At 70.7% G+C, this 112,451-nt stretch carries 107 protein-coding genes, 1 tRNA gene, 2 pseudogenes and 1 riboswitch (2 of these 111 cut by a window edge); of the genes and pseudogenes, 70 read left to right on the top strand and 40 right to left on the bottom strand.

What is annotated here, in order from left to right:
- From HJG52_RS14390 to HJG52_RS14360, 7 genes are all read left to right on the top strand, one after another.
- Positions 1-206, top strand: partial view of an NUDIX domain-containing protein gene (locus tag HJG52_RS14390; protein WP_171244319.1) — the 3' end only. It extends 229 nt beyond the left edge of the window; the window shows 206 of its 435 coding nt (coding positions 230-435); its start codon lies beyond the left edge, outside the window; it ends in the stop codon at positions 204-206.
- Positions 207-395: 189 nt separating this feature from the next.
- The gene (locus HJG52_RS14385; protein WP_171244318.1) at positions 396-1,658 is read left to right on the top strand and encodes an NHL repeat-containing protein; all 1,263 of its coding nucleotides are present in this window, start codon (positions 396-398) and stop codon (positions 1,656-1,658) included.
- Entirely contained in the window at positions 1,658-2,098 is a 441-nt protein-coding gene (locus HJG52_RS14380) for a hypothetical protein (RefSeq protein ID WP_171244317.1), read from the top strand. The genes HJG52_RS14385 and HJG52_RS14380 overlap by 1 nt, the downstream gene beginning before the upstream one ends.
- Before the next feature lie 9 nt (positions 2,099-2,107).
- Positions 2,108-2,809, top strand: coding sequence for a hypothetical protein (locus tag HJG52_RS14375; RefSeq protein ID WP_171244316.1), 702 nt, complete (start codon positions 2,108-2,110; stop codon positions 2,807-2,809).
- The gene (locus HJG52_RS14370; protein WP_171244315.1) at positions 2,806-3,174 is read left to right on the top strand and encodes a hypothetical protein; all 369 of its coding nucleotides are present in this window, start codon (positions 2,806-2,808) and stop codon (positions 3,172-3,174) included. The genes HJG52_RS14375 and HJG52_RS14370 overlap by 4 nt, the downstream gene beginning before the upstream one ends.
- Positions 3,150-3,635 carry a hypothetical protein gene (locus tag HJG52_RS14365; protein WP_171244314.1) on the top strand — a complete coding sequence of 162 codons (486 nt, stop codon included), beginning with the start codon at positions 3,150-3,152 and terminating at the stop codon, positions 3,633-3,635. Before HJG52_RS14370 ends, HJG52_RS14365 begins: the two co-directional genes overlap by 25 nt.
- A gap of 11 nt (positions 3,636-3,646) precedes the next feature.
- Positions 3,647-4,363 carry a hypothetical protein gene (locus HJG52_RS14360; protein ID WP_171244313.1) on the top strand — a complete coding sequence of 239 codons (717 nt, stop codon included), beginning with the start codon at positions 3,647-3,649 and terminating at the stop codon, positions 4,361-4,363.
- Between the two features lie 33 nt (positions 4,364-4,396).
- Here the strand turns inward: HJG52_RS14360 and HJG52_RS14355 are convergent, their stop codons facing one another.
- Together HJG52_RS14355 and HJG52_RS14350 are read right to left on the bottom strand one after the other, a co-directional pair.
- On the bottom strand, positions 4,397-5,449 hold the full coding sequence (locus HJG52_RS14355) for an NAD-dependent epimerase/dehydratase family protein (protein WP_171244312.1): 1,053 nt from the start codon (positions 5,447-5,449) through the stop codon (positions 4,397-4,399).
- The gene (locus HJG52_RS14350) at positions 5,446-7,380 is read right to left on the bottom strand and encodes a hypothetical protein (protein WP_171244311.1); all 1,935 of its coding nucleotides are present in this window, start codon (positions 7,378-7,380) and stop codon (positions 5,446-5,448) included. The genes HJG52_RS14355 and HJG52_RS14350 overlap by 4 nt, the downstream gene beginning before the upstream one ends.
- A gap of 58 nt (positions 7,381-7,438) precedes the next feature.
- Here HJG52_RS14350 and HJG52_RS14345 point away from each other — a divergent pair, with 58 nt between their 5' ends.
- On the top strand, positions 7,439-7,687 hold the full coding sequence (locus HJG52_RS14345) for a DUF2630 family protein (RefSeq protein ID WP_171244310.1): 249 nt from the start codon (positions 7,439-7,441) through the stop codon (positions 7,685-7,687).
- Positions 7,688-7,718: 31 nt separating this feature from the next.
- Here HJG52_RS14345 and HJG52_RS14340 read toward each other — a convergent pair whose 3' ends face one another.
- The 4 genes from HJG52_RS14340 to HJG52_RS14325 form a co-directional block, all read right to left on the bottom strand.
- The gene (locus tag HJG52_RS14340) at positions 7,719-8,381 is read right to left on the bottom strand and encodes an MBL fold metallo-hydrolase (RefSeq protein ID WP_171244309.1); all 663 of its coding nucleotides are present in this window, start codon (positions 8,379-8,381) and stop codon (positions 7,719-7,721) included.
- Positions 8,381-9,478 (bottom strand): S-(hydroxymethyl)mycothiol dehydrogenase, encoded by a 1,098-nt coding sequence (locus HJG52_RS14335; protein ID WP_171244308.1) that lies wholly within the window; start codon positions 9,476-9,478, stop codon positions 8,381-8,383. Before HJG52_RS14335 ends, HJG52_RS14340 begins: the two co-directional genes overlap by 1 nt.
- A 127-nt stretch (positions 9,479-9,605) precedes the next feature.
- A complete protein-coding gene (locus HJG52_RS14330; protein WP_171244307.1) occupies positions 9,606-9,950 on the bottom strand; it encodes a DUF2200 domain-containing protein in 345 nt (114 codons plus the stop codon).
- A 48-nt stretch (positions 9,951-9,998) separates the two neighbouring features.
- Positions 9,999-10,340 carry a hypothetical protein gene (locus HJG52_RS14325; RefSeq protein WP_171244306.1) on the bottom strand — a complete coding sequence of 114 codons (342 nt, stop codon included), beginning with the start codon at positions 10,338-10,340 and terminating at the stop codon, positions 9,999-10,001.
- A 371-nt stretch (positions 10,341-10,711) separates the two neighbouring features.
- Between HJG52_RS14325 and HJG52_RS14320 the strand changes: the two genes are divergently transcribed.
- Both HJG52_RS14320 and HJG52_RS14315 read left to right on the top strand, forming a co-directional pair.
- The gene (locus HJG52_RS14320) at positions 10,712-11,242 is read left to right on the top strand and encodes an ArsR family transcriptional regulator (protein ID WP_206070844.1); all 531 of its coding nucleotides are present in this window, start codon (positions 10,712-10,714) and stop codon (positions 11,240-11,242) included.
- Positions 11,242-11,697: a HEPN domain-containing protein gene (locus tag HJG52_RS14315; protein WP_171244304.1), complete on the top strand. Its 456-nt coding sequence runs from the start codon at positions 11,242-11,244 to the stop codon at positions 11,695-11,697. The genes HJG52_RS14320 and HJG52_RS14315 overlap by 1 nt, the downstream gene beginning before the upstream one ends.
- Positions 11,698-11,853: 156 nt before the next feature.
- On the opposite strand, the gene HJG52_RS14310 is transcribed toward HJG52_RS14315, so the two are convergent.
- Positions 11,854-11,927: transfer RNA gene (locus HJG52_RS14310), tRNA-Pro, on the bottom strand.
- Between the two features lie 141 nt (positions 11,928-12,068).
- Positions 12,069-13,106 (bottom strand): metallophosphoesterase, encoded by a 1,038-nt coding sequence (locus HJG52_RS14305; RefSeq protein ID WP_171244303.1) that lies wholly within the window; start codon positions 13,104-13,106, stop codon positions 12,069-12,071.
- A gap of 47 nt (positions 13,107-13,153) precedes the next feature.
- On the opposite strand from HJG52_RS14305, the gene HJG52_RS14300 reads away from it, so the two are divergent.
- Positions 13,154-13,618 (top strand): GatB/YqeY domain-containing protein, encoded by a 465-nt coding sequence (locus HJG52_RS14300; RefSeq protein WP_171244302.1) that lies wholly within the window; start codon positions 13,154-13,156, stop codon positions 13,616-13,618.
- A 43-nt stretch (positions 13,619-13,661) separates the two neighbouring features.
- Here the strand turns inward: HJG52_RS14300 and HJG52_RS14295 are convergent, their stop codons facing one another.
- The gene (locus tag HJG52_RS14295; protein ID WP_171244301.1) at positions 13,662-16,127 is read right to left on the bottom strand and encodes a transglycosylase domain-containing protein; all 2,466 of its coding nucleotides are present in this window, start codon (positions 16,125-16,127) and stop codon (positions 13,662-13,664) included.
- Between the two features lie 268 nt (positions 16,128-16,395).
- On the opposite strand from HJG52_RS14295, the gene HJG52_RS14290 reads away from it, so the two are divergent.
- On the top strand, positions 16,396-16,734 hold the full coding sequence (locus HJG52_RS14290; RefSeq protein WP_171244553.1) for a WhiB family transcriptional regulator: 339 nt from the start codon (positions 16,396-16,398) through the stop codon (positions 16,732-16,734).
- A gap of 82 nt (positions 16,735-16,816) precedes the next feature.
- On the opposite strand, the gene bagB is transcribed toward HJG52_RS14290, so the two are convergent.
- Genes bagB through HJG52_RS14275 form a run of 3 tightly spaced genes read right to left on the bottom strand, consistent with a single transcriptional unit; the run spans position 16,817 to position 19,866 of the window.
- Complete coding sequence (gene bagB, locus HJG52_RS14285) at positions 16,817-18,079, bottom strand: ArsA family ATPase (protein WP_171244300.1); 1,263 nt, start codon at positions 18,077-18,079, stop codon at positions 16,817-16,819.
- Complete coding sequence (gene bagA, locus HJG52_RS14280) at positions 18,079-19,092, bottom strand: ATPase BagA (protein ID WP_171244299.1); 1,014 nt, start codon at positions 19,090-19,092, stop codon at positions 18,079-18,081. Before bagA ends, bagB begins: the two co-directional genes overlap by 1 nt.
- A 9-nt stretch (positions 19,093-19,101) precedes the next feature.
- Complete coding sequence (locus HJG52_RS14275) at positions 19,102-19,866, bottom strand: alpha/beta hydrolase family protein (protein WP_171244298.1); 765 nt, start codon at positions 19,864-19,866, stop codon at positions 19,102-19,104.
- A 106-nt stretch (positions 19,867-19,972) separates the two neighbouring features.
- Here HJG52_RS14275 and sp36 point away from each other — a divergent pair, with 106 nt between their 5' ends.
- From sp36 to HJG52_RS14255, 4 genes are all read left to right on the top strand, one after another.
- A complete protein-coding gene (sp36, locus tag HJG52_RS14270; protein ID WP_171244297.1) occupies positions 19,973-20,134 on the top strand; it encodes a Sp36 family protein in 162 nt (53 codons plus the stop codon).
- Positions 20,134-20,610, top strand: coding sequence for a RidA family protein (locus HJG52_RS14265; RefSeq protein WP_171244296.1), 477 nt, complete (start codon positions 20,134-20,136; stop codon positions 20,608-20,610). The genes sp36 and HJG52_RS14265 overlap by 1 nt, the downstream gene beginning before the upstream one ends.
- Before the next feature lie 82 nt (positions 20,611-20,692).
- Positions 20,693-21,559, top strand: a complete 867-nt coding sequence (locus HJG52_RS14260) for an NUDIX hydrolase (RefSeq protein WP_171244295.1) — start codon at positions 20,693-20,695, stop codon at positions 21,557-21,559.
- The gene (locus HJG52_RS14255; protein ID WP_171244294.1) at positions 21,556-22,383 is read left to right on the top strand and encodes an MBL fold metallo-hydrolase; all 828 of its coding nucleotides are present in this window, start codon (positions 21,556-21,558) and stop codon (positions 22,381-22,383) included. Before HJG52_RS14260 ends, HJG52_RS14255 begins: the two co-directional genes overlap by 4 nt.
- A 90-nt stretch (positions 22,384-22,473) precedes the next feature.
- Here HJG52_RS14255 and HJG52_RS14250 read toward each other — a convergent pair whose 3' ends face one another.
- A complete protein-coding gene (locus tag HJG52_RS14250; protein ID WP_346767756.1) occupies positions 22,474-23,151 on the bottom strand; it encodes a Crp/Fnr family transcriptional regulator in 678 nt (225 codons plus the stop codon).
- Between the two features lie 104 nt (positions 23,152-23,255).
- Here HJG52_RS14250 and nth point away from each other — a divergent pair, with 104 nt between their 5' ends.
- The 3 genes from nth to HJG52_RS14235 are packed head-to-tail and all read left to right on the top strand — an operon-like array spanning position 23,256 to position 25,942.
- Complete coding sequence (gene nth, locus HJG52_RS14245) at positions 23,256-24,026, top strand: endonuclease III (RefSeq protein WP_171244292.1); 771 nt, start codon at positions 23,256-23,258, stop codon at positions 24,024-24,026.
- Positions 24,023-24,730 carry an NUDIX hydrolase gene (locus HJG52_RS14240; RefSeq protein ID WP_346767755.1) on the top strand — a complete coding sequence of 236 codons (708 nt, stop codon included), beginning with the start codon at positions 24,023-24,025 and terminating at the stop codon, positions 24,728-24,730. The genes nth and HJG52_RS14240 overlap by 4 nt, the downstream gene beginning before the upstream one ends.
- Entirely contained in the window at positions 24,731-25,942 is a 1,212-nt protein-coding gene (locus HJG52_RS14235; RefSeq protein WP_171244290.1) for a MarP family serine protease, read from the top strand.
- A gap of 79 nt (positions 25,943-26,021) precedes the next feature.
- Here HJG52_RS14235 and HJG52_RS14230 read toward each other — a convergent pair whose 3' ends face one another.
- Positions 26,022-26,936: an alpha/beta fold hydrolase gene (locus tag HJG52_RS14230; RefSeq protein ID WP_171244289.1), complete on the bottom strand. Its 915-nt coding sequence runs from the start codon at positions 26,934-26,936 to the stop codon at positions 26,022-26,024.
- 58 nt (positions 26,937-26,994) lie between these two features.
- Positions 26,995-27,393 (bottom strand): phage holin family protein, encoded by a 399-nt coding sequence (locus HJG52_RS14225; RefSeq protein WP_171244288.1) that lies wholly within the window; start codon positions 27,391-27,393, stop codon positions 26,995-26,997.
- 130 nt (positions 27,394-27,523) lie between these two features.
- On the opposite strand from HJG52_RS14225, the gene HJG52_RS14220 reads away from it, so the two are divergent.
- Positions 27,524-27,976 carry a CBS domain-containing protein gene (locus tag HJG52_RS14220; RefSeq protein WP_171244287.1) on the top strand — a complete coding sequence of 151 codons (453 nt, stop codon included), beginning with the start codon at positions 27,524-27,526 and terminating at the stop codon, positions 27,974-27,976.
- A gap of 33 nt (positions 27,977-28,009) precedes the next feature.
- The gene (locus tag HJG52_RS14215) at positions 28,010-29,296 is read left to right on the top strand and encodes an ArsB/NhaD family transporter (protein WP_171244286.1); all 1,287 of its coding nucleotides are present in this window, start codon (positions 28,010-28,012) and stop codon (positions 29,294-29,296) included.
- Here HJG52_RS14215 and nhaA read toward each other — a convergent pair.
- The 7 genes from nhaA to HJG52_RS14180 all read right to left on the bottom strand — a co-directional run bounded on the left by nhaA (position 29,278) and on the right by HJG52_RS14180 (position 37,254).
- A complete protein-coding gene (gene nhaA / locus HJG52_RS14210; RefSeq protein WP_171244285.1) occupies positions 29,278-30,657 on the bottom strand; it encodes a Na+/H+ antiporter NhaA in 1,380 nt (459 codons plus the stop codon). The two genes, HJG52_RS14215 and nhaA, sit on opposite strands and share 19 nt — an antisense overlap.
- Positions 30,658-30,750: 93 nt before the next feature.
- Positions 30,751-31,299, bottom strand: coding sequence for an NADPH-dependent FMN reductase (locus HJG52_RS14205; RefSeq protein ID WP_171244284.1), 549 nt, complete (start codon positions 31,297-31,299; stop codon positions 30,751-30,753).
- A 43-nt stretch (positions 31,300-31,342) separates the two neighbouring features.
- Positions 31,343-31,765, bottom strand: a complete 423-nt coding sequence (locus HJG52_RS14200) for an acyl-CoA thioesterase (protein WP_171244283.1) — start codon at positions 31,763-31,765, stop codon at positions 31,343-31,345.
- Positions 31,762-34,179, bottom strand: a complete 2,418-nt coding sequence (locus tag HJG52_RS14195; RefSeq protein WP_171244282.1) for a bifunctional salicylyl-CoA 5-hydroxylase/oxidoreductase — start codon at positions 34,177-34,179, stop codon at positions 31,762-31,764. The genes HJG52_RS14200 and HJG52_RS14195 overlap by 4 nt, the downstream gene beginning before the upstream one ends.
- Positions 34,176-35,834, bottom strand: coding sequence for an AMP-binding protein (locus tag HJG52_RS14190; RefSeq protein WP_171244281.1), 1,659 nt, complete (start codon positions 35,832-35,834; stop codon positions 34,176-34,178). The genes HJG52_RS14195 and HJG52_RS14190 overlap by 4 nt, the downstream gene beginning before the upstream one ends.
- Complete coding sequence (locus tag HJG52_RS14185; RefSeq protein ID WP_171244280.1) at positions 35,834-36,772, bottom strand: acyl-CoA thioesterase domain-containing protein; 939 nt, start codon at positions 36,770-36,772, stop codon at positions 35,834-35,836. The genes HJG52_RS14190 and HJG52_RS14185 overlap by 1 nt, the downstream gene beginning before the upstream one ends.
- On the bottom strand, positions 36,769-37,254 hold the full coding sequence (locus HJG52_RS14180; RefSeq protein ID WP_171244279.1) for a cupin domain-containing protein: 486 nt from the start codon (positions 37,252-37,254) through the stop codon (positions 36,769-36,771). Before HJG52_RS14180 ends, HJG52_RS14185 begins: the two co-directional genes overlap by 4 nt.
- 79 nt (positions 37,255-37,333) lie before the next feature.
- Between HJG52_RS14180 and HJG52_RS14175 the strand changes: the two genes are divergently transcribed.
- Complete coding sequence (locus tag HJG52_RS14175) at positions 37,334-37,771, top strand: RidA family protein (RefSeq protein ID WP_171244278.1); 438 nt, start codon at positions 37,334-37,336, stop codon at positions 37,769-37,771.
- Here HJG52_RS14175 and HJG52_RS14170 read toward each other — a convergent pair.
- On the bottom strand, positions 37,731-38,693 hold the full coding sequence (locus tag HJG52_RS14170; protein ID WP_346767754.1) for a PaaX family transcriptional regulator: 963 nt from the start codon (positions 38,691-38,693) through the stop codon (positions 37,731-37,733). The genes HJG52_RS14175 and HJG52_RS14170 overlap by 41 nt on opposite strands.
- Positions 38,694-38,752: 59 nt before the next feature.
- On the opposite strand from HJG52_RS14170, the gene HJG52_RS14165 reads away from it, so the two are divergent.
- From HJG52_RS14165 to HJG52_RS14075, 19 genes and pseudogenes are all read left to right on the top strand, one after another.
- On the top strand, positions 38,753-40,183 hold the full coding sequence (locus tag HJG52_RS14165; protein ID WP_171244277.1) for an NAD-dependent malic enzyme: 1,431 nt from the start codon (positions 38,753-38,755) through the stop codon (positions 40,181-40,183).
- On the top strand, positions 40,180-41,460 hold the full coding sequence (locus HJG52_RS14160) for a DUF6986 family protein (protein WP_171244276.1): 1,281 nt from the start codon (positions 40,180-40,182) through the stop codon (positions 41,458-41,460). The genes HJG52_RS14165 and HJG52_RS14160 overlap by 4 nt, the downstream gene beginning before the upstream one ends.
- A 10-nt stretch (positions 41,461-41,470) precedes the next feature.
- Entirely contained in the window at positions 41,471-41,986 is a 516-nt protein-coding gene (locus HJG52_RS20930; protein ID WP_171244275.1) for a helix-turn-helix domain-containing protein, read from the top strand.
- A gap of 179 nt (positions 41,987-42,165) precedes the next feature.
- Positions 42,166-42,231, top strand: a riboswitch (guanidine-III (ykkC-III) riboswitch).
- 11 nt (positions 42,232-42,242) lie between these two features.
- A complete protein-coding gene (locus tag HJG52_RS14150) occupies positions 42,243-42,557 on the top strand; it encodes a DMT family transporter (protein ID WP_171244274.1) in 315 nt (104 codons plus the stop codon).
- A 248-nt stretch (positions 42,558-42,805) separates the two neighbouring features.
- Positions 42,806-43,708 carry a factor-independent urate hydroxylase gene (gene pucL, locus HJG52_RS14145; RefSeq protein WP_171244273.1) on the top strand — a complete coding sequence of 301 codons (903 nt, stop codon included), beginning with the start codon at positions 42,806-42,808 and terminating at the stop codon, positions 43,706-43,708.
- Positions 43,709-43,724: 16 nt separating this feature from the next.
- Positions 43,725-45,683, top strand: a complete 1,959-nt coding sequence (gene uraD / locus HJG52_RS14140; RefSeq protein WP_171244272.1) for a 2-oxo-4-hydroxy-4-carboxy-5-ureidoimidazoline decarboxylase — start codon at positions 43,725-43,727, stop codon at positions 45,681-45,683.
- The gene (gene uraD / locus HJG52_RS14135; RefSeq protein WP_171244271.1) at positions 45,680-46,189 is read left to right on the top strand and encodes a 2-oxo-4-hydroxy-4-carboxy-5-ureidoimidazoline decarboxylase; all 510 of its coding nucleotides are present in this window, start codon (positions 45,680-45,682) and stop codon (positions 46,187-46,189) included. The genes uraD (HJG52_RS14140) and uraD (HJG52_RS14135) overlap by 4 nt, the downstream gene beginning before the upstream one ends.
- A complete protein-coding gene (gene uraH / locus HJG52_RS14130; RefSeq protein ID WP_171244270.1) occupies positions 46,186-46,512 on the top strand; it encodes a hydroxyisourate hydrolase in 327 nt (108 codons plus the stop codon). Before uraD (HJG52_RS14135) ends, uraH begins: the two co-directional genes overlap by 4 nt.
- A gap of 1 nt (position 46,513) precedes the next feature.
- Positions 46,514-47,920, top strand: a complete 1,407-nt coding sequence (locus tag HJG52_RS14125; protein WP_346767753.1) for an 8-oxoguanine deaminase — start codon at positions 46,514-46,516, stop codon at positions 47,918-47,920.
- Positions 47,921-48,037: 117 nt separating this feature from the next.
- Positions 48,038-48,832 carry a hydroxypyruvate isomerase family protein gene (locus HJG52_RS14120; RefSeq protein WP_206070900.1) on the top strand — a complete coding sequence of 265 codons (795 nt, stop codon included), beginning with the start codon at positions 48,038-48,040 and terminating at the stop codon, positions 48,830-48,832.
- 87 nt (positions 48,833-48,919) lie between these two features.
- Positions 48,920-49,828, top strand: a pseudogene (locus HJG52_RS14115) (2-hydroxy-3-oxopropionate reductase); the annotation flags it as partial.
- 104 nt (positions 49,829-49,932) lie between these two features.
- Complete coding sequence (gcl, locus tag HJG52_RS14110; RefSeq protein WP_171244267.1) at positions 49,933-51,711, top strand: glyoxylate carboligase; 1,779 nt, start codon at positions 49,933-49,935, stop codon at positions 51,709-51,711.
- 11 nt (positions 51,712-51,722) lie between these two features.
- Positions 51,723-52,898, top strand: coding sequence for a glycerate kinase (locus tag HJG52_RS14105; protein ID WP_171244266.1), 1,176 nt, complete (start codon positions 51,723-51,725; stop codon positions 52,896-52,898).
- A complete protein-coding gene (gene allB, locus HJG52_RS14100; RefSeq protein ID WP_346767752.1) occupies positions 52,888-54,225 on the top strand; it encodes an allantoinase AllB in 1,338 nt (445 codons plus the stop codon). The genes HJG52_RS14105 and allB overlap by 11 nt, the downstream gene beginning before the upstream one ends.
- The gene (locus tag HJG52_RS14095) at positions 54,222-55,061 is read left to right on the top strand and encodes a bifunctional allantoicase/(S)-ureidoglycine aminohydrolase (RefSeq protein ID WP_171244265.1); all 840 of its coding nucleotides are present in this window, start codon (positions 54,222-54,224) and stop codon (positions 55,059-55,061) included. Before allB ends, HJG52_RS14095 begins: the two co-directional genes overlap by 4 nt.
- Before the next feature lie 193 nt (positions 55,062-55,254).
- A complete protein-coding gene (locus HJG52_RS14090) occupies positions 55,255-56,721 on the top strand; it encodes a xanthine dehydrogenase small subunit (RefSeq protein ID WP_171244264.1) in 1,467 nt (488 codons plus the stop codon).
- Positions 56,718-59,165, top strand: a complete 2,448-nt coding sequence (xdhB, locus tag HJG52_RS14085) for a xanthine dehydrogenase molybdopterin binding subunit (protein WP_171244263.1) — start codon at positions 56,718-56,720, stop codon at positions 59,163-59,165. Before HJG52_RS14090 ends, xdhB begins: the two co-directional genes overlap by 4 nt.
- 2 nt (positions 59,166-59,167) lie before the next feature.
- Positions 59,168-59,986 (top strand): xanthine dehydrogenase accessory protein XdhC, encoded by an 819-nt coding sequence (gene xdhC / locus HJG52_RS14080; RefSeq protein ID WP_171244262.1) that lies wholly within the window; start codon positions 59,168-59,170, stop codon positions 59,984-59,986.
- Complete coding sequence (locus tag HJG52_RS14075) at positions 59,983-61,293, top strand: guanine deaminase (protein ID WP_171244261.1); 1,311 nt, start codon at positions 59,983-59,985, stop codon at positions 61,291-61,293. Before xdhC ends, HJG52_RS14075 begins: the two co-directional genes overlap by 4 nt.
- Positions 61,294-61,311: 18 nt before the next feature.
- Here HJG52_RS14075 and aceB read toward each other — a convergent pair whose 3' ends face one another.
- Positions 61,312-62,928 carry a malate synthase A gene (gene aceB, locus HJG52_RS14070; RefSeq protein WP_171244260.1) on the bottom strand — a complete coding sequence of 539 codons (1,617 nt, stop codon included), beginning with the start codon at positions 62,926-62,928 and terminating at the stop codon, positions 61,312-61,314.
- 121 nt (positions 62,929-63,049) lie between these two features.
- Between aceB and HJG52_RS14065 the strand changes: the two genes are divergently transcribed.
- The 3 genes from HJG52_RS14065 (at position 63,050) to HJG52_RS14055 (ending at position 65,389) form a co-directional block, all read left to right on the top strand.
- Positions 63,050-63,829, top strand: a complete 780-nt coding sequence (locus tag HJG52_RS14065; RefSeq protein WP_171244259.1) for an IclR family transcriptional regulator — start codon at positions 63,050-63,052, stop codon at positions 63,827-63,829.
- 83 nt (positions 63,830-63,912) lie between these two features.
- A complete protein-coding gene (locus HJG52_RS14060) occupies positions 63,913-64,731 on the top strand; it encodes a glycerophosphodiester phosphodiesterase family protein (protein WP_171244258.1) in 819 nt (272 codons plus the stop codon).
- Between the two features lie 115 nt (positions 64,732-64,846).
- A complete protein-coding gene (locus tag HJG52_RS14055) occupies positions 64,847-65,389 on the top strand; it encodes a hypothetical protein (RefSeq protein WP_171244257.1) in 543 nt (180 codons plus the stop codon).
- 127 nt (positions 65,390-65,516) lie between these two features.
- Here HJG52_RS14055 and HJG52_RS14050 read toward each other — a convergent pair whose 3' ends face one another.
- Together HJG52_RS14050 and acs are read right to left on the bottom strand one after the other, a co-directional pair.
- Positions 65,517-66,125: a GNAT family N-acetyltransferase gene (locus HJG52_RS14050; RefSeq protein ID WP_240978052.1), complete on the bottom strand. Its 609-nt coding sequence runs from the start codon at positions 66,123-66,125 to the stop codon at positions 65,517-65,519.
- A 10-nt stretch (positions 66,126-66,135) separates the two neighbouring features.
- Entirely contained in the window at positions 66,136-68,091 is a 1,956-nt protein-coding gene (gene acs / locus HJG52_RS14045; protein ID WP_171244256.1) for an acetate--CoA ligase, read from the bottom strand.
- Between the two features lie 182 nt (positions 68,092-68,273).
- Here acs and HJG52_RS14040 point away from each other — a divergent pair, with 182 nt between their 5' ends.
- Entirely contained in the window at positions 68,274-69,107 is an 834-nt protein-coding gene (locus HJG52_RS14040) for a hypothetical protein (RefSeq protein WP_171244255.1), read from the top strand.
- 15 nt (positions 69,108-69,122) lie between these two features.
- On the opposite strand, the gene HJG52_RS14035 is transcribed toward HJG52_RS14040, so the two are convergent.
- The 3 genes from HJG52_RS14035 to HJG52_RS14025 all read right to left on the bottom strand — a co-directional run bounded on the left by HJG52_RS14035 (position 69,123) and on the right by HJG52_RS14025 (position 71,856).
- Positions 69,123-69,689 (bottom strand): AMIN-like domain-containing (lipo)protein, encoded by a 567-nt coding sequence (locus HJG52_RS14035; protein WP_171244254.1) that lies wholly within the window; start codon positions 69,687-69,689, stop codon positions 69,123-69,125.
- Between the two features lie 185 nt (positions 69,690-69,874).
- Positions 69,875-71,518 carry a solute symporter family protein gene (locus tag HJG52_RS14030; protein WP_171244253.1) on the bottom strand — a complete coding sequence of 548 codons (1,644 nt, stop codon included), beginning with the start codon at positions 71,516-71,518 and terminating at the stop codon, positions 69,875-69,877.
- Positions 71,518-71,856 carry a DUF485 domain-containing protein gene (locus HJG52_RS14025; protein WP_171244252.1) on the bottom strand — a complete coding sequence of 113 codons (339 nt, stop codon included), beginning with the start codon at positions 71,854-71,856 and terminating at the stop codon, positions 71,518-71,520. Before HJG52_RS14025 ends, HJG52_RS14030 begins: the two co-directional genes overlap by 1 nt.
- 224 nt (positions 71,857-72,080) lie before the next feature.
- On the opposite strand from HJG52_RS14025, the gene HJG52_RS14020 reads away from it, so the two are divergent.
- A complete protein-coding gene (locus HJG52_RS14020; protein WP_171244251.1) occupies positions 72,081-72,287 on the top strand; it encodes a ribbon-helix-helix domain-containing protein in 207 nt (68 codons plus the stop codon).
- Positions 72,287-72,658, top strand: coding sequence for a type II toxin-antitoxin system death-on-curing family toxin (locus HJG52_RS14015; RefSeq protein ID WP_171244250.1), 372 nt, complete (start codon positions 72,287-72,289; stop codon positions 72,656-72,658). Before HJG52_RS14020 ends, HJG52_RS14015 begins: the two co-directional genes overlap by 1 nt.
- Here HJG52_RS14015 and HJG52_RS14010 read toward each other — a convergent pair.
- From HJG52_RS14010 to HJG52_RS13995, 5 genes and pseudogenes are all read right to left on the bottom strand, one after another.
- Entirely contained in the window at positions 72,610-74,190 is a 1,581-nt protein-coding gene (locus tag HJG52_RS14010; RefSeq protein WP_171244249.1) for a sodium:solute symporter family transporter, read from the bottom strand. The two genes, HJG52_RS14015 and HJG52_RS14010, sit on opposite strands and share 49 nt — an antisense overlap.
- The gene (locus HJG52_RS14005) at positions 74,187-74,579 is read right to left on the bottom strand and encodes a hypothetical protein (protein WP_171244248.1); all 393 of its coding nucleotides are present in this window, start codon (positions 74,577-74,579) and stop codon (positions 74,187-74,189) included. The genes HJG52_RS14010 and HJG52_RS14005 overlap by 4 nt, the downstream gene beginning before the upstream one ends.
- Before the next feature lie 21 nt (positions 74,580-74,600).
- Positions 74,601-74,765: a LytTR family transcriptional regulator DNA-binding domain-containing protein gene (locus tag HJG52_RS21715; RefSeq protein WP_346767750.1), complete on the bottom strand. Its 165-nt coding sequence runs from the start codon at positions 74,763-74,765 to the stop codon at positions 74,601-74,603.
- Positions 74,766-75,061: 296 nt separating this feature from the next.
- Positions 75,062-75,418 (bottom strand): annotated as a pseudogene (locus HJG52_RS21710) (LytR/AlgR family response regulator transcription factor); the annotation flags it as partial.
- Positions 75,419-75,429: 11 nt separating this feature from the next.
- Entirely contained in the window at positions 75,430-76,632 is a 1,203-nt protein-coding gene (locus HJG52_RS13995; protein ID WP_171244247.1) for a sensor histidine kinase, read from the bottom strand.
- A gap of 38 nt (positions 76,633-76,670) precedes the next feature.
- Between HJG52_RS13995 and HJG52_RS13990 the strand changes: the two genes are divergently transcribed.
- From HJG52_RS13990 to HJG52_RS13945, 10 genes are all read left to right on the top strand, one after another.
- On the top strand, positions 76,671-77,513 hold the full coding sequence (locus HJG52_RS13990) for a Fic family protein (protein WP_171244246.1): 843 nt from the start codon (positions 76,671-76,673) through the stop codon (positions 77,511-77,513).
- 574 nt (positions 77,514-78,087) lie between these two features.
- A complete protein-coding gene (locus HJG52_RS13985; RefSeq protein ID WP_171244245.1) occupies positions 78,088-78,846 on the top strand; it encodes a CpaE-like family protein in 759 nt (252 codons plus the stop codon).
- Positions 78,847-78,877: 31 nt separating this feature from the next.
- Positions 78,878-80,035: a TadA family conjugal transfer-associated ATPase gene (locus HJG52_RS13980; RefSeq protein WP_171244244.1), complete on the top strand. Its 1,158-nt coding sequence runs from the start codon at positions 78,878-78,880 to the stop codon at positions 80,033-80,035.
- The gene (locus HJG52_RS13975) at positions 80,029-80,694 is read left to right on the top strand and encodes a type II secretion system F family protein (RefSeq protein WP_171244243.1); all 666 of its coding nucleotides are present in this window, start codon (positions 80,029-80,031) and stop codon (positions 80,692-80,694) included. The genes HJG52_RS13980 and HJG52_RS13975 overlap by 7 nt, the downstream gene beginning before the upstream one ends.
- A 10-nt stretch (positions 80,695-80,704) precedes the next feature.
- Positions 80,705-81,361, top strand: coding sequence for a type II secretion system F family protein (locus HJG52_RS13970; protein ID WP_171244242.1), 657 nt, complete (start codon positions 80,705-80,707; stop codon positions 81,359-81,361).
- 81 nt (positions 81,362-81,442) lie between these two features.
- Positions 81,443-82,075 carry a DUF1345 domain-containing protein gene (locus HJG52_RS13965; protein ID WP_171244241.1) on the top strand — a complete coding sequence of 211 codons (633 nt, stop codon included), beginning with the start codon at positions 81,443-81,445 and terminating at the stop codon, positions 82,073-82,075.
- 41 nt (positions 82,076-82,116) lie between these two features.
- Complete coding sequence (locus HJG52_RS13960) at positions 82,117-83,127, top strand: cation diffusion facilitator family transporter (protein WP_171244240.1); 1,011 nt, start codon at positions 82,117-82,119, stop codon at positions 83,125-83,127.
- Positions 83,128-83,260: 133 nt separating this feature from the next.
- Entirely contained in the window at positions 83,261-83,455 is a 195-nt protein-coding gene (locus HJG52_RS13955) for a DUF4244 domain-containing protein (RefSeq protein WP_171244239.1), read from the top strand.
- 14 nt (positions 83,456-83,469) lie between these two features.
- Positions 83,470-83,820, top strand: coding sequence for a TadE family type IV pilus minor pilin (locus tag HJG52_RS13950; RefSeq protein ID WP_171244238.1), 351 nt, complete (start codon positions 83,470-83,472; stop codon positions 83,818-83,820).
- On the top strand, positions 83,817-84,224 hold the full coding sequence (locus HJG52_RS13945; RefSeq protein ID WP_171244237.1) for an Rv3654c family TadE-like protein: 408 nt from the start codon (positions 83,817-83,819) through the stop codon (positions 84,222-84,224). The genes HJG52_RS13950 and HJG52_RS13945 overlap by 4 nt, the downstream gene beginning before the upstream one ends.
- Here HJG52_RS13945 and HJG52_RS13940 read toward each other — a convergent pair.
- A complete protein-coding gene (locus tag HJG52_RS13940; RefSeq protein WP_171244236.1) occupies positions 84,211-85,209 on the bottom strand; it encodes a hypothetical protein in 999 nt (332 codons plus the stop codon). The two genes, HJG52_RS13945 and HJG52_RS13940, sit on opposite strands and share 14 nt — an antisense overlap.
- A 61-nt stretch (positions 85,210-85,270) precedes the next feature.
- Positions 85,271-87,685 carry a DEAD/DEAH box helicase gene (locus tag HJG52_RS13935; protein ID WP_171244235.1) on the bottom strand — a complete coding sequence of 805 codons (2,415 nt, stop codon included), beginning with the start codon at positions 87,683-87,685 and terminating at the stop codon, positions 85,271-85,273.
- Between the two features lie 107 nt (positions 87,686-87,792).
- Between HJG52_RS13935 and HJG52_RS13930 the strand changes: the two genes are divergently transcribed.
- The 9 genes from HJG52_RS13930 to HJG52_RS13890 all read left to right on the top strand — a co-directional run bounded on the left by HJG52_RS13930 (position 87,793) and on the right by HJG52_RS13890 (position 100,005).
- The gene (locus HJG52_RS13930; RefSeq protein ID WP_171244234.1) at positions 87,793-88,137 is read left to right on the top strand and encodes an anti-sigma factor antagonist; all 345 of its coding nucleotides are present in this window, start codon (positions 87,793-87,795) and stop codon (positions 88,135-88,137) included.
- A 173-nt stretch (positions 88,138-88,310) separates the two neighbouring features.
- Positions 88,311-90,776 carry a sodium-translocating pyrophosphatase gene (locus HJG52_RS13925; protein WP_171244233.1) on the top strand — a complete coding sequence of 822 codons (2,466 nt, stop codon included), beginning with the start codon at positions 88,311-88,313 and terminating at the stop codon, positions 90,774-90,776.
- A 111-nt stretch (positions 90,777-90,887) separates the two neighbouring features.
- On the top strand, positions 90,888-91,598 hold the full coding sequence (locus tag HJG52_RS13920; RefSeq protein WP_171244232.1) for an AIM24 family protein: 711 nt from the start codon (positions 90,888-90,890) through the stop codon (positions 91,596-91,598).
- Between the two features lie 10 nt (positions 91,599-91,608).
- Complete coding sequence (locus tag HJG52_RS13915) at positions 91,609-93,108, top strand: DUF7059 domain-containing protein (protein WP_171244231.1); 1,500 nt, start codon at positions 91,609-91,611, stop codon at positions 93,106-93,108.
- Positions 93,109-93,274: 166 nt separating this feature from the next.
- Positions 93,275-93,883: a TetR/AcrR family transcriptional regulator gene (locus HJG52_RS13910; protein WP_171244230.1), complete on the top strand. Its 609-nt coding sequence runs from the start codon at positions 93,275-93,277 to the stop codon at positions 93,881-93,883.
- Entirely contained in the window at positions 93,884-95,620 is a 1,737-nt protein-coding gene (locus HJG52_RS13905) for an ABC transporter transmembrane domain-containing protein (RefSeq protein ID WP_171244229.1), read from the top strand.
- Positions 95,617-97,668 carry an ABC transporter transmembrane domain-containing protein gene (locus HJG52_RS13900; RefSeq protein ID WP_171244228.1) on the top strand — a complete coding sequence of 684 codons (2,052 nt, stop codon included), beginning with the start codon at positions 95,617-95,619 and terminating at the stop codon, positions 97,666-97,668. Before HJG52_RS13905 ends, HJG52_RS13900 begins: the two co-directional genes overlap by 4 nt.
- A 161-nt stretch (positions 97,669-97,829) precedes the next feature.
- Positions 97,830-99,590, top strand: coding sequence for a sodium:solute symporter family protein (locus HJG52_RS13895; RefSeq protein ID WP_171244227.1), 1,761 nt, complete (start codon positions 97,830-97,832; stop codon positions 99,588-99,590).
- Between the two features lie 10 nt (positions 99,591-99,600).
- Positions 99,601-100,005 carry a hypothetical protein gene (locus tag HJG52_RS13890; RefSeq protein WP_240978051.1) on the top strand — a complete coding sequence of 135 codons (405 nt, stop codon included), beginning with the start codon at positions 99,601-99,603 and terminating at the stop codon, positions 100,003-100,005.
- A 53-nt stretch (positions 100,006-100,058) separates the two neighbouring features.
- Here the strand turns inward: HJG52_RS13890 and HJG52_RS13885 are convergent, their stop codons facing one another.
- The 4 genes from HJG52_RS13885 to HJG52_RS13870 all read right to left on the bottom strand — a co-directional run bounded on the left by HJG52_RS13885 (position 100,059) and on the right by HJG52_RS13870 (position 106,239).
- Positions 100,059-100,856: a dioxygenase family protein gene (locus HJG52_RS13885; protein WP_171244226.1), complete on the bottom strand. Its 798-nt coding sequence runs from the start codon at positions 100,854-100,856 to the stop codon at positions 100,059-100,061.
- A 152-nt stretch (positions 100,857-101,008) separates the two neighbouring features.
- On the bottom strand, positions 101,009-103,780 hold the full coding sequence (locus HJG52_RS13880; protein ID WP_171244225.1) for a bifunctional YncE family protein/alkaline phosphatase family protein: 2,772 nt from the start codon (positions 103,778-103,780) through the stop codon (positions 101,009-101,011).
- Between the two features lie 63 nt (positions 103,781-103,843).
- Positions 103,844-105,217: an ABC transporter permease gene (locus HJG52_RS13875; protein ID WP_171244224.1), complete on the bottom strand. Its 1,374-nt coding sequence runs from the start codon at positions 105,215-105,217 to the stop codon at positions 103,844-103,846.
- Positions 105,214-106,239 (bottom strand): ABC transporter ATP-binding protein, encoded by a 1,026-nt coding sequence (locus HJG52_RS13870; RefSeq protein WP_171244223.1) that lies wholly within the window; start codon positions 106,237-106,239, stop codon positions 105,214-105,216. The genes HJG52_RS13875 and HJG52_RS13870 overlap by 4 nt, the downstream gene beginning before the upstream one ends.
- A gap of 344 nt (positions 106,240-106,583) precedes the next feature.
- Between HJG52_RS13870 and topA the strand changes: the two genes are divergently transcribed.
- The 4 genes from topA to HJG52_RS13850 all read left to right on the top strand — a co-directional run.
- Positions 106,584-109,346 carry a type I DNA topoisomerase gene (gene topA, locus HJG52_RS13865; RefSeq protein WP_171244222.1) on the top strand — a complete coding sequence of 921 codons (2,763 nt, stop codon included), beginning with the start codon at positions 106,584-106,586 and terminating at the stop codon, positions 109,344-109,346.
- Positions 109,347-109,351: 5 nt separating this feature from the next.
- Positions 109,352-110,716 (top strand): serine hydrolase domain-containing protein, encoded by a 1,365-nt coding sequence (locus HJG52_RS13860; protein ID WP_171244221.1) that lies wholly within the window; start codon positions 109,352-109,354, stop codon positions 110,714-110,716.
- A gap of 87 nt (positions 110,717-110,803) precedes the next feature.
- The gene (locus HJG52_RS13855) at positions 110,804-112,282 is read left to right on the top strand and encodes an FG-GAP-like repeat-containing protein (protein WP_171244220.1); all 1,479 of its coding nucleotides are present in this window, start codon (positions 110,804-110,806) and stop codon (positions 112,280-112,282) included.
- A gap of 159 nt (positions 112,283-112,441) precedes the next feature.
- Positions 112,442-112,451, top strand: partial view of an ABC transporter ATP-binding protein gene (locus tag HJG52_RS13850; protein WP_346767748.1) — the start only. The gene runs 752 nt beyond the window's last position; 10 of the gene's 762 nt are visible here — the first part of the coding sequence; it begins with the start codon at positions 112,442-112,444; its stop codon lies beyond the right edge, outside the window.

Here is a 112,451-nt window from a genome sequence, read left to right as displayed (position 1 = left end):
TCGAGGTGATCGACCTCGACAGTGTCGTCCAGGACTCGGCCCACGTCGTGCACCTGGTCTTCGAGTGCGGTGCCGAGCCGATGAAGCGTCGTGAGGACTCGCCGGCGCTGTGGTGGACGATCGAGGAGATCGTCGCGCTCGCCCTCACCCCGCGCACCCGCAAGGCGCTCGCGTCGCGGTGGGCCATGATCTGGCCCGACACCTGAGATCCCTTAAGGCGCAAACGAATTCGGATAATTCCGGCATACCACTCAAAGCAATCGCAGATCGCGCGCGGTGGCGACCAATCGGCACCTTTTGGGCCTGTCCGCCACCCGGTGCGACGGGTAGCGTGAGTGGCCACGGTCCTGCCGGGACCGCGCGTGCACCAGCAGGAACTGGGCCTGGGGGCTGTCGTGCGCACCTACCCATACGCCTTCCACATCGCCCTCGACGGCAACGGACTCAACGGGCTCGAGGGGCGGGCGGGCGTGTGCCTGTTCCGGTACGACCCCGCCACCGGTGACCACGCCTACAAGGTCACCTACTACCCGGGCGCTTCCGGCGGGCACGCGCCGAACGTCGACCCCAGTCGCCGGATCGGCTTCCTCGGCAACACCGGCCAGCACCTGCTCTTCTACGACCTGGCCACCCTCGAGGAGGCCGACCGGGTGTCGACGCTGCGGTTCGAGGTGCCCGACACGACGGTCAAGGGGAGCACCCACCTGGTCTGGCTCGACGACACCCAGTTCGTCACCTCGATCGGTGAGCACCTCTGGAAGTTCGACCTCAACCGGCTGACCAAGGCCGAGCAGGTCGCGCCCCACGCGCTGAAGATCCCCCATGCCATGAAGCGCACCGCGTCGGGTCGCTACATCGTCTACGGCGGCATGGACCACCCGACGCGTGGGGAGGCCAAGGAGGTCGGCATCCTCGACACGGTCACCGGTGAGGTGCGCCGGGTGGCGCTGCCGACGACCTGCTGGCACGTCGTGTGCCACCCGGTCCTCGATGTCTTCTATGCGATCTCGTTCCGTGTGCACCCGGCCGACCGCACGGACTACGAGCACTGGGGCATGGCGTGGTTGCGCCAGTACGCGTTCGAGATCGACGCGGAGGACGGGCGCGTGGTGCGGCACTGGGTGGGTGACCGTGACGTACCGGCCCACGTCAACTCCGACGTGACGATCTCCGACTCGGAGCTGATCTTCTGCACCGGCGGCAGCCACACCGTGGTCCTCGTCGACCTGCTCACCCTCACGCAGCACCGGCTCATCGACGAGCACCCCGGCGCGCTGGAGAGCCTGGCCCTGACGCGGCAGTCGGCCAACACGCTGACCGAGTCCTTCATGCGTGGCAACGTCTTCGGCAACGCCCACCTGTATGCCGAGTCGTTGCGGGTGAGCCGTGGCGCGCTGGTCGACGGCATCTACGCGTGTCAGTTGTCCGCCGACCAGAGCCTGCTGTTCACGGCCAACCGCGGCCAGAACCACATCACCGTCTACGACTACCCGTCGCTGGAGGTCCGCGACCGCATCGTCATGCCGGAGCTGCAGGAGTTCGACTCCCGCCTCGGCTCGTTCGGCGACCCGCGGCTCGGCTTCCACCACTCCTACCTGGTCAGCCCACCGCAGGCCGACGCATCCATCACTTCCGACCAGAGCGCAGGAGCATCCTGATGGCCGACTACACGATCGACAGCACCGTCTTCGGCGGCAGCACCCTCAGCCACGACGTCACGGCCGACGTCACCTCCACGCTCACCGGTCTCGACGCCATGAAGCTCACGGTGGCCGGCGGCACGACCAACACCAACAACGGTGAGAACACGGTCCACTCGGACGCCACCATCACCCTCGAACCGGTGACAACGACCGCGTCCCTGACGAGCACCTCGAGCGTCGACACCACGGCCAGCGTCGACCTGAAACCGGTCGCGGTCGACACCTGCGTGCGCCTCGAGCTCGGGCCGCCACCGGCCACGGAGGTCTGCACGCCCTACGAGCAGACGTGGGGCCTGACCGTCCTCGGCCTCGAGCTGTTCGCGATCACGGTGCGCGGGTCCACGACCACGCACATCCGGCCCGAGCACCACGGCCCCGTCGTCATCGACCTGTGAGCTGAACCCATGCCGACCGCCCGCCGCACACCGGCCACCCGCCGCTCGAAGGCCGCCGCCTCGTCGAAGCGCAAGCCGGCCACGCCGGCGTCGCCACCTGACGAGCCGCTCATCCTCGTCGGTCCGCCCGGGCGGCTCCGCGGCACGGTGACGGTGGCGAACGCCGTCGACGAACGCGTCGCCGTCCGCGGTGCGGTGCTGCACCGCGAGGGCGAGCCGACCCTGTCGGGCACAGCGACCGCGCTCATCCCACCCGGGGCGACCGCGGCGGTGCCGGTCACCCTCGGACTGGCACGCACGACTGCACCGGGGGAGGAGGCCGCAGAGCTCGAGGTCGGCGGCATCCGCCGGCCGGCGCGGCTCATCGTCGAGCCCGAGCCGGCGGTCCGCGTGAGCCCGCGTCGGCTCCTCGCAGCCCCGGGCGCGCTGGCCTTCACCCTGGTCGTCGTCAACGACGGGAACGTCCCGATCCCCCTGGCCGTGACGACCCTCGCCCGCACGGATGACGGCGGCCCCGACCCGGGGCCGGACGTCACGCTGACCGTCCCCGACGCGCCGGTCGTCCCTCCGGGCGGTTCCGTGGCCGTCGATTCCGAGCTCACGGTGCCGGACCTCGACCCGACGCGCCGCCACCTCGCCCGAATGCCGGTCGGCACGGCCGACATCGAGGTCATCATCCTGCCCCGCACCCAACCCGAGGAGCGCACATGAGCACCATCGCACCGGAGTACCTCACCACCCTGCGCGACGGCTTCGCCGAGGCCGTTCAGCAGTGGCTGGACCAGTCGAACACCGCGTGGGACCAGTGGGCGCAGGCCTGGTCACCTCTTGCTGAGGCCGGGACGAGCGCTTTGGGTATGCCGCGTGCCCAGCCGGGCGCGAAACCGCACCACGGCGGTCACCACCACCGCCACCACGGTCACAAGCACGGTGACGGTGACGAAACTGGTTTTGGCTGTGGGAAGTCCGGCAGTGGGACGTCGAAGTGCGGCTGCGGCTGCGGCGGCCAGGGCGAGGTGCGTGGCTGCTGCCGGACGCCTGTGACTGCTGTGTGCCCGATGCCGACGTCGTGGTGATGGCGCGGGCCGGTGAGGTGCGGGTCGTGCCGTTCCGGCTGCACAACCCGTGGCGACGGGAACGGCAGGTCACCCTCGAGGTCGGCCCGTGGCAGGTCTGCGACGGGGACGGGCTCGACGTGCGGGCGCGGCTGGAGGAGACCGAGCTGACCCTGCGACCGTGTGAGGACCGCATCGTGCGGTTGCTGGTCAGCCCTCGTGCCACGACCAACACCAAGGGCCAGGATGGCCCACCACCCAAGCCGTCACGGGCAGCTGCCAAGCAGGCCAAGGACGCCGCGCAAGAGCAGTGGGCCGCAGCGCGCCTGCCGCATGACGGTGGGGATGTCGAGTCGTGCGCGAGCGCATATGCCGACGTGCGGTTCGAGGGCTGCGCGAAACCGCAACGGGTGGCGGTCGTGGTGCTGCCTGCCGAGTGTGAGCCCGTCGACGTCGGCTGCGACTGCGGTTGCTGCTGCTAGGAGGCCTTGCCATGGACGAGCGCAACGCCGGCACGGACGAGACCCTTGCCCGCATCACCGAGTTGGCCCGCCGGGCCCTCCAGAGCCAGACCGACCTCGCGAAGCAGTCGTTCGAGCTCGGGCGGGCGACCCTGTCGGGCGATGTCGACCGCACGACGACGAGCCGTGCCTACCTCGACGCCGCAGCCCGAGAGGGTGCGCGCTACTGGCAGGAAGTCGGCGCACTCGGGATCGACTACGCCACGGAGCTCATGGCGTTGGGGACACGCAGTGCCGCACGGGTCCTCAGCGAGACGCGCACCGCCGGCAGATCGCGCCCGGCCAGGGGATCCACCGCCCACGGATCCGGTCCGACCACGCACGGCACGTCCTCGGCCCCACCTGACGTCGAGGTCGAGGAGCCGTCGCGCCGTTCGGCGGTCGTGGTGCGGGGGGTGCTCGGCCAGACGGCCCAGGCCACGGTCACCGTCGTCAACCGGCACCCGCGCGCACGCCGCGTCGAGCTGACCCCGAGCGAGCTGCATGACGCCAACGGCCTGGTCGTCGACGCCACGCTGCGGGTGGACCCGCGGCGGGTCACGATCCCGCCCGGCGAGGAGTTCCAGGTCCGGCTCGAGGTGGACCTCGACCCCGCCCAGGCTGCCGTCGGCGACCGCTACGAGGGGACGCTCCAGGTCACCGGTGGCGACGAGGCGCTGCTCGACGTGACCGTGGAGGTCGTCGCCTGACCGGCTGGTCCCCATCAGGGAAAGCGGCGCGCGTCAGGGGTGGGGGACCAGCTCACGTGCCGTCCGCACGTCCCCGTGCAGGCGCAGGGTCTCGCGCACCCAGCGGGGCAGGTCGGGTGACACCGCCAGCCACGCCAACGAGGCGGCCACGGCCTCGCGAGCCGGCCGCGCGGCATACCCGAGCTCCTGCGCCTTGGCGCTGGAGTACCAGTAGTGGCGCCCGACGGTGCTCGCTTCTTCCTTGGTGGACAACGGATCTCGCTCCATGACGCCCGCCCACCACTCGGTCACGGCCGCGACAGCCCACGCGCTGCCGGCCGTCAGCTCGGCGAACGGCCCGGGCAACCCGGCCAGCTCGCCGACCAGGCCGTGCATGGCGCGCCAGGTCAGGTCGTCACCACCGAGCAGGTAGCGCTCGCCGGCCGCACCGGACTCGAGGAGGGCCATGTGGCCGGCCCCCACGTCGCGGGCGTCGACGACGTTGCACCCGCCGGGGAAGGTGCTGCGGGTCGGGTCGAGCAGGTAGCGCAGCACGATCGCGTTGCTCGGACCAAGCCTCGCGAATGGCCCGCCGAGCACGACGGTGGGCAGGGCGAGCACGACGGGTATGCCGTGCCGGCGGGAGGCGTCGAGGGCCGCCTCTTCCTGCGCCACCTTGCTCGCGTAGTAGGCCGGTGCGGGCTCGTCGGCGAGGTGGTCGTGCTCGGTGCGTCGTGTCGGAGGGACGCTCGACCCGCAGGTCACGCTCGACGACGTGACCACCGCGCGCGCGACGCCGGCCCGGGCCGCCGCGGCCAGCAGTGTGGCCGTGCCCTCGGTGTTGACCCGGTCGACCTCGGCCGCGTGCGCCGGCCCGTAGGCGTAGACCGCGGCGCAGTGCACGAGACCGTCGACCCCGGCGAGTGCCTCACGAAGGGCCTCGGCGTCGGTCAGTGCCGCCACCCTGCGCGGGGCCCTGCCGGCACCGGTCATGACGTCGGGACCACGCTCGCGCGTGATGGCGACCACGTCGTGCCCAGCGGCGAGCGCGGCGCGTGCGACCTGGTGGCCGACGAGCCCGGTGGCCCCGGTGACTGCGACCTTCATCGCGCGCCTCGCACATGGGTGAAGCCGTCGGCGTCGAGCAGGCTCTCGTCGTCCTGCGTGGCGCTGCTGCCGGAACGTTCGGCCAGCCACTCCTGCGCGGCCGCGAGCAGCAGGCTGACCGAGGCCGTGAGCAGCGGCTCGTCCGGCTCGGGCGGCGGTCTGCCGATGCGGAACTCGCGTCCTTCGAAGCAGGCCTCGAGGTTGTCGAAGGTGGAGGTGAAGAACCTCCGGTAGGCCTCCTCCAGCAAGGGGTCTCGCACCTCGGGCCACAGGTCGAGGTCGACGCCCGCCCACGCGGGTGGGAGGGAGAACTGCTGGCGCCCAGACACGGTGATGCACACCCCGTCCGGTGTGCGGGCAAAGGTGAGGCTGCCATCGTCGAAGGTGGCAGATCCGTTGGGGGAGTGGACTGTTCGCCAAGTGAGCCGGTGGAGGTCGGCGCGTCGTTCCACCTGCTCGATCTTGCACACGTCGATGGGGTGGGCACCCCACGGTGCGAGGTAGTTGGGCTGCGGCAGGTAGAGGTTGCGCTCGGCCTGCCACGTGACGTCTGGGTCGGGGGCGCCGTCGACCGGCACCCGCCGGCCGCCGAGGTAGTCGGCCATGAGGCTGATGCCGGCCCCCACGTCGACCCGTGCCACCCAGGCGTCGAAGTCAGCGCGCACGTGTCGCTCGATCGCGAACACGGTCGCGCCATCGACGAGTCGCCAGCGCATCCCGTCCTGGTTCGCCGAAAGGTCACCCAGCAGGTCCTCCAAGGGTGCGAGGAAGTCGGGCAGACCGGCATACAGATCGGGCGCGTATGCCGCGGGGTCGAACCCGAGCGGCACCTCACGCCGGTCCACGGCCTCCTTGTCGAGGTTCGTCGCCCACGACTGACGGGAGTGCGCGAGTCCGTGGACCAAGGCGAGGATGCCTTCGAGGGCAACCTCTCCTGCAACGTCGCCGGCCCCCTCGACCAGCGGCGTGAGGACCCCGCGCAGCGCAGCCAGCACTGGGTCGCCCCGATCCGTCGGATCCTCCCCGGTGGGCACAACCGCCGCGTGCAACACGCGCTCCAGCCGCGGCTCGGCGCACACCGCGCGAGCGGCCGCGCGCAGCCTGGGCGACGGGGAGGCCACACCCGTGCCAGCCAGGGGACGGAGGTCGCCGACCGTGCCGCCGTTGCTGGCGTCCAACCGTTCCACCGCACGCGCGACCAGTCGGGAGGCGGACCGGTCCTGGCCGAGCAGGGCCGCCGCGGCAGTGTCTGCAAGCACCGGATCCGTTGCGACCACGAGAGATTCGTCCCGGATCACCCGTCTCAGTCGCGCCCCGTCGGCTCCCACCGATGGCTCGAGCGCGTCCACGACCACCAGGTCCACGGGGATGTGCCCGAGCAGGTCGACGCACACGTCCGCGGCCTCGGCGCCAGCCACGTCCGGAACGGCGGTGAGGACCGTTGCCAGCGAGGCGGCATACCCGTCGACGAGGTCGGTGACGGCTCGTCCGACGACGACGCGACAGTCGGCCGTCGCCCAGGTGAGGCTGCACGGTCGCCCGTGGAGGACGCTCGTGGGCGCGAAAGGCGCGTCAGCGAGGTCCGCGTCGAGGTCGGCGACGGCATACCGGCGTCCGTGCGAGGTGACGCCGAGGAGTCCGGCACCTGCGACGAGGTCACCGAAGCGTTGGTGCCCACGGTCGCGGTCGGCGACCGTGAGCCGACCCGCGACGACGACCTCGTCGCAGCCACGCTCGTGGAGCAGCTCGACGACCGCGTGCACGACGGCGGAACTGGCCGGTGTCGGCGGGCTCAGACGGGTGAGGACCACCGCGGTGCCGTGCAGCGTCGGCGCCAGCCGATCAACGGCACCGGGCAGACCCGCGACGGAGGCGCCCCTGGCCACGACGCAGGCCAGCGACGCCCGGCTGCCGACACCTGCGGGTGCCACGCGTCCATGAAAGCAGTCTGGCCTCGCCGCGGGAAGAGCCCAGTGGGATAGTGGACGGGTGGCTGAAGACACCGACATCCAGCAGCGCATCCAGGGCCTGATCGACGAGGAGCACTCGTTGCGGGGTCAGCTCGGCGAGGGCAAGATCACGCCCGGCGAGGAGCACCAGCGGCTCCAGGCGATCGAGGTCGAGCTCGACCAGTGTTGGGACCTGCTGCGGCAGCGTCGGGCGCGGCGCGAGTTCGGCGAGAACCCCGACGACGCGCAGGTGCGGTCGGCCTCGACGGTCGAGAACTACCTGGACTGAGGGCTCCCTCGGCGGTTCGCCCCCGCGGGCCTCAGTGGCCGCGGTCGACCCACTCCTGGAGGTGCGGTGCCTCGGCGCCGATGACGGTCGAGTCGCCGTGCCCGGTGAGGACGACCGTCTCGTCGGGCAGCGTCAGGAGCTTGTCGCGGATCGAGTCGATGATGGTCGGGAAGTCGCTGTAGGAGCGGCCCGTCGCGCCGGGGCCGCCGCTGAAGAGCGTGTCTCCGGTGAACACGACGCCGAGCTGTGGCGCGTAGAGGCTGACGGCCCCGGGAGTGTGGCCGGGCGTGTGGATGACGTGCAGGTCGACGTCGCCGACGGTGAGCGTGTCGCCGTCGGCGAGCTCACGGTCGGGGGTGACCGGATAGAGCTGGTCCCACAGGACCCGGTCGTCCGGATGGAGGTATGCCGGGGCGCGCGTGGAGTCGCACACCTCGCCGAGCGCATTGATGTGGTCGTTGTGGGCGTGAGTCGCGATGACGCCAATCACCTTGCGCTCGTGAGGAATTGACTTCACGATGCGTCGCCCGTCGTGGGCCGGGTCGATGATGACGCACTCCAAGTCGTCGCCGACCACCCAGACGTTGTTGTCGACGTCCCACGAGCCGCCGTCGAGCTCGAACTGGCCGGAGGTGACGACGAGCTCGACGCGCACGCCGCCCTTGGACGGTTGCAGCTCAGGCAGGGCGGCCATCAGAGCACCACCACCGAGCGCAGCACGTCACCGTGTTCCATCTTGGTGAACGCATCCTCGATGTCGCCGAGGCCGATCCGCTCGGAGACGAAGCCGTCGAGGTCGAACCGACCCTGCCGGTAGAGGTCGACCAGCATGGGGAAGTCACGGCTGGGGAGGCAGTCGCCGTACCAGCTGGACTTGAGCGCACCGCCGCGTCCGAAGATCTCGATCATCGGCAGGGTGACCTGCTTGTCCGGGGTGGGAACGCCGACGAGGACGACGGTGCCAGCGAGGTCGCGGGCGTAGAACGCCTGCTCGTACGTCTCGGGCCGGCCGACGGCCTCGACGACGACATCCGCGCCGAAGCCGCCGGTGAGCTCCTTGATGCGCTCGACGACGTCCTCGTCCTTGCCGTTGACGGTGTGGGTGGCGCCGAACTTCGTTGCGGTGTCGAGCTTTCGGGGGTCGACGTCGACAGCGATGATCGTGGTGGCCCCGGCGGTCTTCGCACCGGCGATGGCCGCGTTGCCGACCCCGCCGCAGCCGATGACGGCGATGGAGTCACCTCGCCCGACGCCACCGGTGTTGACCGCCGCACCGAACCCGGCCATGACTCCGCAGCCCAGCAGCCCGACAGCGGCCGCGTCGGCCTCCGGGTCGACCTTGGTGCACTGGCCCGCCGCGACGAGGGTCTTCTCGGCGAACGCACCGATGCCCAGGGCGGGGGAGAGCTCGATGCCGGCGTCGTCGCCCTCGGCGATCGTCATCTTCTGCGTGGCGTTGTGGGTGTTGAAGCAGTACCACGGCTTGCCCTTGGCGCAGGCGCGGCAGAGCCCGCAGACGGCGCGCCAGTTGAGGATCACGAAGTCGCCGGGTGCGACCTCGATGACACCTTCGCCCACCGACTCGACGACGCCGGCGGCCTCGTGGCCCAGCAGGAACGGGTAGTCGTCGTTGATCCCGCCCTCGCGGTAGTGCAGGTCGGTGTGGCACACCCCGCACGACTGCACCTGCACGACCGCCTCGCCCGGCCCCGGGTCGGGAATGCTGATGTCCACCAGTTCCACGGGCGCGCCCTTGGCGCGCGACACGACTCCCTTGACTGTCTGCGGCATACCTCGACCCTATGCGGGGCACCCAGGTGAGGCTCGACCAACACCCGCGCTCACCTCGTCCGCCCGCGCTGTCATGGCAGCGCGGCTCGACAGGATCCGCGCGGGTGACAGTCCTCCGCGTCCGGAGCTAGCCCGCGCGCAGGACCTTGTCCATGGGCCGGCCCTTGGCGAGCTCGTCGACCAGCTTGTCGAGGTAGCGGATCTTGCGCATGAGGGGGTCCTCGACCTCCTGGACCTTCACCCCGCAGACGCTGCCGGTGATGAGGGTGGCGTTCGGGTTGAGCCGGGCCTGCGCGAAGAAGTCCTCGAAGGTTGTCTCGTCGTCCAAGTGCCCCTTGAGCTCGGCCTCGTCGAACCCGGTCAGCCACTCGATCACCTCGTCGAGCTCGGCCCTGGTGCGCCCCTTCTTCTCGACCTTGGTCACGTAGTGCGGGTAGACCGACGCGACGCTGGTGGTGAAGATTCGGCTCATGGCCGGCAGCCTAGTTCGCCGCCACGAGCGTGGGGTATGCCGTGTGGCTCAGTGTGCGCGCGGCATACCGTCGGGCCACGCACCAAGGTGACCAAGGTCCGACGGGACGTCGAAGGCGCAGCCCCGCAACCCGATCCGGAAACTGACGGCGTGGTCGTCGACCCCGAACCAGACCTGCGCGAAGGATCCGTCGTCCATCGGACAGTTGAAGTTCCCTTCCCGGCGGGGCAGGGCCTTGAGGTCGGCGACCAGGGCGCGGGCCGTGGCGGCGTCGATGGTGGTGTGCCACGTCCGGCATGCGGTGGCGTTGAGACCGGGGTACCAGAGAACGTTCGCTCCTGCTGGCCGATCGGGAAGGTCGCCCCGGTCCGTGGTGGTGGCGTCGGGCACGGTGACAAGGCAAGTGTGGCCGCCGCCGGCAGAGCTGGCCCCGCTGGCGGTCGGCCAGACGGTGGGCGTAGCCGTCAGCGCAGCTTCACGCGTGCACGCGGCGGACGCCATCACCACCAGGATGGAGATGGCCACCGCTGCGCGCGTCCGGATCCTCACCTCGGGTGGACGGCACCGCGGTGCGGGCGGTTCCTCGGACGACCTGCCACAACTGCAGACCGCGAAACCCAACCACCATGCCAGTGGGGCTGGACGAGGTGACTTGAGCACTGTTGACGTTACCGATAGGTGGGAAATATATTCGAGTAATGCGTAGCGATGGGCCAGCGCTGCTACCGGTGTTCCGGTCTCAGCATCAAGCGGAACTGCTGATGTGGCTCTACCTGCATCCCGACAGTGAGTATGGCGTCAGTGACCTCGCCGACCGGCTGGGTGTCCCGCTGTCGACCCTGCACCGCGAGGTGGTCCGCCTCGACGACGCCGGCCTCATCACCAGCCGGACCATTGGCCGTAACCGGATGGTCCGCGCCAGCGCGGACCATCCGGCTGCGAAGCCGCTGACCGAGTTGCTGGAAGTCACCTTCGGTCCGCGCGCGGTGATCGCCGAGGAGTTCGCAATCCCAGGTGCGAGGCAGGTCGTGATCTTCGGCTCGTGGGCAGCCCGCTTCGCAGGGGAGGCTGGACCACCGCCGCATGACGTTGATGTGCTGGTGGTTGGGAAGGTCGATCGCGCCGATGTCTACGAGGCAGCCGACCGTGCATCGTCGCGACTCGGGATCCAGGTCAATCCGGTTGTGCGATCGGCGAAGCAGTGGGCCGACCCCGAAGACGCGCTCGTGAAGCAGATCAAGGCATCCGCGCACGCCGCGGTGCTGGGCACGCCTGAGACGCTGGGTGCTTGATGGCCAGGTGGACTATCGGCCAGGCCGACATCGAAGCCCTCTTGGCCGGCGGGGAGCTCCAGCGACTGACGGGGCAGGCTGCCGACGGGAAGCGGCTGCTGGCGAAGGCATCCAGGACGTTGGCGACGGCGAGGTCTGCCATCGAATCCGACCCGGACTCCGCTTTCGTACTCGCCTATGACGCGGCCCGTCAGGCGCTGACCGCCCTGCTCGCGCACCAAGGCCTACGTCCGACGACCAAGGGCGGGCACTATGCCGTCGAGCAGGCTGTGCGGGCGCAGTTCGGGCAGGGATTCCGCCAGTTTGGCGCGTTGCGGCGGCGACGCAACGAGCTTGAGTACCCGCAGCACTCGGACGACGACGCCGACGTCAACGAAGCACACGACGCCGTCGAACAGGCCGCCGTGATTCTTACTGCCGCACAAGGGCTGCTGGACCAACTGGGCCTGTTCTGAATCGGCGCATCGCGCAGTGTGGGTGACGCAGTGGGGGGTAACAGGAGCCGCCGTCGCGTCTGGTCTCCTTCGTCGCCCACGCGCTCCGGCTCCCAGCATCATGTCCCCGACACAAATGAGGCCGGCTCCGCTGACGCGGACCGGCCTCACATTGTGTCGGGGTGACAGGATTTGAACCTGCGACCTCTTCGTCCCGAACGAAGCGCGCTACCAAGCTGCGCCACACCCCGTGGCAATCGCCGCCCCGCCAGTGCGGAGCAGCGACAGTGAAGGATAGCCCACCACCGCGCGCCGATCCCAATCGGTATGCCGGTCGGCGGACTTCACTCGCGAACGTTGAGGTTCGCTCGGTCCAGCAACCCGTGCGAACCTCACTTTCGCGCTTGACGCGGAAAAGCTGGGGCGCGGGGGGTGAGGGTGAGCAGGGTGGCCTCGGGGCGGCAGGCGAAGCGGACCGGCGCGTAGGGCGACGTGCCCAGCCCGGCCGACACCTCCAGCCAGGCGGCATCCTCCGGCGCCTCCTCGGGTGCCCGCGCGCCCCCGACCATGCCGGTGCCGCCACCCCATGAGGCGAGCCGCTGACGCCAGCCGGGCACCCCGGCATACGGGGCGCCGGCCCCTTGCCACCAGCGCGACAGGCCCTTGACGCGGTCGGTGGGGAGGTCGCAGTTGGTGACCAGCGCGCCGTAGAACGGCACGGCCAGCTGCCCGCCGTGGGTGTGCCCCGCGATGATCAGCGACGCGCCGTCGGCGACCATCGCATTGAGGATCCGCTGGTACGGCGCGTGCGTCACCCCGATCGTCACGGCGACGTCCGGGGCGGCGGGAGCCGACACCGCGGCATACCGGTCGAGTCCGATGTGGCCGTCGCCGGTGCCGACCAGCTCCACGCGGTCGCCCTCCACGGTGAGCACCGTCCGCGCGTTGTCGAGGTCGACCCACCCGCCCGCCGCCATCCCGGCCCGCAGCTCGTCGACGGGCAGCCGCACCCGGCCCTTCGGCGCCTCGGCGTGGCGCCGCGTGAGGTAGCGGGCCGGGTTCTTCGGCACCGGCGCGAAGTAGTCGTTGGACCCGGTGACAAAGGCCCCGGGGAAGCCCAGAAGCGGCTCCAGCGCCTCCAGTGCCGCCGGCACCGCGTCGAGCGCGGCCAGGTTGTCGCCGGTGTTGACGACGAAGTCCGGACGCAGCGCGGCGAGCCCCCGCGTCCACTGGATCCGCCGCTGCTGGCCGGGCACGAGGTGCAGGTCGCTCACGTGCAGCACCCGCAACGGCGTGGACCCCGGAGCCAGCACGGGCACGGCATACTCGCGCAGCGCGAACCAGTTCCGCTCGACCAGCGCGGCGTACCCCACGGCGCCCGCGCCCAGCGCGACGGCGCCCCCGACGATCCTGCCCGCGGTCCGCAACATCAGGCCATCCTGCCAAACCGGTTGCCCCGCCCTGACACACTGGGGGCATGAGCGAGCAGAGCCTCAAGGACACCGTCCAGCACGACCTCACCACCGCGATCCGCGAGCGCGACCAGGTGCGGGCCGGCACGCTGCGCCTCGCGCTCACCTCCATCACCAACGAGGAGGTCTCGGGCACCGAGGCGCGCGAGCTCAGCGACGACGAGGTTCTCAAGGTGCTCGCCAAGGAGGCCAAGAAGCGCAAGGAGGCCGCCACGGCATACCGCGACGCGAACCGGCCCGAGCTGGCCGAGCGCGAGGAGGCGGAGTATGCCGTGCTCGAGGGTTACCTGCCGGCGCAGCTCTCCGACGCCGAGCTCGAGGAGATCGTCGCCAAGGCGGTGCAGGACACGGGCGCGACCGGTATGCCGCAGATGGGCCAGGTCATGAAGGCCGCCCAGGCGGTCGTCGCCGGACGCGCCGACGGCGGTCGGGTCGCCGCGGTCGTGAAAGCGGCCCTGACCTCCCGCTGAGGGAGAGCCAGGGCCGCGCTGCCCGCTGCTCGAGGGGCGCTGGCTAGCCCTTCTTCTTGGGCTTGGTCGGGGTGGGCTTGGGCGTGGCCTTGGTCGTCGGCGTCCCCTTCGGCTTGGGGGTCGACTTGGGAGTCACGCGTGGCTGCGGCGGCGGGACATAGCCCGTCGAGGTGTAGAGCCCGATGGTGCTGCCGCGGTTGGCGGTGCCGCTGGGGTCGGTGAAGACGACCAGGCCATACGACCAGCTGCTGGTGGTCTGGCCGACGACCTGGGCGTTGAAGCCGGCGTCCTTGAGCTTGGCCGTGGCCTCGCCGACCGACATGCCGCCGACGTAGGGAACTGCGACCTTGTCGCCGTTCATGATCTTGCTCGACGGCTCGCCGAAGTCACGCTCCGGAAGGCCCGAGCTGGCCTCGGTCATGATGTCCTTCCAGATCGGCGCCGCGATGTCACCACCGAACACGCCCTTGTACCACTGACCGGCCAAGGTGATGCGGTTCATGGGCGTCTGGGACTCCGGGGTGCCCACCCAGACGGCCGCGGCCCGCTGCGGGGTGTAACCGACGAACCACGACTCCACATGCTCGTCGGTGGTGCCCGTCTTGCCGGCGGCGGGGCGTGAGCCGAGGTTCGAGGTGCGCGCCGTGCCGTCCTTGAGGACGCCCTTGAGCAGCTCGGTGGTGCCGCGCGCCACGTCCTTGTCGATGACCTGCTGGCACTGGGTGGCGCCGATCTTCACCGGCTTCTTGTCGGCGTTGGTGATCGACAGGATCGGGTTCGGGGGGCAGTACTTGCCGTCGTTCGCCAGGATCGCGTACGAGCTGGCCAGGTCGATCGGCGTGACGATGCCGGTACCGAGAACCGCACTCGGAAGGCAGGGCATGGGCTTGCCGTTGCCGTCGACGACGTGCATCTTCGTCATCGTGTCCAACACCGTCTTGGTGCCGAGCTTGAACGTCAACGAGGCGAACGCGGTGTTGATCGAGTCCGCCGTGGCCTTCCGGAACGGCAGGGGCTTGCCGCCGACGGGGTAGTCGTTCTTGACCTTCCAGTCGCTGTCGGCCTTGCACGAGCTTCCCTGCTCCGACAGGGGGTAGATCGCCGACTGCGTCGTGCTCGCGAACTTTGACGGCACCGTGCCGTTGACCGGAGTGCCGGTCTCGAGTGCCCGGACGATGGCGAACATCTTCGCGGTCGAGCCGTACTGGGACCCGGCGGTGCCGCCGTAGTTGGTGCCGACGTTCCAGTTCACCTGCGTGAACCCGTATGCCGTGCGCTCCTTGGCGGTGCGCGGGTACTTGGAGTTCTGCACCATCGCCAGGACCTTGCCGGTGCCGGGCTCGACCAGGGTGGCGGCGGCTCCGACCATCCGCGACTTGCCCTGCTTGCTCTTGTCGCCCTGCGCCCTGGGCAGCGCCTTGTTGTCGGTGGGCACGCGCTTGGTGAGGTCCTTCAGGGCCTGCCGCTGCACCTCGGGGTCCAGCGTGGTCTGGATGGTCAGGCCACCCTGGGTGATGTTCTTGAGCCGCTCCGGGCCGGACTTGCCCAGCGCGTCGAGTGCCTTGTTCGCCGGGTCGGTCAGGTAGTCCATGACGTAGTTGCAGAAGTACGGCTCGCTGGATGCGTCACAGTTGCTGAGCGGGTCCTTGCGCTTGAGCATCTTGGACACCGGGATGGCCTTGGCGGCCTTCCAGTCCTTGGCCTTGATGATGCCGAGCTGGTACATGCGGTCGAGCACGACGTTGCGGCGGGCCTGCGCCTTCTCCGGTCCGTTGTTGAACGGGTCGGTCTTGCTGGGGTTCTGCACGAGGCCGGCGAGCAGCGCGGCCTGCGAGAGGGAGAGCTTGCTGGCCGGCACGCTGAAGTAGTGCTGCGCGGCCGCCTCGACGCCGTAGGCCCGGTCGCCGTAGTAGGCCATGTTGAGGTAGCCCTGCAGGATCTGGTCCTTGGTCATCTCCTTCTCGAGGGTGACCGCGTACTTGATCTCCTGGATCTTGCGGGCCGCGCTGACCTCGACCGCGGCCTCGGCGGCCTGCTTGTCGTTGTTGCGCAGCGCGTTCTCCTGCAGCGTCAGCTTCACGAACTGCTGGGTGAGCGTGGACGCGCCCTGGACGTCGTTGCCCTTGAGGTTGGAGACCGCGGCACGGGTGATGCCGCGCGGGTCGACGCCGCCGTGCTCGTAGAAGCGGTCGTCCTCGATGGCGATCTGGGCCTTCTGCATGATCGGTGCGACCTGGTCGAGCCGCACGATGATGCGGTTCTCCTCCTGCGGGGTCGCGATCGTCTTGCCGTTGGCGTCGATGATCCGCGACTGCTGCGACAGCGGTGAGGTGGTGAACTCGCTCGGCAGGTCGTCGAACGCCTTCACGCCGGCGTTCGCCGTCGACCCGGTCGCCCCCACGGCGGGGATGAGCAGGCCGGCGGCCAGCAGGCCCATGACCATCGCCGTGGCGACGAAGGCTCCAAGCAGGCTGACGACGTTCCCGAGGTTGGTGGCACGTCCAGGCATGGAGTCAGGGTAACTGCCGAACCTTGAGAACCCCGCCTTCCCGCCACCGCTTCCCCCGGTTTGCCGCCGGAGGCCAAGGAGTGTCTGCGAGACGGACTGGCTCGCAATGACTAGTCCCTTTGGTCATTCCAGAACGACACGAATGGGCCATGTGCCGAAAGGCTGCCGATTCCTATCGTTTTCCTACGTCGATACGGACATAAGGCGCACGGAGATGCGCCCGAACCACGAGTACCGCGCCACCCCAGCAGTCCCGGAGGACCCCGCCATGACGATCGCACCGGAGCGCCCCACCACCGCCCAGAGCGTCCCCAGCGCACCCGTCACGCCCGCCTGGGTCGAGGACTGGGCCCCCCGCGGCGCCTGCTCCAAGTCGGACCCGGACGCGCTCTTCGTGCAGGGTGCCGCGCAGCAGACCGCCAAGATCGTGTGCCAGCGCTGCCCGGTCATCGCCGAGTGCCTGGCCGACGCGCTGGACAACCGCACCGAGTTCGGTGTCTGGGGCGGCATGACCGAGCGCGAGCGTCGGGCCCTGCTCAAGCGTCGTCCGAACGTCCCGTCCTGGGCTGCCCTGTTCGCCCAGGCCCGCGCCGCCCAGACCGCCTGAGGCGCCACCCCAAAGACCCCCGCGACAAAGTCCCCGAGCCGTTGAGCTCGGGGGCTTTGTTGCAGGTATGCCGCGTGGCTGGTCAGGCGGTGAGGGCTCGGCCGACCTCGCGCAGGCCGGCCAGGTCGTGGATGTCCGAGGAGCTCGCCGGCACCTCGACGACCGGGATGCCGGGGTGGCCGGCGGTGAACCGCTCGACCAGCCGTCGCTGCCGCCCGGCCGTCTCGGCGAGCACGGCGTGCAACCGCAGCAGTCCCTCCGTGGTCGCCGCCGAGCCGCCGGTCCTGGAGGCGCCGGCTTCCTCGAGGTCGCCCAGCTGCTCGGCCGCGGCCAGGGCCCGTGAGGCGCTGAGCGACGGTGCCCCCACGCGCTGCACACGGTTCACGACGACGCCCGCGAGCGGCATACCCTCCTCGTCCAGCCGCCCCGCGAAGAACGACGCCTCGCGCAACGCGTCGCGCTCGGGGGTCGCGACCACGACGAACGCCGTCTCGGGGCGCCCCAGCAACGCGTAGGTCTGGTCGGCGCGCTCGCGGAAGCCACCGAACATCGTGTCCAGCGCCGCCACGAACGTCTGCACGTCGCGCAGCAGCTCGCCGCCGAGGAGCTTGGACATGGTGCTGGTGACGACGTTGACGCCGACGCTGAAGACCTTGAGGCCCGCGCGGCCACCGGCCTTGGCGGGTGCGGCGAGCAGCCGGATGAACCGTCCGTCGAGGAAGGAGCCGAGCCGCTTGGGGGCGTCGAGGAAGTCCAGGGCCGAGCGCGACGGTGGCGTGTCGACGATGACGAGGTCCCAGCGGCCGTCGCGGTCGGCCTCGGCGCGCAGCTGGCCGAGTTTCTCCATGGCCATGTACTCCTGCGTGCCCGCGAACGAGCTGGAGACGGCCTGGTAGAAGGGGTTGGCGAGGATCTGCGCCGCCTTCTCGGGGGTCGCGTGCTGCTCGACCACCTCGTCGAAGGTGCGCTTCATGTCGAGCATCATCGCGTCGAGCGAGCCACCGGCTGCCGCGTCGAAACCCACGACCGGTCGCGGGGTGTTGTCCAGCTCGCTCAGCCCCAGCGACTGGGCCAGCCGGCGCGCCGGGTCGATGGTGAGGACGACGACCTTGCGGCCGCGCTCGGCGGCCCACAGGCCCAGGGCCGCGGCCGTGGTCGTCTTGCCCACGCCGCCGGAGCCACAGCAGACCACGATGCGGGTGCCGGGGTCCTCGAGCAGGCCGGCGACGTCGAGCGTGGCGCCCGCCTTGGGCGCGGTCGCCTTGGCGGTGGCTCCCTTCCCGCCGGCTGCCTTTCCGCCGGCTGTCTTCGCTCCGGTCGCCTTCGCGGCGGACGTCCCGGCCATCAGACCATCCCCTGCTCGTCGATCGCGGTGGCGAGGACGCCGATGCCGCCGCCTTCGGTGCCCTCGGGCAGCAGGGGCAGCCGCACCATCATCCGGCCCTGCTCCTCGAGCACGGCGTCCTGCCGCTGCTCGAGCGCAACCCGGTCGGCGTAGTCGGCGCCGTCGGCCACCAAACCCTCGACCAGCGCGTCGGTGACGCGCACCCCGGCCGTCTCGAGGTCGCCGCGAACGGTACCCCGCAGCCGGGCCGTCGACTTCGCCTGGACCGAGCGCAGCGCGCGGGCGTCCAGCAGCGGCGGACGCAGCTGGTTGACGACGATCGCCCCGAGGGGCAGCGACGCGGCGCGCAGCTCGGCGAGCGCGTCGACGGTCTCCTGCACCGGCATCTCCTCGAGCAGGCTCACGACGTGGACGGCGGTGGTGTGGCTTCGCAGCATCCGGGTGATCGAGTCGGCCTGGTTGCGGATGGGGCCCATCTTGGCGACGTCGGCGACCTCGGCGTTGACGTTGAGGAACCGCACGACCCGACCGGTCGGGGGCGCGTCGAGGACGACGGCGTCGTAGACCGGCTCACCGGAGGAGCCGCGCTTGCCGCCCTCGCGGCGCCCGGCGGCCTCGTAGATCTTGCCGATGAGCAGCACGTCCCGCACCCCCGGCGCGATGGTCGTCGCGAAGTCGATCGCCCCGAACTTCTCCAGCACCGACCCCGCGCGGCCGGCCTTGTAGAACTTCTGGAGGTACTCCAGCAGCGACTCCTTGGCGTCGACCGACAGGCCCCAGATCTCCCCGCCGGTGCGGTCGTGCAGGATGCGGGTCTCGGTGTGCCCCAACGGCGCCGAGTCGAACGTCTGCGCGATGCCCTGGCGCCCCTCCACCTCGGCCAGCAGCACCCGTTTGCCCTGTCTGGCCAGCGCCAGCGCGAGCGCCGCGGCGACCGTGGTCTTGCCCGTGCCGCCCTTCCCGGTCACCACGTGCAGCCGCACCTTCGACAGGTCGGGGGACGCCTCGGGCATGGGACAACCCTAGGAGGCGAGCAGGTCGGTCGCACCGAGGACCCGGTCGAAGGCCGGGTGCTCGGGGTCGATCAGTCCGTAGTGACCGCCGTCGGGCACGGCCTCGAGGCGCACGGACGGGCTGCGGTGCGCCGCGGCATACCTCTCGCTCAGCTCGAACGGCACGACGTCGTCGTCGCGGGCGTGGACGAGCACGACGGGTATGCCGGGTGCGAGCCGCGCCGGGTCGGCCACGGCGTAGTGGTCGGGGACGTCGGTGGGAGGTCCCCCGAGGAACGTGGGGATGGCGTCGCCACCCACCTCGGTCGCGGCCCCGCGGGCGAGGTCGAGGACTCCCGCGAGGCTGACCGCCCCGCGCAGGCCGTGCGCCCACGGCTGCGCGGCGGCCCAGGTGACGAGCTGGCCGCCCGCGGAGTGGCCGACGAGGACCGCCGGGGAGCGGCCCACCGCCGGGTCGCGGCGGATCGCGGCGATGGCGTCGCGCACGTCGTCGGCCGTCCCCGGCCAGCCGCCGCCCGGCATACCCGGTCGTCGGTATTCCACGACAGCGGTGGGGTAGCCCGCGTCCGCGAACGCCTGCGCCTGACGGCTCGCGTGCGCCCGGTCGTACTCGGGACGCCAGAACCCGCCGTGCACCACGACGACGGTCAGGTTGCGGGTGGGGCGCTCGGGGAGGCGGACGTCGAAGACCTGCGCCGGGTCGTCGCCGTAGGGCGTGGTGCGGGTGGGCGCGGCGGCGCGCTCGTCGAGCACCTCGATGGGGTCACGGGCCATGGGTGTGATCCTGCCCTGCTCCTCGCGTTGGGGGGTCGCAAGGTGGCTCCGGCCGCACCTTCTGGCCCCCAATCCGGGTGGTGGAGGGGGCAGTAGGCTGCCGGGCATGAGCAACGCCAAGTGGGAGTACGCCACCGTGCCCCTCATCGTGCACGCCACCAAGCAGATCCTCGACCAGTGGGGCGAGGACGGCTGGGAGCTGGTGCAAGTCCTGACCGGGCCCGACGGTAACGGGCTGGTCGCCTACCTGAAGCGGGAGAAGGCCTGATGAACCAGATCGAGCTCCGGTTGTCCGCAATCGGCCTCACCGTCCCGGACGCCCCGGCGCCGGCCGGTGCCTACGTGCCCGCCATCCAGGACGGCCGCCGCGTCTACACCTCCGGCCAGCTGCCCATGGCGGCCGGCAGCCTCCTGCAGACCGGCAAGGTCGGCGAGGGCGACGGGTTGGTGTCGCCCGAGCAGGCGAACAAGCTCGCCGAGGTCTGTGCGCTCAACGCCCTCGGGGCGATCAAGGCGCTCGTCGGTGACCTCGAGCGGGTCGCGCAGGTCATCAAGGTCGTGGGCTTCGTGGCTTCGGACCCGTCGTTCACCGGGCAGCCGGGCGTCATCAACGGTGCGAGCGACCTGTTCAAGGTGGCCTTCGGTGACGCGGGCACGCACGCGCGCTCGGCCGTCGGTGTCGCTGCGCTGCCGCTCGACGCGCCGGTCGAGGTCGAGGTCCTCGTCGCGCTCAAGGACGAGTGAGCCGGGCGACGTTGCCGGCTCCATTCGAGGTAAAACCGCCGGGGATCACCGGCGGTTTTACCTCGAACCGGAGGGGCCCGGGATGGTGACCACGCGTGACTTCGCGGTCGCCGAGATCCTGCGCGAGCGGGCGCGGGCCTGGCTCGACGCGGGCGGCGCCGCGGGCGCGCGGGAGATCGTGACCCCCAGGTATGCCGCGACCGTCATGGTCGTGCGCGACGGCGCCCCTTCGTCTTCCGGCCGGCCGGGCGGGGTCGAGGTGTTCATGCTGCGCCGGGTGGCCACGATGAAGTTCGCGCCACGGATGATGGTGTTCCCCGGCGGTGGTGTCGACCCGCGCGACGCGGACGAGTCGCTGCCGTGGGCGGGCCCGACCCCGGCGGAGTGGGCGGGGCTCATGCAGGTCGACGAGGCGCACGCCCGCGAGCTGGTGGCCGCGGCCGTGCGCGAGGTCTTCGAGGAGTGCGGGGTGCTGCTCGCGGGCCCGTCGGCCGACGAGGTCGTGGCCGACGTGAGTGGCGAGCACTGGCAGGAGCAGCGGCGCCGGCTGCTCGACCGCGAGGCGTCGCTGTCGGAGGTCCTGCGCGAGCACGACCTCGTGCTGCGTTCGGACCTGCTGGGCTACCGCGCCCACTGGATCACCCCGGAGTTCGAGGCGCGGCGCTACGACACGCGCTTCTTCTCCGCACTGGTGCCGGCCGGGCAGCGCCCCGACGACCAGACCAGCGAGGCCGACGTCGCCGACTGGGTGGTGCCGTCCGAACTGCTCGAGTCGTGGCGGGCCGGTGAGGCGCTGATGCTGCCGCCGACCGTGGTGAGCGTCGAGGAGGTCGCGGCGGCTGCCGGTGCCGGGGAGTTCGTCGCCGAACGTCCCGTCATCGCACCCGTGCAGCCCGAGATCGTCGACACCCCGGACGGTGCCGTGATGCGCGTGGAGCTGCCCCGATGACTCCCGCGGTGGCTCCGACGCCGTCGGCGGCGCCGGGCGAGTGGCGCGGCGGACAGGTGACCGAGCGGGCGCTGTGCGTCCTCGCGCCCAACCCGAGCCCGATGACGCTCGACGGCACCAACACGTGGGTGCTGCTCGAGCCTGGCTCGAGCGAGGCTGTGGTCATCGACCCCGGTCCGCTCGACGAGGGCCACCTGCGCGGCGTCGTGGATTCCGTTGCGGCACAAGGGGCTCGGGTCGGCCTGACGATCCTCACCCACGGCCACCTCGACCACGCCGAGGGCGCCGAACGGTTCGCCGAGTTCACCGGAGCACCCACGCGGGCCGTCGGTCGCGGCCACGACGACCTCACCGACGGCGACCAGATCACCACGGGCGGCCTCGACCTGCGGGTCGTCGCCACCCCGGGCCACACCAGCGACTCGATGTCCTTCGCGCTCGCCGCCGACCACGCCCTGCTCACCGGCGACACCGTCCTCGGCAGGGGCACGACGGTGGTGGCGCACCCCGATGGTGAGCTCGCGGCATACCTCGCGTCGTTGGAACGCATCGCGGCACTCACCGGTGGCGGCGACGTCACCTCGATCCTCCCCGGACACGGCCCGACCATCCCCGACGCGAAGGCGATGGTCGACTTCTACCGCGTGCACCGCGCCGAGCGGCTCGAGCAGGTGCGGCAGGCGCTCGCCGACGGGGCCGCGCAGGCGCCCGACGTGGTCCAGGCGGTGGTCGAGACGGTGTATGCCGCCGTGCCCCGCGAGGTCTGGCCGGCCGCCGCGCAGAGCGTGCGGGCGCAGCTCGACTACCTGGGCCAGCCTTGGTGAGGCCGCGACTTCACACGCGAACCTGGAGGTTCACACGGCCTACTAAGGCGAGCGAACCTCACTTTCCCGCTTGACGCGTAAAAGCTGGGGTCAGCGGGCGCGGCGCTTGAGGCGGTCGACGTCCAGGATCAGCACGGCGCGGGCCTCGAGCCGCAGCCAGCCACGCGTGGCGAAGTCGGCGAGCGCCTTGTTGACCGTCTCGCGCGAGGCGCCGACGAGCTGGGCGAGCTCCTCCTGGGTGAGGTCGTGGGCGACGAGCACGCCCTCCTCGACCGGGCGGCCGAACCGCGCGGACAGGTCGAGCAGCGCCTTGGCGACGCGGCCGGGCACGTCGGTGAAGACGAGGTCGGCGAGGTTCTCGTTGGTGCGGCGCAGGCGCTGGGCGAGCGCGGCGAGCAGCACCTTGGCGACCTGGGGGCGGCCCTCGAGCAGCCCGTTGAGGTCCTCGTTGCCGAGGCCGAGCAGCTGGGTCTCGGCGACCGCGGTGGCGGTCATGGTGCGCGGGCCCGGGTCGAACAGCGACAGCTCGCCGAACATCTCGCCGGGACCGAGGATCGCGATGAGGTTCTCGCGGCCGTCGGGCGCGCGGCGCCCGAGCTTGATCTTGCCCTCGCGGATGACGTAGAGCCGGTCGCCCTGGTCGCCCTCGTGGAACAGCACGTCGCCGCGCTCGAGCCGCGTGTTGGTCATCGACTGCATGAGCGTCGCCGACGCCTCGTCGTCGAGGGCTGCGAACAGCGGAGCCTTCTTCACCACGTCCTGGTCCACGCCCGTAGTGTGCCACGACCGCTGTCGGCTTCGCCCCGTAGTCTGTGCTGGTGTCCGGACCCGCATCCCCGCAGGCCAGCCCGTCCGCCCAGCCGCGCCGTCGCATGACGCCCGCCGAGCGTCGCGCGGCCAAGTTCGCGGCGGAGACGCCGGTCGCCCGCACCCGCCGTGCGCGCAGGATGTACAAGCTGCTGCACGAGCGCTACTGGTACGCCCACGCCGAGCTCGACTTCCAGAACCCGCTGCAGCTGCTCGTCGCGACCGTCCTATCCGCACAGACCACCGACGTCATGGTCAACAAGGTGACGCCGAAGCTCTTCGCCCGCTATCCCGACGCGGCCGCGCTCGCCGGCGCCGACCGCGAGGAGATGGAGCAGATCCTCAAGCCCATCGGCTTCTTCCGCGCCAAGACCAACTCGGTCATGAAGCTCGGCGCCGAGCTGGTGGAGCGGTTCGGTGGCGAGGTGCCGCCGCGGATGAAGGACCTCGTGACCCTGCCCGGTGTCGGCCGCAAGACCGCCAACGTCGTGCTCGGCAACGCCTTCGACATCCCGGGCATCACCGTGGACACCCACTTCGGGCGGCTCGTGCGGCGCATGGGCTGGACCACCGAGGAGGACCCGGTCAAGGTCGAGCAGGTCGTCGGCAAGCTGATCCCGCGCAAGGACTGGACCATGCTCAGCCACGTCCTGATCTTCCACGGCCGCCGCACCTGCCACGCCAAGAAGCCCGCCTGCGGGGCCTGCCCCGTCTGGGAGCTGTGCCCGTCCTACGGCATCGGCGAGACCGACCCGGTGAAGGCCGAGAAGCTGCTCAAGTTCGAGCTCGCCCCGGGGGCCGACTTCCCGTATGCCGCGGACGCCGGGGCCTCGTGAGCGCTCCGGCCGGCGAGTGGGCACGTCCGTCGTGGCTGGAGCGTGCGGCCGCGGCCGTCCGGGCGGCCGACGAGGGGTTCTTCGCCCAGTTCGCACCACCGTCCACCGGTGGGGTGCACTCGAGCGTCCTGCTGCTCTTCGGGCCGGCCGACGGCGGGGGTGAGGACGTCGTCCTCACCGAGCGGGCGCACACCCTGCGCAGCCAACCCGGCCAGGTGTCCTTCCCCGGTGGCAAGCGCGAGCCGACGGACGCCTCGGACACCGCGGCCGCCCTGCGCGAAACGCAGGAGGAGGTCGGCATCGACCCGGCGACGATCGACGTCGTCGCCGACCTGCCGCAGATCTACCTCGCCCCGCGGTCCTTCGTCGTGACCCCGGTCCTCGGCTGGTGGCGGCAGCCGGGCACCGTCGACGCGGTGGACCCGCGCGAGGTGCACCGGGCCGTGCGGGCGCCGCTGTCGCACCTGCTCGACCCGGCCTCCCGGTTCACGGTGACCCACCCGAGCGGCTACCGCGGGCCCGGGTTCGAGGTCGACGGGTTGTTCGTCTGGGGCTTCACGGCAGGGCTGCTGTCGGCGGTGCTCGATTTCGGCGGGCTGACGGTTCCGTGGGACCGTAGCGTCGAACGTCCGCTGCCTGACACCTACCGACCCGGTGGTCGACGTGACGCACTCACCCAGACCGCGACGGAAGGCCGGGCCTAGATGTTCCTCGGACTGACCGTCCTCGACGTCCTGCTGATCCTGCTCTTCATCAGCTACGCCATCACCGGGTACCGGCAGGGACTCGTCGTCAGCGTGCTGTCGCTGCTCGGGTTCCTTGCGGGTGGGGCGCTCGCGATGTGGCTGGTGCCGCTGGCGCTCAACGAGTGGGCGGCGCTCGACAACGCGCTGCTGCTGCGGTCTGTCGTGCTCATCGCCGGGGTGTTCATCCTCGCCTCGCTGGGGCAGGCGCTGTTCGTGATGCTGGGCGCCCGGCTGCGCGGCCACCTGCAGCGGCGCCCGGTGCGGGCGCTCGACGCGGTGACCGGTGCGCTCGTCGTGGTCGCCTCGGCCGCGGTGCTCGTGTGGTTCATCGCCGGCGCCCTGCGCGGGGGCGCACCCGCTCCCATCGCCAAGGCGATCGGTGAGTCGCGCGTGCTGCGCACCATCGACGGGGTCGTACCGCCCCAGACGTCGCGGCTGTTCGCGGGCTTCCGCGAGGTGCTCGACCGCGAGGGCTTCCCGCGGGTGTTCGACGGGCTCGAGGCCGAGCGCATCAGCCCGGTCGCCCCACCCGACCCGGACGTCGCGCTCACCCCCGGCGTGCGGGATGCGGCGTCCTCCATCATCAAGATCACCGGGGTCGCCGACGCCTGCAACCGTGGCCAGGAGGGCAGCGGCTGGGTCGTGGCGCCCGAGCGAGTGGTCACCAACGCCCACGTCGTCGCCGGGATGGAGCGGGCCACCTTGCGCATCCACGGCACCGGCCGGTCCTACACGGGGCAGGTCGTGATCTTCGACGACAAGCGCGACCTCGCCGTGCTGGCCGTGCCGGGTCTGCCCGCCCAGCCGCTGCGGCAGGGCCCCGACCTGGCTCGCGGCGACAGCGGCGTGGTGGCCGGCTTCCCGCTCGACGGGCCCTACCGGCTCGACGCCGCCCGCGTCCGCGAGGTCGTCGACGCCCGAGGGTCCGACATCTACGGCCGCCCGGGCACCAGCCGCGAGGTCTACTCCCTGTTCGCCCAGGTGCGTCCCGGCAACTCCGGCGGTCCGTTGCTGTCCACCGACGGTCGGGTCGTCGGCGTCGTCTTCGCCAAGTCGCTCGACGACGACCAGACCGGCTATGCCCTGACCATGGCCGAGGCCCGACCAGTCCTCGACGCGGCCACCAGCGCCTCCACCCCCGTGGACACCGGAGCCTGCGTCACCGGCTGACCCTGTGTCCGAGCGACGGGCCAGCCGCTGCTGTTCACCGGTGACGCCTTCACCCACACCGACGTCCGTCCGGCATACCTCAGGACGTGACGCGACCCAGCCAGTCGAGCAGCTGCCGGTTCACGGCGTCCGGCGCCTCCTCGGGCAGGAAGTGCCCGACGTCCGGCAGCAGGTGGCGCTCGAACGGCCCGTCGCAGAACTCGCCCGACCCACCGGCCGACGCCGCCACGACCGCCCCGTCGTCCCGGCCGTGCAGCTGGAGCACCGGCACCGTGATCGGGGTCTTCATCCTCGCGGCATACCGCCAACCGTCGGGGCGCACCTGGCTGCGCACCACCCAGCGGTAGTACTCGGCGGCGGAGTGCGCGACGAACGGCAGCGCCATCGCGTCGGAGTAGAACCGCGCCTCCAGCGGGCTCGGCCAGATGCCGTTCGGGCTGGCCCACTCGCGCAGCAGCCGCTGCACGTACCCGCCGTGCACCGTCATCTGCCGCTCGGGCACGAACGGGCGCTGCAAGCCGGCGAGGTAGGCGTTGGCGCGCAGCTGCTTCGGGTCGCGCAAGGACGCGCGGCGCAGCACGAGCGGGTGCGGCATCGACAGGGACGCGATGGCGCGGGTGACGGTCGGCTGGTAGGTCGGCATGCTCCACGCGATCCAGCCGCCCCAGCCGTGGCCGACGACCGTCGCGCGCGAGGCGCCGAGCGAGCGCAGCACCGACGCGACGTCGGTCGTGGAGGTGACGGTGTCGTAACCCCGTGGCGGCTTGTCGGACGCGCCGTAGCCGCGCAGGTCCATCGCGCACGCCCGGTAGCCCGCCTCGGCCAGCGCCTCCATCTGATGGCGCCACGCCCACCAGAACTGCGGAAACCCGTGCAGCAGTAGGACGGTCGGCCCTTCACCCAGCTCCGCGACGTGGAACCGTGCGCCGTTGGCGGCGACGAACCGGTGCTCCCAGGGTCCGTCGACGAGGGCCATCGAGGCGTCGAGCGTCATGACGGGGTATGCCGCGTGGCCGGGCGGGTGTGCGTGGTCGCGGGCGCGTGGTCGCCGGTCAGTGGCCGTTGCCCTTGAGGGCGTCGATGGTCTGTTCGGCGTTGCGGATCGTCTGCTCCGGCTTGCCGCGCATCTTCTTCAGCTGGGCCCGGCCGATGAGCGCGAGGATGCCCGCGATGACGAACAACAGCGCCGTCGTGATGAGGTAGCCGGCCCACTCGGGCAGCCAGATGTCGATCACGGCGACGACCGTGTGGAACAGGAAGATGAGCCCGAGGACGCCGACGAACGCTGCTCCGGCGAGCATGCCCGCGCCGGCGCCGGCCTTCTTGGCGTCGGCCGTCACCTCCGCCTTGGCGAGGGCGATCTCGCTGCGCACGATCGTGGACACGTCGTGGGTCGCGTCGGCGACGAGCTGTCCGATGGTTCGTTCGGGCGTGCCGTTCGGGGTGGTCATCCGGTTCACCTGCGCCTTCCTGCTCCGGTGGTGCGCGCTAGCAACCCTAGCGGCGGTATGCCGCGCGAGCGCGTTCGGTGCCCGCGTCCAGCCCGCGCCCCGCGGGCCCGGGGCTCCTATGCTGCCCGGTATGAGAGCCCGCGAGCTGGCCGAGGAGTTTCCGCACGTCCGGGCGTCGGACAGCGCGCTGGTCGCGGCCCGTGCCATGGCCGAGGCCGGTCGCCCCGGCATCGTGGTGCTCGACGATGACGGACGGCCCCGGACCGTGCTCCCCGGGTCGCAGGTGCTGCGGTTCGTCATCCCCCGCTACGTCCAGGAGGACCCGGCCCTGTGCCGGGTCTACGACGAGAAGACCGCCGACGAGCTGTTCGGCCGGCTGCGGGACCAACAGGTCAAGGACCTGCTGCCGGACCGCAAGGACCACGACGAGATCCCGGTGGTCGACCCGGACGCCACCTCGATCGAGGTCGCTGCGGTCATGGCCCGCATGCGCAGCCCCATCGCGGTCGTCGCCGACAAGGAACGGGTCATCGGTGTCATCACCGTGAGCCGTCTCCTGCGCCTCCTGCTGCCGGACGAGTGAACTGGCTGACGCCCCCGCCATGATGCCCACGCCATGATCACGTTCCTCGCGATCGCCGCCTTCGTCGCGGCATACGTGCTCATCGCCACCGAGCGGATCCACCGGGTGGCGGCCGCGCTCTGGGGCGCGGCCGCGATGGTGCTGCTCGGGGTCGTCGACGCCGAGTCGGCGTTCTTCAGTCCCGACACCGGGATCGAGTGGAACGTCATCTTCCTGCTGCTCGGGATGATGATGATCGTCTCGGTGCTGCGGCGGACCGGCGTTTTCGAGTACCTGGCGATCTGGGCGGCCAAGCGGGCCCGCGGGCGGCCGTTCGCGGTGATGGTGATGCTCGTCGTCATCACCGCCGTGGCCTCGGCCCTGCTCGACAACGTCACGACGGTGCTGCTCGTCGCTCCGGTGACCTTCCTCGTCTGTGACCGGCTGAACGCGCCACCGATCCCCTACCTCATCGCTGAGGCGATGGCGTCCAACATCGGCGGCACCGCGACCCTTGTCGGCGACCCGCCCAACATCATCATCGCCGCGCGATCGGGCTTGTCCTTCAACGACTTCCTGCTCCACCTCGCCCCGGTGGTCGTCGTCCTGCTGGTGGTGTTCATCGGGCTGTGCCGGGTGCTGTTCCGGTCGGCGTTCCGCTACGACCCCGAGCGGGCCGAGGCGGTGATGAGCCTCGACGAGAAGGAAGCCATCGAGGACCCGCGGCTACTCGTGATCTCACTCGCCGTCCTGGCGCTCGTGCTGCTCGCGTTCGTCCTGCACTCGGTGCTGCATCTCGACCCGTCGATCGTCGCCCTGCTGGGCGCCGGCGCGCTCGTCGCGATCACCCGGCTCGAGCCGAAGGACTACCTGTCGGAGGTCGAGTGGCCGACGCTGGTGTTCTTCGCCGGGTTGTTCGTCATGGTCGGCGGGCTCGTCAAGGTCGGGGTCGTCGACGACCTGGGCAGGGCGCTCGGCGACGCCGTCGGTGACCGCTACCTGCTCGCCAGCTCGGTCGTGGTCTGGGTGTCGGCGGGACTGTCCGCGGTCATCGACAACATCCCGTACGTCGCCACCATGGCGCCGATCATCAACGACCTCGCCGGCGGAGCAGGTCAGCAGGGGCAGGCGCTGTGGTGGGCGCTGGCCCTGGGCGCCGACCTGGGCGGCAACGCCACCGCGGTCGGTGCCAGCGCCAACGTCGTCGTGCTCGGGATCGCGGCCCGCAACGGGCACCCGATCTCGTTCTGGCAGTTCACGAAGTACGGCCTGGTCGTCGCGCCAGTCACGGTCGCGATTTCCTGGCTGTACCTCGTCCTGCGCTACTTCGTGCTGGCCTGACCGGCCGGACCGGAACCGGCCGAACCACGGCTGGCCTGGCCGGCCTCCACCGGCTCGAAGCAGTCGGGCACGCCGTCGCCGTCGAGGTCCTCGGTCTCGGTCTGCTCGATCCGCCGGTAGACGACGTTGCGGGCACGGAGCACGATCGCCGCCAGCGCCGCAGCCACCAAGGACCCGACCAGGACGGCCAGCTTGACGTGGTCGTCACGCTCGCTGCCCGCCCCGAAAGCCAGCTCGCCCACGAGCAGGGACACCGTGAAGCCGATGCCGGCCAGCAGGGAGATGCCGAGCACGTCCCACCACGACAGGTCGTCGTCGAGCTCGGCGCGGGTGAACCGGGCCACGAGGTAGGTGCCGCCGAAGACGCCCACGAGCTTGCCCAGCACGAGCCCCAGGACGATCGCGATCGCCGCCTCGTCGGCCAAGGTCTCGCCGAACCCGCCGCCCACGACCCGCACTCCCGCGGCGAAGAACGCGAACACCGGCACGGCGACCCCCGCCGACAGCGGCCGCAGTCGGTGCTCGAACCGGTGCGCGACGTCGGTGTCGGCGTCGAGGGTGCTGAGCCGCTCGGGCACGCTCTCGCGCGGCTTCACCGGCACCGACAGGCCGAGGAGCACACCCGCCACCGTCGCGTGGATGCCGGACTCGTGCACGAGCACCCACGTCGCGACGGCCAGCGGTACGAGCAGCCACCACCGCGCCACCCGCCGCTGCGCCAGCCACGCGAACGCCGCGAGCGGGATGAGCGCCAGCCCGAGCGCGCGCAGGTCGAGGCTGTCGGTGTAGAAGATCGCGATGATCGTGATGGCCACGAGGTCGTCGACGACGGCCAGCGTCAGCAGGAACGACCGCAGCGCCGACGGCAGGTGCGTGCCGATCACGGCCAGCACCGCCAGCGCGAATGCGATGTCGGTCGCCGTCGGGATCGCCCAGCCCCGCATCGCCTCGGAGTCGCCACCCATGAAGGCGACGGTCGCGGCATACAGGGCCGCCGGCACGGCCACCCCACTCAGCGCGGCGGCGACGGGCAGCGCCGCCTTGGCGGGGCTGCGCAGCTCGCCGACGATGAACTCGCGCTTGAGCTCCAGCCCCGCGACGAAGAAGAAGATCGCGAGCAGCCCGTCGGACGCCCACTGGCCGAGGGTGAGGTCGAGGTGGAGTGACGCCGGACCGATCGTGAGGTCGCGCAGGTCGGTGTATGCCGTGTGCCAGGGGGAGTTGATCCACACCAGCGCCGCGAGCGCGGCCACGAGCAGCAGGGCGCCACCGACGGTCTCGGTGCGCAGCGCAGCGGTGACGCGTTGGGTCTCGGCCCACGTGGAGCGGGCGAACAGACGGGGGCGGGGCGTGATGGTCACGTCGGGCCTTTCACGGTCGACTACGGAGCAGACGTCAAAGACGCCGCCGACCAGGCTTCCCGGCTCACCACAACAACAATGTCGAGGCCCAGTTTACCGGTCGAGCGGAGTCCTCGCGGACGCGTCCAGCTCGGCGAACATGGCGGCCAGCGCGGTCTCGTCCTCGGCGCCCGCCCGGACCTCACCGTCCTGGCCAAGGGTCTTCTCGAACACCAGCCCGGGGCCGTCGACGACGGTCATCTTCACGCGCTCGAGCGTCTGGCGCAGCGCCTCCTTGGCATAGCTCGCGCCGTACCAGCCGTACCCGACGCACCCGACCGGCAGCCCCTCCCACTCGGCATAGAGGTAGTCGATCGCGTTCTTGAGCGCTGCGTTGTAGCCGCGGTTGTACTCGGGCATGACCAGCACGAGCGCGTCGGTCGCCCGGATCGCCTCCGACCAGGCGCGGGTCTTCTCGTGCGTGTAGATGCCGGTCGACGGCTGCTCCGGCTCATCGAGCAGGGGGAACGCCCACTCGCGCAGGTCGTGGACGGTGAGGTCGAAGCCGTCCGGCACCTGGCTCGTCACCCAGTCGGCGACGTGGTGGCCGATGCGGTGGGGGCGGGTGCTGGCGATGACGACGGAGAGCCGCGGCTGGGTCATGGCCGCAGGCTATTGCCCCGGGTATGCCGTGTGGTCGCCCTGGTCAGTCGGCGTCGCCGAGCGCTGAGAGCCACTCGTCCGGCCAGGGGCTGCTCGCGGCACCGGCGCCGTGGTCGGCCTCGTCGAGGTGGACGACGACGTAGCGACCCTTCGCAGCGCGTCGTCGGTGGTGGCCGTCGAAAGCCTCGCCCCAGATCTCGAACTCGTAGGTGAGCGACGAGGTACCGACGGCCGCGACGGACAGAGTGGTCGTGACCTCCTGGCTGAAGAACAGCGGCGCCTCGTAGTCCGCCTCGAACCGCACCCGGGGCGTCACCGGGAAGTAGGCGCCGAGGTCGAGGCCGGCATGCTGGACGAGCTGGGCCTCGGCGGCCTCCACCAGCCGGTTGACGAGGGTGTTGTGGTGGATGCCTGCTGCGTCGGTATCGACCCACTGGACCGTCGACCGGCGCGTGGCGGACCTCATGCCGAGACGGACGACGCCAAGTCGACGCCGCGCGGATCGCCTTGCCCCTCAAAGGAGTTCGGGCGCCAGCGCAGGTGCACCTCGTCCTGATCTCCGTCGCGCAGGAGCGCGAGCCGGGGTGGGATCTTGTCGGTGCGAGCCGTCGGCGGACGGCGCCGTCCTGCGGCCCAGGGGTCGGGCCACTCGGCCGCCGGACCGGCATACTCCTGCTCGGCGGCCGCGTGCAGCGTCCACTGGGGGTCGTAGAGGTGGGTCCGGCCGAGCGCGCACAGGTCGGCGCGACCCGCGAGCAGGATCGAGTTGACGTCGTCGTAGGACGAGATCGCGCCCACCGCGATGACGGCCACGCCGGCGGGCTGGGCGACCTCGTGGCGGATGCGGTCGGCGAAGGGCGTCTGGTACGACCGGCCGAAGGCCGGCTGCTCGTCCTTGGTGACCTGGCCGGAGGACACGTCGATCGCCGCGGCGCCGTGCTCGACGAAGGCCCGAGCGATAACCACTGCGTCGTGCTCGGTGTTGCCGTCCGGCACCCAGTCGGTGGCGGAAATCCTTACGGTGACAGGGATCGCGGCGGGCACGACCTCACGGACAGCATCGAAGACCTCCAGGGGGAACCGCAGCCGGTTTTCGACGGAGCCGCCGTACTCGTCGGTGCGCTGGTTGGAGATGGGGGAGATGAAGGACGACAGCAGGTAGCCGTGGGCCGCGTGCACCTCGACCAGGTCGAAGCCTGCGTCCACGCCGCGCCGCGCCGCCTCGCGGAAGTCGGCGACGACCTTGTCCATGTCGGCGCGGGTCATCTCGCGCGGCAGGTGGCAGCCGTCGCCGTAGGCCAGCGCGGACGGCCCGATGACCTCCCAGTTGCCGTCCTCGAGCGGCTCGTCGATGCCCTCCCACATGAGCTTGGTCGACCCCTTGCGGCCGGAGTGGCCGAGCTGGAGCCCGATCTTCGCGGTGCTGCGGCTGTGGACGAACTCGGTCACCCGCGCCCACGCGTCGCGCTGCTCGTCGGTCCACAGGCCCGGACAGCCCGGCGTGATGCGTCCCTCCGGGGAGACGCAGGTCATCTCGGTCATGACCAGCCCGGCGCCGCCGAGCGCCTTCGACCCGAGGTGGACGAGGTGGAACTCGCCCGGCACACCGTCGACCGCGACGTACATGTCCATGGGAGACAACACGATCCGGTTCTTCAGCCGCAACGGGCCGATGTGGGTTGGCTGGAACATCGCCGGAGCCGACTCGTCGCCCTCACCCTCGGTGCGGGCGAAGGCCGCCTGGGTGCGCGCGGCGAAGGCGGCGTCACGGTCCTTGAGGTTCTCGAACGTGATGCGCCGCGACCGGGTGAGGAGGTTGAAGACGAACTGGTCGGGGTCCTGGTCGGCATACATGCCGATGTTCTCGAACCACTCCAGGCTTGCCTGGGCGGCGCGCTGGGTCGACTCGACGACCGGCTTGCGTTCCTCCTGGTATGCCGTGAGCGCGGCTTCCACGGTCTGGTGCTCGTGGAGGCAGGCGGCCAGCGCGAGGGCGTCCTCCATCGCGAGCTTGGTGCCCGAGCCGATCGAGAAGTGGGCGGTGTGCGCGGCGTCGCCGATGAGGACGACGTTGCCGTCGTGCCAGCTCTCGTTGCGCACGGTGGTGAAGCTCAGCCACTTGGAGTTGTTGGTGAGGATCTGGTGACCACCCAGCTCGCGGGCGAAGATCTCACCAACCCGCTCCACGGCATACTCGTCCGACACCCCCGGCGGGAAGACCTCGTCCTCGGTGCGGTCGAACCCGGCCCGGCGCCAGACGTCCTCGTGCATCTCGACGATGAAGGTGGATCCCTTGTCGGAGTAGGGGTAGCCGTGGATCTGCATCGTGCCGAACTCGGTGTTCTTGACGATGAACTGGAACGCCTCGAAGACCAGGTCGGTGCCGAACCAGATGTACTTGTTGTGGCGTCGGTCGAGGTCGGGGCGGAACGCGTCGGCGTAGCGCGTGCGCACGGCCGAGTTGAGCCCGTCGGCGGCGACGACCAGGTCGTGGGTGGCGCGCAGCTCGTCGGGATCGGGTGCCTCGGTGCGGTAGTGGATGGTGACGCCGAGCTCGGCGACCCGCGCCTGGAGGATGTGCAGCAGCTCCTTGCGGCTCATCGCTGCGAAACCCTGGCCGCCGATGGTGAACGAGCGTCCGTCGACGTCGACGTCGATGTCGGTCCAACGCGCGAACCGGCTCTCCATCGCGGAGTAGATCGCCGTGTCCGCGCTCTCGATGCCGCCCAGTGTCTCGTCCGAGAACACCACGCCGAAGCCGAACGTGTCGTCGGGGGCGTTGCGCTCCCAGACGGTCACCTCGTGGGTCGGGTCGAGCTGCTTCATCAGGGCCGCGAGGTAGAGCCCGCCCGGGCCACCGCCGACGATCGCGATCCTCATGACTGCTCCTCCTGCGTGGTCAGCTCGCGCAGCTTGAAGTGCTGGAGCTTGCCAGAAGTGTTGCGGGGCAACGCCTCCACGAACCGAATCCGCCTCGGGTACTTGTACGGCGCGATGGTCGACTTCACGTGGTCCTGGATCTCCTTGACCTTGGCGTCGTCGGCGACAACACCCTCGCGCAACACGACGAACGCGCTGACGATGCAGCCGCGTTCGGGGTCCGGCTCGCCGACGACACCGGCCTCAACGACGTCGGGGTGGCCGTCGATCGCGGCCTCCACCTCGGGTGCGCCGATGTTGTAGCCCGACGACACGATCATCGAGTCGGTGCGCGCGCGGTAGTGGAAGTAGCCGTCCTCGTCCTCGAGGAACGTGTCACCGGTGACGTTCCACCCGTCGACGACGTAGGCGCGCTGCCGGTCGTCGTCGAGGTAGCGGCAACCGACCGGGCCGATCACGGCAAGCCGCCCCTCGGTGCCCGCAGGCACCGGCTGGTCGTCGTCGCCGAGGATCGTCGCGCGGTAGCCGGGCACGGGCTTGCCGGTGGCGCCCGGACGGATGTCGTCACCCGCGGCCGAGATGAAGATGTGCAGCATCTCGGTCGCGCCGATGCCGTCGATGATGCGCAGCCCGAGCTCGTCGCGGACCGTCTCCCACAGCTCCTGAGGGATGTGCTCGCCGGCGCTGACCGCCGCGCGCAGGCCGCGCAGCTTGTCGAGGTTGCCCGACTTCACGATCTGCTTGTATGCCGTGGGGGCAGTCGCGAGCACCGTCACCCCTTGTGTCGCAACGAGATCGGCGAGCTCGACCGGCGTCGCCGCCTCGGTGAGCAGCGCGCTGGCCCCGGCCCGGAGCGTGAAGACGACCAACATCCCGAGCCCGAACGTGAAGGCGAACGGAGCCGTGCAGGACACCACGTCGTCGGGCTCGAGCCGCAGCACGTGCCTGCCGAAGGTGTTGTCGATCGACAGCACGTCGCGGTGAAAGTGAGTGGTGATCTTGGGGACGCCGGTGCTGCCCGACGTGGGGCCGAACAGGGCGACGTCGTCGGCCGCGGTGTCGACGGCGACGAACTCGCCGGACTTCCCCTCGGCCCGACGAGTGAGGTCGTCCTCGACCTCACCGCCGTAGGCGACCACGACGAGGTCGGGCGCCTCGGTGTCGCGCACGACCGCCACGTCCTCGATGAACCGGTGGTCGACGAGCGCGATCACGGGCTTGGTCCGGGCCACGATCGGCCCGAGCTCGCGCGCCCGCAACGCGGCCATCGTGGTGACGACGATGCCGCCCGCCTTGAGGACCGCGAGCCAGGACACGACGGTCCACGGGTTGTTGGGGGAGCGCAGCAGCACCCGGTTGCCGGGCTCCAGTCCCAGGTCCTCCACGAGTACCTGCGCGACCTGGTTGACCCTGCGCTGGAGCTCGCCGTAGGTCCACTCCGCACCATCCGGCGTCCTCAGCGCCGGCCGGTCGGCACCCCACCGGTCGACGGCCACGTCGAGCAGTTCGGCGGCCGCATTGAGCCGCTCGGGGTACTGGAGGTCCGGCGTCGTGAACTCCAGCGTGGGCCACTGCGCGGCCGGCGGGAGGTGGTCGCGCGCGAACGTGTCGGTGTAGCCGCTCGGGGTGAGGGTGACAGTGGACTCCGTTGTCATCACTGGCCTTTCGTGGCGGGGCGGATCATGCCTTCCTGCACGACGGTGGCCAGGTGGCGTCCGTCGGGGGTGAAGAACCGGCCCAGGCCGACCCCACGACCGGCATCGGCCGCGACGGCCTCCTGGGTGTAGAGCAGCCAGCCGTCGAGGTCACCCGGCGCGGGCGGCCGGTGGAACCACATGGCGTGGTCGAGGCTCGCGGTGACGAGGCCCGGATCGGCCCAGGCCAGGTCGAGCGTGCGCAGGACCGGCTCGAGGATCGTGTAGTCGCACACGTAGGCGAGCGCGGCCAGGTCGCGCTGGTCGTCCGCTAAGCCTTGAACAGGCCGCAGTGCGTCAAAGGCCTTGACCCACAACGCCTGCTGCGGTGTCGCCCCGCCGTCCACGCACACGTAGATCGGACCCGGCACGTGTCGCATGTCGAAGCTGCGCCCGCTCGACCAGTACTCCTTGGACTCCTCGGTCATCGTCGTTCCGTCGCCGGGCGCGATGTCCGCCAGGTAGGCCGCGGAGCTCGGCAACGACTCCGGTGACGGCACCTCGGTCGGCGCGGACGCGGCATACCCACTGCTCTTCTCCCCGGCGGCGAAGCCCGCGAGGCAGACGTAGGCGACCTTGCCGCTCTGGATCGCGCGCACCTGGCGGGTGGAGTAGCCGCGACCGTCGCGCAGCAGCTCGACCTCGTAGGTGACGGCGGCGCCGATGTCGACGGGGCGCATGAAGTAGCTGTGCATCGAGTGCAGCGTCTTGCCGTCGGTGACGGTGCGCATCGCGGCGGCGGCGGCCTGCGCGACCATGTCGCCCCCGTAGGCCTTGGGCCAGGGACACGGCTGGGTCGTGGCGGTGAACGCGACGTCGAACAGCTCGGGGTCGGCGGGCGTCAGGGTGACGGCCCGCGTGAAGACCTCCGAGGTCGGTGACGACGCGGACGGCCTCACGGGCGGCTGTTCCAGTCGCGCAGGTCGTCGTCACTGACCTGCGGGAGGTTGACGACGATGTTCTCGGGCGTGCGGGTCGTCATCCAGGTCAGCGGGTTGTTGCGGTCGAGGTTGCACTCGACGTGGGGCATGAACGGCGGCACGAACACCCAGTCGCCCTCGGACATGTCGAGGTAGTCCTCGAACCGCTCGCCGAAGTAGATGCGGGCGCGGCCGGACAACACGTAGCCGCCGGTCTCGGCCTCGCCGTGGTGGTGGGGGACCGAGCGGTAGCCGGCGTCGTTGCTCACCTTGCCGAACCACAGCTTGGTGGCGGGCGTGTGCTGGATGCTCACGCCGGAGATGCGGCTCGCGCCGTCGGACTGGCCGGTGTTGCCCTCCTCGGACCCGGCGCGGGTCACGAACGGGACCACCAGCCCGGACTCGTTGGCGTACATCGAGGGGTCGCCCTCGAGCTGGTACTTGCTGAAGTCCGGTTCCATCTCGCGCTCCCTTGCGTTCGGATATAGCGAGATTTTCACGATCGTCGCCAAACGTCAATAGGTGGGCTACCCTCGGTCCATGACGACGCACCCGCTGACCCCCGTGACCGTCAACCCGGCGACGCTGCCCGTGCCGAGCGGCTTCTCCCACGGCACCCTCTCGGGCAACACGCTCTACCTCGGCGGGCAGACCGCCCTCGACGCCGACATGAAGATCGTGCCCGGGGGAATCGTCGAGCAGTTCCGGCAGGCGTTCGGCAACGTGCTCGCCACCGTCGCCGAAGCCGGCGGTGTGCCGAGCGACCTCGTGAGCATCACGATCTTCCTCACCGACATCCCCGACTACCAGGCGCACGGGCGCGAGATCGGGAAGGTATGGCGTGAGCTGGCCGGGCCGGTCTACCCCGCGATGGCCGGCATCGGCACGACCGGCCTCTGGCAGCCCGAGGCGCTCATCGAGATCATGGGCGTCGCCGTCATCCCCGACGAGCGGCTGCGGGTGCCTGCCCCTCGGTGACGTAGTCGTGGGCCCGCGCCTCGAGCCGGTCGCGCAGCGCGAAGAACGTCTCGGCGGCGGCGGTGCCCGACCAGGGGCTGGGGAGCAGGTCGGCGGGCAGCCCGGGGTCAAGGAACGGCAGCCGGCGCCAGGCTGTCAGGGCCCGCACGTAGTCGCCGAAGGCCTCCGCGCGGGCGTCGGTGCTGTCTGCGGCGCCGGTGGCGACCCACCGCCGCAGGACCGGGGCGTACTCCGCCTCGAACGCGGCATACAGGTCCTGCAGGGTCGTGAGGTCCCACCACCGCGCGACCTTCGCAGCAGGCTCGCCGAAGGCGAGGTACTCCGCACGGAAGAGGTCGACGTAGGGTTCGAGGCCGTCCTGCACGAGCACCTCGCGGGTGTCGTCGGCAATGTGCGCCGGCGCGATCCAAACGCCGTTGGCGACGGTGCCAAAACCCAACCAGGACAGGCGACTTCGCAGCGCGTGGCGCTTGGCTCGCTCGGACTCGGGCACCGAGAAGACGACGACGACCCAGTCGCGGTCGTCGCTGCCGGGACGGGCGAAGATGCGGCGGTCGCCGACCTCGAGCACCTGCCGCGCGTAGGCCGACAGGGCGTAGCCCGCGGCGCCGCCGCGGCGCTCGGCCTCGACGATGCCGCGCTTCTTGAGCCGCGTCAGCGCCGAGCGGACGGCCTGCTCGTCGACGCCGGTCGCGGCCATCAGCCGGATGAGGGCGCTGACGCTGATCCACCCGCCGGCCTCGCGGACATAGAGGCCGAGGACGGTGATGATGAGGGCGCGTGGGGGCAGCGCCCCGCGGTCGGGGGCGCCGGTGAGCTCGCTCATCGTCACGGGTCGCACAGTAACCGCACGGTTCGTGCGGGGCCGGGCGGGCGACGTCGTCTCGTATGCCGTGCGGTGCTTGTGGGGGAAGCGGACCACGGCCTACCCTTCCACTTGTCAGAATCAAGAATCCGTATCGTGGAAGTGCGAGGTCTGTCATGGCGGCTCCGAGCCCCGGGTACTCCATCACCGTCCGGGTCCAGGCCCCGGCCGCGGTCGACACGACGGGTGTGGTGGCCGCCGCCGTCGCGGAGGCCGGCGGTGCACTGACCGCTCTCGACGTCGTCGAGTCCAGGGCCGGCAGCCTCGTCGTCGACGTCACCTGCAACGCCTCCGACGCCGAGCACGCCGACCGGATCACCGAGAAGATCGCCGCCGTCCCCGGCGTGACCGTGCGCAAGGTCAGCGACCGCACCTTCCTGCTGCACCTCGGCGGCAAGCTCGAGGTCGTGCCGACGGTGCCGCTCAAGCACCGCGACGACCTGTCCCGCGCCTACACGCCGGGCGTGGCTCGCGTCTGCATGGCCATCGCCGAAAACCCTGACGACGCAAGGCGGCTCACGATCAAGCGCAACACGGTGGCCGTCGTCACCGACGGATCCGCAGTGCTCGGGCTCGGCAACATCGGCCCCGAGGCCGCCCTGCCCGTGATGGAGGGCAAGGCCGCTCTGTTCAAGCAGTTCGCCGGGGTCGACGCCTGGCCGGTGTGTCTCGACACCCAGGACACCGAGGAGATCATCCGCACGGTCAAGGCGGTCGCCCCGGTCTACGGCGGCATCAACCTCGAGGACATCTCGGCGCCGCGGTGCTTCGAGATCGAGCAGCGGCTGCGCGACGAGCTGGACATCCCCGTCTTCCACGACGACCAGCACGGCACCGCGATCGTGGTGCTCGCCGCCCTGACGAATGCGCTGCGGGTCGTGGGCAAGAAGCCCGAGGACGTCAAGGTGGTCGTCTCCGGTGTCGGCGCGGCAGGCCACGCGATCGTGCGGCTGCTCGACGCGCAGGGGTACACCGACATCGTCGGCTGCGACCGCCACGGAGCCCTCGACCCCGACCCGGCGACCCAGCACAGCGACGAGTTCCGAGGCTGGATCGCGGGTCACACCAACCCCCGTCGCGTGAGCGGCACCCTCAAGCAGGTGCTTGCCGGCGCCGACGTCTTCATCGGGGTCTCGGCGCCCAACCTGCTCACGGGTGACGACATCGCCACGATGGAGCCCGGTGCCATCGTGTTCGCGCTCGCCAACCCCGACCCCGAGGTCGACCCGGTGGCGGCGAGCAGGACGGCGGCCGTGGTGGCGACCGGTCGGTCCGACTACGCGAACCAGATCAACAACGTGCTGGCGTTTCCGGGGTTCTTCCGCGGGCTCCTCGACGCGGGTGCCCGTGACATCACCAGCGAGATGATGATCGCCGCCGCCACGGCCATCGCCGACTGCGTCCACCCGGACCAGCTCAACGCGAGCTACATCGTGCCGAGCGTCTTCGACTCCGAGGTGGCACCCGCGGTGGCCGCGGCCGTTCGCCGGGCAGCCGAGGACTCCGGCCACGCCGACGCCACCATCGACGACGAGGAGACGCGGTGACGACCGTGGAGAACGACCTGCTGACCACCCTGACCGGCGAGCTCGACCAGCGCCTCGCTGCGGCGGATGCCGCTCTGGCGCGACAGTTCCCGGGCGAGCGACCCACCCGACAGCCGGTGCACACCGTCTATGTGCCCGCCGACAAGGTGACCCCTGACCTGGTGTCGCGGTGGGGGAGCGAGGCGCTGGCCGCCCTCGACGAGCACGGCGCCGACGGCGCGTTCGCCGAGGCCGTCGGCCTCGAGCCCGAGCTCGCGGACGAGGTCGAGCGGCGCGTGCGGGCCAAGCTCGCGGCCGAGCCGGTCGAGGACCTGCGGGTCGACTTCGAGGACGGCTACGGCGCGCGACCCGACGCCGACGAGGATGCCGCGGTCGAGGCCGCGGTGGCCGCGCTGCGTGAGGCCGCCGACCGCGGCAGCGGCGCGCCGTTCACCGGCATCCGCTTCAAGTCCTTCGAGGCACCCACGCGCGCCCGCGGCATACGAACGCTGGTGGCCTTCCTCTCCGCCATCGCCGACCGCGAAACCGCCACGCTGCCAACGGGATTCGTCGTCACGCTGCCCAAGGTCACGTCGGTGGAGCAGGTCGAGGCCATGGTCGTCGCCTGTGAGCGGATCGAGGAGTCCCTGGTTTTGAAGGCCGGGGCGGTGGAGTTCGAGATCCAGGTCGAGACGCCGCAGTCGATCCTCGGCCCCGACGGCACCGCGCTCGTGGCCCGGATGGTGCACGCGTCGGCCGGTCGCTGCACCGGGCTGCACTACGGCACCTACGACTACTCCGCCTCGCTCGGCATCGCCGCGGCCTACCAGTCGATGGAGCACCCCGGCGCCGACCACGCCAAGGCGGTCATGCAGGTGGCGGCCGCCGGAACGGGCGTGCGGCTCTCCGACGGCTCCACCAACATCCTGCCCGTCGGCTCGACCGAGCGGGTCCGCGCGGCCTGGGCGCTGCACGCCCGGCTCGTGCGGCGGTCGCTCGAACGCGGCTACTACCAGGGCTGGGACCTGCACCCCGCCCAGCTGCCGAGCCGGTACGCCGCGACCTACGCGTTCTTCCGCGAGGGCCTGCCGGCCGCGGCCGAGCGGCTGCGCAACTACGTCGGCCAGGTCGACGCCGGTGTCATGGACGAGCCGGCGACCGCGCGGGCGCTGTCGGACTTCATCGTCCGCGGCCTCGACTGCGGTGCCGTCGACGAGGCCGAGGTGCGCGAGCTGACCGGTCTCGACCGGGCCGCGATCGACGTCATCGCTCGCCGCGCTCCCCAGCCGAAGGGGTAGCGTCGCGCCCATGCGGGTGCGCGCCGAGTTCACGACCGAGCCGTTCCACGGCGAGGACGACGCGCTGCCCGCGCACGTCACCGCCGCCGCCGACGCGCTGCAGTATGCCGGCCTGTCGCCAGACCTGGGGCCGCTCGGCACCTCGGTGGCGGGGGATTGTGACGCGGTCGTCGACGCGGTGGGTGCCGCCCTCAAGGCGGCCCTGGCCAACGGCGCCACCCGAGTCACCCTCACGTTGGCCGACGTCAATGCGCCGGACCTGGCCGAGTCGGTCCAGACCCCCTCTGGCGCAACGGATCTCACCGACGGACTCAGCAGGCTGATCGCCGATGTCGAGGCTGAGCTGGGTGGCTCGCTCGACACGCTCTCCCGGCCGCAGAAGCAGCACGCCGTGCGACTCCTCGAGGAGCGGGGCGCCTTCGAGATGCGCCGTAGCGCCGAGACTGTGGCCGAGGCGATGGGCCTCACCCGGTTCACGGTCTACAACTACCTCAACCGCATCCGCGAGGCCGCCGCCGATGCCTGAGCCGGGAGCGGACGCACCACCTCGTCCGCCGGCACGCGCCCACCGCGGCCATGGCCTTCAACGACACCCCGACCGACTGCTACGAGGCCGCTGCGCGCTGGATCGACCTGTCGCAGTGACAGATTCGTCACCATGGGCTCGCTGGCTTTGCTCCCGGCGCTCGCGTTTGAGAGCCTGAGGCCAGGACCTCGATCGGTCCCCGGACGAGCGGTGTCGTACCCGGTCCCTCGACAAGACGACGCCAAGGAGAGTCGTCATGTCGTGGATCGTGCTCGTCGTCTCGGGTGTGCTCGAAGCCGTGTGGGCGACCGCCTTGGGCAAGTCCGAGGGCTTCAGCAAGCTGGGGCCGACCATCGTCTTCGGCGTCGCCATTCTGCTCAGCATGGGCGGGCTCGCCTACGCGATGCGCGACCTTCCCGTCGGGACGTCGTATGCCGTGTGGGTGGGCATCGGTGCCGCGCTCACCGTCGCGTTCGCGATGGCGACCGGAGAGGAACCGGCGTCACTGGCCAAGGTGCTGCTGATCCTCGGCATCGTCGGCTGCGTCATCGGCCTCAAGCTGCTCCACTAGTCGAGTTGAGTGCCTGAGACCCACCCATGGGCCGGTCTCAGGCACTCAAGTCGAACTTCAACAAACTGTTGACGGACGCCCGCCGCAGGCGTACCGTTCCATCATTCGTAAACAGGTTTCCACGATCCGGAAACGCGACTGAGGCGCTCATCCCGCGCCCGCGGCATACGGCGAAGGCACACCCACTCGCCGGCGGCCGCCCCGGATCGGCACCCCCTCGCTCACCACCGGCGCAAAGGAGCGCACCCATGAGCTATGTCCTCGGACCCAACCAGTACGGCAAGGCGGAGAACCGCGTGGTGCGGATCTACCGCGACACCGCCCGGCACGAGATCCGCGACCTCAATGTCTCGACCGCGCTGCGCGGCGAGTTCGGTGACGCGCACACGACAGGCGACCAGGCCGCCGTGCTGCCAACCGACACCCAGAAGAACACCGCCTTCGCGTTCGCCAAGGAGCACGGTGTCACCTCGCCCGAGGACTACGCGCTGGCTCTCGGCGCCCGCTTCCTCGACGCCTGCGAGGCCGCGTCCGGCAGCCGGATCGAGGTCGAGGAGTACGCGTGGGACCGCATCGAGGTCGACGGCCAGGGCCACGACCACGCGTTCGCCCGTCGGGGCGGCGAAGTGCGCACCACCGTCGTCACCCGTGACCGCGCGAGCGGCCAGGCGTGGGTCGTGTCCGGCCTGAAGGACCTCGTCGTCCTCAAGTCGACCGGCTCGGAGTTCAAGGGCTACCTCAAGGACGAGTACACGACGCTCCAGGAGACCGACGACCGGATTCTCGCGACCTCGCTCGTCGCGCGCTGGCGGTACGAGAGCACTGACGGTGTCGACTGGAACAAGTCCTACGACGACATCAAACGGGTCATGCTCGAGGCGTTCGCCACGACCTACAGCCGCGCGCTGCAGGAGACGCTCTACGCCATGGGGTCGGCCGTCCTCGACGCCCACCCCGAGGTCGCCGAGATCAAGTTCTCGGCGCCGAACAAGCACCACTTCCTCGTCGACCTCTCGCCGTTCGGCACCGAGAACAACGGCGAGGTCTTCATCGCGGCCGACCGGCCCTACGGCCTCATCGAGGCCACCGTGCAGCGCGACGGCGGCTCCGACGCCGGCGATGCCTGGCTGACCGTCCCGGGTTTCTGCTGAGGAAGGGGACGACATCATGAGCGCCACCACCGAGAACACCGCCCCTTCGCCCTCGCCCAAGCCCGCGTCGAAGCGTGCCTCCAAGCACCCCGTCGACGAGGTACTGCCCGCACCGAAGCTCGCGATCTACGGCTTCCAGCACGTGCTGGCGTTCTACGCCGGCGCGGTCATCGTGCCGATCCTGCTCGCCAGCGCGATCGGGCTCAACACCCAGCAGCTGATCCACCTCATCAACGCCGACCTGTTCACCTGCGGCATCGCCTCGATCATCCAGTCGGTCGGCTTCTGGAAGGTGGGGGTGCGGCTGCCGCTGCTCCAGGGCGTCACCTTCACCGCCGTGTCGCCGATGATCGCGATCGGCCTCGCGGCCGGCGGCGGCACCGACGGCCTGCTCGTCATCTATGGCGCGGTCATCGTCGCGGGTCTGTTCACCTTCTTCATCGCGCCCTACTTCAGCAAGCTGATCCGGTTCTTCCCGCCGGTCGTGACCGGCTCGGTGATCTCGATCATCGGCCTCGCGCTGCTGCCCGTGGCGGCCGCCGACGCGGCGGGCGGCGCCGGGCCCGACCTCGACCCGAGCAGCGGCAAGAACCTCGCCTACGCCCTCGGCACGCTCTTCCTCATCGTCGCGATCCAGCGGGTGTTCAAGGGATTCATGGCCACGGTGGCCGTGCTCGTCGGCCTGGTCGTCGGGACCCTGGTGGCGTGGGTGCTCGGTGACGCGCACTTCGACAGCGTGGGTGACTCGAGCTGGCTCGGCGTGACGACGCCGTTCTTCTTCGGCTGGCCGAAGTTCTCGATCGCGGCGATCATCTCGATGATCGTGGTCATGCTCATCACCGCCGTCGAGACGACCGGTGACGTGTTCGCCACCGGTGAGATCGTCGAGAAGCGGGTCGGTCGGGAGGACATCGCCCGCGCACTGCGCGCCGACGGCCTCGCCACCACCATCGGCGGCGTCCTCAACTCCTTCCCCTACACCTGCTTCGCCGAGAACGTCGGCCTCGTCCGCCTCACCCGGGTCAAGAGCCGCTACGTCGTGGCGGCCGCCGGCGCGATCATGATCGTCATCGGCCTCATCCCCAAGGCGGGCGCGATCGTCGCGGGCATCCCGCACCCGGTGCTCGGCGGTGCGGCGCTCGCGATGTTCGCCACCGTCGCGGTCGTGGGCTTCCAGACGCTGTCGCGGGTCGACTTCCACGACCACCGCAACGTCGTCATCGTCGCGACCTCGGTCGGCCTGGCGATGTACGTCACCGCGCAGCCCGACGTCGCCAAGGCCGTCCCCGACTGGGCGCAGATCATCCTCGGGTCCGGCATCACCCTCGGCTCGATCACCGCGATCGTGCTCAACTTCCTCTTCCACCACGTGGGCCGCAGCCGCGGTCCGGCCGTGGCGGGCGCCCCGGGCGCTGGCCTCGTGCGCCTGGCAGAGGTCAACGACATGTCGCGCGAGCAGTTCGTGGAGACCTTCGGCAGCCTGTTCCAGGGCTCGCAGTGGGTGGTCGAAAGGGCTTACGACTCAAGGCCTTTCACCGACACGATCGACCTCCGACGGGCGTTCCAGGAGGCGCTCTTCTCGGCCACCGAGGAGGAGCAGAAGCAGCTCATCGACACCTACCCGACCCTCGGCGCCGACAGCGTCGCCCAGGGCGAGGAGGGCGAGGACTCGCTCAAGGACCAGTCGGCGCTCGGCCTGACCCGGCTCGACAACGCCCAGCACGACGAGCTCGCCGAGCTCACCTCGCAGTACCGGGACCGGTTCGGCTTCCCCCTCGTGCTGTGCGTGCGCGACCGCGACTCCTTCGACGAGATGCTGCGCACCGGGTGGGACAGGCTCAACAACTCGCCTACCCAGGAGCACGCTGCCGCGCTGGTCGAGATCGCGAAGATCGCCGGCTACCGGTTTGATGACCTCGTGGCCGACGCCAACCCGATCCTGTCCGCGCGCTCGCGGTTCCTGGAGGGGTCGTGAGCCTCGAGTCCTTCAACGCCTTGCCTCCTGCCGAGGCCGAGCGGGCGCTCGCAGAGTGCCTGCCCGTGCCTCGGTGGGTGGCCGAGGTGAGCGACGGGCGCCCGTATGCCGCGTGGCCGGCTCTCGAGGCCGCGGCGGCTGCCGCGGCGGCACAGCTCACCGACGACGAGCTCGTCGCCGCGCTCGCGGGTCACCCGCGGATCGGCGAGCGGGCGGGCGCGGGGCACAACGCCGCCGCGAGTGCTCGGGAGCAGGCCGGCGTGGACCCGCGCGACGCGGAGGTGACGCGTGCACTGGCCGCCGGCAACGCGGCATACGAGGAAAGGTTCGACCGGGTGTTCATCATCCGGGCGGCCGGTCGGACGGCGCCGGAGATCCTGGCCGAGCTCCGGCGGCGGCTCGGCAACGACGACACGACCGAACGCGAGGAGACCGTGACGCAGCTGCGCGAGATCGCGCTGCTGCGGCTGCGCGACCTGGCGGGGGAGAAGGAGCCGGTTCGATGAGCACGCTCAGCACCCACGTCCTCGACACCTCCGTCGGTCGCCCGGCGCAGGGCATCGAGGTCACGCTGGAAACCGTTGCAGGAGAAGGCATTGGTTCCGGAGTCACCGATGCCGACGGTCGCGTCGGGTCGATCGGTCCGTCCCGGCTGAGCCCCGGCGACTACCGGCTGCGGTTCGCCTCGGGCGCTTACTTCGAGGCGTCGGGGGTGGACGGTTTCTACCCGGAGGTGGTCATCGTCTTCACGGTCAGCGACGGCGAGGAGCACTACCACGTGCCGGTGCTGCTCAACCCGTACGGCTACTCGACCTACCGCGGGAGCTGACGTGCCCGCCGAACGGCTCGTGCTCGACGGCTGCACCGTCGTCACGATGGACCCGGCGCGCACCGAGCACGCGGTCGGACACGTCGTCGTCGAGGGCGGACGCATCGCCTCGGTCGGCGAGGGTCGGTATGCCGCGTCAGCCGCGTCGGGCGACCGCGGGGAGGCTCGCATCGTCGACGCCACCGGTTGCGTCGCGACGCCCGGCCTGGTCAACACGCACCACCACCTCTACCAGTGGGCGACGCGCGGACTCGCAGTCGACGCAACGCTTTTCGGTTGGCTGACCGAGCTGTACCCGGTCTGGGGCGGCATCGACGAGGACGTCGTCGGCGCTGCGGCCGCGGCTGGTGCGGGGTGGCTGGCGCGCACCGGGTGCACCACGCTGATGGACCACCACTACGTCTTTCCCGCCGACGGCGGTGACGTGCTCGGTGCGGAGATCGACGCGGTCGGGGGAGTGGGGCTGCGGTTCCTCGCCACCCGTGGGTCGATGGACCTGGGACAGAGTTCCGGCGGCCTGCCGCCGGACCACGTCGTCGAGCACCTCGACGCCATCCTTGTAGCCACGGCCGAGGCCATCGACACCCACCACGACGCGTCGGACGACTCGATGCTGCGCATCGGTGTCGCCCCGTGCTCCCCCTTCTCGGTCACCCGCGACCTGCTCGAGCATGCGGCGATCCTGGCTCGGGACAAGGGAGTTCGGCTGCACACCCACCTGGCCGAGACGGTCGACGAGCTCGATGACTGCCGTGAGCGGCTCGGCATGACGCCGGTCGAGTTCATGGAGTCGGTGGGCTGGGTAGGGCCGGATGTGTGGTTTGCCCACGGCATCCACTTCGACGACGCCTCGCTCGCGGTGCTCGGTGCGACGGGCACCGGCGTCGCCCACTGCCCGTCGTCGAACGCCCGGCTGGGCGCCGGGATCTGCGGCACCCGTGACCTCGTGGACGCCGGCGTGCCGGTGGGTCTCGGGGTTGACGGCGCCGCCTCCAACGAGGCGACCTCACTCATCGAGGAGGCTCGGCACGCACTCCTCTTCGCGCGCGCGAAGGGCGGCCCGACGGCGATGGGTGTGCGGGATGCGTTGGCGCTTGCCACGATCGGCGGCGCTCGGGTGCTGGGCTGGGACGACCAGATCGGGTCGCTGGAGCCCGGCAAGCAGGCCGACATCGCCGTCTGGCGCATGGACACGCTGGCGCACGCCGGGCTCGCCGACCCGGTGGCCGGGCTGGTGCTCGGTGACCGGCCCCCGCTGGAGCTGCTGCTCGTCGCCGGTCGCCCGGTGGTCGAGGGCGACCGCCTCGTGACGCGCGACGAGGCCGAGCTGGCCCGCGCGGCGATGACCGCGTCGAGCGCGCTGCTCGAGCGGGCCGGCCGCGGCAGATATATCGCCGCCACCCACTGAGACGGACGGCGGATCGCATTGACCCCAACTCGGGGTCGCCTCTACTCTTCTTCATATTGGAAACAAGTTTCCACGATACGGAAACATCAAGGAGCGATACCCATGAGCGACCACGGACTGCGGTACGAGGCCAACTGCTCGATCCTGTTCACCGAGCTGCCCCTGCTCGAGCGCCCCGCCGCCGCGAAGGCGGCCGGCTTCGATGCCGTCGAGTTCTGGTGGCCCTGGCCGGACCAGCCGGTCCCGGGTGACCGCGACGTCGACGCCTTCGTCGGCGCTGTGCAGGACGCCGGGGTGCAGCTCGTCGGTCTCAACTTCTTCGCCGGCGACCTGGCCGGTCCGGACTGCGGGGTCCTCTCGATCCCCGCACGGGTGCAGGAGTTCCGCGACAACATCGACGTCACCGTCGGCATCGGCGAGCGGCTCGGCGTGAGTGGGTTCAACGCCCTGTTCGGCAACCGTGTCGACGACGCCAGCCCGCAGGAACAGGACGAGCTCGGCCGCGAGTCGATCGCGGCCGCGGCCAAGGCTGCCGACCGCATCGGTGCCACGGTGCTGGTCGAGTCGGTCAGCGGGCCCAAGCCCTACCCGTTGCGCACCGCCGCCGACTCGGTCGCCGTGGTCGACGACGTCCGCGCCACGGGGAACGCGAATGTCGGGTTCCTCCTCGACCTCTTCCACCTCGCGAACAACGGCGACGACATCGACGCCGCCATCGCGGCATACGTCGACCGCGTGGCGCACGTGCAGATCGCGGACGCGCCCGGCCGCGGCGAGCCCGGCAGCGGCTCGCTCGACCTCGACCGGCACCTCGCCGACCTCGCGGCCCGCGGGTATGCCGGGTGGGTCGGCCTGGAGTACAAGCCCACCACCGCGACCACCCCCGAGAGCCTCGGCTGGCTCCACGCCTGACGTCACCCCAGCCCCCGGCTTGTTTGCGGCTGCGGGAACGGTGGCTATGGCAGCCATTCACGCAGACGCAAGCAGTCACCAGACCCGCAGTACCGCAGCAAGGAGAACGACATGAGCACCATCGCCTTCATCGGCCTCGGCATCATGGGCAGCCCGATGGCCGTCCACCTGCAGAACGCCGGCCATGACGTCGTCGGCTACAACCTCTCGCCCGAGAAGACCCAGCCGCTCGTGGACGCGGGCGGGCGCGCGGCCGACTCGGTGGCCGACGCGGTCCGTGACGCGGAGATCGTCGCGGTCATGGTGCCGGACAGCCCGGACGTGCAGGAGGTGCTGCTCGGCGAGGAGGGTGTCTTCGCCTCCGCCAAGGAGGGCACGCTCGTCATCGACTTCTCCAGCATTCGTCCCGACGTCACCGTCGAGCTCGCGAAGGCGGCCAAGGACAAGGGATTCCGACTGCTCGACGCCCCCGTGTCCGGCGGCGAGGCTGGCGCCAAGAACGCCGCGCTGTCGATCATGGTCGGCGGCGACGCGGCTGACTTCGAGGCCGCCAAGCCTGTGTTCGACGCGGTCGGCAAGACCATCGTCCACGTCGGTGGCAGCGGAGCGGGGCAGACGGTCAAGGCCGCCAACCAGCTCATCGTCGCCGCCAACATCCAGGCGCTGGCCGAGGGAGTCGTCTTCCTCGAGGCCTATGGCGTCGACCTCGGCGCTGCTCTCGACGTGCTCGGCGGCGGGCTCGCCGGGTCGAAGGTGCTCGACCAGAAGCGCGACAACATGGCCAACAAGACGTTCCAGCCCGGGTTCCGGATCGACTTGCACCACAAGGACATGGGCATCGTCACCAGCGCCGCGCGCGAGGCCGGCGTCGTCGTCCCGCTGGGCGGCCTCGTCGCCCAGCTCATGGCCTCCGCCCGCGCGAACGGCGACGGCAGCCTCGACCACTCCGCGCTGTTGCGCGGCGTCCAGCGCCTGTCCGGCCAGAAGACCGACTGAGCCACGCGGCATACCCACAACGTCTGCGCCGGCGGTGGCCATAGCCACCACTCACGCAGACGCAAGCAACCCGCAGACCTGCATTCGTTTCAGGAGAAGGAACCATGGCACGCATGACCGCGGCCCAGGCGGCCGTCGAGATCCTCAAGAAGGAAGGGGTCACCAACGTCTTCGGGCTGCCCGGTGCGGCGATCAACCCGTTCTACAAGGCGATGAAGACGAACGGCGGCCTGCACCACACGCTGGCCCGCCACGTCGAGGGCGCCTCCCACATGGCCGAGGGCTACACCCGCGCCAAGGCGGGCAACATCGGCGTCTGCGTCGGCACGTCCGGCCCGGCCGGCACCGACATGATCACCGGCCTCTACTCGGCCAGCGCCGACTCGATCCCGATCCTGTGCATCACCGGCCAGGCGCCGGTGGCCAAGCTGCACAAGGAGGACTTCCAGGCGGTCGACATCGCCTCGATTGCGGGGCCCCTCACCAAGATGGCGGTCACCGTGCTGGAGCCGGCGCAGGTGCCGGGCACGTTCCAGCAGGCGTTCCACCTCATGCGGTCGGGTCGGCCCGGACCGGTGCTCATCGACCTGCCGATCGACGTGCAGATGGCCGAGATCGAGTTCGACATCGAGACCTACGAACCGCTTCCGGTCTACAAGCCGGCGGCCACCCGAGCCCAGGTCGACAAGGCGCTCGACCTGCTCGCCGCCAGTGAGAAGCCGCTCATCGTCGCCGGCGGCGGCATCATCAACGCCGACGCCGCCGAGCTGCTCGTCGAGCTGGCCGAGCTGACCGGTGTCCCGGTCGTCCCGACGCTCATGGGCTGGGGCACGATCCCCGACGACCACCCGCTCAACGCCGGCATGGTCGGGCTCCAGACGTCGCACCGCTACGGCAACGCCACCATGCTCGAGTCCGACTTCGTCCTCGGCATCGGCAACCGGTGGGCCAACCGCCACACCGGCGACCTTGAGACCTACACGACGGGGCGCAAGTTCGTCCACGTCGACATCGAGCCGACCCAGATCGGGCGGGTCTTCGCGCCCGACTACGGCATCGTCTCCGATGCCAAGGCCGCGCTCGAGCTGTTCGTCGAGGCCGCCCGCGAGCGGCGCGACGCGGGTCGGCTCGCCGACCGCGAGGCGTGGGCGCAGTCCTGCCGCGACCGCAAGGCGAGCCTGCTGCGCAAGACCAACTTCGACGTCGTGCCGGTCAAGCCGCAGCGGGTCTACCAGGAGATGAACGCCGCGTTCGGCCGCGACGCCCGCTATGTCTCGACCATCGGTCTCTCGCAGATCCAGGCGGCGCAGCTGCTGCACGTCTACAAGGACCGGCACTGGATCAACGCCGGACAAGCCGGCCCGCTCGGCTGGACCGTGCCCGCCGCGCTCGGTGTCGCCACCGCGTGCCCCGACGAGACCGTCGTCGCGCTCTCCGGCGACTACGACTTCCAGTTCATGATCGAGGAGCTCGCGGTCGGGGCGCAGTTCAACATCCCCTACGTCCACGTCCTGGTGAACAACGCCTACCTCGGCCTTATCCGGCAGAGCCAGCGCGCGTTCGACATGGACTTCCAGGTGCAGCTGTCGTTCGACAACATCAACGCGCCTGAGGTCAACGGATACGGCGTCGACCACGTCAAGGTCGTGGAAGGACTGGGCTGCAAGGCAATTCGCGTCTTCGACCCCTCCGAGATCCAGGCCGCCCTCGAGAAGGCCAAGGGCCTGGCGCAGGAGTACCGCGTGCCGGTCGTCGTCGAGGTCATCCTCGAGCGCGTCACCAACGTCTCGATGGGACTGTCGATCGACGGCGTCACCGAGTTCGAGGAGCTGGCCGAGGCCGGCGCCGACGTCCCGACCGCGCTCTTCACCAACCTGGACTGAGGTCTGCGCCCATGCCCCGTGTGCTGCTCGCCCCCGACAAGTTCAAGGGCACGCTGACCGCCGCCGAGGTGGCGGCGCACCTGGAGGTCGGGCTGCGGTCGGTGCTGACCAAGGTCGAGGTCGCCACCGTGCCCGTCGCCGATGGCGGCGACGGCACGCTGGCGGCGGCCGAGGCCGCCGGCTTCGACCTGGTGGCGGTCCGTGCGGCGGGACCCACGGGTATGCCGCTCACGGCCAGTTTCGCGCGCCGTGGCACCGAGGCGGTGGTCGAGCTGGCGGAGGTGAGCGGTCTGTCGAGGTTGCCCGACGGGCGGCCGGATCCGTTGGGCGCCACCAGCCGCGGCACGGGTGACCTCATTGCGGCGGCTCTCGACGCGGGCTGCCGGCGCATCGTCGTGGGAATCGGCGGCAGTGCGAGCACCGACGGCGGTGTCGGACTGCTGCGGGCACTGGGGGCCCGCGTGAGCGGGCGGCGCGGGAGGGCCCTGCGCGACGGCGGCGGCTCCCTCGTCGACATCGTCGGGCTCGACCTCGCCGAGCTCCACCCCCGCCTGGCCGATGCCGAGCTCGTCGTGGCCAGCGACGTCGACAACCCGCTGACCGGGCCGACTGGTGCAGCGGCGGTCTACGGCCCGCAGAAGGGCGCTGGCCCCGACGAGGTGGAGGCGCTCGACATCGGGCTCTCCGCCTGGGCCGACGTCGTGGCCGAAGCCACCGGGCGCGACCTGCGCGACACGCCTGGCGCGGGCGCCGCTGGCGGTGTCGGCTTTGCACTGCTCGCCGTGCTGGGCGCCACGATGCGCCCGGGCGCGGAGCTCGTCGGCGAGCTGTCCGGGCTCCCCGAGGCCGTCGCCGCGGCCGACCTCGTGGTCACCGGTGAGGGGTCGCTCGACGCGCAGACCTTGCACGGCAAGGCCCCAGCGGCCGTGGCTGCCCTGGCTGCCCGACACAGCATCCCGGTCGTGGCCGTGGCCGGTCGGGTCGCCCTCGACGAGGCGACGCTGCGCGAGGCCGGCTTCGACGCGGCATACGGACTCATCGACGAGGCGGGTAGCCGGGACGAGGCGTTCACCGCCCCGGGGCCTCTCCTCGAACGCATCGGCGCGCGCATCGCGCGCGAGTACCGTGAGGTCCTGGACGCACCGGCGACCGGTCGCGTCGAAGTGGAGGTGGCACGTGGACGCTGACGTCGTGCTGCGCGCGCGGCGCGCAGTCGTGGACGGTGAGGAGGTCGCGGCGACGGTCTTCGTCGCCGACGGTCGCATCGCCGCCATCGAGACCTACGACGCGCCCACTGGTGACACCCGGGTGGTCGAGCTGGCCGACGACGAGGTGCTGCTGCCCGGGCTCGTCGACACGCACGTCCACGTCAACGAGCCCGGTCGCACCGAGTGGGAGGGCTTCGCCAGCGCGACCCGTGCTGCGGCAGCTGGCGGCGTGACCACGATCATCGACATGCCGCTCAACTCGATCCCTGCCACGGTTTCCGTGGCGGCGCTTGAGGAGAAGCGCGCCATCGCCCGCGACCAGGCGTTCGTCGACGTGGGCTTCTGGGGTGGCGCGGTGCCCGGCAACGTCCTCGACCTGCAGCCGCTGCACGACGCGGGCGTCTTCGGGTTCAAGTGCTTCCTGATCCACTCCGGGGTCGACGAGTTCCCCCCGCTCACGGCTGACGAGCTGCGCGAAGCACTCACTGAGACAACGAAGTTCGACGCCCTGGTCATCGTCCACGCCGAGGATGCCGAGGCCATCGACTCCGCCCCGGAACCGGAGGGGCGTTCGTATGCCGCGTACCTGGGTTCGCGACCGCGCGCGGCCGAGGAGGTGGCGATCACTGCCGTCGTCGACGCAGTCCGCGAGACTGGGGGCCGGGCGCACATCCTGCACCTGTCCGACGCCGACGCCGCGCCGCTGGTCGCCAAGGCACAGGCCGAGGGACTCCGGGTCACGGCCGAGACGTGCCCGCACTACCTCACGATCACGGCCGAGGAGATCCCCGACGGGGCGACCCAGTTCAAGTGCTGCCCGCCGATCCGCGAGGCCGACAACCGCGACCACCTCTGGGATGCGTTGCGGGACGGGACGATCGGCACCATCGTCACCGACCACAGCCCCTGCACCGAGGACCTCAAGCGGCTGGACGTGGGCGAGTTCGGGCTCGCGTGGGGCGGCATCGCAGGTGTGCAGCTCGGCCTGCCGGCCGTGTGGACCGAGGCTCGTTCACGCGGGCTGACGCTCGCCGACGTCGTGCGCTGGATGGCGACCAACACCGCCGACCAGGTCGGGCTCTCCGACCGCGGGCGCATCGAGGTCGGTGCGCAGGCCGACCTCGCCGTGCTGGCTCCGGACGAGGAGTTCACCGTCGACGTCGCCCACCTGCGCCACAAGAACCCCGTGTCGGCCTATGCCGGCCGAACGCTGACCGGAGTCGTCCGCCAGACCTGGCTCCACGGCATACCCGTCGACCTCGAGGCGGCCCCGCGGGGGCAGCTCATCAGGAGAGGAAACCCATGAGCGACAACGAGACCCGCTACTACGCCCCCAAGGGTGGACTGCCTCCGCAGACGCAGCTGACCACCGACCGGGCGACCTTCACCGAGGCGTATGCCGTCCTGCCGCGCGGCACCATGACCGACATCGTCACGAGCGCCCTGCCGTTCTGGGAGGGCATGCGGATGTGGGTCATCGCCCGGCCACTGTCGGGCTTCGCGGAGACCTTCTCGCAGTACATCGTCCAGGTGACACCGGGTGGCGGATCCGACAAGCCGGAGATCGACCAGCTGGCCGAGGGCGTTCTGTTCGTCGTCGGCGGCAGCCTCGAGCTCGACCTCGACGGCGAGGTGCACCAGCTGACCGCCGGCAGCTACGCCTACCTGCCCTGCGGGCAGCGCTGGAAACTGCACAACCGCGGCGGCGAACCGGCGTCGTTCCACTGGATCCGCAAGTCCTACCAACGGGTCGACGGCATCGACCTGCCCGAGCCGCTGGTCACCCACGAGTCCGACGTCCCCGGGATCGAGATGCCCGGCACCAAGGGGGCGTGGACGACGCAGCGGTTCGTCGACCCCACCGACGTGCGGCACGACATGCACGTCAACATCGTCAACTTTGAGCCCGGCGGGGCGATCCCGTTCCCTGAGACCCACGTGATGGAGCACGGCCTCTACGTCCTGGAGGGCAAGGCGGTCTACCTGCTCAACAACGACTGGGTCGAGGTGCAGGAAGGTGACTTCATGTGGCTGCGCGCGTTCTGCCCGCAGGCCTGCTACGCCGGCGGACCGGGCCGGTTCCGCTACCTGCTCTACAAGGACGTCAACCGGCACGCCGTGCTGTCGCGGCAGCTCGTCTGACCCTGTATTCCACATCGCGAAACTTCTTATCCGAAACCCTTGCTTCAACAGTTTGTTGAGGGCTACCGTGGTCCGAACCTCGCGCCCCGTCGTTCGCATGGATAACCGGCGGTGTCGTGCAACGCGAACCATGCCCACTGCGGTCGCCGCTGGTGGATGATGGGAGCCCCAACGTCGGGGTGAGGAGGTCGCCATGGCTGCCGATGGCCACGAGCTGACGATCAACGGTGAGACCTGCTCGCTCGCCGGCACCGACCCGGCGACCAACGCCTTGGACTTCCTGCGCGACCGCGGGCTCACCGGCGCCAAGGAGGGGTGCGCCGAGGGGGAGTGCGGCGCCTGCTCGATCATGGTGGCCCGCCCGGACGAGGGCGGCGGCACGCGCTGGACCGCGATCAACGCCTGCCTCATCCCTGCGGCCGCGCTCGACGGCCAGGAGGTCGTCACCTCCGAGGGGCTCGGCACCCCCGACGACCTGCACCCGGTGCAGCGCGAGATGGCGGTGCGCGGCGGCTCCCAATGTGGTTACTGCACACCGGGATTCGTCTGTTCCATGGCCGCCGAGTACTACCGCGCAGACCGCTCCGAGCCAGCCGCCTCCAACGGCCACGGCGCCGACCACGAGCACGGGCCGAACGGCTTCGACCTGCACGCACTGTCCGGCAACCTGTGCCGCTGCACCGGCTACCGCCCGATCCGTGACGCCGCCTTCGCGTTGGGTTCACCGAGCGACGACGACGGGTATGCCGCGCGGCGCAGCTCCCCGGCGCCCGTCGCCGCCTCGACGCGGCTGGCCGGGACGTCCGGCACCTTCGCGCGCCCAGCCGACCTCGCCGAGGCCCTCGACCTGCTGGCCGCCCAGCCCGAGGCCGTGCTCGTTGCGGGCTCGACCGACTGGGGCGTTGACGTCAACATCAAGGGGTCGCGGGCGGCCTACGCGATCGGTATCGACCGCGTGCCCGAGCTGCGCACCTTCGACTTCGGCGACGACCGGGTCGAGATCGGCGCCGCCCTGACGCTGTCGGAGGTCGAGCGACTGCTGGCCGGCCGGGTGCCGCTGCTCGCGCAGCTGTTCCCGCAGTTCGCCTCGCGGCTGATCCGCAACGGCGCGACGATCGGGGGCAACCTCGGCACCGGCTCACCGATCGGCGACACGCCACCCGCGCTGCTGGCCCTCGAGGCGACCCTGGTGCTGGCCTCACGCGACGGCGAGCGCGAGGTGCCGTTGGCCGACTACTTCACCGGCTACCGCCAGACGGTGCGCCAGCCGGGCGAGCTGATCAGGGCGGTGCGGATCCCGTTGCCGCTCAGCGGGATCACCGCGTTCCACAAGATCGCCAAGCGGCGGTTCGACGACATCTCCAGCGTGGCCGTCGGGTTCGCCATCGACGTCCGTCACGGTGTGGTGGCCAAGGCCCGCATCGGTCTCGGGGGCGTCGCGGCCACCCCGATCCGAGCCCTGGCCACCGAGGCCGCCCTCGAGGGCCGACCATGGACCGCCGACGTGGTCCGCGAGGCGGCCGACGTGATGCGCAGCGAGGGGACGCCCCTGGACGACCACCGCTCCAGCGCGGCATACCGCAAGGCCATGCTCGGCACCGCACTCCTCAAGCTGCACGCCGACGACACCGAGACCCAGACCGAGGAGGTGCCCGCATGAGCGCACTGTCCGACCGTCCCACGAATCCCGTTGTGGGAGAGTCCCTCCCGCACGAAGCGGCCTCGCTCCACGTCACGGGCCAGGCGCTCTACACCGACGACCTCGTGGGCCGCCTCCCCGGTACGCTGCACGCCCACCCCGTGCAGGCGCCCCACGCGCACGCCCGCGTGACCCGGCTCGACGTGTCCGCGGCATACGACGTCCCGGGTGTCGTGCGGGTGCTCACCGCCGACGACGTGCCGGGCGTGAACGACGCCGGCATCAAGCACGACGAGCCGTTGTTCCCCAGCGAGGTCATGTACTACGGCCACTCTGTCTGCTGGGTGCTCGGCGAGACGCTCGAGGCAGCCCGGCTGGGGTCCCTGGCCGTCGAGGTCGACTACGAACCGCTGCCGGCACTGGTCACCGTCAAGGACGCTATCGCCGCAGACAGCTTCCAGGGCGGTCAGCCGCGGATGGAGCGCGGCGACATCGACGCCGGCTTCGAGGCCGCGACCCATGTGTTCTCAGGGGAGTTCGAGTTCGCCGGGCAGGAGCACTTCTACCTCGAGACCCACTGCTCGCTCGCCCAGGTCGACGAGAACGGCCAGGTCTTCGTGCAGTGCTCGACCCAGCACCCCACCGAGACCCAGGACATCGTCGCCCACGTCCTCGGCACGCCGAGCCACGCGGTCACCGTCCAGTGCCTGCGGATGGGCGGCGGCTTCGGCGGCAAGGAGATGCAACCCCACGGGTATGCCGCGATCGCCGCACTGGGGGCCACCCTCACCGGGCGTCCGGTGCGGCTCCGGTTGACGCGCAACCAGGACATCACCATGTCGGGCAAGCGGCACGGGTTCCATGCGCAGTGGCGGGTCGGGTTCGACGACACCGGCCACCTCGTGGCGCTTGACGCGACGCTCACGGCCGACGGCGGGTGGAGCCTCGACCTGTCCGAGCCGGTGTTGGCGCGGGCCCTGTGCCACATCGACAACGCCTACTGGATCCCCAACGTGCGGGTCAACGGGCGAATCGCCAAGTCCCACAAGACCTCCCAGACCGCGTTCCGCGGCTTCGGTGGGCCGCAGGGCATGCTCGTCATCGAGGACATCCTGGGTCGGTGCGCCCCGCTGCTCGGGCTCGACCCGATCGACCTGCGGCGTCGCAACTTCTACGTCCACGGCCAAGCCACCCCCTACGGCCAGCCGGTCCGGCACCCCGAGCGCGCGGTCACCTGCTGGGAGCAGGTGCTCACGACCGGGGACGTCGCGGCCCGCCAGGCCGAGATCGCGGCATACAACTCGATCCACGAGCACTCCAAGCGGGCGCTGGCGATGACCCCGGTGAAGTTCGGGATCTCGTTCAACCTCACGGCGTTCAACCAGGCCGGCGCGCTCGTGCACGTGTACAAGGACGGCTCGGTGCTGATCAACCACGGCGGCACCGAGATGGGGCAGGGACTGCACACCAAGATGCTCCAGGTCGCCGCGACCGCCCTCGGGGTGCCGCTGTCGATGGTGCGGCTCGCCCCGACGCGCACCGACAAGGTGCCGAACACCTCGGCCACTGCGGCGAGCTCTGGCGCCGACCTCAACGGCGGAGCCGTGAAGAACGCGTGCGAGCAGATCACCGAGCGGCTGCGCTCACTGGCGGGGGAGCGGTTCGAGGTGGCGCCCGCCGAGGTGACGTTCAGCGACGGGATGGTCAGCGGAGGCGGCGAGAGCATGCCGTGGGCCGAGTTCGTCAACCTCGCCTACTTCAACCGGATCCAGCTGTGGGCGGCGGGCTACTACCGCACCGAGGGGCTGCACTGGGACTCCAGCATCATGCAGGGCTCCCCGTTCAAGTACTTCGCCTACGGAGTCGCGGCGACCGAGGTCGAGGTCGACGGTTTCACCGGCGCCTACCGCACGCGGCGCGTCGACATCGTCCACGACGTCGGCGACTCGCTGTCGCCGCTGGTCGACATCGGCCAGGTCGAGGGCGGGTTCGTACAGGGCGCCGGGTGGCTGACCTTGGAGGACCTGCGCTGGGACGAGTCCGACGGACCGAACCGGGGACGGCTGGCCACCCAGGCGGCGAGCACCTACAAGCTGCCGAGCTTCTCGGAGATGCCCGAGGAGTTCAACGTGGCGCTGCTCGAGCAGGCGCACGAGGACGGCGCCGTCTACGGCTCCAAGGCCGTCGGCGAGCCGCCGCTCATGCTGGCCTTCTCGGTGCGTGAGGCGCTGCGGCAGGCGGCTGCCGCGTTCGGTCCGGCGGGCACGTCGATCGACCTCGCGTCACCGGCTACACCCGAGGCCGTGTGGTGGGCGATCCAAGAGGCGCGGGGCGGTGCCGAGCCGCCGCACATGACCGCGATGGTCGAGGGCGGCACCGGTGTCGTGCCCGACCAGCCAGGCAACGGCGCCCACCCGATCGAGCCGAGATCCGAACGCGCCCAACGGGTTTCGTCGGGAGCCTGACGATGCGCTGGATCACCGCTGTCGAGCGGCTGCGCGAGCGACGTGAGCCGGGCGTCCTCGTGACGCTGGTGTCCGTCCGCGGGCACTCGCCCCGTGAGGCCGGGGCCAAGATGGTCGTGTCGGCCGACGCGACCTGGGGCAGCGTCGGCGGCGGCAACCTCGAGGCGACCGCGGTCGATCGCGCGCGGAGGCTGCTCGAGAGCGGCTCGGCCGACCCCGTCGACCTCGAGCTCGCGCTCAACGACAAGGCGCCTGCCGAGCACGGGCAGCAGTGCTGCGGTGGTGAGGTGCGGCTGCTTCTCGAGCCCCTGCGCGTCGTGCCGGCCGTCGCCATCTTCGGCATGGGTCATGTCGGCCTCGAGCTCGCCCGTGTGCTCGCCCGCCACGACGTCGAGCTCCACCTCGTTGACTCTCGCGCCGACCAGCTCGGCCGCGACCGGCTCGGAGTGCTCGACGACGCGGTCGCCGGCATCCACGTCCACCACGCCCCCGTCCCCGAGCTCGTCCTCGGCCAGGTGCCCGCCGGCACCCACGTGCTCGTCATGACCCACGACCACGCGGAGGACGCAGCGCTCTGCGACGCCGCACTCCGGTGTGGCCACCTCGGGTCGATCGGGCTGATCGGGTCGAGTGCAAAGTGGCGCCGCTTTGAGAAACGCCTTGCGGCAGAAGGACATTCGCCCGAGGTGTTGAACCGGATCCAGACCCCCATCGGCCTCTCCGACATCGCGGGCAAGAAACCCGCGACCATCGCCGTGGCCGTCGCCGCCGACCTGCTGCGCGTGTTCCAGACCGAGTCCGCACCCGAGGTCTCGCGATGACGCTCTTTCGCGCGCGGGTCATGGACACGCCCGCCGACCCGTTCACGGGCGGTGAGCTCCGGTCCGACGACGACTGCGGCATCCTCGTCCAGGGCGGTCTGATCGCTGCCCGCGGCCCGTTCGAGACGGTGCGTGCCGCCAACCCCGACGAGCCGGTGCTCGACCTGCGTGACGGCATCGTCCTGCCCGGCCTCGTCGACACCCACGTGCACTTCCCGCAGGTGCGCGTCATCGGCGGGCTCGGCATGCCGCTGCTCGACTGGCTCGACCAGTGCGCCCTCCCCGAGGAGGTGCGGATGGGCGAGGTCGACTACGCCCGCGGGGTCGCGCGCGACTTCGTCACCGGCCTCGTCGACTCTGGCACCACCACCGCACTCGTCTTCGGCTCGCACTTCGCGTCGGCCGTCGACGTGATGTTCGAGGCCGCCGACCGGTGGGGCCTGCGCGTCACCACCGGCCTCGTCACCTCCGACCGCATCCTGCCCGAGCCGCTGCTCACCACGCCCGAGCGTGCCCTCAAGGAGCAGGCCGAGCTCGCCGCCCGCTGGCACGGCAAGGGCCGCCTTCGGTATGCCGTGACGCCGCGCTTCTCGTTGTCCGCCAGCGAGGCGATCCTCGAGTCCTGTGGCCAGACGTTCACGGAGGTCGACGGGGCGTTCTTCACCTCGCACGTCAACGAGAACCTCCGCGAGGTGCAGGAGGTGCGCGACCTCTTCGGTGGATCCTCCTATGTCGACACCTACGACAAGTTCGGCCTGCTGACCGAGCGGTCCGTCCTCGCCCATGACGTCCACCCCACTGACGCCGAGCTCGCGACCCTGGCCACGCGGCATACCTCGGTCGCCCACTGCCCCACGTCGAACTCCGCACTCGGGTCCGGACTCTTCCCCCTGCGCCGGCACCACGAGGCGGGCGTCCACGTTGCCATGGGATCGGATGTCGGTGCGGGGACAGGCTTTTCGATGCTCAAGGAGGGGCTGCAGGCCTACTTCATGCAGCGTCTTCTCGGCGACGAAGGCCTGCCGCTGACGTCGACCCACCTGCTGTGGCTGTGCACGTCGGCGGGCGCCCAGGCGCTCGGGCTCGGCGACGAGGTCGGTGACCTGTCGGTGGGCAAGGCGTTCGACGCGATCTGGCTGCTGCCCGAGGCCGGCGACCCGTTGGCTGTCGGCCTCGGCAACGCCAAGTCACCCGAGGATGCGCTTTCGAAGGTGTTCGCGCTCGGCACCAGCTCGGACATCGGTGGCGTGTGGGTCGGCGGTGACCAGATCGCCGCCGGCCGCTGGCGCATGCCGCCCAGCCACTGACCGACTACGCCGAGGCGATCAGGCGCGTTCGGCGCGCAGCACCTCTTCGTAGGCCGGCAGAGTCAGGAAGTCGGGGAAGTCGGGGTCGATCGCGCACTCCACGAACAGCTTTCGCGCCGTCTCCAACGACTCGCGCGCGGTCTGGTTGTCGCCCGCCTCGGCCAGCAACGCGGCATACGCCTCGTCCACGACCTGGTCGACGAGCTCGCGGGTGACGGTCTCACCCGACGACAGGGTGGCGCTCGAGTTGAGCCACTGCCAGATCTGGCTGCGTGAGATCTCGGCGGTCGCGGCGTCCTCCATCAGGTTGTGGATCGCCGCGGCGCCGTTGCCCGCGAGCCACGCCTGCAGGTAGCGGATGCCCACGTCGACGTTGCCGCGCAGTCCGTCGAGCGTGCGCTCGCCGGGCGTCGCGCCCGCGTCGAGCAGGTCCTCGGCTTCGACGTCGACATCCTCACGCAACACGTCGAGCTGGTTGGGGCGGTCCCCGAGCACCGAGGTGAAGACCTCCTTGCACAGCTCGACCATGCCCGGGTGCGCGACCCACGACCCGTCGAAACCGGCCTTGGCCTCACGCTCCTTGTCGGCGCGCACCTTGGCGAACGCCGCCTCGTTGGCCGCCTCGTCCTTGCTCGGGATGAACGCCGCCATGCCGCCGATCGCGAATGCTCCCCGGCGGTGGCAGGTGGACACGAGCAGGTCGGAGTAGGCCTTCATCATGGGCGCGTTCATCGTCACCGCGTTGCGGTCGGGCAGCGTGAACTGCGGCCCGGAGTCCCTGAAGTACTTGATGATCGAGAACAGGTAGTCCCAGCGCCCGGCGTTCAGCCCGGCCGCGTGGTCGCGCAGCTCGTAGAGGATCTCCTCCATCTCGAACGCCGCCGGGATCGTCTCGATCAGCACCGTCGCGCGCACCGTGCCCGGCGCGATGCCGAGCCGCTCCTCGGCATACGTGAAGACGTCGTTCCAGAGCCGCGCCTCGAGGTGGCTCTCCATCTTGGGCAGGTAGAAGTAGGGGCCGCTGCCGCGCTCAAGCAGCTCGGCGGCGTTGTGGAAGAAGTAGAGCCCGAAGTCGACGAGCGCGCCGACGAGCGGCGTGCCGTCGAGGGTGAGGTGGGCCTCGTCGAAGTGCCAGCCGCGGGGGCGGGGGACGATGACGGGTATGCCGTTCGGGTCCTTGAGGGCGTAGTGCTTGCCCTCGGGGGTGGTGAGCTCGATGGTGCGGCGGACGGCGTCGTAGAGGTTGACCTGACCGCCGATCACGTTGTCCCAGTGGGGAGTGTTGGCGTCCTCGAGGTCGGCGAGCCAGACCTTGGCGCCGGAGTTGAGGGCGTTGATCGCCATCTTGCGGGTGGTCGGTCCAGTGATCTCGACCCGCCGGTCCTGGAAGTCGGCGGGCGCCGGCGCGACCTGCCACTCACTGCCGCGCACCTTTGCCGTTTCGGCGAGGAAGTCGAGCCGGCCCGTGCGGGAGACCTCGGCGCGACGGGTGCGGCGCGCCTCGAGCAGCTCGTCGCGGGTCGACCCGAACCGCTGCTGGAGCTCGCCTAGGAACGCCAGCGCCTCCGGCGTGAGGATCTCCTCGCTGCGCTCCACGTCGTGCGGGGCGTCCACGGTCACGGTCGGGTCAGGCATGTCGTCCTCGGATCGGTGGTCGGATGTCGGCGGGGCGGTCGCGGAAGTGCGCTCCGCGTGGCTACGATAGTTCCATGATACGGAATTGTCTTCTCATTCGTAATCCCGGACGGGGAGATATATGAGCGCCGAGGCCAACGCAGCCGCCGGGCGCACCGGTGGCGTCCAGTCGCTCGAGCGGGCGTTCATGCTGCTCGAGACGATGGCCGACGCGGGCGGTGTCATCAGCCTGTCGCAGCTCGCGTCCGACGCCCAGCTGCCGCTGCCGACGATCCACCGGCTGATCCGGACGTTGGTCGACCTTGGCTACGTCCGGCAGGAGGCGTCGCGTCAGTACTCGTTGGGGCCCAGGCTGATTCGCCTCGGCGAGACCACCTCGCGGATGGTCGGGCGCTGGGCCCGCCCGCAGATGGAGGCGCTGGCCCGCGAGCTCGGTGAGTCGGTCAACCTCGCCATGCTCGACGGCGACCAGGTCGTCTATGTCGGCCAGGTCATGGCCTCGCAGAACTCGATGCGCATGTTCACCGAGGTCGGGCGTCGCGTCCTGCCGCACTCGACCGGCGTGGGCAAGGCCGTCCTCGCCGAGATGGACCCGGCCGAGGTGCGGGCGATCGTCGAGCGCACCGGTATGCCGGCCCGCACCGAGCACACCATCACCACGCCCGACGCGCTGGCCAAGGAGCTGGCGACCACCCGCAAGCGTGGCTACGCGCTCGACGAGGGCGAGCAGGAGGTAGGGGTCCGCTGCGTCGCGGTCGCGGTGCCGGACGTGCCGCAACAGCTCGCCCTGTCGGTGAGCGGTCCGCTGCCGCGCATGACCGACGACTTCATCGAGCGCGCGGTCGGACCGCTGCACAAGGCTGCGGCGGCGATTGCCGCGCAGCTGCGAGCTGGGGACTAACAATCGGGGCACCTCACGTGAACTGTCCGTGATGCCAGCGGCTTTCGTCGTCCGGCGAGTTGCCGGACGGGCACGCTGGTGCCATGGCCTACGGAGCGCAGACCGAGCCGCTGGCCCTCGCCCACCGCGGCGGGGCGGCGCTCGCGCCCGAGAACACCCTCGCGGCGTTCGGCCGGTCGGTGGCCCTGGGCTACCGCTACCTCGAGACCGACGTCCGCCTCACCGCTGACGGACAGTTGGTCTGCTTCCACGACGCCACGCTCGACCGGGTGACCGGCCTGCGAGGGCCCGTGCGGCGGCATACCCTCGCCTCGCTGCGTCGCACGCGGGTCGGCGGCGAGCCGGTTGCGACGTTGCGTGAGGCCCTCGAGGCGTTCCCCGGGGCCAACTTCACGGTCGACCTCAAGGACCGCGACGCCATAGCCCCGTTGGCTGACCTGTTGCAGGACCCTGGCTTTCGCGACCGGGTCTGTGTCGCGGGGGCTTGGGACGGCTGGCTCGCCGAGCTGCGGGGTCACGCGCCGGGCGTGCGCACGGCCCTGGGGTGGCGGTCCCTGACCGCGCTCATCACCTCTGCGCGGGCCGGTATGCCGTGTGCCCGCCGGTTCGCGACCGCCGAGTTCGCGCACGTGCCGTTGCGACTGGGGCGGTTCCCGGTGTTCGTCGAGCGGCTGGTGGCAGGCGCGCACCGCATCGGCGTGCGCGTCATCGTGTGGACCGTCGACGACCCGGTTGAGATCACCCGCCTGCTCGATGCCGGTGTCGACGGCATCATCACCGACCGGCCGGACGTGCTGCGCGAGGTACTCGTGTCCCGCGACCAATGGCTCCCGATGACCACCGGCACCCGGCCACTACCACCGGACCATGAGGTCGACGGACGACCACGGTCACTGACCTGAGACCCGGTTCGTGCTCAGCGGTGGCTGGACCACGCCGACCTTGGTCGTCCGCCCACGTCTGGCTCCCCGCGACGCACCTGCACAACCAGGGTTCACGCCGTGGAAGTCTTGGGGCGTGACCGACGATGGCAACCGATGGGGGCAGCACGCGGTCGCTCCACCCTCGCTCGACGACGCAGTGCTGGTCGTCCGGGCACAACGACATCTCTTGTGGCGCGCGGCGCTGCCGTCAGGCGTGATCGGCCTGGTGCTCTGGTGGGCCGGAGTGAACTCAGACAAGCCGTTGCCCGGGTTGGTGTCCGGTGGGGTGTTGCTCGTACTTTCGTTGCTCCGTGTCGCGTTCTGGGACAGGGGAATGGCTGCCCGCTCGATCGTGAGCACACCGACCCACCTGGTGCTGTGTCAGCACGGGCGCCCACGGCGATGGATACGTTGGTCGGCAATCCAGCGCCTTACAGTGACACGGTCGACGCTCCTGCCGGAATGGTCGCGGAACGGGGCGTGGTTCGAAGCCTTTCCCACGCCCGCACTGAACATAGAGCCGCCAATGGCCATCGTGGGAGGCCTTGGACCGATGCTGATATCGAGGCGAGCTTCGGCATCGTCGGCAGCCAGTGTTCGCGCCGTGGCCGTCGAGCACGGCATTCCCTTTGACTGAGGGCGAACAGGCCTGCGCGGCCTCGGTGGACGGACGACCACGATCGCTGACCTGAGGCCCTGTTCGTGCTCAGCGGTGGCTGGACCACGCCGACCGTGGTCGTCCGCCCGCGTCTGGTGCCGAGACCTCAGAGCCGGCGGCCGAGGAACAGGGCGTCGGCTGAGCTGTCGTCGAGCACCGTGAACCCCATCCGCTCGTAGAACCCGATGGCGTTCGTGTTCGCCCGGCCGACCCCCAGGTGCACGCCTGGCGACCCGGCTGCGGCCAGCCGTGCGAAGAGCCCCTCGAGCAGGCGCCGCCCCCAGCCGCCGCCCTGCCACTTCGGCAGCAGGTCGATGTGCAGGTGCGACGGGTGCTCGGCGACCACGTGGTCCGGCGCCACCGGGGGGTCGTGGATCAGGGCGATGACGCGCGCGTCGCGCGCGCCCTCAGGAGCCGACCCCGCGGCATACCGCCGCCGCAACGCCGGCCACCACTCACGCTCGCACCGCGCCTCGAAGACGCGCGTGTCCAACGCGCCCAGCACGTAGCCGCCGACGCCCGAGCCGTCGTCGAGCACCGCTGCCAGCGACGGCTCGAACTCGACGTACGGGCCGACCCAGACCTCGCCGGGAAGTCTCCCGTCGGCATACAACGATGTCGCGTCGCCGCCGCTGTCGCCGGTGCGCAGGCACACGTCGTAGAGCGCGTCCCGGTCACCGGCGACATACGGCCGCAACGGATTTGGGTCCAACAACAGAGCCGGCTCAGTCGTCCTTGCCCGAGCTCATGCCGTCCTTGATGAGGTTCATCACCGAGTCGTCGGCGAGGGTCGTGACGTCACCGACCTCGCGGTTCTCGGCGACGTCGCGCAGCAGGCGGCGCATGATCTTCCCGGAGCGGGTCTTGGGCAGCTCGGGCACGACCATGATCGAGCGCGGCTTGGCGATCGGGCCGATCTCCTTGGCCACGTGGTTGCGCAGCTCCTGCACCGTGTCGTCGCCGTGGTCCTCGGCGCCGCCACGCAGGATGACGAACGCCACCACGGCCTGACCGGTCGTCTCGTCCGACGCACCGACGACGGCGGCCTCCGCCACCGTCGGGTGCGACACCAGCGCCGACTCGATCTCCGCGGTGGAGAGCCGGTGGCCCGAGACGTTCATGACGTCGTCGACCCGGCCGAGCAACCAGATGTTGCCCTTCTCGTCGTACTTCGCGCCGTCGCCGGCGAAGTAGTACTTGTCGCCGAACCGGCTCCAGTACGTCTCCTTGTAGCGCTCCGGGTCACCCCAGATGCCGCGCAGCATCGACGGCCACGGCTTGGTCAGCACGAGGTAGCCGACGGCCTCCGGGTCGTGCAGCGGCTGCCCCTCGTCGTCGAGGATCTCGGCGCTGATGCCGGGGATCGGCTTCTGTGCCGAGCCGGGCTCGAGGTCGGTGACGCCCGGCAGCGGGCTGATCATGATCGCGCCCGTCTCGGTCTGCCACCAGGTGTCGACGATGGGTGCCTTGTCGCCGCCGATGTTCTTGCGGTACCACAGCCACGCCTCGGGGTTGATCGGCTCACCGACCGACCCGAGCACCCGCAGCGACGACAGGTTGTACTTCGCCGGGATGTCGTCGCCCCACTTCATGAACGTGCGGATCGCGGTGGGCGCGGTGTAGAGGATCGTCACGCCGTACTTCTCCACGATCTCCCACCAACGACCCTGGTGCGGCGTGTCCGGCGTGCCCTCGTAGATCACCTGGGTCGCGCCGTTGGCCAGCGGCCCGTAGACGATGTAGGAGTGCCCGGTCACCCAGCCGATGTCGGCGGTGCACCAGTAGACGTCGGTCTCAGGGTGCAGGTCGTGCACGACGGAGTTGGTGTAGGCGCACTGCGTCAGGTAGCCGCCCGTCGTGTGGAAGATGCCCTTGGGTTTACCGGTCGTGCCGGAGGTGTAGAGGATGAACAGCGGGTGCTCGCTGTCGTGCGGGTATGCCGTGTGCTCGTCGCTCGCGGTGTCGACGACGTCGTGCCACCAGACGTCGCGCCCCTCCTTCATCTCCACGTCACCCTTGGTGCGCTGGACGACGAGGACCTTCTCGACCGGGTTGTCGCCGCTGTCGAGCGCCGCATCGACGGCCGCCTTCAGCGGTGCCGCCTTGCCGCGCCGGAACTGCCCGTCCGCCGTCACCACGACACGCGCCTCGGCATCGGCGATCCGGGTGCGCAGCGCGTCCGCCGAGAACCCGCCGAAGACCACCGAGTGCGGCGCACCGATCCGCGCGCAGGCAAGCATCGTCGCGACGGCCTCCGGGATCATCGGCAGGTAGATCGCGACCCGGTCACCCTTGGCGACACCCAGTGACTCCAACGCGTTGGCGGCCTTGGCCACGTCCTTCTGCAAGTCGGCATACGTGATGGTGCGGGTGTCCCCGCCCTCGCCCTCGAAGTGGATGGCGACGCGGTCGCCGTTGCCGGCCTCGACGTGCCGGTCGACGCAGTTGTATGCCGCGTTGAGCTCGCCGCCGACGTACCACTTCGCGAACGGCGCGTCGCTCCAGTCGAGCGTCTGGTCGAAGTCCTTGGCCCAGGTGATCCGGTCGCGCGCCTGCTTGGCCCAGAACTCCTCGTGCTCGGTGGATGCCTCGTCGTAGAGCTCCGCCTTGCCGTTGGCCTGGGCAGCGAACTCGGGGCTCGGCGCGAATGACTGGGACACGGATGGACCTCCTGGCGGCATCGGCAAGGCGCGCTCGGCAGCGAGACGCGCTGGTGGTTAACAGCCAACCCCCTTCGGGGTCGGCCTTCAAGGTGAGCGGGCGGGTGCGTCGACCGGCGGACGGCCCGCAGAGACGGGCGGTTGCCGGGATCGGCCGACGCGGACCGGCGACAGGGGCGGCGCCGAAGGCTACTCTCGGGTAGGTGAGCCCCAGCACCACCAAGTCAGGCGCCTCGGCCGCGTCCAGCAGCGCCGCCGAGGCGGCACCCGAGTCGACCCCGACCGTGCTATCCCTGCTCCGTCGAGGGTGGCCCCCACTGGCGATCTTCCTCGCGGCCGTGCTGTGGTGGCCGGCCGGGTTCTGGGGGCGCGACGACTGGCTGCGCCTGCCCATCAGCGTGCCCACGGCGGACGTCCTGCTGCTCGGGTCGCTCGCCGCCGCGGCCGTCACCGGGCTGCTCGTGCGCTCGCCGTGGCCCCGGTTCGCGATCGTCGCCGGCTTCCCCGTGCTCGCCTGGCTCACGAGCTCGCCTGCGGTGACCGACAGCCGCGGCCGGGCGATCGTCATCACCGCCCTCGTGGTCGGCGCCATCATCGGCACATGGCTCGGTGAGCGGGGTGCGCGCGCCACCACGGCCACGGCCGGCACCCTCGCCGTCGTCGCCGGCCTCACACCCGCGACCTGGCCGCACGGTGCCCTCGCCGCCGTGGCCCTCGCGCTCCCGTTCACCGTGGCCAGCTGGCAGCGGGTGGCGCCCACGGTGATCGGCCTGCTGCGCGTCGTCGCCACCTACCTGGTGGCTGGTCTTCTCGCGGCCGCGGTCGACCAGGGCTGGAACGCGGTTCCGGCCCGGTCGGGTGGCCCGTCCTTTCGCGAACAGCTCCGTGCCTTCTTCACCCGGGCGTGGGACCACCTGCAGGCCCACGCCGGCGACGTCACCACAGACTTGCTGGGTGACGTCGCCTCCTGGCTGTGGCTGACGGTGGTCGTCGCCATCGTCATCGTTGTCGTGCGGGTGGCGCGCAGCCGCCGCTGACCACCACCCCGCTCATCACCACCGGTGGGCGACGTCGACCACGAGCCGGGTGCCCGTGGCGTCCTGGATCGTGAACGCGCGGAACGGAAGTCGTGCCCGCACGCCGACGCCGAACGTCGTCTGGCCCTCGAACGACCCGGCATTCGCGACCTGACGGAACGTCGTCCACCCGGTCACCGGCACCACCTCACGGGGGTTCGCCGGCCGGTATGCCGCCTGGCCGGTTGCCGTGGTCACCGGCGCCTTCACCACGAGCTGCAATCGGGCGCCACCGCGCAACGGGACGACCGTGCCGGCGCCTTCGGTGCGGACCGCGTCGACGTAGCGGACCGAGTAGCCGGGCGCCCGGCCACGCAGGTCGATGACCAGCCGGTCGTAGCACGCGTGGCGTCCGGCGCGGACACCCGTGACCGGGCCGGCGACCATGGGTGCGGCGCTCTTGGGGGTGGAGCCCCACCGGATGCCGCAGGACGACGCGGCGTCGGCAGAGGTGGTGGCGGCAGCGACGGGGAGCACCCCGGCCGCCAGTGCGACGACGAGCGAGCGGATGGCCGCTTTGGGACGAATTGCGTTGGTGTTCATGGTGTCCTCCTTCCCGGACACCACGTTGACGCGAGGCTGGGCACCTGGGTTGACACGACGGCATACCGACGAGTCGCCGAAGGCGGCAGACCTGGGGGCCTGAACGGCCCGGAGACGACACAGTGCCGCGTCCCCTCTGCGGGGACGCGGCACCGTGGTTCGGTGAGGCGTTCGTGCATCCCCTGCTAGTGCGCGACCGCCTTCTCCGCCCCGTGACCGGTCAGCGACCGGACCTCCATCTCGGCGAACTTCGCCGCGTTGTACTCCTTGCTCGTCACGGTCCCGATCCAGCCGAGCAGGAACCCGATCGGGATCGAGATGATCCCGGGGTTGTCGAGCGGGAACCAGTGGAAGTCGACGCCCTGCAGCATCGACAGCGACTTCCCGGTGGCCGGGTCGACGGGCTTGCCGGACACCACGGGGCTGAAGATGATCAGCACCAGGGCGGTGGCGAGGCCGCCGTAGATCGACCACAGGGCGCCGCGGGTGTTGAACCGCTTCCAGAACAACGAGTAGAGGATCGTCGGCAGGTTCGCGCTGGCCGCGATGGCGAACGCGAGGGCGACGAGGAACGCGATGTTCTGGCCGTTGGCGATGATGCCGCCGACGATGGCGACCAGCCCGATCACGACCGCGGTGATCCGCGCGACCCGCACCTCGTCGGCCTGGGACGCCTTACCCTCCTTGACCACCGAGTTGTAGATGTCGTGCGACAGGCTGGCGCTGGCCGTGATGGTCAGGCCCGCCACGACGGCGAGGATCGTCGCGAAGGCGACGGCGGAGATGATGCCGAGCAGCAGGGTGCCACCCAGCTCGAACGCCAACAGTGGCGCCGCCGAGTTGGCCTTTCCGGGTGCCGCGGCGATGGCCTTCGGCCCGACGAGCCAGGCCGCGCCGTAGCCGAGGACGAGGGTGAACAGGTAGAAGATGCCGATCAGCCAGATGGCCCACACGACGGACCTGCGGGCCTCCTTGGACGAGGGCACCGTGTAGAACCGCATCAGCACGTGCGGCAGGCCGGCGGTGCCGAGCACCAGGGCCAGCGACAGCGAGATGAAGTCCAGCTTCGTCGTGCCGGTCTTGCCGTACTGGAGACCGGGGTCGAGCACGGGCTTGCCACCCGAGGCCGTCACCGCATCGCCCAGCAGGGCACTGAGGTTCACGCCCGCCTTGCCGAGCACCCACAGGAACATCACCGCGGCGCCAATGATGAGCAGCACCGCCTTGATGATCTGCACCCAGGTGGTGCCCTTCATGCCGCCGATGAGCACGTAGGCGATCATCAGCACGCCGACGACGGCGATGACCAGCGACTGCCCGCTCTTGCTCTCGATGCCGAGCAGGAGAGCGACGAGGCCGCCGGCACCGGCCATCTGGGCCAGCAGGTAGAAGAAGCAGACCGCGAGCGTCGAGATCGCCGCCGCCATCCGCACCGGGCGCTGCTTGAGCCGGAACGACAGGACGTCGGCCATCGTGAACTTGCCCGAGTTGCGCAGCAGCTCCGCGACGAGCAGGAGCGCGACGAGCCAGGCCACGAGGAAGCCGATGGAGTAGAGGAAGCCGTCGTAGCCGTTGAGGGCGATGGCGCCGGCGATGCCGAGGAAGCTTGCCGCCGACAGGTAGTCACCGGCGATGGCGATGCCGTTCTGCCGGCCGGTGAAGGCGCGGCCGCCGGCGTAGAAGTCAGCAGCGCTGCGGTTGTTGCGGGAAGCGCGGATGACGATCGCCAGCGTGATCACGACGAAGATGCCGAAGATGGTGATGTTGAGCGCCGGGCTGCCGACGTCGGTGGCGGCCGGGACGAGCGTGGGGGCCAGGTTTGCTGCCATCAGTCGTCCACCCCCTGCGACTCGAGTTTGGCGTGCAACGCCTCCGCGCGCGGGTCGAACTCACGGTCGGCCCACCGGGCGTAGAGCATCGTGATGACGAACGTCGACACGAACTGGCCGAGGCCGAAGATCAGGCCGACGTTGATGTTGCCGAAGACCTTGGTCGACATGAAGTCGTGCGCGTAGGTCGACAGCAGCACGTAGAGGAAGTACCACGCCAGGAACAGCGCGGTCATGGGGAAGACGAACCTGCGGAACCGGCTTCGCAGCTCGGCGAACTCCGTCGAGCTCTGCAGCTCGACGTATGGGTCGCGGTCCGTGCGAGCGTCGTTGCTCACGTCGGGCACCTCCGGGGATGAGGGGACGGGCCAAGCAGGCGGCGGGTGGACCCGCTGCCGCCAGTCACTGTCGTGCGTGGTGGGCCGCAGGGGCAGGTATGCCGCGCGGGTGCGCGCCGTACGGCGGCGCCGCTCGGCGGGTGGTGACCGTCGGTGCGCCGAGCGGTCGCTGTGCCGCGCCGAACGGCCGAGCTCGTCCGGTATCACGGTGATACCATCGACGCATGGCACTCACTCTGCGCACCGACAGCGAGCTCGAGGCAGCCCTGGACGCCCTGGTCAAGGCGGAGGGCACCTCTCGGCAGGAGGTCATCCGTCGTGCCGTGATCGATCGGCACGAGCAGATGGTCCACGTCGAGATCGTGGGTGAGAGCAGCTCCCGCCTGCGCGAGAAGTGGGCCGATGTCCTCGACCGCCTCGGCACGGTCTGATGGCGCAGGTCCGCTACCTCACGCTCGAGGACCTGCTGACCCTCACCCGTGACCTCGGCGCCGGCCCGGTGCGTGACATCGGCCTGCTGGATGCGGCCGCAGCCCGCCCACGGTCCAGCGTCTTCGGCGAAGACGCCTACCCCGACCTGCACACCAAGGCGGCCGCCCTGCTGCACTCGATCGTGCGCAACCACGCGCTCGTCGACGGCAACAAGCGCCTTGGCTGGCTCACTTGGGTGGTCTTCCTCGACGTCAACGGCGTCGACGTCGACCTCTCCGACGACGACGCCTTCGACCTCGTGATGGCGGTGGCCGAGGGCCGTTACGACCTGCCGGAGATCGTCGAGCGGTTGCGCGGCGGCGCGGGCTGATCCGCACGGCCTTCGAGGGCGAGGTCCTCGGGGGAGTGCAGCCGCACCAGGGTGCGGCTGGTGTTGCGGGGGATCCGGCCGGGGGTCGCGAGCGACACGACGACGGCGGTGGCGAAGGCGATCGGCACCGTCCAGGCGGCCGGCTGACCCAAGAGCGCGCCCGGCCAGCCGTCGATCGGCCCGGCCAGCACCGTGGCCGCGACCGCGATCGCAGCCAGCAACCCGCCCACGACCAGCCCGGCCCCCGCACCAACCGTCGACAGCCCACGCCACCACGCACCGAGGACGAGCAGCGGGCAGAACGTCGAGGCCGCCACGGCGAACGCGAGGCTCACCATGGTCGCGAGGCCGACGGGCTCGACGACGAGCGACACGGCATACGGGACGAGCACTGCAGGCACGGAGGCGAGCCGAAAGCCCTGGACGGCCGTCGCGTCCTGCGCCGTCAGCCGCGCGAGCCAGCCACGCAGGACGTCCTGGTCGAGGACTCCGGCAACCGAGATGGTGAGGCCGGACGCAGTCGAGAGGAATGCCGCGAAGGCGCCACCGGCGAGCACGGCTGAGAGGATGTCGCCGAGCGTGCCCCCGGCCATGAGCCCCGGGAGGCTCAGCATCACCGTGTCCGGGGCGGTGCCGTGGGGCAGCTCGGGCAGGTAGGTGCGACCGAGGAAGCCGTAGACCGGCGGGAACAGGTAGAAGGTGCCGAGCAGGGCGATGACGGTGAGGGTCGTGCGCCGAGCCGCCCGCCCGTCGGGGTTGGTGTAGAAGCGGACGAGGACGTGCGGCAGGCCCATCGTGCCGAGGGCGAGGGCGAGCAGCAGGCTGTAGGTGGCGTAGACCGGATGTCCTTGTCCTCCAAGGCCATGCAACGGCTGCGCCCACCCGGGGTCGGTCGTCAGGACGGCCGGACCGGGCGCGCCGTCACCGGCCCAGAAGGCCAGCAGCACGAACGCCGGCACGGCGATCGCCGTCAGCTTGAGCCAGTACTGCACGGCCTGCACCAGGGTGATCGACCGCATCCCACCGGCGGCGACGTTGGCGACGACGACGGCCGCGACGACGAGCCCGCCGAGCCAGGACGGGGAGCCGGTGACCGCCCGCAGCGCCAACCCTGCGCCCTGGAGCTGCGGCAGCAGGTAGAGCCAGCCGATGCCCACCACGAGGAACGAGCACATGCGCCGGATCGCGCGTGACTCGAGCCGTGCCTCGGCGAAGTCGGCCAGGGTGTAGGCGCCGGAGCGGCGTAGTGGTGCGGCAACCAGGACCAGCAGCACGACGTAGCCCACGGTGTATCCCACCGGGAACCAGAGCATGTCGAGGCCGCCGGTGTAGATGAGTCCGGCGATGCCGAGAAAGCTTGCAGCAGAAAGGTATTCGCCGCCGATGGCGCTCGCGTTTCGGTACGGCGTGACGGTGCGCCCGGCCACGTAGAAGTCACTCGTCGTGCGGGACAGGCGCAGGCCGAAAGCGCCGACGGCGAGGGTGAGCACGCAGACGATGACGATCGCGACGAGACCGTATGCCGTGTTCACGGGCTGCGCTCCACGGCTCGGCTGAACTCCGCCTCGATCCGCTCGGACGCCCGGACGTAGAAGCGCGAGACGACCAGGGCCACCGGGTAGACGACGACCGCCAGCACCAGCCATGCCAGCGGCACCCCGGCGATGGTCAGCACTCGCGTGGCCGGTACGAGCAGGAACAGCAGTGGCAGCCCGCCCAGTCCGACGGCGCCGAACGCGAGCACCTGCAAACCCAGTCGCAGCTGGGCGCCCATCAGCCCGGACAGGTAGACCTCACCGAGGGTGCTCTGTTCGTCGAGATCGCGGGTGAGTGGCCGGACCGCGCGCCGTGTCGGTGCGTCGCGGCGGGTGGAGGTCACCCGGACCCGCGCGGGCGGCGACTCCTGCGGGCTGTCACTCATGGCCGCTCGATCACCCGTGGCTCACGACCGCGGGGCGGCGCGCAGCAGCCGGTCGCGCAGCTCGCGGGTGTGGCGCCGGCTCACCTGGAGCTCGACGTCGTCGAGGACGACGGTGCACCGCCCGTGCTCCATCCGGACCTCTTTGACGTGACCCAGCGAGACCAGCGTGCTGCGGTGGATCCGCACGAATCCCGCTGCGGCCCAACGCTCCTCGAGGGTCGACAGGGGGTGCGCACGAGGTGGGAACCCTTGTCCGTGTGCAGCCGGGCGTAGTCGCCCTGGGCCTGGGCGTAACGGATCTGGCTGCGGCTGATGAAGCGGGTGACGCCGCCGAGCTCGACCGGGATCGTCTCGTCCGCCGTCTCCTCCGATGCGGGCGACGATCGGGTCGAAGTGGCCGGTTCGCGGGCGGTGACCACGCGGCGTACCGCCTCGCCCAACCGGTCGGCGCGGACCGGCTTCATGACGTAGTCGGTGGCCTCCACCGCGAACGCGTCGACGGCGTGCTGGTCGTGGGCGGTGACGAACACGACCTGGGGGCGCTCGCTGAACCGGGCGATGACGCGCGCCAGCTCCATGCCGTCGAGCCCCGGCATCGAGATGTCGGAGAACACCACGTCGACCGGTCCGGCGTCCAACGCCCGCAACGCATCTGCACCGGACCCGGCGGTGCGCACCTCACCCACCCGTGGGTCCTGGCGCAGCAGCCAGCTCAGCTCCTCGAGGGCGGGTGGCTCGTCGTCGACGACGAGCGCACGCAGCGGACGGCCCGCGGCACCGTCGTTGGCGTTGTCCTGCGGGCCCACGGATCCGGGTACGTCCGGCGGGGCACCAACCATCAGGTCTGAGCCTACGTCGAGACGTGCACCCCTGGCGCGTACTTCGGCACCCGGAACGTGACCTTGGTGCCCGCCCCCACCTCCGTCTCGACCACGAGCCCGAAGTCGTCGCCGTAGACCTGCCGCAGCCGGGCGTCGACGTTGCCGAGCCCCACGCTGTCGGCGTCCGGGCGGCCGTCGAGGGCCGCCCGGACCACCGTCGGGTCCGAACCGACACCGTCATCCTCGATGGTGATGGTGGCGGTGGCGCCGTCGTCAGTGGCGACGATCCGCACCGTCCCGCCGTGCTCCTTGCCGGCCAGCCCGTGCCGAACGGCGTTCTCCACCAACGGTTGGATCGCGAGGTAGGGCACGGTCACCGGCAGCACCTCCGGCGCGATGAGCAGCGAGATCCGCAGCCGCTCACCGAACCGCGCCTGTTCCAGCACCAGGTAGCGCTCGACGTTGCGCAGCTCCTCGGCCAGGGTCGTGAACGCCCCACCACGACGCAGGGCGTACCGGGTGAAGTCGGCGAACTCGAGCAGCAGCTCCCGGGCCCGGTCCGGGTCGGTGCGCACGAACGACGCGATCGCCGCCAGCGCGTTGTAGATGAAGTGCGGGCTGATCTGCGCACGCAGGGCCCGCAGCTCGGCCTCCATCGCGCGGCTGCGTTGCTGCCCCAGCTCGGCCAGCTCGCCCTGGGTCGCCATCCAGCCGGCCACCTCCTCGGTGGCCCGGGCGAGCCCGGCGCTCGCCTGCGGTCCGTAGGCCGCGAGGGCCGCGACGACGCGTTCGTCGGTCACCACCGGTGCGACGACGGCCGTGCGCACCGGGCAGTCCGGGTCGGAGCACTGCACCTTGTCCGGGCCCAGGACGATCGTCCGGCCGGTGCGCAGCACCTCGGCCGCGTGGTCGTGCGCCTGCCGCACGTGCACGTCCGGCAGCCCGTCCGAGGCCACCAGCCCGGTGCTGTCGGTGACCGCCAGGGCCGGCGACCCGAGCAGCCCGCGCAGGTGCCGGGCCGCGCGGGCCGTGCTGTCGGGGGAGAGGCCGCCCTGGAGGTGCCGGGCCGCCAGGGATGCGGTGTGCAGGGTGCGGTACGTCGCCTCGTCGACGTCGGAGACGAACCCGCGGCGGGCGCTGCGGCCGTGGCGGACCAGCCGCAGCAGCACCCACAGCAGCACCATGCCGCCCGCCACGACGATCGCCGTGGGGAGGTGGAAGCTGCCCGACATGTGCGCACTCTAGATGCCGGGTTCCCTAGAGTTGCGGCGTGCCCGACGTCGACTCCTCGCTATTCGCGCTCGGTGAGCTGCCCGGCATACCGGAGAAGATCGATGCCGCGCGGGCGGCGCTGACCCAGCTGCGCTGGCACGAGGCGCTGCGCCGCCGCATCCCCGAGGCGGCCGCCGAGTCGCGGGTCCGCGGAGCCCAGGCGAGCGCGGCGCTGGAGGGGGCCAACATCCCGGTCGAGGTCGTCCGCGACGTGATGCGCGGCGCGGCCCAGTGGCCGACCGACCCCGACCCGGTCGAGCTGGTTGCGCGAGGAGCGGTGCAGGCGACTGCCGAGTCCGAGCACGTGCGCGGCCTCGTCGGCACCGCGCCGCTGCAGGCCCTCGCCCGGCTCCACGTCGCGGCCGCCGGCCACCTGCTGGAGACAGAGCAGGTCGGTCGCCCCCGCAGGGACGAGGAGGGCAGCGCCGAGTTCACCGACCTCGGCCCCGCCCCCGCTCCGGCAGAGGTGAGCGCCCGCCTCGACGCCCTCTCGCAGGTGCTCACGGCCGACCCCGCCGTGCCCGCCCTCGTCGTCGCAGCCATCGCCCACGCCGAGGTTGCGACGGTGCGACCGTTCTTGCGCGGCAACGGAATCGTGGCCCGCGCCCTGGCCCGTGCGGTCGTCCAGGCGCGTGGTCTGGACCCCACCGGAGTGGCGGTCCTCGAAGCCGGCCACGCCGCCCAGGGCGGGCCGGCGTACCTCGGTGCGCTCGCGGCATACTCGACCGGCTCCCCGCAGGGGCTCGGCCTCTGGCTGGAGCACTGCGCCGACTCCCTCGTCGCGGCCGCCCGCGCCGGTGAGCAGGTCTGCGACGCGGTCCGCGCGGGCCGGCTCACCTGAGCCACCCCCTCGTCGGCGCCAAAGTCAAGGGTTCACTTGGCCGCCCGGGGGGAGTACACATGAAGGCAAGTCGACGTACGCGAGTCCGACGACCACCGTGACCCCATCGGGCACCCACGCGCGGGCAGTCCACGTATGGACCGATCGTGGCGGGCTGGCCCCACTGCGACAACACGAATGCACGCCTGGTCACCCGAGGCGGGCCGCGGCAGATGGCACCCCGCGCCCCACGGTGCGGGGTGCCATCACCCTGAGCCGGCGGGGAAAAACCTGCCCCAATCAGGGCATGTCGCCTGCGACACACCGGAGGCGAGTTGCGATTGAAGAGTGAATAGTCCACGATGAAGAAGTCCGCTCCCCTTCGGGGTCGAGCGGATCGGCGCACCGGCTCCTCCCCCCCCGGAGCATGGCGCGTCGACGGCCCCGGTTGTCCCCCCGACCGGGGCCGTCCCCTTTCTCCCCGCCGTGGGGCCGTGACCAGCGGTTTTCCACAGGCGGCGCCGGTATGCCGTGTTGTCCACAGGGTGCGCCTGGGCCCTCGCGGGCTGTCCGGTCGGGTCGCGACAGTGGCGTCATGGTGCACACGGTGGTGGGAGTGGTCGGCGCGTCCGGCGGGTTGGGGGCGTCGACCCTGGCGGTCGCGCTCGCGGTGCGGGCGTCGCTGCGGTCGGGGCTGTGCGTGGCGGTCGATGCGGAACCGGACGGTGGGCTCGACGTCACCGCCGGCGTGGAGCACCTTCCGGGGCTGCGCTGGCCAGACCTCGCCGCGTCCCGGGGCGGCGTCGACGGCGCGGCGCTGCTGGCCGACCTTCCCGGGCAGGACTCGGTGCGGGTTCTGTCCGGTGGTGGAGTGGCCCGCGCGCCGGGGTCGGTGGAGAGCGGGCTGGAGCGTGGCGCGCTCGCTGAGGCGCCGGCGGCGACCCGGCGACAGGTGGTGGCTGCTCTCGCGGAGGTGTGTGCGCTCACCGTGCTCGACCTGGGGCGTCACCTCGACCTCGTCGACCTGTGCACCGACGTCGTCGTGGTCAGCGGCACCACGGCCCGTCAGCTGGCAGACGCGACCGCGCTGTGCCGCGGCGGCGTGCTCGACCTCGGCCGGTCCCTGGTGGTGCTGCGGACCACCGGACGCGAGGGCATTCCCGCCCGGGAGGTGGCCGACCACCTCGGCCTGCCGCTGGCGGGCGTGCTCGGCGACGACCCTCGGGTGCGCCGTGACGAGGTGCGGGCCGTGATGCCGGGGTCGCGGGCCCGTGGCGTCGTGGCCGGCGCCGCCGACCGCCTGCTCGACCTGGTCGCGGGACGGGGCCACGCGGCATACGGGGTCGGGGCGTGACGGAGTGACACGCCATGAGGGGTGAGGGGCGATGAGGCGGGAGGCGGTCATCGATGCGCAGATCAGGCAGGGACGGTTGCCGGACCGGCGTGGCGTCGCGGACGCCGCCCGGGCCGACGTGGCGGTGCTCGGCACCGGTGGTGTCGACGAGGCGCGCCACCGGCTGGCCGCGGAGGTGCTGGGTTTCGGCCCGTTGGAGTCGCTGGTCGCCGACGACTCCGTGACCGACGTGCTCGTCAACGGTGACGCCTCGGTGTGGGTCGACCGCGGCGACGGAGTGGTCGACGCGGGCCTGCGGCTCGAGGGCGTCGATGCGGCCCGCCGGCTGGCGGTGCGGCTCGCGGGCCTCGCGGGACGCCGGCTCGACGAGAGCCAGCCATGGGTCGACGGACTTCTGCCCGGCGGCGTGCGGTTGCACGCCATCCTGCCGCCGCTGGTCGATGACGGTGCCCACGTGAGCCTGCGCATCCCGCGGGTGCGGGCCGACGGGCTGGCGGCACTGCGCCGGGTCGGGATGGTCGACGCCCACACCGAGGAGGTGCTGCGCGCTCTCGTGCGGGCACGGCAGTCGTTCGTGGTCTCCGGTGGCACGGGGTGCGGCAAGACGACGTTGCTCGCGGCCATGTTGGCCGAGGTGTCGCGGGCCGAACGCCTCGTCCTCGTCGAGGACGTGCGCGAGCTCGTCGTGGTGCACCCGCACGTCGTGCGGTTGCAGGGGCGCGGGGCCAACGTCGAGGGGCAGGGTGCCGTCGGTCTGGTCGACCTGGTGCGCCAGGCCCTGCGGATGCGTCCCGACCGCCTCGTCGTCGGCGAGGTGCGCGGGGCGGAGGTGCGCGAGATGCTCGCCGCCCTCAACACCGGTCACGAGGGCGGCGCGGGCACGATCCACGCCAATGCTGCGACCGATGTCCCCGTGCGGTTCGAGGCGCTCGGCGCGCTGGCCGGTATGCCGCGTGAGGCCGTGCGCGCCCAGCTCGCCAGTGCGGTGCGGGTCGTGGTGCACGTCGAACGGGTGCCTGGCCGGCGCCGCGCGGCCTCGGTCTCGGTGCTGTCGACCCGCTCGGGTGGGGAACCTGCGGCGGAGCTGGCGCTCGACTGCCGCACCGGCCGGACCGGTCCGGGGTGGGACTCCCTGAGCAAGCTGCTGGGGCTCGAGCACGGGCAGTTGACGGGTGCGCCGGCATGCTGACGGTGCTGTTGCTGGGTGTCGCGCTCGCGGTGCTGCTGTGGCCGCGGGCGCCCGCGGGCTGGCCGGCGCATACGGACGGTCTCCAGAGCCGGGTCCCCGCGTGGTCCGGGCGCCGACGGAGTGCGCAGGATGCGGCCCTGGTCCATGTGCTGTCCCTGGTGAGCGCACCGGTGCGCGCCGGGGTGCCGCCGGGCCGGGCGCTGCAGGCCGCCAGGACCACGGTGCGCGACGGCGCCTGGGGTGCGCTGCTGGCCGAGCTCGTCGAGCAGGCCCTGGCTGGAGCGCCGCTGGCGCCGGTGTGGTCACGCTGGAGCGAGCGCCTCGGCAGCGCCGAGCTGTCCTTCGTGGGGCAGGCCTGGGGTCTCAGCGAACGCACCGGCGCGCCCCTCGCCGATGCCCTCGACAGCGCCGTCGCCGTGCTCGAGGCGCGGCGCCGGTCCCGCGAACGGCTGGCGGCGGCGGTGGCTGGTCCGCGGGCGTCCATGGCGGTGCTGTGCCTGCTGCCCCTGTCCGGACCACTGGTCGGGCTGGCCTGCGGCATCGGGGTACGCGAGCTGTACCTCGGCACGCCGGCAGCCGCCCTGAGCCTGGTCACCGGGCTGGTGCTGGCCGGGTTCGCGCTGTGGTGGAGCCGCCGGATCCTGCGCGGCGCGGCATGAGCGTGCAGCCGTGACCGGCGTGGCTGGGTGGGTGGTGTTGGTGTCGGTCGCCGCCGCGGTCCTGCTGTGGCCCCGCCGACTCCGGCGCATCCCAGCCGGGCGCATTCCGGCCGGGCGCATTCCAGCCGGGCGCGACCCGGCCGGTGCCCCCTGGGCGGGACCGAGCGGGCGCCCCGCCAACGCAGACGCACACCTGGGGCCGGTCGCGATGCGCGACGGCGGTCCGGCGCCGTCGGCCCAGGCCGTGGCGGATGCACTGGTGTTGCTCGTGCTGGCGCTTCGTTCGGGGGCGTCGGTGACCGAGTCGGTGAGCCGGGTGGCCGAGTCGTCGTCGGGTGCCGTGCGCCGTGACCTGTCGCAGGTCGTAGCGGCGCTGGCGTGGGGCGCGTCGGCAGTCGATGCGTGGGCCGGGCTCGGGGATGTCTGGCGGCCGGCGGCGCTGGCCTTCACCATGGCGGCCGAAACCGGGGCGTCACCGTCGTCGCTGCTGGAGGCGGCAGCGCGCCGGGTTCGCGAGCAGCACGAGGCCGACCGCAGCCGTCGAGCGGCAAGGGCGGGGGTGCTGCTCGTCCTGCCGTTGGGACTGGGTTTCCTCCCGGCCTTCGCCTGCACGGCCGTCATCCCGGTGGTGCTCGCGCTCGCCGGCGACGTGCTGGCGAAGGGCTGACCGTCGCCCGTGTGGCTTGCGCCGAGTCCGGCGTTCCGGTGCCCTAACGTGTGCCGCACACGGCAACGACGGGAGCTCGGCATGGTGGCGTGGTCCGCGCAGATCCGCCTTGCGGTCTCCATCGCGGTCGCCGTCCTCGTGGGCGCCGTCGTCGGACTCACGACCAGCGTCCCCCTGGGCCTGTTGTGCGGACTCGCGGTCCTGCCCGCCATGTTCGTGTTCGGCGGGGTCTGGGTGCTGTGGCCCATGGACGCCGAGGCCACCCGGTCGCGATCCAACCGGGAGGACTTTCGCCCCCAGTTCGAAGAGGTGCTCGTGATCGGCGTGGCCATCGGCAGCCTCGCCGGCATCATCCTGCTGCAGGTCATGGGCGGCAGCGTGGCCAGGGTCGCCGCCGCCGCGATCGGCCTGATCGGCGTATTCCTCAACTGGGCGATGCTCCAGCTGATGTATGCCGCCCGGTACGCCCACCTCTACTACATCGACCCGGTGGGTGGCATCGACTTCAACGACCCCCACGAGCGGCCGGCCTACCGCGACTTCTTCTACTTCAGCTACAACCTCGGCATGACCTACCAGGTGTCCGACACCAACGTGTCGAGCACGGCGATCCGCGCCGTGGTGCTGCGCCACTGCCTGCTCTCGTGGGTCTTCGGCACCGTCATCCTGGCGGCCACCATCAACCTCGTGGCGGGCGTCTTCACCCGGGCCTGAGCCGGCGGGCCGAGCCGCCTCGCCGCGACTAGTCTTCGCCTGTGGCCGCCGCTGACCAGACCGCACCTGCCGCCGGCGACGAGAGCAACGCCGGAGGCGAGAGCCTGCTCACCGTCATCGTCGCCTTCTCGGCCAACCTGCTCATCGCCGTCGCCAAGAGCATCGCCGCGTTCGTGACCGGCTCGGCATCGATGACCGCCGAGGCCGCGCACTCGTGGGCCGACACTGGCAACGAGGTGTTCCTGCTCATCGGTGCCCGCCGCAGCGCGCGGCCGCCGGACGACGAGCGCGCCCTCGGCTACGGACGGGCCGGCTACATCTGGTCGATGTTCGCCGCCTTCGGACTCTTCACCGTCGGGGCCGCCGTGTCGATCTGGCACGGCATCACCTCGCTGTCCGCGCAGGAGACCGAGACACCCAACTACGTCTGGGCGTATGCCGTGCTGGCCGTGTCGTTCGTGCTTGAGGGCATCTCGTTCCTCCAGGCGACCCGGCAGGCGCGGGCCGCAGCCGTCGAGCGCCGGCTGCGCCCCTTGCGCTACATCAAGCTGACGTCGAACCCGATGTTGCGTGCGGTCTTCGCCGAGGACCTCTCCGCCCTCATCGGCATCATCGTCGCGGCGCTCGGGATCGGCCTGCACCAGGCCACCGGCAACCCGATGTGGGACGCCATCGGCTCGATCGTCGTCGGCGTCATCCTCGCCGCGGTGGCCCTGTTCCTCATCGGCCGCAACATGGACTTCCTCACCGGCGAGGCGGTGACCCCGCTGGCCCGCAACCGCGTCCTGCAGGCGATCCTCGACCACCGCGACGTCGAGCGGGTGAGCTACCTGCGCATGGAGTGGGTGGGCGCCGACCAGATGTACGTGGTCGTCGCCGTCGACCTCGTCGGCGACGCCATCGAGTCCGACGTCGCGGCCCGGCTGGCAGCGATCTCCGACGACCTCGAGTCGTCACCCACGATCGTGCGGGCCGTCCTGACGCTCACGCGCCCCGGCGACGACACCGCACTCCAGCCGTCGGAGCTGCCCGCCTGGTACGAACCGGCCTGACCGTACCGCCGTTCGTCCACAGCCGCCCCGACCGGAGGGGTTGTCCACAGGCTGTGGTGGCGGGCTGGATGCCTTGGTGTTGAACGCGATTCGCTGGTCTCGCGCAGGAAGGTCCTGCACGGGAGGTGACGGCATGGTCAAGACGATGCGACGGTTTACGCGCGGCGTGAGGCACGGCTGCGAGCGGGGCATGACGACTGCGGAGTATGCCGTGGGCACGCTCGCGGCGTGCGCGTTCGCCGCGGTGCTGCTCGCCGTGGTCCGGTCCGGTGGGGTGAAGTCGGCGCTCGCGTCGATCATCACCACGGCGCTCGGCACCGCGGGGTGAGACGTGACCGTGGGATGGCGACCGCGGAGTTCGCGGTCGCCATCCCAGCCGTGGCCCTGGTGCTGGTGTTGTCCCTGTCGGCCGTCATGACGGTGCTCGACCAGGTCCGGTGCGTCGATGCCGCCCGTGCCGCTGCCCGGGCGGTCGCCCGCGGTGACGACACCAGTGCGGCCCGGATGGTCGGGGGTCGGCTCGCTCCACCGGGCGCAGGCATCGACATCCGACGAGGAATGGAGCTGGTCGAGGTCGAGGTGCGAGGTTCACCAGCCCCCGCCTTGCGGTGGCTGGGGGAGCGGGCGGTCCCCCGTGGTCGCGCGGTCGCGCAGGTCGAGCTCGACGCCTCGGGCCAGGCCGCGCAGCCATGAGCTACGGCTGTCGTCCTCGGAGTCTGCGGCGCAGGCGGAGCAACTCGCGCAGGGAGCGGGGGTCCGCCACCGTGCTGGTCACCGCGGCCGTCGCGGTGCTGCTCGTCCTCACCTGGGGTGGGCTCACCCTGACCGCGGTCGTGTCGGCGATGCACCGGTCACGGGCGGCCGCAGACCTGGCGGCCCTGGCGGGTGCGAGCTCATGGGCGCAAGGCGCGAGCCCGGCCTCGGCCTGCGCGCGGTCGGCGGACCTGGCGCGGCGCAACGGTGGTGTGCTGACGGACTGTAGCGCGAACGCACTCGGCACCGTCATCGTGACGACGACGGTGCCGGTGCGGGTGCCGCTCCTGGGGAGCGGTGGTGGTGCGGTGGCTCGGGCCCGGGCTGGGCCTAGCGACCCATGAGCTTGTCGGCGACGGTGCGGAAACCGGACTGCTCGCGGTCGCCGCGCTCGTCGGTGTTGCCATCACCGGGCTGGCCATCGCCGCGCTGGTCGGCGTGCGTGCCGTCGCCGGTCGCGTCGCCACGCTGGTCGTAGCCGTCGCCGCGCTGGTCGTAGCCCTGGTTGCTCGCGGTCGCGTCGCCCCGGTAGCCGTCCCCGGTCGCGTCGCCGCGCTGGTCGTAGCCCTGGTCGGTCGTCGCGTGGCCCTCGTGGGCGCCCGCGTACTGCCCAGAGTCTCGGCCGGTCTCCTGGCCCGAGTCGTACCCCGCACCCTGCCGCTGCCGGGTGGTGTCGCTGAACTCGTCCTGGGTGCGGTCGTAGGGCTCGGAGCTGCCCGCGTGGGAACCGGCCACGCCTGCTGCCGCGCCGGCCCCGCCAGCCACCGCGGCGTCGGCCTGACGCCCCGGCTGCGAGTCGTCCTGCACCTGCTGGGTGCGCAGCCGCTCGGCGTGCTCGCGCTGCTCACGCTCGACGACGCTGCGCTCGTCGGCGCGGATCCGCTTCTCGTCATCGGCGAGGCGCGTCTTCCACTCGTCTTCCTTGGCGCGCCACTCGTTCTCGCGCTCACGCTCGCGCTCCTGCCAGCGCGACTCGAACTCCTCGTCCCGCACGCGGTCGCGGTCGGCGATGGCCTGCTGGTGCGTCTCGTCGGCGCGGGCCCGCTCGTCGGCCCTGATGTTCTCCTCGAACTCGGCCTGGCGCTGTGCCTCCTTGGCCTCGCGGCGGGGCCGGGCGCGGCGCTTGGCGCTGCCGCGCAGCAGGGCCAGACCGAGCCAGAGCAGCAGCATCACCGCAGCACCGGCGATGAGGAAGCCGAGTGGGGTGAGACCGATGTCGACCATCGACGTCTCGAGGGGCGTGGACGTGGTGATGGACTGGGTGGCGAGGAACAGCAGCACGCCGGCTGCGATGGCCACGACCACCAGGATGAGTCCGAGCACGATCACGAGGAAGACCTCCCAAGTGAGGGGGCGCCGTGTGCGCCTTGCCCTCCGACCCTAGTCGCGCCTAGGCGACCTCGCCCGTTTCGCGGCTTTCGCCCCCGTGTTCCGCACCACGCGCGGCACCGTCTTCAGACCTCGGCAGCTGGGTCACGAGCCGGTGCAGCACGGCCGCTGCCGCGTGCTTGTCCAGCGGTTCGTTGCCGTTGCCGCACTTGGGCGACTGCACGCACGCAGGGCAGCCGTCGTCGCAGCGGCAGCGCCGCACGGTGTCGAGCGTGGCGGACAGCCACTCACCGATGCGTTCGTAGCCGCGCTCGGCGAAACCCGCCCCGCCCGGGTGCCCGTCGTAGACCATGACCGTCGGCAGCCCGGTGTCGGGGTGCAGTGCCGTCGACACCCCGCCGATGTCCCACCGGTCGGCCGTCGCGACGAGGGGCAGCATGCCGATCGCGGCATGCTCGGCAGCGTGGAGCGCGCCGGGCACGTCCGCCTCGGCCACCCCGATGTCCGTCAGCCACTGCTCGGGAACGGTCCACCAGACGGCCTTGGTGGCCAGGGTCCGTGGGGGCAGGTCCAGCGGGTGCGTGCCGAGCACCTCGCCACCGGGCAGGCGGCGCAGGAACGACGTCACCTGCGTGTGCACCTTCACCGACCCGAACGACAGCTCGACCTCCCCGAACCGCCGGGACCGCTGCGCCCCCACGATGTCGAACGCGCTCACCGACTGTGCGAACGTGCTCCAGCCCGGGTCGCCCCGCACCGCCGTGGCCGTGGCCGACTCGAGGTCGAGCTCGGTCACGACCCACGTCTCGCCCTGGTGCACGTGGACCGCGCCCGTGTGCACCTGCGTGTGGGCGCTCGCCTCGTCGATGGTGCCGAGCACCCGCCCCGTCGAGCGCTCCACGATGCCGATGACCTCGCCGATCCCCCGCAGCGACAGGTGGTCGCCGGGGCGGTCCGACCGCGCCCAGTACCAGCCTCCGTTGGGTCGACGTCGCAGGATCCCTTGGGCCACAAGGGCATCGAGCAACCCGCGGCTACCCGGCCCGAACAGCTCGAGGTCGTCCTCGCGCACCGGCAGCTCGGCCGCCGCCGCGGCGAGGTGGGGTCCGAGGACATACGGGTTGCCGGGGTCGAGCACGGCGGCCTCGACCGGCTGGCCGAAGACCACCTCCGGGTGTCCCACCACGTAGGTGTCGAGCGGGTCGTCGGCCGCCACGAAGACCGCGAGCGAGCGGGTGCCGGCCCGCCCGGCCCGCCCGGCCTGCTGCCACAGCGACGCCCGTGTGCCCGGCCACCCGGCCAGGAGCACGGCGTCGAGCCCGGTCACGTCGACCCCGAGCTCGAGCGCGTTGGTCGCCGCGAGCCCGACGATCTCGCCGGTGCGCAGCGAGTGTTCGAGTGCCCGTCTCTCCTCGGGCAGATAACCGCCCCGGTATGCCGCGACGCTCGCCTCGAGCGCGGGGCTCACCTCGCGCAGTGCGCGCCGCGCGCTCGTCGCCAGCGCCTCGACCCCTGCACGCGACCGGGCGAAGGCCACGCTCTGGACGCGTCGCTCGACCAGCTCGACCAGCAGGTCGGCCGCCTCCGACGTGGCGCTGCGCCGGCCGGAACCGTCGGGCAGCTCACCCGGCTCCCACAGGGCGAAGGTCATGGCCTCGCGTGGCGAACCGTCGCGCGTGACTGCCGTGACCGGCATACCCACGAGGCGCTCGGCGTGGGCGCCCGGGTCGCGCACGGTCGCCGAGGCGAGCACGAACGTCGGTGCTGCCCCGTATCGGGCGCAGACCCGCCGCAACCGCCGCAGCAACGCGGCCAGATGCGACCCGAAGACCCCGCGGTAGACGTGGCACTCGTCGATGACGACGTAGCGCAGCGCCCGCAGGAACGGCGCCCAGCGCTCGTGACCCGGCAGCAGCGAGTGGTGCACGAGGTCGGGGTTGGTGAGCACGACCTGCGCGTGGTCGCGGATCCACCGGCGCTCGTCGGTCGGGGTGTCCCCGTCGTAGGTGGCCGCGCGCACGCCCGGCAGCGCCCAGGACTCGATCCGGGCCAGCTGGTCGGCGGCCAGCGCCTTGGTGGGGGACAGGTAGAGCGCCGTGGCGCCACGGCCGGTCGGCGCCTCGAGGCCGTCGGACACCGCGGAGAGAACGGGGAGGAGGTAGCCCAGGCTCTTGCCCGAGGCCGTGCCCGTCGACACCACCGCATGGCGACCGGACCACGCGAGGTCGGCCACCTCGCGCTGGTGCGACCACAGCGAGGTGATCCCGGCCCCGGTGCACGCGGCATACACGCTCGGGTGGACCCACTGCGGCCACGGCGTGAGCGACGCTTCTCGTGCGGGCACCTCGTGCACGTGCCGCAGCCGGCCCGGCTGGGCGGCGGCGAGTGCGTCGAGCACCGCCACCGGGTCGAACGCGGCACCGGGACCGCCGTCCGGCGCCCCGGCGACGGGACCGGTGGGGTTGGGGATGGACATTGCCGCTACGGTAATGCCGAGCGCTGACGCCGTGGTCTGCAGCAATGTCCAGCAATGTCCCGGCATCCGCGCCCGCACATCGTGACGCAGCAAGGAAGGGCACCCTCGTGGATCTGTCGGTCTCGAGCACTGAGCGCGGCGCGTCGACCGTCGTGCACGTCGCCGGTGAGATCGACGTCTACACCGCGCCCCTGCTGCGTGAGGTGCTGGACAAGCAAATCGCCGCCGGGCGCACCGACCTCGTCGTCGACCTCGAGCAGGTGACGTTCATGGACAGCACCGGCCTCGGGGTCCTCGTCGGCCGGCTCAAGCTGGTCCGCGGCCAGAACGGCAGCCTGCGCATCGTCAGCGCCCAGGACCGCATCCTCAAGGTCTTCAAGATCACCGGACTGGACAAGGTGTTCCACATCTTCCCCACGGTCGAGGAGGCCACGGCGGGCACCACCGCCTGACGGCGGCCGGTCGCCAGCCACCGGGGATTCGGCGGCAATTCGCTGTGACGATGCTCACCCGCGACGCATATCGGTGTGACGTGCATTACCCTCGCCAGCATCGTCCCCTCGTGCGGCGCACGGTCGCGTGTGCCCGTGGGCGGTTTTCCTAGGTTCCCATCGAGGAGGATGGAATGTTGCGCGTTGCGCCAGCCGCCAGCGATATCCCGCTGGAAGGCTCCAATCTCACCCTGGTGATCGTGGTGGCCGTGATCGCGGTCATCGCGCTCGTCATGGGTGTGTTCTTCCGCCAGCAGGTGCTCAAGCACGACGCCGGCACCGAGAAGATGCAGGAGATCGGCGCCGCAGTGGAGGAAGGGGCGCAGGCCTACCTCGCCCGGCAGTTCAAGACGCTCGGCATCTTCGTGGTGCTGGTCTTCTTCCTCCTGCTGCTGCTTCCGGCCGACACCACCGGCATCCGGTGGGGCCGCTCCGGCTTCTTCGTGGTGGGCGCCCTGTTCTCGGCGGCGATCGGCTACCTCGGCATGAGCCTGGCGGTGAAGGCCAACGTGCGTGTCGCCTCCGCTGCCCGCGAGGGTGACCGCGACGGCGGTATGCGGATCGCGTTCCGCACCGGCGGCACCGTCGGCATGGCCACCGTGGGCCTGGGCCTGCTCGGTGCCGCGGTCGTAGTGCTCATCTACAAGGGTGACGCGCCCAAGGTGCTGGAGGGCTTCGGCTTCGGTGCCGCGCTGCTCGCGATGTTCATGCGGGTCGGCGGCGGCATCTTCACCAAGGCCGCCGACGTGGGCGCCGACCTCGTCGGCAAGGTCGAGGCGGGCATCCCCGAGGACGACCCGCGCAACGCGGCGACCATCGCTGACAACGTGGGCGACAACGTGGGTGACTGCGCCGGCATGGCCGCCGACCTCTTCGAGTCGTATGCCGTGATGCTCGTCGCCGCGCTCATCCTCGGCTCCGCGGCCCTCGGCACCTACGGCCTCGTCTTCCCGCTCATCGTTCCGGCGATCGGCGCGGTCACCGCGTTGCTCGGTGTGTTCATCACCCGGGTCAAGCCGGGCGAGAACGCCCTGTCCGCCATCAACCGGGGCTTCTACATCTCGGCCGCCATCGCGGCCGTGCTCTCGGGCGTCGCTGCGTGGCTCTACCTGCCCGACACCTTCGGCGGCCTCGGCGTCGAGGACCAGACCATCGCCGGTCTCGACGGCAACCCGCGCTGGATCGCCATCGCTGCCGTCGTCATCGGCATCGTCCTGGCCGCGATCATCCTGTGGCTCACCGGCTACTTCACCGGCACCGACAAGCGGCCCACGCGCGACGTGGCCCGCACGTCGCTGACCGGTCCGGCCACTGTGGTCCTGTCCGGCATCGGTGTCGGCTTCGAGTCGGCCGTCTACACCGCCGTCATCATCGGTGGCGCCGTCTACCTGGCGTTCCTGCTCGGTGGCGGGTCGGTCGTGCTGTCGCTGTTCCTCATCGCGCTGGCCGGCTGTGGCCTGCTGACGACGGTGGGCGTCATCGTGGCCATGGACACCTTCGGGCCGGTCTCCGACAACGCGCAGGGCATCGCCGAGATGTCGGGCGACGTCGACGAGGAGGGCGCGCAGATCCTCACCGACCTCGACGCGGTCGGCAACACCACCAAGGCCATCACCAAGGGCATCGCGATCGCGACGGCCGTGCTCGCCGCGACCGCCCTGTTCGGGTCCTACTCCGACGCCTGGAAGGCCAAGCTCAACCCGATCATCGACGGACTCCAGCAGCAGGCGCAGACCGGCGCCATCGGCCAGGCCGAGATCGAGCGGATCCAGAAGCAGCTCGCCACGAGCTTCGACCTGCAGATCGTCACGCCGAGTGTGCTCGTCGGCGTGCTGCTGGGTGCCTCGGTCGTGTTCCTCTTCTCCGGTCTGGCGATCAACGCCGTGACCCGGGCCGCGGGCGCGATCGTCTTCGAGGTGCGTCGCCAGTTCCGCGAGATCCCCGGGATCATGGAGGGCACCGCACGCCCCGAGTACGGCCGTGTCGTCGACATCTGCACCAAGGACTCGCTGCGTGAGCTCGCGACGCCGGGTCTGCTGGCGGCACTCACGCCGGTGGCCGTCGGCTTCGGTCTCGGCATCGGCCCGCTCGCCGGCTTCCTCGCCGGCGCGATCGGCTCCGGCGCGCTGATGGCCGTGTTCCTCGCCAACTCCGGTGGTGCGTGGGACAACGCGAAGAAGATCGTCGAGGACGGCACCCACGGCGGCAAGGGCACCGACGCCCACGCCGCGACCGTCATCGGTGACACCGTCGGTGACCCGTTCAAGGACACCGCCGGCCCCGCCATCAACCCGCTCATCAAGGTCATGAACCTCGTGTCGGTGCTCATCGCCCCGGCCATCGTGACCCTGTCGATCGGGCCCGACGAGAACAAGGCCATCCGCTACGGCATCGCCGCCGCCGCGCTGGTCATCGTGGTCGCGGCCGTGGCCGTCTCCAAGTCGCGCGACCTGGCCATCGGTGGCGACGACGACGGCGAGGGCGCCACGCCGCTCGGTGCCTCCGCACCCGACTCGGGTGCGGTCGACCGTGACGACACCGTCGTCGTCGAGGAGGTCGAGGTCATCGAGGTCGAGGAGGTACGGCCCACCCAGCGGTAGGCCGACCGCCCGCGCAACCACGCGGCATACCCACGAGGGCCCGTGCACCAGCCAAGGTGCGCGGGCCCTCGCGCGTGGGATGTCGCCCTGCCTTGGGCCTACGCTGGCGGCATGCAGAGTCCGTTGTTCGAGCAGTCCAACCTCGAGGTCGAGGTGACGCAGCGGTTCGCGCTGCAGAACCCGCAGATGCTGCGCGTCCACCTCGGCGGCGACGTGCTGGCCGTCAAGGGCGCGATGGTGGCGTTCCAGGGGCAGATCCGGTTCGACCACGAGAAGGCCGGGTCGGTCGGCAAGCTGTTCAAGAAGGTCGTCACCGGCGAGGACGTCGCGCTGATGCGCGTCTCGGGCGAGGGCGACGTGTTCTTCGCGACCGATGCCGGGTTCGTCTACCTCGTCGACCTGGCCGGTGACGCGCTGTCGATCAACGCGCGCAACCTGCTGGCGTTCGACTCCAGCATCGAGTGGGACATCCGGCGGGTGCAGGGCGCGGGCATGATGAGCGGCGGCCTGTTCAACACCATGCTCCAGGGCACCGGCACCGTCGCGATCCACACCGTCGGGCAGCCGGTCGTCCTCGACTGCAGCCACCAGCCGACCTATGTCGACGTGCAGGCGTGCGTCGGCTGGTCGGCGAACCTCGTGCCACAGGTCGTCTCCAGCATGAACATGAAGTCGATGCTGCGTGGGGGCACCGGCGAGGCGTTCCAGTACGCCTTCCACGGCCCCGGCTTCGTCATCGTCCAGCCGAGCGAGTGGACGCCGGCGCAGACACAGGGTGGGGGCGGCGGCGGTTTCAACCTCGGCGGGCTCCTCGACGGGTGACCGGGCCCCGATGAGCCTGTCGGTTCCCAGCGCCGAACCCGCGCTCGTGGCGCGCCTGCGCGCCGACCTGGAGCGCGCGGCATACACCGTCGACTCCGTCGAGGAGCTGCTCGGCCCGCTCGCCTCCGCGGCCCTGGGACGCGAGCAGGTCCTTCCGGCGCAACGTGTCACGGCATCCGCGGGCACGCCGCTCGCGACGCTCGTGCGCCTCTTCACCCTCGGTGACCCGGTCGACGCGAGCGAGGCGGCCACCGCGCTGCCGGAGCTGGGGGTCGAGGGTGCCGGGCGGCTCGGTCTCGTGCGTCAGGAGGGGCCGGGGGTGGTCGCGACGTGCGACCTGCGGCCGTATGCCGACGAGGACCACCAGTGGTGGGTCGCCTCCGACCTGTCCGAGCTCGCGACCCGCGCGCCCCTCTCGCCCGACCACGTCCTCGGCATCGGCGGCGCCTCCACGACCCTCGCGTCGTGGACGCCGCGGCCCCGCGTCGAGCGCGCCCTCGACGTGGGCACCGGGTGTGGCGTGCAGGCCCTCCACCTCGCCAGCCACGCGTCGTCCGTCACGGCGACCGACATCTCCGAGCGGGCGCTCGCGTATGCCGCGTTCAACGCCGAGCTGAACGGGTCGGACTGGGAGCTGTTGCAGGGTTCGATGCTGGAACCCGTTGCGGGACAACAGTTCCAGCTCATCGTGAGCAACCCCCCGTTCGTCATCACTCCGCGCTCGCCCGAGGTCCCGCTCTTCGAGTACCGCGACGGCGGGCAGGCGGGCGACGCCCTCGTCGCCGACCTGGTGCGGTCGATCGGTGAGCACCTCGAACCCGGCGGCATTGCCCAGTTCCTCGGCAACTGGGAGGTCGTGGGCGACGCCGACTGGCGCGACCGCGTGAGCGAGTGGGTGGCCGGCTCAGGGCTCGATGCGTGGGTCGTGCAGCGCGAGGTGCAGGACCCGGCACAGTATGCCGAGACGTGGGCTCGCGATGGTGGGCACCACAGTGCCACAAGGGAGTTCGCGACGATGTATGCCGCGTGGCTCGACGACTTCGCCTCCCGCGGGGTGAGCGCCATCGGCTTCGGCGTCATCACGTTGCAGAAGCCGGTGGGGGAGCGCGAGCCGTTCCTCGACCTGTCCGAGGCCTCCGGGCCGGTGCAGACGCCCATGGGCCCGGCGGTGCTGGCCGGCCTGCGCGCGCGGACGTGGCTGGCCGAGCACACCGACGACGAGCTGCTCTCGGTCGCGTGGAGCCTCGCCGACGACGTGACCGAGGAGCGCCACGGGCGTCCGGGTGAGGCGGACCCGCAGGTGATCCTGCTGCGCCAGGGTGGTGGCTTGCGTCGGGTGGTGCGGGTCGGCACGGCTGGGGCGGCGCTGGCGAGCGTCTGCGACGGGTCGCTCCCGGCGGCGGCCGCAGTGACCGCGATCGGGTCGATCCTCGAGGTCGACGAGGAGTCGCTGCGCGCCGAGCTGGTGCCCCTGTTGCGTGCCCTCGTGGCCGACGGCTTCCTCGTCTGAGAGTCCACCCGCGCGCGCTCGGCCGCCGGCGGCATACCCCGCTGTGGGCGCGCTCCCGGGCAGGCGGCGAGTGAGTGACGGGCAGGACGGATGTCATCTCGGGGCGCATTTGCGCACGTCGAAAACCCGTTTGTGAGTGAGTGCTCACTCACTTAATCTTGAGGGCATGTCACGCGCACGCCCCATGTCACCCGCCGACCGGCGGGCCTCGATCGTCGCGGCCACCCTGCCGCTGTTGCGCGAGAAGGGAATGGCGGTCAGCACCAAGGAGATCGCCAAGGCGGCCGGTATCGCCGAGGGGACGATCTTCCGCGTCTTCGACAACAAGGAGGAGATCGTCCATGCGTGCCTGCGGGAGGTGCTCGACAACAAGGCGCTCGTGGTCGAGATCGGCGAGGTCGACCGCGGTCTCGCGCTGCGTGACCGGCTCGCCGTGGCGGTCGGCATCATGCAGGACCACCTCAAGGAGCTGTTCAACCTCATGGTGGTGCTCCAGTCCAGCGGGCGGCCGTTCCAGCGGCACGACCACGCCGAAGCCGAGCGGCGTCGCAAGGAGGCCTCGGCCGAGCTCGACGCCGCGTTCGTCGACCTGATCGGGTCCGACGCCTCGCAGCTGCGCATCCCGGCCAAGGACTTCCTCGCCTACCTGCGCATGCTCACGCTCTCCAGCGTCCACCCGATGCTCGAGGGCACCAACGCCAGCGCGGAGGAGCTCGTCGCCATCCTCCTCGAGGGTGCCCTGAAGAACCCGTCCAACCCGAGGGGGAAGAAGTAAGTGCTCATCCGGATCCTGCGCGAGTACCTGCGGCCCTACCGCGGGCTCATCGCCCTGCTCGTGCTGCTTCAGCTCGCCGGCACGATCGCCTCGCTCTACCTGCCCAGCCTCAACGGTCGCATCATCGACCAGGGGGTCGCTCGCGGCGACACCGGGTACATCCTGCGCACCGGTGGCTGGATGCTGGCCATCTCGTTCGTGCAGATCGTCGCCACCATCGCGGCGACCTACCTCGGTGCCAAGGCGGCGGCCGGCCTCGGTCGTGACCTGCGGGCCGGCATCTTTGCCCGCGTCGGTGACTTCTCCGCCCAGGAGGTGTCCCGGTTCGGTGCGCCGACGCTGATCTCGCGCAACACCAACGACGTCACGCAGGTGCAGACGGTGACGTTCATGGGGGCGGCCATGATGGTGTCCGCTCCGATCATGATGGTCGGCGGCATCATCATGGCGCTGCGCGAGGACGTGGGGCTGTCGTGGCTGGTCGCCGTGGCCGTGCCGCTCCTGGCCCTGTCGGTGGCGTTGGTGATCCGCAAGATGATCCCGCAGTTCCGGCTCATGCAGGAATCGGTTGACTGGGTGAACCGCGTTCTGCGCGAACAGATCACGGGCATCCGGGTGGTGCGGGCCTTCGTGCGCGAGGAGCGCGAGGAGGCACGGTTCGCCGAGGCCAACACGCAGTACACCGGTACCGCCCTGGCCGTCGGCCGGCTCATGGCCATGGTGTTTCCCATCGTCATGCTGATCTTCAACGCCTCGACCGTCGCGGTGCTGTGGTTCGGGTCGCACCGGGTCGAGAGCGGCCAGATGCAGATCGGCGAGCTGACGGCGTTCATGAGCTACCTGATGCAGATCCTCATGTCGGTCATGATGGCGACCTTCATGTCGATGATGATCCCGCGGGCCACTGTGTCCGCCGGACGCATCGTCGAGGTGCTCGACACCGACTCCACCGTGGTCGAGCCGTCCACTCCGGTCTCGCTGCCGAGCACCGAGGACGCGGTCACGCTCGACCATGTCGAGTTCACCTACCCGGGTGCCGATGTGCCTGTGTTGCAAGATGTCTCACTCGTCGCGCAGCCGGGTCGCACGACGGCGATCATCGGCAGCACGGGTGCGGGCAAGTCGACGCTGCTGTCGCTGATCCCGCGCCTCTACGACGTGACGGGTGGTGCGGTGCGCATCGGCGGCGTCGACGTGCGAGACGCTGCGCTCGAGGACGTCTGGGACCGGATCGGCCTCGTGCCGCAGAAGCCCTACCTCTTCACCGGCACGGTGGCCTCGAACCTGCGTTACGGCGACGCGGAAGCCACCGACGAGGGCCTGTGGGAGGCGCTGCGCATCGCACAGGCCGAGGACTTCGTGCGGGCCATGCCCGACGGGCTGGACTCGCCGATCGCCCAGGGTGGCACCAACGTGTCCGGCGGGCAGCGGCAGCGGCTCGCGATCGCACGGGCGTTGGTGGCCAAGCCGGAGATCTACCTGTTCGACGACAGCTTCTCGGCGCTCGACCTGTCGACCGACGCGCGGCTGCGCGCAGCGCTGCGGCCAGTGACCCGCAACGCGACGGTGATCGTTGTGGCGCAACGAGTTTCGACGATCGTCGACGCCGACCAGATCATCGTGCTGGACGACGGGAAGGTCGTCGGCACAGGAACCCATGACGAGCTGCTGGAGACGTGTCCGACGTACGTCGAGATCGTCGAGTCGCAGCGCAGTGCAGAGGAGGCGGCAGCATGAGCGCCGAAGGTGTGAAGACCGAGGAGGAGAAGGCCGCCGAGGCGCGCCGCGGGCCCGGCTCCCGGGCGGGGCAGCGGCACGGCCCGATGGCCGGGGTGGGCGTGCCGGCCGAGAAGTCGCAGAACTTCGTGCCGTCCGCGAAGCGACTGCTCGGCCTGCTGCGCCCCGAGCGCACCCAGCTGTATGCCGTGCTGGCGCTCGCCGTGGCGAGCGTGGCCCTCAACGCCGTCGGGCCGAAGATCCTCGGCCGGGCGACCGACCTGATCTTCGCCGGCGTGATCGGCAAGAGCGTCGGTGGGCAGGTGCCTGCAGGCACCACGGCCGAGCAGCTGGCTCAGGGCCTGCGGGCGCGCGGGCAGGACCAGCTCGCCGACATGGTGGCGAAGATGGACCACCTGGTGCCCGGCCAGGGCATCGACTTCGGCGCGGTGAGCCAGGTGCTGTTGTGGGTGCTCGCCATCTACGTCGTGGCGAGCCTGCTGTCGTGGGCGATGGGATGGATCCTCACCGGCGCCGTCAACCGCACCATCTTCACCCTGCGTCGCGACGTCGAGGACAAGCTCAACCGCCTGCCGTTGCCGTACTTCGACAACCAGCCGCGCGGCGAGCTGCTCTCCCGTGTCACCAACGACATCGACAACGTCGCCCAGAGCATGCAGCAGACCCTGAGCCAGATGCTCAACTCGCTGCTCACGGTGGTGGCGATGGTGGCGATGATGATCTACATCTCGCCGCTGCTGGCGCTCATCGCGCTGGTCACGATCCCGGTGACGATGTTCGTCACCGCCGCCATCGGCAAGCGGTCGCAGAAGCACTTCATCCAGCAGTGGAAGAGCACCGGTGAGCTCAACTCGATCGTCGAGGAGACGTTCACGGGTCATCAGCTGGTCAAGGTGTTCGGTCGTCAGCAGGAGTCGCGGGCCGCATTCAAGGCGAAGAACGACGACCTCTTCTCGGCCGGCTTCGGCGCCCAGTTCATCAGCGGCATCATCATGCCGACGATGATGTTCATCGGAAACCTCAACTACGTCATCGTGGCCGTCGTCGGTGGTCTCCGGGTGGCGAACGGCTCGATGAGCCTCGGTGACGTGCAGGCGTTCATCCAGTACTCGCGTCAGTTCACCCAGCCGCTCACCCAGGTGGCGTCGATGGCCAACCTGTTGCAGTCCGGTGTTGCCTCCGCGGAGCGGGTGTTCGAGGTGCTCGACGCGCCCGAGCAGGAGCCTGAGGCCGCCAGCCCGGTGCGCCTGGAGGATCCGCACGGCCGCGTCGAGTTCGAGGACGTGTCGTTCTCCTACAGCCCGGACAAGCCACTGATCGAGCACCTCGACCTCACCGTCGAGCCGGGCCAGACCGTCGCCATCGTCGGGCCCACCGGGGCGGGCAAGACCACCCTGGTCAACCTCATCATGCGGTTCTACGAGCTGAACGGCGGCCGCATCACCCTCGACGGGGTCGACATCACCGACCTGAGCCGACACGACCTGCGCAGCGAGATCGGAATGGTCCTGCAGGACACGTGGCTGTTCGGCGGGACGATCCGCGAGAACATCGCCTACGGCAACCCGGACGCGACGGACGAGCAGGTCCTCGAGGCGGCGCAGGCCACCTATGTCGACCGGTTCGTGCACTCCCTGCCCGACGGTTACGACACCAAGCTGGACGCCGAGGGTGGCAACATCAGCGCGGGCGAGAAGCAGCTCATCACCATCGCCCGGGCGTTCCTGTCCGACCCCGCGCTGCTCATCCTCGACGAGGCCACCTCGTCGGTCGACACGCGCACCGAGCTGCTGGTGCAGCAGGCGATGTCGGCGCTGCGGCAGGACCGCACGAGCTTCGTCATCGCGCACCGGCTGTCAACGATCCGCGACGCCGACGTCATCCTCGTGATGCGTGACGGCTCGATCGTCGAGCAGGGGTCGCACGAGGAGCTGCTGGCCCGGGGCGGTGCCTACGCCGAGCTCTACCAGGCGCAGTTCCGCGGTGCGGCGGTCGATGTCGACACCGGTGAGGCGCCGGTGCCCGAGATGGCGACCGCCGGGAGCTGACCCCCAACCTCGGGTATGCCGCGTGGCCGAGCTGGCCACGCGGCATACCGATCGTGTGCCGGCACCGACCGCCGAGACGTCCGGGTGCTGAAACGCGGCATACGTCCTAGGTTGGCTTGGGGTGCACGAAGTGCGCGCCCGCCCCGACCGAGGAGCCGCCGATGTCCCTAGCAGCCGCACCCGTGCTCGTCCCCGCGGCGGACACGCTGATCGACGCCAACTGGCTCGACTACGTGCTCGTGGCCGTGTACTTCGCCTTTGTCCTCGGCATCGGCTTCCTCGCCCGGCGGCAGGTGTCCGACTCGATCGACTTCTTCCTGTCCGGTCGCTCGCTACCCGCCTGGGTGACCGGCCTGGCCTTCATCTCGGCCAACCTCGGCGCGGTCGAGATCATGGGCATGTCCGCGAGCGGTGCCCAGTTCGGCATCCCCACGGTGCACTACTTCTGGGTCGGCGCGATCCCGGCGATGCTGTTCCTCGGCGTCGTGATGATGCCGTTCTACTACGGCTCCAAGGTGCGCTCGGTCCCCGAGTTCATGTTCCGCCGGTTCGGTCAGGGCGCCCACCTCGTCAACGCCATCTCGTTCGCCATCGCCCAGCTGCTCATCGCGGGCGTCAACCTCTTCTTGCTCGGCTCGATCGTCCGCGCACTGCTGGGTTGGCCGCTCTGGGTCGCGCTCATCGTCGCCGCGGCGATCGTGCTGTCCTACATCACCCTCGGTGGCCTGTCGGCGGCGATCTACAACGAGGTGCTGCAGTTCTTCGTGATCGTCGCCTCGCTGCTGCCGTTGACGCTCATCGGGCTGCACAAGGCCGGTGGGTGGAGTGGCGTCGAGCAGAAGCTCACCGCCTTCGCCGAGCAGCACTCCGACAAGGTGCCCTCGGCACAGGACCAGCTCAACTCGTGGCCGGGGCAGGCGCTCACCGGGTTCAGCTCACCGGTGCTGTCGGTGATCGGCATCGTGTTCGGGCTCGGGTTCGTGCTGTCGTTCGGCTACTGGACTACCAACTTCGTCGAGGTGCAGCGCGCCATGGCGTCCAAGTCGATCTCGGCGGCCCGCAAGACGCCGATCATCGGTGCCTTCCCGAAGATGTTCGTACCGTTCATCGTGATCCTGCCGGGCATGATCGCGGCCGTCCTCGTCACCGAGATCCAGCGGATCAAGGCGGGCGAGAAGGTGCCCGGTGGTGCGTCCGGTGAAGGTGTGGCCTACAACGACGCCCTGCTCTACCTGATGCGCGACATCCTCCCGAACGGGTTGCTGGGCTTGGCGATCGCGGGCCTGCTCGCGGCGTTCATGGCCGGGATGGCCGCCAACATCTCCGCGTTCAACACCGTCTTCAGCTACGACCTGTGGCAGCGGTACATCCGCAAGAACCACACCGACGACTACTACCTGCGGATCGGCCGCCTGGCCACCGTGGCCGCGACCCTCATCGCGATCTTCACCGCCGGGTTCGCCAGCAGCTTCTCGAACATCATGAACTACCTGCAGACGCTGTTCGGGTTCTTCAACGCACCGCTGTTCGCGACGTTCATCCTCGGCATGTTCTGGAAGCGGATGACCCCGACCGCCGGTTGGGTCGGTCTCGTCGCGGGCACGCTGTCGGCGGTCGCCGTCGCGTTCCTGTCCGAGGACGCGTTCGGCTCGGCCAGCCTTGGCGTGATCCCGTTGTCGGGCCAGGGCGCGAGCTTCGTCGCCGCCTCGACCGCGTTCGTCGTCGACATCGTCCTGAGCATCGTGGTGTCACTCGCGACGGTGCCGAAACCGGCGAGCGAGCTCAAGGGTCTCGTCTACTCCGAGACACCCAAGGAGGACCTCGTCGACCCGGAGGAGGCCAGCCAGCCGTGGTACCAGCGCACCCTGCCACTCGCCGGGATCGCCCTTGTCCTCGTCATCATCCTCAACGTGAGCTTCTGAGGAGCCAGTCATGACCGACCACCCGCACCCCAACCAGCCCGACGACCGCGTGCCCGACGACCGCGTCCCCGGCGACAACCGGCCCGGAGATGACCTGCCCGATGCAGACACGCGTGCCAACGGCACCGGAGGTGCCCGGCACACCGCCGGCGCCTTCGACATCCGCAACATCATCGGGCTGCTGCTCGGGATCTATGGCGTCGTGCTCGTCCTCGCCGGTCTCTTCCTCGACCCGGAGAAGGCCAAGACCGGTGGCATCAATGCCAACCTCTGGGCCGGGCTGGCCCTCGTGGTGGGGTCGGTGCTCTTCCTCGCCTGGGCCAGGCTGCGGCCCATCGTGGTGCCCGAGCACGTCGACCTCGTCGAGGACGACCCCACTCGACCGGGCCCCAGCCGTCGCCCGGGCGCCCACTGACCCAAGGGTGCCGTATCGCGCACCTTTGTGCCCCCAAACGCGGGGGCGCCCGGTCAGGCGAACTGCCAGGAGCGCTTGCTCAGGCCGTACCAGAAGCCGTCGATCACCGACTCGTTGTCGAGCGACCCGGACTCGTGTGCCGCGCCGAGGCTGACGTAGAGCGGCGCCCAGTGCTCGGTGCGCGGGTGCGCCTCGTGCGCGGCCGGCGCCTTGTGCTCGAAGTCGAGGACCGCGTCGACGTCACCGCGCGCCAGGGCCTCCGCCGCCCAGTGGTCGAACTCGCTCGACGCGGCCGGTGGCTCGCCGTCCGCGCCGCCCGAGGGGTTGAACCACCGCAGGTTGTGGGTCGTGAAGCCTGACCCGACGATGAGCGTGCCTTCATCGCGCAGCGGCGCGAGTCGTCGGCCGAGGTCGAAAAGCGTCCGCGGGTCCAGGGTCGGCATCGACATCTGCAGCACCGGCACGTCCGCGTCGGGGTACATCTCGACCAGCGGCACGTAGGCACCGTGGTCGAGGCCGCGCGTCTCGTCGCGATGCACGGGCGTCTCACCGGTGGCGACCAGCCGCTCGACCGTGGCGGCGAGCTCGGGCGCCCCCGGGGCGGCATACGTCACGTCGTAGTAGCGCTGCGGAAAGCCCCAGAAGTCGTAGACGAGCGGGACGTCCCCCGAGGTGGCCGACAGCGACAGCGGCGCCTCCTCCCAGTGCGCCGACACCATGAGGATGTTGCGGGGCTTGCCGAACCGGCTCGACCAGTCGGCGAGCTGGGCGGTCCACACCGGGTCGTCGGCGAGCGGCGGGGCGCCATGGCTCAGGTAGAGCACCGGCTGCCGGGTATCGCTCGCGTCCATGCCGAGAGCATACGCGGCGGAGAGTTGAACATTCAATAAAATGTCGCCGAGGTATGCCGCGGGGAGACACGCGACGGCGGCCCACCGACTGCTCGGTGGGCCGCCGCCACTGGCGAATCTCGTTGGCGCTCAGGCCAACTGGGTCAGGGCGGTCAGTCGGTGTCCTTGCCCGGCAGGGCCGCGCCCGGCACCTGGTCCGGGGTGTAGATCTTCGAGTCGCCGGGGTAGGGAACGGTCCAGTTGTGGGTCTGGTACCACGTGTACCGGTTCATCTGCTCCGGGTGGGCGAAGTCGGCCCGGGGAGTCTTGCCGCTGAAGTGCTGCTTTTGCGCCCACTGTTCCCACTCGGCCGCCGCGGACACCTGAGCCGGCGCCACGGTGGGGGCTGCGGGAGCATTCGCCACCTGGTCGGGGCCACACGCCGGCTGCGTCTTCAGGTTCTCCGTCAAGGGAATTCGGTTCGGCTTGGCGGTGTACGGCGTCAGGTCGGGCTTGGTCTGGAACGCCTTGAACATGGGCGTCGCAGCAGCCACCTTCTGGTTGAGCGGCTCGGCACCGAGGATCTGCTCGATGGTCCGGATCATGCTGATCTGCGAGTAGTACGTCGAGACCGTCTTGCCGTGGACGGCATACGGGCTGATCACCTGGATCGGCGCCCGGTGGCCGTCCACGTGGTCGGGCCCGTTCTGGCTGTCGTCCTCGACCACGAAGATCGCCGACTCCTTCCAGTACTTGCTCTTGCTGATCGTCTCCACGACCTTGCCGACCGCGAGGTCACCGTCGGCCACCTGGGCCCGCGGGTCGGGTGCTCCACCGGTGTGGTCGCTGGACAGCCACATCATGTTGAGGTTGGCCGGGCCCTTCTCCTGGAACTCCTTCTTCCAGATCTCGTACCGGTAGATGTCCGGGATGTTCGTGTCGAACATCGGGGCGTCGTGGTTGCTGATCGCGTTGAGCGACGGGATCGGCGAGACCTGGTTGACGCGCAGCGACGGGTCGGTGAGCTGGGCGGGGTCGCCGCCAGCCCACACGTCCTTCACCGCGCAGTAGTACTTCTGCCAGGTCGCGCCGGCCGGCTTGTTCTCGAAGTAGGAGAACTCGCCGAAGTTGCGCGCCGTGTTGCCGGCGGCCTGAACCGCGGTCCACAGGAAGCCCGAGCGCTGGTGTCCCAGCACGTCGTTCTCCGTGTCGTACGAACGGACGTACTCGCCCGCACTGGACTCGGTGTACTCCGGGTTGTCGCCCTGCATCAGCCAGTTGTGACCCTCGGCGGAGTTGGTGCCGACGTCGTAGGTGTTGTCGTAGAGGCCGAACTGCCGCGCCAGCGCGTGGGTGTTGGGCGTGACCTGCTCACCGAACTGCGCCAGCGACGGATCGCCGTTGCCCTCCGGCATGTCACCGTGGATCTGGTCGTAGGTGCGGTTCTCCTTGACCAGCAACCAGACGTACTTGATCGTCGACGGGTCGCCGATGCGCTTCGGCACCGCCACCGCCGGCACGTTCCGGTCGCCGTCGGAACGCTTGACGTCGGAGTCCGCGCCGCCCCAGCCGTTCTGCTTGAAGACCTGTGGCGTGTAGGTCTCCCGGATCTCCAGGTCATTCGGCAGCGAGAACCGCGTCAGTGACGCCGTCGTCGAGTGCGTGCCATGTCCCTTGGCCGGCGTCGTGCCATAGCCCATGTTGTAGGTGATCTCCGGCCCGCGGGCGTCGATGCCGCGACGGTTGGCGACCACCAGCCTGCCGTCGACGTCGAACACGTCCTCGGGGTAGAAATCCGTTGGTACGAGCCCGATGTAGCTCACCGGCTCGATCGGGCTGGCGCCCAGCTTGTAGACCGCGACCGCGTTCGCGCGGCCGAGCGTCACGAGGAGCCGGCCGTCCTTGACGGTCATGCCGGTGGGCTCGTAGCCGACCTTCGAGCTCGCCCAGGGGCGCGTCTCGATGGTCTGCACGACCTTGTCCGTCCTGGTGTCGACGACGGAGATGGTGTCGTCGTTGGTGTTCGCGACGTAGAGGACGGTGCCGTCGACGTACATCGCGGTGGGGTGCAGCCCCACCTCGACGGTGGCGGGCGCGGCGTCCGACGCGGTGTCGATGACGCTGAGTATGCCGTTCGTCGAGTTGCCGAGCACCGGGTCCGCCGGGACCTGGGTCCCGTAGGACTCCATCGTCGTCTCGCCCGCCCTGGCGCGGCGGCCGCCCTCGTCGGAGACGTACAGCTTGGTGCCGACCAGCTCGAGCTGGCGCGGTGCGATGCCCACCTCCCAGGTGCGCTGGACCGTGCCCGTCATCGGGTCGATGGCGACGACCGTGTTCTGGCCGTTCACGGCGGCATACATCGTCTTGCCGTCGCGGGAGAAGACCATGCCCGCGGTGAGCGCCTGGCGGTTCGGCGAGGGCAGGGTCGCGATGGTGACCTTGGTGCCGGCCGACAGCGTCCCGTCGGCGTTGACCGGGAAGCGCGTGAAGCCGGTCGCGTTGGGCATGAAGAGGAACTTGCCGTCGGGGGAGTATGCCGGTCCCTCCTGGCCGACCGTGTTGTCCGTCGGGCGCAGGTTGGCGCCGGCCGCGGTCCCGGCGCGGAAGATCAGCTTGTAGGTCTGCAGGTCGAAGATCTGCAGCGAGATGGAGCGGTCGTTGGCCGTGGTGGCGAGGTAGCGGCCGTCGGGGCTCACGGTGGAACCCATGAACTTGCCGTACTCGGTGACGAGGCGCTCACCGAGGGGCTTGATCATCTGGTTCGAGGAGATCTGCAGGCCGTCGGCGTACTCGGTCCCGACGAGGTTCTCCCCGAAGACGCCGGTGTTCGCGTAGGCGACGCCGCCGGTGACGACCAGGGCGAGCGACCCGGCCACGACGGCGGTGGTGCGGCGTGGGACCCGGCGGCGTACCGGTGTGCCCACGCGGTTGCGGGTGACGTGCATGGTTACCCCTTCTTGAGTTGTCTGTGCAGTTGTGTGTTCAGGCGATGCGACTTCGTGCGGGTACTACTGGGTGAGCAGGTCGACGAGACCGTCGAACTGCCACAGGGGATTGGGTGCGTCCCCGGTCTTGGTGCGGACCAGGAAGTAGCCGTTGACCTCCTTGGGTCCGTCGCCGTCGGCCGTGTAGCGGCCGTCCGGCAGGACATCGAGCTGGTAGATGGCGTTGGCGGAACCGTCGGCTCCGGGCACGGTCCACGTGACGACGCAGCGCCAGTCGTTGCCGGGGCCGACGTCCTCGACCCGGCTGCCGCCCTTGTCGCACTCGGCCGTGGTCCTCAGCTGCGACTCGGTGACCGCCGGGCGGTTCAGCTCCCTCGTCTGCAGGACGTAGAGGTGGGAGAAGGACGTCGCGAGGGAACGCTCGACCTTCGCGCGGTCGACACCCGTGCCGGTCACGCCGGTGACCGCGGCCACGACGGCCGTCGTGACAGCCAGCAGGGCGACGAGCGGCAGCAGCCCGGTGAGGGCGAACCGCCGGCTCGACCCGTCACCACCGAGGTCGGTGAAGTCGCGCCGGACGAACATGCGCTGGGCGAGGTAGGTCGCGAGCGCGATCCAGGCCGCGCTCACGACGAGCCCGATGCCGAACATCCCCAGCTGGGGCGGGTCGGTGAAGAACCCGCGGTAGGTCGTGAACGGGCTCGTCGGGGTGGCCGCACGCAGCGCGACGGGGACCGGCAGCATGTGCACGAGCTCGAGCACCAGGGCGAACGCCACCGGCATGAGCAGGCCCAGCGGTGAGCGGCCGAAGGCGACCGAGCCGAGCAGTCCGATCGCGGAGAAGGCCAGGGTCGGAGGGACCACACTGACCCACGAGAGTGCGACGAGCCGGGCCAGCTCGCCGGAGCCGATGAGGTGGCCGTCGAGCCCGGGCATCGGGTGGCTGCCGACCACGAGCAGCCCGCCCGCGACCGACGAGAGCACCAGCGGCACGAACAGCGCCAGGGTCACGGTCAGGGCCGCCAGCGCCTTGCCGGCGAAGATGAGCCGCGGCGAGCGCACCGTCACGAGCAGGTGCCGCCAAGTGCCGAGCCGGTCCTCCACGGCGAAGATGTCCCCGGAGATGACGCAGGTGACCAATGGCAGGGCCAGCGTGCCGGTGAACACCAGCACCACGAGCGACCCGGCCCAGCCGGTCTGGTTCATCCACCGCCCGAAGACGAAGTCGGCGGGCAGCGACGTCTGGCTGCTCACGACGGCGGTGTAGAGCGCGGGCGCGACCAGGCAGGCCAGAAAGACCGCGCGCAGCCGCCACTGGGCGAGCAGCTTGACCAACTCGAACCGGTAGACCTGCGCGAGGGTGACGTGGGCCACCCGCGCGGGCGGGAGACTGCCGCCCCCGCTGCTGGTGGTGCGGTTGTCGAGGGTGGTCGTCATCGGGCAGCCCCTTCGAGGGTCCTGGTGCTCGGGGAACCGGTGGCGTCGGCGGCGCCGGCGGGGTCGTCCTCGGGGAAGTAGTCGCTGGTGTCCGCACCGGTGAGGGCGAGGAAGGCCGCCTCGAGCGGCGGGATGGTCGGCGCCAGCTCGCGGATCGCGATGCCCTGGTTGACGAGGCCGACGATGAGGGTGTCGAGCGCCGACTCGTGACCCCGGACGACGAGTGAGCGGAGGTCGGCCAGTCCCAACGTCTCCCGGGCGTTGACCACCCGCAGGCCGGCCGTCGCCTCCGCGACCCGGCGGGCGCCCTCCTGGTCGGAGGTGAGGAGGCGGTAGTCGAGGAGGCCTCCCTCGACCGCCAGCTTGCTCGGCGGTCCGGAGAACACCATGCGTCCGGTCGCCAGCAGCGTGACGTCGGTGCACAGTGCGGCGAGGTCGTCCATCCGGTGGCTGGACAGCACGACCGTGGTGCCCGCCTCGGCGAGGTCGGTCAGCACGCGGTGGACCTGGCGCTTGCCGGCCGGGTCGAGCCCGTTGGCGGGTTCGTCGAGCACGAGCAGCCGCGGGTCGCTCAACAGCGCCGCGGCCAGGCCGAGCCGCTGGCGCATGCCGAGCGAGAAGCCACGCACGGGATCGTCGGCGACCTCCTGCAGGCCGACCCGCGCCAGGGCGTCGTCGACGTCGCCGTGTCGGTCGCGCTGCCCGCGCAGCTGGACCACCGAGCGCAGGTTCTGGCGTGCGGTGAGCGAGGGATAGAGCCCGGGGCCGTCGACGAAGCCCGCGACCCCGTCGGCCGTGGCCAGGCCGGAGTCGAGCGACGTGCCCAGCACCTCGAGGCTGCCCGAGTCCGCCGAGACGAGGCCGAGCAGCAGCCCGAGCAGCGTCGTCTTGCCGGCCCCGTTCGGTCCGACCAGGCCGTGGATCTGGCCGGCCTCGACATCGAGGTCGAGGGCATCGAGGGCGACCACGTCCCCGAACGTCTTGGTCACCGCGCGCGCACGGACTGCCGTGCTTCGTCCCATGTCCGTCTCCCGCCTCCTGACCAGGTGAAAACCGCGTCAGGAACCTACGAGCGGGCCGGCCACGAGGTGTCGCCCAACCGGCAAACGGGGAGGAAACGGACTCGGAACATTGGCGCGGTCACCGGCCGGGGGTGAATGCCGGGAGAACAACGCCCCCGGCGTTGGTCACGAAGTCGTCAGAGCGCGGCATACCGTGGCGGACGGTCAGGGCGACAAGACGGGTATGCCGCGTGGCCGGCTCCCGATGGCGGCGCACTTGACGCCTTGGGTTACCGTCTGTGGCGTTGCCATGTCCGAGTAGCGACGAATCCGCTGCACATGGGAGCAGGACGGCAGGTAGAGCTGTGAGCACGGGGCGCAAGCTGGTCATCGTCGAGTCGCCGGCGAAGGCAAAGACCATCGGGGGATACCTCGGCAGCGACTACGAGGTGGAGGCCTCGGTCGGCCACATCCGCGACATCCCGACACCGTCGGAGATGCCGGCGGACATCAAGAAGGGCCCGTTCGGGCGGTTCGGCGTCGACGTCGACCACGACTTCGAGGCCTACTACATCGTCGACGCCGATAAGAAGAAGAAGGTCAGCGAGCTCAAGCGCGCACTGAAGTCCGCCGACGAGCTCTACCTCGCCACCGATGAGGACCGCGAGGGCGAGGCGATCGCCTGGCACCTCAAGGAGGTCCTGCAGCCCAAGGTGCCCGTCAAGCGGATGGTGTTCCACGAGATCACCCGCGAGGCGATCCAGCGCGCGGTCAACCAGACCCGCGACATCGACATGGAGCTCGTCGACGCCCAGGAGACGCGGCGCATCCTCGACCGGCTCTACGGCTACGAGGTCAGCCCGGTCCTGTGGCGCAAGGTCAAGGCGGGCCTGTCCGCCGGCCGCGTGCAGTCGGTGGCCACCCGCATGGTCGTGGAGCGCGAGCGCGAGCGGATGGCGTTCGTCCGCGCCTCGCACTGGGACGTCGAGGGTGACTTCACCCCGGACAGCGAGACGAACCTGTTCACGGCCCGCCTCACCGCCGTCGATGGACGCCGGGTGGCCAGCGGCCGCGACTTCGGCGACGACGGACGGCTGAAGTCCACCGAGGTCGCCCACCTGGACCAGGCCGCTGCCGAGTCCATCGCCGAGCAGGTCCGCGAGGCCGCGATGGCTGTCAGCGGCATGCAGGAGAAGCCGTACACGCGTCGCCCGAGTGCGCCGTTCACGACGAGCACCCTGCAGCAGGAGGCGTCGCGCAAGCTGCGGCTGTCGAGCAAGAACGCCATGCGGGTCGCCCAGCGGCTCTACGAGAACGGCTACATCACCTACATGCGTACCGACAGCACGACGCTGTCGGAGGCCGCGCTGACCGCAGCCCGCCAGCAGGCGCGCGACCTCTACGGCGCCGAGTACGTGCCGGACGCGCCGCGCCGCTACGAGAAGAAGGTCAAGAACGCCCAGGAGGCGCACGAGGCGATCCGTCCCTCGGGTGACCGGTTCCGCACCCCGGCGCAGGTCGCCGGTGAGCTGCGCGGCGACGAGTACGCCCTGTACGAACTGATCTGGAAGCGCACCGTCGCGTCGCAGATGGCCGACGCCCGCGGGTCCACCGCGACGGTCAAGCTGGCCGGCCAGCTGCGCGACACCCGCGGCGTCGAGTTCAGCGCCTCGGGCACGGTCATCACGTTCCGCGGCTTCCTTGCGGCATACGAGGAGGGTCGCGACGAGACGCGCAACGCCTCCGACAACGACCAGGAGCGCCGGCTCCCGCGCCTCAGCGAGGGCGTCGACCTCACGGTCGTGCGCGCCGACCCCGATGGCCACGAGACCAGCCCGCCGCCGCGCTACACGGAGGCGACCCTCGTGAAGGCCATGGAGGAGAAGGGGATTGGCCGCCCGTCGACCTATGCCAGCACCGTCGGGACGATCCAGGACCGCGGCTACGTCAACACCCGCGGCTCGGCGCTGATCCCGACCTGGCTGGCGTTCGCCGTCACCCGGCTGCTCGAGGAGCACTTCACCGAGCTCGTCGACTACGACTTCACCGCCTCCATGGAGGAGGACCTCGACCGCATCGCCGGTGGTGAGGAGCACCGGGGGCAGTGGCTCAAGCGGTTCTACTTCGGCGACGGCCTCCCGGCCGGCGGGCAGGGCCTCAAGGAGCTCGTCGACGACCTCGGCGAGATCGACGCCCGTGAGATCTCGACCATCCCGATCGGCGACGGCGTCGTCGTCCGGGTCGGTCGCTACGGCCCCTACGTCGAGGAGACGGTGCCGCAGGGCGTGGACCCGGCGACGGGCGAGATCACCGGCGAGGTGAAGGACGGTGCGGGCGACACCCCGCGCCGCGCCACCATCAACGACGACATCGCGCCCGACGAGATGACGCCGGAGAAGGCGCGTGAGCTGCTGGCCCAGTCGGCCGACGACGGGCGCGTCCTCGGCCAGGACCCGTCGACCGGCCGCGACGTGGTCGCCAAGGCCGGCCGATACGGTCCCTACGTCACCGAGGTGCTCGACGAGGAGACCGCTGCGCTCAAGGGCAAGAACAAGGTCAAGCCGCGCACGGCCAGCCTCTTCAAGGACATGGACCTCGCGAGCATCGACCTCGAGACCGCGCTCCAGCTGCTCAGCCTGCCGCGTGTCGTCGGCACGGTGACCGAGGAGGACGGCACCACCGTCGACATCACCGCGCAGAACGGCCGCTACGGTCCCTACCTCAAGAAGGGCACCGACAGCCGCTCGCTGCAGACCGAGCAGCAGCTCTTCGACATCACCCTCGAGGAGGCGCAGGCGATCTACGCCCAGCCCAAGCAGCGTGGTCGCGCCGCGGCGGCACCGCTCAAGGAACTCGGCCCCGACCCCGTGAGCGGAAAGCCCATGCTGGTCAAGGACGGTCGCTTCGGCCCGTACGTCACCGACGGTGAGGTCAACGCGACCCTGCGCAAGGCCGACGACCCCGAGTCGATCACGCCGGAGCGGGGCGCCGAGCTGCTCGCGGAGAAGCGTGCCAAGGGCCCGACGACCCGCAAGCGGGCAGCCAAGAAGACGGCGAAGAAGACGGCCAAGAAGGCCGCGAAGTCGGCGGCGAAGAAGGCCACCAAGAGCGCAACCAAGAAGGCCTGAGCCGTATGCCGCTGCGCCCGGACGTCGTGGACCGGCTCGGTCTGCGACTGGCGAAGGAGCAAGCGGGACAACGACTTCCGTCCGTTGCCGCCGGGTTGGTGCGCGACGGTGAGCTGGTGTGGTCCGATGCGGTCGGCACCACGACCGGTCGGGCTGACGGGGAGGCGGTGGACGCAGGCACGCAGTACCGGATCGGCTCGATCACCAAGACGTTCGTGGCGGTCGAGGTGATGCGGCTACGGGACGAGGGTGCCTTCGCCCTGAATGACCCGGTGTCTTCGGTGCTGCCTGACACTTCGGGTGCCTCATTCGCGAACTGCACTGCGGCACAGCTGCTTTCACACACCTCAGGTCTGCCAGCCGAGACATCGGGGCCGTGGTGGGAACGCGTCGAGGGCGGCGACTGGGAGAGCCTGCTCGCGAGCCGGCCGGAGCTGCGGTTCCGTCCCGGAGCGCGGTTCCACTACTCCAACGTCGGGTATGCCGTACTGGGCGAGGTCGTAGCCCGGCTGCGCGGCGTGCCGTGGCACGAGGCGGTGCGGACGAGTCTCCTTGTGCCGCTGGGCATGTCGCGCACGACGCCGCGCCCGGTGCCACCGGCTGCGGCAGGGTGGGGCGTGCACCCGCTCGCCGACCTGCTCCACGTCGAGCCGGAGCACGACGCGGTGTCGATGGCTCCGGCAGGACAACTGTGGTCCACGGTGGAGGACCTCACCCGCTGGGCGGCGTTCCTCGGGGGCCGCACCGAGGGGCTGCTCGACGCCGCGACCCTGGAGGAGATGCTCCTGCCCATCGCGGTCAACGACAGTCCCGGCCAGGCGTGGACGTCCGCGCACGGCCTCGGCTGGCAGGTGTGGAACCTCGACGGGCGCCGGTATGCCGGCCACGGCGGCTCGATGCCCGGCTTCCTCGCCGGGCTGCGGGTGGACCGGGAGACCGGTGACGGCGTCGTGGTCTTCGCGAACGCGACCTCCGGCATGTCGCCCAACCTGTCGTCCGAGCTGCTCACCATCCTGCGCGAGCACGAGCCGGTGCGGCCCAAACCCTGGGTCCCGGATGCCGAGCAGGCGACCACACTGGAACTGGTGGGGGACTGGTACTGGGGCACCACGGCATACCGGCTGCGACTGGCGCCCGAAGGGCACCTCGTCCTCGGCGAGCCGGGCACGGCGCGCGGGTCCCGGTTCCGGCCGGAGGGCGACGGCTGGGTCGGGCTCGACGGCTACCACGAGGGTGAGCCGCTGCAGGTCGTTCGCCGACCCGATAGCAGCGTCAGCCACCTCGACCTCGGGTCGTTCAGGTTCACCCGTACGCCGTACGACCCGGAGGCTGACGTGCCGGGTGGGGTCGACCCGCAGCGCTGGCACTGAGCCGTTCGGGCGGTTCTTCCCCGATCGCGCGCGCGACCGGGCCTCCAGGGCCTAGGGTGCGCTCAACATCCGCACACTGGGGGAACCATGTCACGTCTGCGCGCGCTGGCAGCGACACTTGCCGCTGCCCTGCTCACCGGCCTCGTCGCCGCCGCTCCGGCGACGGCCGCGACCCCGCCGGTGCTGAAGTCCATCTCCGTGGACCGGCAGACCCTGCGCGCCGCAGAGCTGATCAAGACGTCGTATGCCGTGGAGGACGACGCCGCTGGCCTCGAGTCAGTCGCGATCAGCTACTCCCGCACCGACAACTCCTGGGGCCCTGACCTGGGCGCGTCGACGCTTCCGCTGGCGGGGTCGTTCTCCGCGCGGCTGAGCGACGGCGGGTGGCCCGGGCAGCTGACCGCGGAGAAGGTCAGTGTGATGGACGGGCAGGGCGTCGAGGCGCAGTACTGGCGCGACGGCACGATCCGCATCTACGGCACGCAGGTGAGCGGACGGCATACCCTCGACCTCGCCGCGCTGGACCTGACCGTCACCCCGAATGCGCCCACGGTCGTCGCCCGGTCACGTCCGCAGTCCGCGGTCGTCTCCTGGTCCGTAGGGACCAACGAGGCGCCGGGAATCACCGGGTACAAGGTCACGGTGAACCCGGGCGGGCGCGTCATCGACATACCCGGCATCGGGTCTGCGGACCGCTCGGTCGTCGTCACCGGGCTCAAGAACGCCACGCCATACACCTTCACCGTGGTCGCCCAGAGCCGCGTGGGTCCGGGGCCGGGCAGGAGCGCATCCGCGACCCCCCTCATCTCCGGCAACGTGTTCGCCGCCGGTGACGTCAACGGTGACCGGAAGATGGACCTGTTCGCACAGCTGCCGAACCGCGAGGAGCGGCTGTACCGCGGCAAGGGTGCGATGACGTTCGCGCCGTACACCAGGGTCTCGGAGTACGGTGCCGGTTACCGGGTGTACCCCGGGTACAAGTACTTCGGAAAGACCTCCTTCCTCGCCCAGCGCTCCTGGGACAACGGCCTCGAAGGCGTCGTGGTCGAGCGCACCGGCCGGTCGACCTTCGGCGTCGGGGTGCGTCCCCAGGGCGCGTGGCCGACCCGCTTCATCGACGGCAGCGCGGACTTCACCGGTGACGGACGCGCCGACGTCGTCGCCGTGACCTCGACCGGCAGCCTCTACCTCTACCGGTCCACCTCCACCGAGGCGTCGTACTCCAAGGGCGTGTTCGTCGGGCGTGGGTGGCAGACCATGCAGTCGGTCTTCGCCAGCGGGGACGTGACCGGCGACCGCCGCAGTGACCTGTTCGCGGTGGACGCCGCAGGGGTGCTGTGGATCTACCCGGGCACCGGCAAGGGCACCTTCTCCACCCGCCGCAAGGTGTCGGCCGGGTGGGGCGGCCTGGGCGGCCTCTTCTACGCGCGGGACCTGTCGGGCGATGGCCGCGGCGACCTCGGCGCCATCACGATGGACGGCAAGCTGCGCATCTACAAGGGTCGCGGCAACGGCACCTTCGCCCCGGCGGTCACCGTGAGCAGTGGCTGGGCGCCGTACCTCTAGGGCCCCGGATGGCTGCCCAGAGCATGTAGTCCTCAGACATCTAACTTGCGCAGGGTGTGGGTGCTCGTTCCATGTGCGCCCACCACCCGGCGGGCCTAGGGTTGCGCAGAACCGCGACGGGACCCCCTGCTCGTCGCCCTGCCGCACGAGGAGGTGCCGGTGCCGGACG

The organism is Knoellia koreensis (assembly GCF_013041615.1).
Lineage (GTDB): Bacteria > Actinomycetota > Actinomycetes > Actinomycetales > Dermatophilaceae > Pedococcus > Pedococcus koreensis.
Note: the sequence above shows the minus strand (reverse complement) of the source record. Positions and strands in the feature narration are given on the sequence as shown.

Coding starts and splice junctions, on each gene's coding strand:
- HJG52_RS14380 (WP_171244317.1), top strand. CDS start 1,658: ATGGCCGACTACACGATCGACAGCACCGTCTTCGGCGGCAGCACCCTC.
- HJG52_RS14375 (WP_171244316.1), top strand. CDS start 2,108: ATGCCGACCGCCCGCCGCACACCGGCCACCCGCCGCTCGAAGGCCGCC.
- HJG52_RS14370 (WP_171244315.1), top strand. CDS start 2,806: ATGAGCACCATCGCACCGGAGTACCTCACCACCCTGCGCGACGGCTTC.
- HJG52_RS14360 (WP_171244313.1), top strand. CDS start 3,647: ATGGACGAGCGCAACGCCGGCACGGACGAGACCCTTGCCCGCATCACC.
- HJG52_RS14355 (WP_171244312.1), bottom strand. CDS start 5,449: ATGAAGGTCGCAGTCACCGGGGCCACCGGGCTCGTCGGCCACCAGGTC.
- HJG52_RS14340 (WP_171244309.1), bottom strand. CDS start 8,381: ATGGCCGCCCTGCCTGAGCTGCAACCGTCCAAGGGCGGCGTGCGCGTC.
- HJG52_RS14335 (WP_171244308.1), bottom strand. CDS start 9,478: ATGCCGCAGACAGTCAAGGGAGTCGTGTCGCGCGCCAAGGGCGCGCCC.
- HJG52_RS14330 (WP_171244307.1), bottom strand. CDS start 9,950: ATGAGCCGAATCTTCACCACCAGCGTCGCGTCGGTCTACCCGCACTAC.
- HJG52_RS14320 (WP_206070844.1), top strand. CDS start 10,712: ATGTGGCTCTACCTGCATCCCGACAGTGAGTATGGCGTCAGTGACCTC.
- HJG52_RS14315 (WP_171244304.1), top strand. CDS start 11,242: ATGGCCAGGTGGACTATCGGCCAGGCCGACATCGAAGCCCTCTTGGCC.
- HJG52_RS14305 (WP_171244303.1), bottom strand. CDS start 13,106: ATGTTGCGGACCGCGGGCAGGATCGTCGGGGGCGCCGTCGCGCTGGGC.
- HJG52_RS14300 (WP_171244302.1), top strand. CDS start 13,154: ATGAGCGAGCAGAGCCTCAAGGACACCGTCCAGCACGACCTCACCACC.
- HJG52_RS14295 (WP_171244301.1), bottom strand. CDS start 16,127: ATGCCTGGACGTGCCACCAACCTCGGGAACGTCGTCAGCCTGCTTGGA.
- HJG52_RS14290 (WP_171244553.1), top strand. CDS start 16,396: ATGACGATCGCACCGGAGCGCCCCACCACCGCCCAGAGCGTCCCCAGC.
- bagB (WP_171244300.1), bottom strand. CDS start 18,079: ATGGCCGGGACGTCCGCCGCGAAGGCGACCGGAGCGAAGACAGCCGGC.
- bagA (WP_171244299.1), bottom strand. CDS start 19,092: ATGCCCGAGGCGTCCCCCGACCTGTCGAAGGTGCGGCTGCACGTGGTG.
- HJG52_RS14275 (WP_171244298.1), bottom strand. CDS start 19,866: ATGGCCCGTGACCCCATCGAGGTGCTCGACGAGCGCGCCGCCGCGCCC.
- sp36 (WP_171244297.1), top strand. CDS start 19,973: ATGAGCAACGCCAAGTGGGAGTACGCCACCGTGCCCCTCATCGTGCAC.
- HJG52_RS14265 (WP_171244296.1), top strand. CDS start 20,134: ATGAACCAGATCGAGCTCCGGTTGTCCGCAATCGGCCTCACCGTCCCG.
- HJG52_RS14260 (WP_171244295.1), top strand. CDS start 20,693: ATGGTGACCACGCGTGACTTCGCGGTCGCCGAGATCCTGCGCGAGCGG.
- HJG52_RS14255 (WP_171244294.1), top strand. CDS start 21,556: ATGACTCCCGCGGTGGCTCCGACGCCGTCGGCGGCGCCGGGCGAGTGG.
- nth (WP_171244292.1), top strand. CDS start 23,256: ATGACGCCCGCCGAGCGTCGCGCGGCCAAGTTCGCGGCGGAGACGCCG.
- HJG52_RS14235 (WP_171244290.1), top strand. CDS start 24,731: ATGTTCCTCGGACTGACCGTCCTCGACGTCCTGCTGATCCTGCTCTTC.
- HJG52_RS14230 (WP_171244289.1), bottom strand. CDS start 26,936: ATGACGCTCGACGCCTCGATGGCCCTCGTCGACGGACCCTGGGAGCAC.
- HJG52_RS14225 (WP_171244288.1), bottom strand. CDS start 27,393: ATGACCACCCCGAACGGCACGCCCGAACGAACCATCGGACAGCTCGTC.
- HJG52_RS14220 (WP_171244287.1), top strand. CDS start 27,524: ATGAGAGCCCGCGAGCTGGCCGAGGAGTTTCCGCACGTCCGGGCGTCG.
- HJG52_RS14215 (WP_171244286.1), top strand. CDS start 28,010: ATGATCACGTTCCTCGCGATCGCCGCCTTCGTCGCGGCATACGTGCTC.
- HJG52_RS14205 (WP_171244284.1), bottom strand. CDS start 31,299: ATGACCCAGCCGCGGCTCTCCGTCGTCATCGCCAGCACCCGCCCCCAC.
- HJG52_RS14200 (WP_171244283.1), bottom strand. CDS start 31,765: ATGAGGTCCGCCACGCGCCGGTCGACGGTCCAGTGGGTCGATACCGAC.
- HJG52_RS14195 (WP_171244282.1), bottom strand. CDS start 34,179: ATGAGGATCGCGATCGTCGGCGGTGGCCCGGGCGGGCTCTACCTCGCG.
- HJG52_RS14190 (WP_171244281.1), bottom strand. CDS start 35,834: ATGACAACGGAGTCCACTGTCACCCTCACCCCGAGCGGCTACACCGAC.
- HJG52_RS14180 (WP_171244279.1), bottom strand. CDS start 37,254: ATGGAACCGGACTTCAGCAAGTACCAGCTCGAGGGCGACCCCTCGATG.
- HJG52_RS14175 (WP_171244278.1), top strand. CDS start 37,334: ATGACGACGCACCCGCTGACCCCCGTGACCGTCAACCCGGCGACGCTG.
- HJG52_RS14165 (WP_171244277.1), top strand. CDS start 38,753: ATGGCGGCTCCGAGCCCCGGGTACTCCATCACCGTCCGGGTCCAGGCC.
- HJG52_RS20930 (WP_171244275.1), top strand. CDS start 41,471: ATGCGGGTGCGCGCCGAGTTCACGACCGAGCCGTTCCACGGCGAGGAC.
- HJG52_RS14150 (WP_171244274.1), top strand. CDS start 42,243: ATGTCGTGGATCGTGCTCGTCGTCTCGGGTGTGCTCGAAGCCGTGTGG.
- pucL (WP_171244273.1), top strand. CDS start 42,806: ATGAGCTATGTCCTCGGACCCAACCAGTACGGCAAGGCGGAGAACCGC.
- uraD (WP_171244272.1), top strand. CDS start 43,725: ATGAGCGCCACCACCGAGAACACCGCCCCTTCGCCCTCGCCCAAGCCC.
- uraH (WP_171244270.1), top strand. CDS start 46,186: ATGAGCACGCTCAGCACCCACGTCCTCGACACCTCCGTCGGTCGCCCG.
- gcl (WP_171244267.1), top strand. CDS start 49,933: ATGGCACGCATGACCGCGGCCCAGGCGGCCGTCGAGATCCTCAAGAAG.
- HJG52_RS14105 (WP_171244266.1), top strand. CDS start 51,723: ATGCCCCGTGTGCTGCTCGCCCCCGACAAGTTCAAGGGCACGCTGACC.
- HJG52_RS14095 (WP_171244265.1), top strand. CDS start 54,222: ATGAGCGACAACGAGACCCGCTACTACGCCCCCAAGGGTGGACTGCCT.
- HJG52_RS14090 (WP_171244264.1), top strand. CDS start 55,255: ATGGCTGCCGATGGCCACGAGCTGACGATCAACGGTGAGACCTGCTCG.
- xdhB (WP_171244263.1), top strand. CDS start 56,718: ATGAGCGCACTGTCCGACCGTCCCACGAATCCCGTTGTGGGAGAGTCC.
- xdhC (WP_171244262.1), top strand. CDS start 59,168: ATGCGCTGGATCACCGCTGTCGAGCGGCTGCGCGAGCGACGTGAGCCG.
- HJG52_RS14075 (WP_171244261.1), top strand. CDS start 59,983: ATGACGCTCTTTCGCGCGCGGGTCATGGACACGCCCGCCGACCCGTTC.
- aceB (WP_171244260.1), bottom strand. CDS start 62,928: ATGCCTGACCCGACCGTGACCGTGGACGCCCCGCACGACGTGGAGCGC.
- HJG52_RS14065 (WP_171244259.1), top strand. CDS start 63,050: ATGAGCGCCGAGGCCAACGCAGCCGCCGGGCGCACCGGTGGCGTCCAG.
- HJG52_RS14060 (WP_171244258.1), top strand. CDS start 63,913: ATGGCCTACGGAGCGCAGACCGAGCCGCTGGCCCTCGCCCACCGCGGC.
- acs (WP_171244256.1), bottom strand. CDS start 68,091: ATGCCGCCAGGAGGTCCATCCGTGTCCCAGTCATTCGCGCCGAGCCCC.
- HJG52_RS14035 (WP_171244254.1), bottom strand. CDS start 69,689: ATGAACACCAACGCAATTCGTCCCAAAGCGGCCATCCGCTCGCTCGTC.
- HJG52_RS14030 (WP_171244253.1), bottom strand. CDS start 71,518: ATGGCAGCAAACCTGGCCCCCACGCTCGTCCCGGCCGCCACCGACGTC.
- HJG52_RS14020 (WP_171244251.1), top strand. CDS start 72,081: ATGGCACTCACTCTGCGCACCGACAGCGAGCTCGAGGCAGCCCTGGAC.
- HJG52_RS14015 (WP_171244250.1), top strand. CDS start 72,287: ATGGCGCAGGTCCGCTACCTCACGCTCGAGGACCTGCTGACCCTCACC.
- HJG52_RS14005 (WP_171244248.1), bottom strand. CDS start 74,579: ATGAGTGACAGCCCGCAGGAGTCGCCGCCCGCGCGGGTCCGGGTGACC.
- HJG52_RS13995 (WP_171244247.1), bottom strand. CDS start 76,632: ATGTCGGGCAGCTTCCACCTCCCCACGGCGATCGTCGTGGCGGGCGGC.
- HJG52_RS13985 (WP_171244245.1), top strand. CDS start 78,088: ATGGTGCACACGGTGGTGGGAGTGGTCGGCGCGTCCGGCGGGTTGGGG.
- HJG52_RS13980 (WP_171244244.1), top strand. CDS start 78,878: ATGAGGCGGGAGGCGGTCATCGATGCGCAGATCAGGCAGGGACGGTTG.
- HJG52_RS13975 (WP_171244243.1), top strand. CDS start 80,029: ATGCTGACGGTGCTGTTGCTGGGTGTCGCGCTCGCGGTGCTGCTGTGG.
- HJG52_RS13965 (WP_171244241.1), top strand. CDS start 81,443: ATGGTGGCGTGGTCCGCGCAGATCCGCCTTGCGGTCTCCATCGCGGTC.
- HJG52_RS13955 (WP_171244239.1), top strand. CDS start 83,261: ATGGTCAAGACGATGCGACGGTTTACGCGCGGCGTGAGGCACGGCTGC.
- HJG52_RS13950 (WP_171244238.1), top strand. CDS start 83,470: ATGGCGACCGCGGAGTTCGCGGTCGCCATCCCAGCCGTGGCCCTGGTG.
- HJG52_RS13945 (WP_171244237.1), top strand. CDS start 83,817: ATGAGCTACGGCTGTCGTCCTCGGAGTCTGCGGCGCAGGCGGAGCAAC.
- HJG52_RS13935 (WP_171244235.1), bottom strand. CDS start 87,685: ATGTCCATCCCCAACCCCACCGGTCCCGTCGCCGGGGCGCCGGACGGC.
- HJG52_RS13925 (WP_171244233.1), top strand. CDS start 88,311: ATGTTGCGCGTTGCGCCAGCCGCCAGCGATATCCCGCTGGAAGGCTCC.
- HJG52_RS13920 (WP_171244232.1), top strand. CDS start 90,888: ATGCAGAGTCCGTTGTTCGAGCAGTCCAACCTCGAGGTCGAGGTGACG.
- HJG52_RS13915 (WP_171244231.1), top strand. CDS start 91,609: ATGAGCCTGTCGGTTCCCAGCGCCGAACCCGCGCTCGTGGCGCGCCTG.
- HJG52_RS13910 (WP_171244230.1), top strand. CDS start 93,275: ATGTCACGCGCACGCCCCATGTCACCCGCCGACCGGCGGGCCTCGATC.
- HJG52_RS13900 (WP_171244228.1), top strand. CDS start 95,617: ATGAGCGCCGAAGGTGTGAAGACCGAGGAGGAGAAGGCCGCCGAGGCG.
- HJG52_RS13895 (WP_171244227.1), top strand. CDS start 97,830: ATGTCCCTAGCAGCCGCACCCGTGCTCGTCCCCGCGGCGGACACGCTG.
- HJG52_RS13890 (WP_240978051.1), top strand. CDS start 99,601: ATGACCGACCACCCGCACCCCAACCAGCCCGACGACCGCGTGCCCGAC.
- HJG52_RS13885 (WP_171244226.1), bottom strand. CDS start 100,856: ATGGACGCGAGCGATACCCGGCAGCCGGTGCTCTACCTGAGCCATGGC.
- HJG52_RS13880 (WP_171244225.1), bottom strand. CDS start 103,780: ATGCACGTCACCCGCAACCGCGTGGGCACACCGGTACGCCGCCGGGTC.
- HJG52_RS13875 (WP_171244224.1), bottom strand. CDS start 105,217: ATGACGACCACCCTCGACAACCGCACCACCAGCAGCGGGGGCGGCAGT.
- HJG52_RS13870 (WP_171244223.1), bottom strand. CDS start 106,239: ATGGGACGAAGCACGGCAGTCCGTGCGCGCGCGGTGACCAAGACGTTC.
- HJG52_RS13860 (WP_171244221.1), top strand. CDS start 109,352: ATGCCGCTGCGCCCGGACGTCGTGGACCGGCTCGGTCTGCGACTGGCG.
- HJG52_RS13855 (WP_171244220.1), top strand. CDS start 110,804: ATGTCACGTCTGCGCGCGCTGGCAGCGACACTTGCCGCTGCCCTGCTC.